The 113,600-nt window shown below is 61.2% G+C and carries 108 protein-coding genes, 1 tRNA gene, 2 pseudogenes and 1 riboswitch (2 of these 112 cut by a window edge); of the genes and pseudogenes, 39 read left to right on the forward strand and 72 right to left on the reverse strand.

What is annotated here, in order from left to right; genetic code table 11:
• The 3 genes in view from FHT78_RS02855 to FHT78_RS02865 are tightly spaced (each overlapping or abutting the next) and all read right to left on the reverse strand, a layout consistent with a single transcriptional unit that may run on beyond the window.
• A protein-coding gene (locus FHT78_RS02855) for a Fur family transcriptional regulator (protein ID WP_183740267.1) crosses the window boundary here: on the reverse strand, positions 1–237 show its 5' portion. The gene continues 162 nt to the left of window position 1, outside the view; only the first 237 of its 399 coding nucleotides appear in the window; it begins with the start codon at positions 235–237; its stop codon lies off the left edge, out of view.
• Positions 234–1,049, reverse strand: coding sequence for a zinc ABC transporter permease subunit ZnuB (gene znuB, locus FHT78_RS02860; RefSeq protein ID WP_183740270.1), 816 nt, complete (start codon positions 1,047–1,049; stop codon positions 234–236). Before znuB ends, FHT78_RS02855 begins: the two co-directional genes overlap by 4 nt.
• The gene (locus FHT78_RS02865) at positions 1,042–2,037 is read right to left on the reverse strand and encodes a metal ABC transporter ATP-binding protein (RefSeq protein WP_183740273.1); all 996 of its coding nucleotides are present in this window, start codon (positions 2,035–2,037) and stop codon (positions 1,042–1,044) included. The genes znuB and FHT78_RS02865 overlap by 8 nt, the downstream gene beginning before the upstream one ends.
• A gap of 102 nt (positions 2,038–2,139) precedes the next feature.
• Here FHT78_RS02865 and FHT78_RS02870 point away from each other — a divergent pair, with 102 nt between their 5' ends.
• The 4 genes from FHT78_RS02870 (at position 2,140) to FHT78_RS02885 (ending at position 5,251) form a co-directional block, all read left to right on the forward strand.
• Positions 2,140–3,135: a zinc ABC transporter substrate-binding protein gene (locus FHT78_RS02870; protein WP_183740276.1), complete on the forward strand. Its 996-nt coding sequence runs from the start codon at positions 2,140–2,142 to the stop codon at positions 3,133–3,135.
• Between the two features lie 187 nt (positions 3,136–3,322).
• A complete protein-coding gene (locus tag FHT78_RS02875) occupies positions 3,323–4,528 on the forward strand; it encodes a GTP-binding protein (protein WP_183740278.1) in 1,206 nt (401 codons plus the stop codon).
• Entirely contained in the window at positions 4,525–4,713 is a 189-nt protein-coding gene (locus FHT78_RS02880) for a hypothetical protein (RefSeq protein ID WP_183740280.1), read from the forward strand. Before FHT78_RS02875 ends, FHT78_RS02880 begins: the two co-directional genes overlap by 4 nt.
• Before the next feature lie 238 nt (positions 4,714–4,951).
• Positions 4,952–5,251 (forward strand): hypothetical protein, encoded by a 300-nt coding sequence (locus FHT78_RS02885; RefSeq protein ID WP_183740282.1) that lies wholly within the window; start codon positions 4,952–4,954, stop codon positions 5,249–5,251.
• 19 nt (positions 5,252–5,270) lie between these two features.
• Here the strand turns inward: FHT78_RS02885 and FHT78_RS02890 are convergent, their stop codons facing one another.
• Both FHT78_RS02890 and FHT78_RS02895 read right to left on the reverse strand, forming a co-directional pair.
• A complete protein-coding gene (locus tag FHT78_RS02890; protein WP_183740284.1) occupies positions 5,271–6,395 on the reverse strand; it encodes an HPP family protein in 1,125 nt (374 codons plus the stop codon).
• Between the two features lie 43 nt (positions 6,396–6,438).
• Positions 6,439–7,335 carry a LysR substrate-binding domain-containing protein gene (locus FHT78_RS02895; RefSeq protein WP_183740285.1) on the reverse strand — a complete coding sequence of 299 codons (897 nt, stop codon included), beginning with the start codon at positions 7,333–7,335 and terminating at the stop codon, positions 6,439–6,441.
• A 117-nt stretch (positions 7,336–7,452) separates the two neighbouring features.
• On the opposite strand from FHT78_RS02895, the gene FHT78_RS02900 reads away from it, so the two are divergent.
• Entirely contained in the window at positions 7,453–8,124 is a 672-nt protein-coding gene (locus FHT78_RS02900; RefSeq protein WP_183740287.1) for a 5-formyltetrahydrofolate cyclo-ligase, read from the forward strand.
• A 68-nt stretch (positions 8,125–8,192) separates the two neighbouring features.
• Here the strand turns inward: FHT78_RS02900 and FHT78_RS02905 are convergent, their stop codons facing one another.
• From FHT78_RS02905 to FHT78_RS02955, 11 genes and pseudogenes are all read right to left on the reverse strand, one after another.
• Positions 8,193–8,525, reverse strand: a complete 333-nt coding sequence (locus FHT78_RS02905; RefSeq protein WP_183740290.1) for an RcnB family protein — start codon at positions 8,523–8,525, stop codon at positions 8,193–8,195.
• 434 nt (positions 8,526–8,959) lie between these two features.
• Positions 8,960–9,439 (reverse strand): annotated as a pseudogene (locus FHT78_RS02910) (GNAT family N-acetyltransferase).
• A gap of 7 nt (positions 9,440–9,446) precedes the next feature.
• Entirely contained in the window at positions 9,447–11,060 is a 1,614-nt protein-coding gene (locus FHT78_RS02915) for a glycoside hydrolase family 43 protein (protein WP_183740293.1), read from the reverse strand.
• 89 nt (positions 11,061–11,149) lie between these two features.
• Positions 11,150–12,181, reverse strand: a complete 1,032-nt coding sequence (gene mgrA, locus FHT78_RS02920; RefSeq protein WP_183740296.1) for an L-glyceraldehyde 3-phosphate reductase — start codon at positions 12,179–12,181, stop codon at positions 11,150–11,152.
• 278 nt (positions 12,182–12,459) lie between these two features.
• The gene (locus FHT78_RS02925) at positions 12,460–13,593 is read right to left on the reverse strand and encodes a Gfo/Idh/MocA family oxidoreductase (RefSeq protein ID WP_183740299.1); all 1,134 of its coding nucleotides are present in this window, start codon (positions 13,591–13,593) and stop codon (positions 12,460–12,462) included.
• Positions 13,594–13,601: 8 nt separating this feature from the next.
• A complete protein-coding gene (locus FHT78_RS02930; protein ID WP_037099242.1) occupies positions 13,602–14,366 on the reverse strand; it encodes a sugar phosphate isomerase/epimerase in 765 nt (254 codons plus the stop codon).
• A gap of 39 nt (positions 14,367–14,405) precedes the next feature.
• Positions 14,406–16,862, reverse strand: coding sequence for a glycoside hydrolase family 2 protein (locus FHT78_RS02935; protein ID WP_183740302.1), 2,457 nt, complete (start codon positions 16,860–16,862; stop codon positions 14,406–14,408).
• Between the two features lie 234 nt (positions 16,863–17,096).
• Positions 17,097–18,203, reverse strand: a complete 1,107-nt coding sequence (locus tag FHT78_RS02940) for an ABC transporter ATP-binding protein (RefSeq protein WP_183740305.1) — start codon at positions 18,201–18,203, stop codon at positions 17,097–17,099.
• A gap of 4 nt (positions 18,204–18,207) precedes the next feature.
• Positions 18,208–19,152, reverse strand: coding sequence for a carbohydrate ABC transporter permease (locus FHT78_RS02945; protein ID WP_183740308.1), 945 nt, complete (start codon positions 19,150–19,152; stop codon positions 18,208–18,210).
• Complete coding sequence (locus tag FHT78_RS02950; protein ID WP_183740311.1) at positions 19,145–20,050, reverse strand: sugar ABC transporter permease; 906 nt, start codon at positions 20,048–20,050, stop codon at positions 19,145–19,147. Before FHT78_RS02950 ends, FHT78_RS02945 begins: the two co-directional genes overlap by 8 nt.
• 171 nt (positions 20,051–20,221) lie before the next feature.
• On the reverse strand, positions 20,222–21,457 hold the full coding sequence (locus tag FHT78_RS02955; protein ID WP_183740314.1) for an ABC transporter substrate-binding protein: 1,236 nt from the start codon (positions 21,455–21,457) through the stop codon (positions 20,222–20,224).
• A gap of 454 nt (positions 21,458–21,911) precedes the next feature.
• On the opposite strand from FHT78_RS02955, the gene FHT78_RS02960 reads away from it, so the two are divergent.
• Both FHT78_RS02960 and FHT78_RS02965 read left to right on the forward strand, forming a co-directional pair.
• Positions 21,912–22,952, forward strand: a complete 1,041-nt coding sequence (locus tag FHT78_RS02960; protein WP_183740317.1) for a LacI family transcriptional regulator — start codon at positions 21,912–21,914, stop codon at positions 22,950–22,952.
• Between the two features lie 40 nt (positions 22,953–22,992).
• A complete protein-coding gene (locus FHT78_RS02965; protein ID WP_183740320.1) occupies positions 22,993–23,502 on the forward strand; it encodes a GNAT family N-acetyltransferase in 510 nt (169 codons plus the stop codon).
• A gap of 229 nt (positions 23,503–23,731) precedes the next feature.
• On the opposite strand, the gene FHT78_RS02970 is transcribed toward FHT78_RS02965, so the two are convergent.
• Positions 23,732–24,139 carry a VOC family protein gene (locus tag FHT78_RS02970; RefSeq protein WP_183740323.1) on the reverse strand — a complete coding sequence of 136 codons (408 nt, stop codon included), beginning with the start codon at positions 24,137–24,139 and terminating at the stop codon, positions 23,732–23,734.
• A gap of 83 nt (positions 24,140–24,222) precedes the next feature.
• On the reverse strand, positions 24,223–25,653 hold the full coding sequence (gene gndA / locus FHT78_RS02975) for an NADP-dependent phosphogluconate dehydrogenase (protein ID WP_183740326.1): 1,431 nt from the start codon (positions 25,651–25,653) through the stop codon (positions 24,223–24,225).
• A gap of 155 nt (positions 25,654–25,808) precedes the next feature.
• Between gndA and FHT78_RS02980 the strand changes: the two genes are divergently transcribed.
• From FHT78_RS02980 to FHT78_RS02990, 3 genes are all read left to right on the forward strand, one after another.
• The gene (locus FHT78_RS02980; protein ID WP_246715076.1) at positions 25,809–26,594 is read left to right on the forward strand and encodes a DUF6597 domain-containing transcriptional factor; all 786 of its coding nucleotides are present in this window, start codon (positions 25,809–25,811) and stop codon (positions 26,592–26,594) included.
• Between the two features lie 63 nt (positions 26,595–26,657).
• A complete protein-coding gene (locus FHT78_RS02985; protein WP_183740328.1) occupies positions 26,658–27,056 on the forward strand; it encodes an SRPBCC family protein in 399 nt (132 codons plus the stop codon).
• 1 nt (position 27,057) lies between these two features.
• Positions 27,058–27,420: a VOC family protein gene (locus FHT78_RS02990; protein ID WP_183740331.1), complete on the forward strand. Its 363-nt coding sequence runs from the start codon at positions 27,058–27,060 to the stop codon at positions 27,418–27,420.
• 2 nt (positions 27,421–27,422) lie between these two features.
• On the opposite strand, the gene FHT78_RS02995 is transcribed toward FHT78_RS02990, so the two are convergent.
• The 7 genes from FHT78_RS02995 to FHT78_RS03025 form a co-directional block, all read right to left on the reverse strand.
• Positions 27,423–28,121, reverse strand: a complete 699-nt coding sequence (locus FHT78_RS02995; protein WP_183741822.1) for a PAS domain-containing protein — start codon at positions 28,119–28,121, stop codon at positions 27,423–27,425.
• Between the two features lie 199 nt (positions 28,122–28,320).
• Positions 28,321–29,256 carry a lipid A biosynthesis lauroyl acyltransferase gene (locus FHT78_RS03000; protein WP_183740334.1) on the reverse strand — a complete coding sequence of 312 codons (936 nt, stop codon included), beginning with the start codon at positions 29,254–29,256 and terminating at the stop codon, positions 28,321–28,323.
• A gap of 4 nt (positions 29,257–29,260) precedes the next feature.
• Positions 29,261–30,289 (reverse strand): zinc-binding dehydrogenase, encoded by a 1,029-nt coding sequence (locus FHT78_RS03005; RefSeq protein ID WP_183740337.1) that lies wholly within the window; start codon positions 30,287–30,289, stop codon positions 29,261–29,263.
• A gap of 147 nt (positions 30,290–30,436) precedes the next feature.
• Complete coding sequence (locus FHT78_RS03010) at positions 30,437–31,723, reverse strand: beta-ketoacyl-ACP synthase (RefSeq protein ID WP_183740340.1); 1,287 nt, start codon at positions 31,721–31,723, stop codon at positions 30,437–30,439.
• Positions 31,724–31,734: 11 nt separating this feature from the next.
• Positions 31,735–32,940 (reverse strand): beta-ketoacyl-ACP synthase, encoded by a 1,206-nt coding sequence (locus FHT78_RS03015; RefSeq protein WP_183740343.1) that lies wholly within the window; start codon positions 32,938–32,940, stop codon positions 31,735–31,737.
• The gene (locus FHT78_RS03020) at positions 32,937–33,434 is read right to left on the reverse strand and encodes a 3-hydroxyacyl-ACP dehydratase FabZ family protein (RefSeq protein ID WP_113320665.1); all 498 of its coding nucleotides are present in this window, start codon (positions 33,432–33,434) and stop codon (positions 32,937–32,939) included. The genes FHT78_RS03015 and FHT78_RS03020 overlap by 4 nt, the downstream gene beginning before the upstream one ends.
• A gap of 113 nt (positions 33,435–33,547) precedes the next feature.
• Positions 33,548–33,826 carry an acyl carrier protein gene (locus tag FHT78_RS03025; RefSeq protein WP_007814022.1) on the reverse strand — a complete coding sequence of 93 codons (279 nt, stop codon included), beginning with the start codon at positions 33,824–33,826 and terminating at the stop codon, positions 33,548–33,550.
• Positions 33,827–34,371: 545 nt separating this feature from the next.
• Between FHT78_RS03025 and FHT78_RS03030 the strand changes: the two genes are divergently transcribed.
• Positions 34,372–35,094 (forward strand): Crp/Fnr family transcriptional regulator, encoded by a 723-nt coding sequence (locus FHT78_RS03030; protein ID WP_183740345.1) that lies wholly within the window; start codon positions 34,372–34,374, stop codon positions 35,092–35,094.
• A 5-nt stretch (positions 35,095–35,099) separates the two neighbouring features.
• Here the strand turns inward: FHT78_RS03030 and FHT78_RS03035 are convergent, their stop codons facing one another.
• Both FHT78_RS03035 and FHT78_RS03040 read right to left on the reverse strand, forming a co-directional pair.
• Complete coding sequence (locus FHT78_RS03035) at positions 35,100–35,528, reverse strand: L,D-transpeptidase (RefSeq protein ID WP_183740347.1); 429 nt, start codon at positions 35,526–35,528, stop codon at positions 35,100–35,102.
• Positions 35,529–35,665: 137 nt separating this feature from the next.
• Positions 35,666–37,174, reverse strand: a complete 1,509-nt coding sequence (locus FHT78_RS03040; RefSeq protein WP_183740349.1) for a winged helix-turn-helix domain-containing tetratricopeptide repeat protein — start codon at positions 37,172–37,174, stop codon at positions 35,666–35,668.
• 177 nt (positions 37,175–37,351) lie between these two features.
• Between FHT78_RS03040 and plsY the strand changes: the two genes are divergently transcribed.
• The gene (gene plsY, locus FHT78_RS03045) at positions 37,352–38,011 is read left to right on the forward strand and encodes a glycerol-3-phosphate 1-O-acyltransferase PlsY (RefSeq protein ID WP_183740351.1); all 660 of its coding nucleotides are present in this window, start codon (positions 37,352–37,354) and stop codon (positions 38,009–38,011) included.
• Positions 38,012–38,064: 53 nt separating this feature from the next.
• On the opposite strand, the gene FHT78_RS03050 is transcribed toward plsY, so the two are convergent.
• Positions 38,065–38,976: an agmatinase gene (locus FHT78_RS03050; RefSeq protein ID WP_183740353.1), complete on the reverse strand. Its 912-nt coding sequence runs from the start codon at positions 38,974–38,976 to the stop codon at positions 38,065–38,067.
• 175 nt (positions 38,977–39,151) lie between these two features.
• Here FHT78_RS03050 and FHT78_RS03055 point away from each other — a divergent pair, with 175 nt between their 5' ends.
• Together FHT78_RS03055 and FHT78_RS03060 are read left to right on the forward strand one after the other, a co-directional pair.
• The gene (locus FHT78_RS03055) at positions 39,152–39,388 is read left to right on the forward strand and encodes a DUF1127 domain-containing protein (protein WP_246517212.1); all 237 of its coding nucleotides are present in this window, start codon (positions 39,152–39,154) and stop codon (positions 39,386–39,388) included.
• Positions 39,389–39,490: 102 nt separating this feature from the next.
• Complete coding sequence (locus tag FHT78_RS03060) at positions 39,491–40,603, forward strand: MFS transporter (RefSeq protein WP_183741824.1); 1,113 nt, start codon at positions 39,491–39,493, stop codon at positions 40,601–40,603.
• Here FHT78_RS03060 and cbiB read toward each other — a convergent pair.
• From cbiB to FHT78_RS03090, 6 genes are all read right to left on the reverse strand, one after another.
• The gene (gene cbiB, locus FHT78_RS03065) at positions 40,600–41,580 is read right to left on the reverse strand and encodes an adenosylcobinamide-phosphate synthase CbiB (protein WP_183740358.1); all 981 of its coding nucleotides are present in this window, start codon (positions 41,578–41,580) and stop codon (positions 40,600–40,602) included. The two genes, FHT78_RS03060 and cbiB, sit on opposite strands and share 4 nt — an antisense overlap.
• Positions 41,577–42,578, reverse strand: coding sequence for a threonine-phosphate decarboxylase CobD (gene cobD, locus FHT78_RS03070; protein ID WP_183740361.1), 1,002 nt, complete (start codon positions 42,576–42,578; stop codon positions 41,577–41,579). The genes cbiB and cobD overlap by 4 nt, the downstream gene beginning before the upstream one ends.
• Positions 42,575–43,882 (reverse strand): cobyrinate a,c-diamide synthase, encoded by a 1,308-nt coding sequence (locus tag FHT78_RS03075; RefSeq protein ID WP_183740364.1) that lies wholly within the window; start codon positions 43,880–43,882, stop codon positions 42,575–42,577. Before FHT78_RS03075 ends, cobD begins: the two co-directional genes overlap by 4 nt.
• Positions 43,879–44,727 (reverse strand): uroporphyrinogen-III C-methyltransferase, encoded by an 849-nt coding sequence (gene cobA, locus FHT78_RS03080; RefSeq protein ID WP_183740367.1) that lies wholly within the window; start codon positions 44,725–44,727, stop codon positions 43,879–43,881. Before cobA ends, FHT78_RS03075 begins: the two co-directional genes overlap by 4 nt.
• Before the next feature lie 195 nt (positions 44,728–44,922).
• Positions 44,923–45,873 (reverse strand): nucleoside hydrolase, encoded by a 951-nt coding sequence (locus FHT78_RS03085; protein WP_183740370.1) that lies wholly within the window; start codon positions 45,871–45,873, stop codon positions 44,923–44,925.
• A 168-nt stretch (positions 45,874–46,041) separates the two neighbouring features.
• The gene (locus FHT78_RS03090; protein WP_183740373.1) at positions 46,042–46,461 is read right to left on the reverse strand and encodes a cobalamin biosynthesis protein; all 420 of its coding nucleotides are present in this window, start codon (positions 46,459–46,461) and stop codon (positions 46,042–46,044) included.
• A gap of 110 nt (positions 46,462–46,571) precedes the next feature.
• On the opposite strand from FHT78_RS03090, the gene FHT78_RS03095 reads away from it, so the two are divergent.
• A complete protein-coding gene (locus FHT78_RS03095) occupies positions 46,572–47,357 on the forward strand; it encodes a TSUP family transporter (protein ID WP_183740376.1) in 786 nt (261 codons plus the stop codon).
• Here the strand turns inward: FHT78_RS03095 and FHT78_RS03100 are convergent.
• The 5 genes from FHT78_RS03100 to cobU all read right to left on the reverse strand — a co-directional run bounded on the left by FHT78_RS03100 (position 47,354) and on the right by cobU (position 54,526).
• Positions 47,354–48,001, reverse strand: a complete 648-nt coding sequence (locus FHT78_RS03100; protein ID WP_348644700.1) for an isochorismatase family protein — start codon at positions 47,999–48,001, stop codon at positions 47,354–47,356. The two genes, FHT78_RS03095 and FHT78_RS03100, sit on opposite strands and share 4 nt — an antisense overlap.
• A 211-nt stretch (positions 48,002–48,212) precedes the next feature.
• The gene (gene cobO / locus FHT78_RS03105) at positions 48,213–48,845 is read right to left on the reverse strand and encodes a cob(I)yrinic acid a,c-diamide adenosyltransferase (protein ID WP_183740379.1); all 633 of its coding nucleotides are present in this window, start codon (positions 48,843–48,845) and stop codon (positions 48,213–48,215) included.
• Positions 48,838–52,956, reverse strand: a complete 4,119-nt coding sequence (cobN, locus tag FHT78_RS03110) for a cobaltochelatase subunit CobN (protein WP_183740382.1) — start codon at positions 52,954–52,956, stop codon at positions 48,838–48,840. The genes cobO and cobN overlap by 8 nt, the downstream gene beginning before the upstream one ends.
• Before the next feature lie 9 nt (positions 52,957–52,965).
• Complete coding sequence (gene cobW, locus FHT78_RS03115) at positions 52,966–54,012, reverse strand: cobalamin biosynthesis protein CobW (RefSeq protein WP_183740385.1); 1,047 nt, start codon at positions 54,010–54,012, stop codon at positions 52,966–52,968.
• Between the two features lie 4 nt (positions 54,013–54,016).
• Positions 54,017–54,526, reverse strand: a complete 510-nt coding sequence (cobU, locus tag FHT78_RS03120) for a bifunctional adenosylcobinamide kinase/adenosylcobinamide-phosphate guanylyltransferase (RefSeq protein WP_183740388.1) — start codon at positions 54,524–54,526, stop codon at positions 54,017–54,019.
• A 350-nt stretch (positions 54,527–54,876) separates the two neighbouring features.
• Positions 54,877–55,273: riboswitch (cobalamin riboswitch) on the reverse strand.
• A gap of 206 nt (positions 55,274–55,479) precedes the next feature.
• Between cobU and FHT78_RS03125 the strand changes: the two genes are divergently transcribed.
• Positions 55,480–57,270, forward strand: coding sequence for a chloride channel protein (locus FHT78_RS03125; protein WP_183741828.1), 1,791 nt, complete (start codon positions 55,480–55,482; stop codon positions 57,268–57,270).
• Here the strand turns inward: FHT78_RS03125 and FHT78_RS03130 are convergent.
• Together FHT78_RS03130 and FHT78_RS03135 are read right to left on the reverse strand one after the other, a co-directional pair.
• The gene (locus tag FHT78_RS03130) at positions 57,256–58,479 is read right to left on the reverse strand and encodes an adenylate/guanylate cyclase domain-containing protein (RefSeq protein ID WP_183741830.1); all 1,224 of its coding nucleotides are present in this window, start codon (positions 58,477–58,479) and stop codon (positions 57,256–57,258) included. The genes FHT78_RS03125 and FHT78_RS03130 overlap by 15 nt on opposite strands.
• A 115-nt stretch (positions 58,480–58,594) precedes the next feature.
• Positions 58,595–58,894 (reverse strand): DUF1330 domain-containing protein, encoded by a 300-nt coding sequence (locus FHT78_RS03135; protein ID WP_183740391.1) that lies wholly within the window; start codon positions 58,892–58,894, stop codon positions 58,595–58,597.
• A gap of 103 nt (positions 58,895–58,997) precedes the next feature.
• Here FHT78_RS03135 and FHT78_RS03140 point away from each other — a divergent pair, with 103 nt between their 5' ends.
• Positions 58,998–59,492 (forward strand): MarR family transcriptional regulator, encoded by a 495-nt coding sequence (locus tag FHT78_RS03140; protein ID WP_183740394.1) that lies wholly within the window; start codon positions 58,998–59,000, stop codon positions 59,490–59,492.
• A 42-nt stretch (positions 59,493–59,534) separates the two neighbouring features.
• On the opposite strand, the pseudogene FHT78_RS03145 reads toward FHT78_RS03140, so the two are convergent.
• Together FHT78_RS03145 and FHT78_RS03150 are read right to left on the reverse strand one after the other, a co-directional pair.
• Positions 59,535–60,304: pseudogene (locus FHT78_RS03145) on the reverse strand (SDR family oxidoreductase).
• A 102-nt stretch (positions 60,305–60,406) separates the two neighbouring features.
• Positions 60,407–61,861, reverse strand: coding sequence for a cobyric acid synthase (locus tag FHT78_RS03150; protein ID WP_183740397.1), 1,455 nt, complete (start codon positions 61,859–61,861; stop codon positions 60,407–60,409).
• Positions 61,862–62,520: 659 nt separating this feature from the next.
• Here FHT78_RS03150 and FHT78_RS03155 point away from each other — a divergent pair.
• Both FHT78_RS03155 and FHT78_RS03160 read left to right on the forward strand, forming a co-directional pair.
• Entirely contained in the window at positions 62,521–63,519 is a 999-nt protein-coding gene (locus FHT78_RS03155) for a glycine betaine ABC transporter substrate-binding protein (protein ID WP_183740400.1), read from the forward strand.
• 33 nt (positions 63,520–63,552) lie between these two features.
• Positions 63,553–63,903 (forward strand): hypothetical protein, encoded by a 351-nt coding sequence (locus tag FHT78_RS03160; protein WP_183740402.1) that lies wholly within the window; start codon positions 63,553–63,555, stop codon positions 63,901–63,903.
• Positions 63,904–63,909: 6 nt separating this feature from the next.
• Here the strand turns inward: FHT78_RS03160 and FHT78_RS03165 are convergent, their stop codons facing one another.
• From FHT78_RS03165 to FHT78_RS03175, 3 genes are all read right to left on the reverse strand, one after another.
• Positions 63,910–64,065 (reverse strand): entericidin, encoded by a 156-nt coding sequence (locus FHT78_RS03165; RefSeq protein ID WP_183740405.1) that lies wholly within the window; start codon positions 64,063–64,065, stop codon positions 63,910–63,912.
• Positions 64,066–64,160: 95 nt separating this feature from the next.
• Entirely contained in the window at positions 64,161–65,060 is a 900-nt protein-coding gene (locus tag FHT78_RS03170) for a LysR family transcriptional regulator (protein ID WP_183740407.1), read from the reverse strand.
• Positions 65,061–65,166: 106 nt separating this feature from the next.
• Positions 65,167–66,573: a DUF882 domain-containing protein gene (locus FHT78_RS03175; protein ID WP_183740410.1), complete on the reverse strand. Its 1,407-nt coding sequence runs from the start codon at positions 66,571–66,573 to the stop codon at positions 65,167–65,169.
• 289 nt (positions 66,574–66,862) lie between these two features.
• Here FHT78_RS03175 and FHT78_RS03180 point away from each other — a divergent pair, with 289 nt between their 5' ends.
• The 5 genes from FHT78_RS03180 to FHT78_RS03200 all read left to right on the forward strand — a co-directional run bounded on the left by FHT78_RS03180 (position 66,863) and on the right by FHT78_RS03200 (position 72,220).
• Positions 66,863–68,167 carry a hemolysin family protein gene (locus tag FHT78_RS03180; RefSeq protein WP_183740412.1) on the forward strand — a complete coding sequence of 435 codons (1,305 nt, stop codon included), beginning with the start codon at positions 66,863–66,865 and terminating at the stop codon, positions 68,165–68,167.
• Between the two features lie 127 nt (positions 68,168–68,294).
• Positions 68,295–70,196 (forward strand): potassium transporter Kup, encoded by a 1,902-nt coding sequence (locus FHT78_RS03185; RefSeq protein ID WP_183740415.1) that lies wholly within the window; start codon positions 68,295–68,297, stop codon positions 70,194–70,196.
• Positions 70,197–70,406: 210 nt separating this feature from the next.
• The gene (locus tag FHT78_RS03190; protein ID WP_183740418.1) at positions 70,407–70,574 is read left to right on the forward strand and encodes a hypothetical protein; all 168 of its coding nucleotides are present in this window, start codon (positions 70,407–70,409) and stop codon (positions 70,572–70,574) included.
• 116 nt (positions 70,575–70,690) lie between these two features.
• Positions 70,691–70,894 (forward strand): hypothetical protein, encoded by a 204-nt coding sequence (locus FHT78_RS03195; RefSeq protein ID WP_183740421.1) that lies wholly within the window; start codon positions 70,691–70,693, stop codon positions 70,892–70,894.
• A gap of 303 nt (positions 70,895–71,197) precedes the next feature.
• The gene (locus tag FHT78_RS03200) at positions 71,198–72,220 is read left to right on the forward strand and encodes a GlxA family transcriptional regulator (protein ID WP_183740424.1); all 1,023 of its coding nucleotides are present in this window, start codon (positions 71,198–71,200) and stop codon (positions 72,218–72,220) included.
• A 108-nt stretch (positions 72,221–72,328) separates the two neighbouring features.
• Here FHT78_RS03200 and FHT78_RS03205 read toward each other — a convergent pair whose 3' ends face one another.
• The 8 genes from FHT78_RS03205 to FHT78_RS03240 all read right to left on the reverse strand — a co-directional run bounded on the left by FHT78_RS03205 (position 72,329) and on the right by FHT78_RS03240 (position 84,038).
• On the reverse strand, positions 72,329–73,660 hold the full coding sequence (locus FHT78_RS03205; protein ID WP_183740426.1) for a diguanylate cyclase: 1,332 nt from the start codon (positions 73,658–73,660) through the stop codon (positions 72,329–72,331).
• 201 nt (positions 73,661–73,861) lie between these two features.
• The gene (locus FHT78_RS03210; protein ID WP_183740429.1) at positions 73,862–74,692 is read right to left on the reverse strand and encodes a response regulator; all 831 of its coding nucleotides are present in this window, start codon (positions 74,690–74,692) and stop codon (positions 73,862–73,864) included.
• A 164-nt stretch (positions 74,693–74,856) separates the two neighbouring features.
• Positions 74,857–77,370 (reverse strand): FAD-dependent oxidoreductase, encoded by a 2,514-nt coding sequence (locus FHT78_RS03215; RefSeq protein ID WP_183740432.1) that lies wholly within the window; start codon positions 77,368–77,370, stop codon positions 74,857–74,859.
• Positions 77,371–77,604: 234 nt separating this feature from the next.
• On the reverse strand, positions 77,605–77,880 hold the full coding sequence (locus FHT78_RS03220) for a hypothetical protein (protein WP_183740433.1): 276 nt from the start codon (positions 77,878–77,880) through the stop codon (positions 77,605–77,607).
• Positions 77,881–77,980: 100 nt separating this feature from the next.
• The gene (locus FHT78_RS03225; RefSeq protein ID WP_183740435.1) at positions 77,981–80,599 is read right to left on the reverse strand and encodes a mechanosensitive ion channel family protein; all 2,619 of its coding nucleotides are present in this window, start codon (positions 80,597–80,599) and stop codon (positions 77,981–77,983) included.
• Between the two features lie 90 nt (positions 80,600–80,689).
• Entirely contained in the window at positions 80,690–81,247 is a 558-nt protein-coding gene (locus tag FHT78_RS03230) for a DUF924 family protein (RefSeq protein WP_183740437.1), read from the reverse strand.
• An 18-nt stretch (positions 81,248–81,265) separates the two neighbouring features.
• Positions 81,266–82,321 (reverse strand): histidine kinase dimerization/phosphoacceptor domain -containing protein, encoded by a 1,056-nt coding sequence (locus FHT78_RS03235; RefSeq protein WP_183740438.1) that lies wholly within the window; start codon positions 82,319–82,321, stop codon positions 81,266–81,268.
• A gap of 271 nt (positions 82,322–82,592) precedes the next feature.
• Positions 82,593–84,038 carry an MFS transporter gene (locus FHT78_RS03240; RefSeq protein ID WP_183740440.1) on the reverse strand — a complete coding sequence of 482 codons (1,446 nt, stop codon included), beginning with the start codon at positions 84,036–84,038 and terminating at the stop codon, positions 82,593–82,595.
• A gap of 356 nt (positions 84,039–84,394) precedes the next feature.
• On the opposite strand from FHT78_RS03240, the gene FHT78_RS03245 reads away from it, so the two are divergent.
• The gene (locus FHT78_RS03245) at positions 84,395–85,084 is read left to right on the forward strand and encodes an isoprenylcysteine carboxylmethyltransferase family protein (protein ID WP_183740442.1); all 690 of its coding nucleotides are present in this window, start codon (positions 84,395–84,397) and stop codon (positions 85,082–85,084) included.
• A 13-nt stretch (positions 85,085–85,097) separates the two neighbouring features.
• Here the strand turns inward: FHT78_RS03245 and FHT78_RS03250 are convergent, their stop codons facing one another.
• The 8 genes from FHT78_RS03250 to FHT78_RS03285 form a co-directional block, all read right to left on the reverse strand.
• Complete coding sequence (locus tag FHT78_RS03250) at positions 85,098–85,715, reverse strand: class I SAM-dependent methyltransferase (protein WP_210289767.1); 618 nt, start codon at positions 85,713–85,715, stop codon at positions 85,098–85,100.
• A 264-nt stretch (positions 85,716–85,979) separates the two neighbouring features.
• Positions 85,980–86,055 (reverse strand) — tRNA-Lys (locus FHT78_RS03255).
• 127 nt (positions 86,056–86,182) lie between these two features.
• The gene (locus tag FHT78_RS03260) at positions 86,183–87,094 is read right to left on the reverse strand and encodes a PhzF family phenazine biosynthesis protein (protein WP_183740446.1); all 912 of its coding nucleotides are present in this window, start codon (positions 87,092–87,094) and stop codon (positions 86,183–86,185) included.
• A 63-nt stretch (positions 87,095–87,157) separates the two neighbouring features.
• A complete protein-coding gene (locus FHT78_RS03265; protein WP_183740448.1) occupies positions 87,158–87,904 on the reverse strand; it encodes an NUDIX hydrolase in 747 nt (248 codons plus the stop codon).
• Entirely contained in the window at positions 87,901–89,010 is a 1,110-nt protein-coding gene (locus tag FHT78_RS03270) for an endonuclease/exonuclease/phosphatase family protein (protein ID WP_183740450.1), read from the reverse strand. The genes FHT78_RS03265 and FHT78_RS03270 overlap by 4 nt, the downstream gene beginning before the upstream one ends.
• Before the next feature lie 129 nt (positions 89,011–89,139).
• A complete protein-coding gene (locus tag FHT78_RS03275) occupies positions 89,140–90,159 on the reverse strand; it encodes an ABC transporter ATP-binding protein (RefSeq protein WP_183740452.1) in 1,020 nt (339 codons plus the stop codon).
• On the reverse strand, positions 90,147–91,841 hold the full coding sequence (locus FHT78_RS03280) for an iron ABC transporter permease (RefSeq protein ID WP_183740454.1): 1,695 nt from the start codon (positions 91,839–91,841) through the stop codon (positions 90,147–90,149). The genes FHT78_RS03275 and FHT78_RS03280 overlap by 13 nt, the downstream gene beginning before the upstream one ends.
• Before the next feature lie 7 nt (positions 91,842–91,848).
• Positions 91,849–92,826, reverse strand: a complete 978-nt coding sequence (locus FHT78_RS03285) for an ABC transporter substrate-binding protein (protein WP_183740456.1) — start codon at positions 92,824–92,826, stop codon at positions 91,849–91,851.
• 227 nt (positions 92,827–93,053) lie between these two features.
• Between FHT78_RS03285 and FHT78_RS03290 the strand changes: the two genes are divergently transcribed.
• Both FHT78_RS03290 and FHT78_RS03295 read left to right on the forward strand, forming a co-directional pair.
• A complete protein-coding gene (locus tag FHT78_RS03290) occupies positions 93,054–94,112 on the forward strand; it encodes an aldo/keto reductase (protein ID WP_183740458.1) in 1,059 nt (352 codons plus the stop codon).
• Between the two features lie 91 nt (positions 94,113–94,203).
• Positions 94,204–95,247 (forward strand): DUF2278 family protein, encoded by a 1,044-nt coding sequence (locus tag FHT78_RS03295; RefSeq protein ID WP_183740461.1) that lies wholly within the window; start codon positions 94,204–94,206, stop codon positions 95,245–95,247.
• A gap of 25 nt (positions 95,248–95,272) precedes the next feature.
• Here FHT78_RS03295 and FHT78_RS03300 read toward each other — a convergent pair whose 3' ends face one another.
• The gene (locus tag FHT78_RS03300; RefSeq protein WP_183740463.1) at positions 95,273–96,490 is read right to left on the reverse strand and encodes a PLP-dependent aminotransferase family protein; all 1,218 of its coding nucleotides are present in this window, start codon (positions 96,488–96,490) and stop codon (positions 95,273–95,275) included.
• Positions 96,491–96,799: 309 nt separating this feature from the next.
• Between FHT78_RS03300 and FHT78_RS03305 the strand changes: the two genes are divergently transcribed.
• The 4 genes from FHT78_RS03305 (at position 96,800) to FHT78_RS03320 (ending at position 99,235) form a co-directional block, all read left to right on the forward strand.
• Complete coding sequence (locus tag FHT78_RS03305) at positions 96,800–97,897, forward strand: branched-chain amino acid aminotransferase (RefSeq protein ID WP_183740465.1); 1,098 nt, start codon at positions 96,800–96,802, stop codon at positions 97,895–97,897.
• A gap of 179 nt (positions 97,898–98,076) precedes the next feature.
• A complete protein-coding gene (locus FHT78_RS03310) occupies positions 98,077–98,286 on the forward strand; it encodes an AbrB/MazE/SpoVT family DNA-binding domain-containing protein (protein WP_183740467.1) in 210 nt (69 codons plus the stop codon).
• On the forward strand, positions 98,286–98,663 hold the full coding sequence (locus FHT78_RS03315; RefSeq protein ID WP_183740469.1) for a type II toxin-antitoxin system VapC family toxin: 378 nt from the start codon (positions 98,286–98,288) through the stop codon (positions 98,661–98,663). The genes FHT78_RS03310 and FHT78_RS03315 overlap by 1 nt, the downstream gene beginning before the upstream one ends.
• On the forward strand, positions 98,660–99,235 hold the full coding sequence (locus tag FHT78_RS03320; RefSeq protein WP_183740472.1) for a class I SAM-dependent methyltransferase: 576 nt from the start codon (positions 98,660–98,662) through the stop codon (positions 99,233–99,235). Before FHT78_RS03315 ends, FHT78_RS03320 begins: the two co-directional genes overlap by 4 nt.
• 6 nt (positions 99,236–99,241) lie before the next feature.
• Here the strand turns inward: FHT78_RS03320 and FHT78_RS03325 are convergent, their stop codons facing one another.
• The 4 genes from FHT78_RS03325 to FHT78_RS03340 all read right to left on the reverse strand — a co-directional run bounded on the left by FHT78_RS03325 (position 99,242) and on the right by FHT78_RS03340 (position 101,734).
• Positions 99,242–99,667 carry a type II toxin-antitoxin system VapC family toxin gene (locus FHT78_RS03325; RefSeq protein ID WP_210289739.1) on the reverse strand — a complete coding sequence of 142 codons (426 nt, stop codon included), beginning with the start codon at positions 99,665–99,667 and terminating at the stop codon, positions 99,242–99,244.
• Positions 99,660–99,917, reverse strand: coding sequence for a type II toxin-antitoxin system Phd/YefM family antitoxin (locus tag FHT78_RS03330; RefSeq protein WP_183740475.1), 258 nt, complete (start codon positions 99,915–99,917; stop codon positions 99,660–99,662). The genes FHT78_RS03325 and FHT78_RS03330 overlap by 8 nt, the downstream gene beginning before the upstream one ends.
• A gap of 100 nt (positions 99,918–100,017) precedes the next feature.
• A complete protein-coding gene (gene ilvC, locus FHT78_RS03335) occupies positions 100,018–101,037 on the reverse strand; it encodes a ketol-acid reductoisomerase (protein WP_183740478.1) in 1,020 nt (339 codons plus the stop codon).
• 46 nt (positions 101,038–101,083) lie between these two features.
• Positions 101,084–101,734 carry a TetR/AcrR family transcriptional regulator C-terminal domain-containing protein gene (locus FHT78_RS03340; protein WP_007817743.1) on the reverse strand — a complete coding sequence of 217 codons (651 nt, stop codon included), beginning with the start codon at positions 101,732–101,734 and terminating at the stop codon, positions 101,084–101,086.
• 172 nt (positions 101,735–101,906) lie between these two features.
• Here FHT78_RS03340 and FHT78_RS03345 point away from each other — a divergent pair, with 172 nt between their 5' ends.
• Positions 101,907–102,263, forward strand: a complete 357-nt coding sequence (locus FHT78_RS03345) for a DUF4087 domain-containing protein (RefSeq protein WP_183740481.1) — start codon at positions 101,907–101,909, stop codon at positions 102,261–102,263.
• Positions 102,264–102,266: 3 nt separating this feature from the next.
• Here the strand turns inward: FHT78_RS03345 and FHT78_RS03350 are convergent, their stop codons facing one another.
• Positions 102,267–103,175 carry an AraC family transcriptional regulator gene (locus FHT78_RS03350; RefSeq protein WP_183740484.1) on the reverse strand — a complete coding sequence of 303 codons (909 nt, stop codon included), beginning with the start codon at positions 103,173–103,175 and terminating at the stop codon, positions 102,267–102,269.
• 196 nt (positions 103,176–103,371) lie between these two features.
• Here FHT78_RS03350 and FHT78_RS03355 point away from each other — a divergent pair, with 196 nt between their 5' ends.
• Positions 103,372–104,418 (forward strand): NAD(P)-dependent alcohol dehydrogenase, encoded by a 1,047-nt coding sequence (locus FHT78_RS03355; protein WP_183740487.1) that lies wholly within the window; start codon positions 103,372–103,374, stop codon positions 104,416–104,418.
• A gap of 229 nt (positions 104,419–104,647) precedes the next feature.
• Here the strand turns inward: FHT78_RS03355 and FHT78_RS03360 are convergent, their stop codons facing one another.
• Together FHT78_RS03360 and FHT78_RS03365 are read right to left on the reverse strand one after the other, a co-directional pair.
• A complete protein-coding gene (locus tag FHT78_RS03360) occupies positions 104,648–105,928 on the reverse strand; it encodes an NAD(P)/FAD-dependent oxidoreductase (protein WP_183740490.1) in 1,281 nt (426 codons plus the stop codon).
• Between the two features lie 87 nt (positions 105,929–106,015).
• A complete protein-coding gene (locus FHT78_RS03365) occupies positions 106,016–106,477 on the reverse strand; it encodes an Lrp/AsnC family transcriptional regulator (RefSeq protein WP_183740493.1) in 462 nt (153 codons plus the stop codon).
• A 150-nt stretch (positions 106,478–106,627) separates the two neighbouring features.
• Between FHT78_RS03365 and FHT78_RS03370 the strand changes: the two genes are divergently transcribed.
• From FHT78_RS03370 to FHT78_RS03385, 4 genes are all read left to right on the forward strand, one after another.
• A complete protein-coding gene (locus tag FHT78_RS03370; RefSeq protein ID WP_183740496.1) occupies positions 106,628–107,350 on the forward strand; it encodes an aspartate/glutamate racemase family protein in 723 nt (240 codons plus the stop codon).
• A 59-nt stretch (positions 107,351–107,409) separates the two neighbouring features.
• On the forward strand, positions 107,410–108,327 hold the full coding sequence (locus FHT78_RS03375) for a bifunctional helix-turn-helix transcriptional regulator/GNAT family N-acetyltransferase (RefSeq protein WP_183740499.1): 918 nt from the start codon (positions 107,410–107,412) through the stop codon (positions 108,325–108,327).
• Between the two features lie 60 nt (positions 108,328–108,387).
• Entirely contained in the window at positions 108,388–109,011 is a 624-nt protein-coding gene (locus FHT78_RS03380; protein WP_183740502.1) for a TetR/AcrR family transcriptional regulator, read from the forward strand.
• 93 nt (positions 109,012–109,104) lie between these two features.
• Positions 109,105–110,313 carry an MFS transporter gene (locus FHT78_RS03385; protein WP_183740505.1) on the forward strand — a complete coding sequence of 403 codons (1,209 nt, stop codon included), beginning with the start codon at positions 109,105–109,107 and terminating at the stop codon, positions 110,311–110,313.
• A 35-nt stretch (positions 110,314–110,348) separates the two neighbouring features.
• Here FHT78_RS03385 and FHT78_RS03390 read toward each other — a convergent pair whose 3' ends face one another.
• The gene (locus FHT78_RS03390; protein ID WP_183740507.1) at positions 110,349–110,780 is read right to left on the reverse strand and encodes a helix-turn-helix domain-containing protein; all 432 of its coding nucleotides are present in this window, start codon (positions 110,778–110,780) and stop codon (positions 110,349–110,351) included.
• A gap of 119 nt (positions 110,781–110,899) precedes the next feature.
• Here FHT78_RS03390 and FHT78_RS03395 point away from each other — a divergent pair, with 119 nt between their 5' ends.
• Positions 110,900–111,781 carry an SDR family oxidoreductase gene (locus tag FHT78_RS03395; RefSeq protein WP_183740510.1) on the forward strand — a complete coding sequence of 294 codons (882 nt, stop codon included), beginning with the start codon at positions 110,900–110,902 and terminating at the stop codon, positions 111,779–111,781.
• Between the two features lie 45 nt (positions 111,782–111,826).
• On the opposite strand, the gene FHT78_RS03400 is transcribed toward FHT78_RS03395, so the two are convergent.
• On the reverse strand, positions 111,827–112,579 hold the full coding sequence (locus FHT78_RS03400; protein WP_183740513.1) for a pyridoxine 5'-phosphate synthase: 753 nt from the start codon (positions 112,577–112,579) through the stop codon (positions 111,827–111,829).
• Between the two features lie 445 nt (positions 112,580–113,024).
• Here FHT78_RS03400 and FHT78_RS03405 point away from each other — a divergent pair, with 445 nt between their 5' ends.
• A protein-coding gene (locus FHT78_RS03405; protein WP_183740516.1) for a MerR family transcriptional regulator crosses the window boundary here: on the forward strand, positions 113,025–113,600 show its 5' portion. Its footprint extends 117 nt past the window's final position; only the first 576 of its 693 coding nucleotides appear in the window; its start codon is at positions 113,025–113,027; the stop codon falls past the right edge of the window.

A 113,600-nucleotide genomic window follows, 5' to 3' on the forward strand; every position in this document is an offset into this window, starting at 1 on the left:
ATGGCTGTGGCAGTCTTCGCCGGGGTGGGCGCAGGCGACGAAGGAATTGATGCTTTCAAGCCGATGTACGACGCCGTATTCGAGCAGCTTTTCCAGCGCCCGATAGACCTGCAGCGGCGCACGAAACCCCTGGTCGCGCAGCTTGTCGAGGATCGTATAGGCGCTGAGCGGCGCCTCGGCCTTTTCGAGGACGTCGAAGACGAGCGCCTGGTTGCGGGTCATTTGCGGTGTGTTCATGAGCCTTGTCCTTCCAGGTCCCTGCGCCCGCGCCAGGCGGGAAGCAGGCTCAGAATGAAGAGAATGAGAGCGGCCACCACGATCGACGGGCCTGATGGCGTGTCATAGGTCAGCGAGCCGAACAGCCCGCCGACGACGGCGACCGCGCCGATCAGCGAGGCAAGCACGGCCATGATCTCCGGTGTCGAGGAGAAGCGCCGCGCCGCCGCCGCCGGAATGATCAAGAGCGAGGTGATCAGCATGATGCCGACGATCTTCATGGCAATGGCGATGACGACGGCCATCAGGAGCATGAAGAACAGCCGCGCCCGCTCCGGCCTCAGGCCCTCGGCTTCGGCCAGTTCCGGATTGACGGTAGCTGCCAGCAGCGGCCGCCACAGCCAGGCGATCGCCGCCAGCACCAGGATGCCGCCGCCCCAGATCAGCGCGATATCGGTCGTCGACACCGCCAGAATATCGCCGAACAGGAAGGCGATGAGATCGATGCGCACCCAGGTCATGAAGGCGACCATGACGAGGCCGATTGCCAGCGTCGCATGCGAGAGGATGCCGAGCAACGCATCGGCCGAAAGCGCCTGACGCTTCTGCAAAAGGAGCAGCAGGATCGAGACGGTGGCGGCGACAACGAAGACGGCAAGCGTCAGGTTGAGCTCGAAGAGCAGCGACAGCGCCACGCCAAGCAAAGCCGAATGGGCGATCGTATCGCCGAAATAGGCCATGCGCCGCCAGATGATGAAACAGCCGAGGGGGCCGGTCGTCAGCGCAAGACCGACGCCGGCGAGAATGGCACGCACGAAGAAATCGTCAAGCATGACGGTCCTCCCCGCTTTTGGCTCCGCTCTGGAAATGCGTGTGCGTATGGGCGTGCGCTTCTGCATGCGCATGCCGGTGGGACTGATCTCCATCGGCATGAGCGTGAGCATGGGCCTCGGCATGATCATGCGAATGAGCATGTCCATGGTCATGATCGTGGTGGTGCCCATCCTCGGGATGGCAATGATCGGTTACCGAACCGTCTTCATGCAGCACCCGCCCGTCCGGCAGATGTGTATGATCGTGATGATGGCTATAGACGGCAAGCGTCTGCGCTGCGCGGCTGCCGAAGAGGCGCACATATTCCGGGCTCTGGCTGACCGTCTGCGGCGTGCCGCGGCAGCAGACATGGCCGTTGAGGCAGATGACCGTATCCGTCTCCGCCATGACGACGTGCAGGTCGTGGGAGATCAAGAGGATGCCGCAGCCGGTCGTGTTGCGGATCGATTTGATGAGGTCGTAAAGCGCGATCTCGCCGGCGAAATCGACGCCCTGCACAGGCTCGTCGAGCACGAGAAGATCGGGCTTTCGGGCAATGGCGCGTGCCATCAGCGCCCGCTGGAATTCGCCGCCGGAGAGATGCTGTACCTGCGCATCCAGCATATGCGCCATGCCTGATGCTTCGAGTGCGGCCATGATATCGGCCTCCGGCAATGGCCCGGTCAGCGTCATCAGCCGGCGCACCGAAAGCGGCAACGTCCAGTCCACTGCAAGCTTCTGTGGCACATAGCCGACCTTGAGGCCGGCCTTCTTCGTGACCCTGCCCTCGTCCGGCTTCAGCACGCCGATCGCCGCCTTGGCGCTCGTCGATTTGCCGGAGCCGTTCGGGCCGATCAGCGTGACGATCTCCCCGCGCGAAACGGAGAAATCCACACCGCGTACCAGCCAGCGGCCGCCACGCCGAATGCCGACATTCTCAAGCGAAACCAGCGGTTCGGCCCGGATACCGGCAGAGCTGCCAGCGGGATTATTTGCGGGAGAGAGCATCAAATTTTCCGACAGTGCTGTTGCGTCCTGCTATTGCACACGTTATAGCATAACGCAATTGATGTAATAACATAACAAGTACAATTCAAGCGGAGCATGCTGATGAAACTGGCGATCGGTCTTACCCTCGTAATCCCGGCCTTCCTTTTCGCCGGGTCCCTCCAGGCCGCCGATGCCCCTGTGGTCGTCACCTCGATCAAGCCGGTCCACTCGCTGGTATCGGCCATCATGCAAGGCGTCGGCAAACCGGAGCTGATCGTCGATGGCGCCGCCTCCCCGCATACCTACAATCTGAAACCCTCCAATGCTCGGGCGCTGCAGGAAGCCAAGGTGATCTTCTGGGTCGGCCCCGGCCTTGAAGCCTTCCTCGAAAAGCCGCTGGAATCGCTGGGTTCCGACGCCATTGTCGCGAGGTTGGACGATGCGCCGGGCCTGGTGAAGCTCCCCTTCCGCGAAGGCGGGGCTTTCGAGGCCCATGATGATGGCGATGACCACGACAGCGCTTCCGGTGAGGAACATGCCGAGGCCGGCCACGATCATGCCGAGGCTGATCATGACCACGACCACGGTGACCACGGCGCCTTCGACACCCATCTCTGGCTCGATCCGATGAATGCCAAGGCGATGGCCACAGAGATCACCACCACGCTGGTTGCCGCCGATCCCGAAAACGCGCTGACCTACGAGGCCAATGCCAAGGCGCTGGATGACAAGCTCAATGCGCTGGACAAGGAAATCGCCGCAACCGTGTCACCGGTGAAGGACAAGCCCTTCATCGTTTTCCACGATGCCTATCAATATTTCGAGCACCGCTACCATATCCGCGTCGCCGGCTCGATCACCGTCAGCCCCGAGACGATACCAGGTGCCGAGCGCGTCTCGGAGATCCACAAGAAGGTCGGCGATCTCGGCGCCACCTGCGTCTTCGCCGAGCCGCAATTCGAACCGCGCCTCGTCAATGTCGTCATCGAAGGCACCAAGGCGAAATCAGGCGTGCTGGACCCCGAAGCCGCCACCCTGCCCGCCGGCCCCGATCTCTATTTCACTCTCATGCGCGGCATCGCCGACAGCATGAAGAGCTGCCTGGCAAGCGCATAGTCCGAAAATCACAGGCGATTTTCGGCAAGGGCTGCTGCCGATTGACCAACGACAGGGCGACTCAGCGCGCCCTGCCGGACTTGCAGCCCTCCCCGCGAGAGCTGCGGCGAAAGAAGGCGGTGACACCCCCGTTCCGCCTTTTTTGTTAGCCAGTATTGTAATGTTATAACGTAATAAGGATAATAACATGGATAAGCGACTTCCCGTTACCGTTCTCTCCGGCTTCCTCGGCGCCGGAAAAACGACGCTTCTCAATCATGTGCTTTCCAACCGCGAGGGCATGCGCGTCGCCGTTATCGTTAACGACATGAGCGAGGTGAATATCGATGCAGCCCTTGTGCGGAATGGCGGCGCCAATCTCTCCCGCACCGAGGAGCAGCTGGTGGAAATGACCAACGGCTGCATCTGCTGCACACTGCGCGACGACCTCCTCAAGGAGGTGCGCCAGCTCGCCGAACAGGGCCGCTTCGATTACCTGCTGATCGAATCCACAGGCATTGCCGAGCCCCCGCCCGTCGCCACCACCTTCGAATTCCGCGACGAGAACGGGGCAAGCCTCTGCGACATCGCCCGCCTCGATACGATGGTGACCGTCGTCGACGCCGCCAGCCTGTTCGCCGACTACGCCTCGTCCGATTTCCTCGCCGACCGCGGCGAAACCGCCGGTGATGGCGACGACAGAACGATTATCGATCTGCTCGTCGAGCAGATCGAATTCGCCGATATCGTCGTGCTGAACAAGGTCGGCACGGCAAGCGAAGAGCAACGCGACGCTGCCCGGAAGATCATCACCGGCCTCAATCCGGATGCCCGCATCATCGAGGCGGATTTCGGCAAGGTGGCGCTGAAGGATGTGCTCGGCACTAACAGCTTCGATATCGACAAAGCCGAGACCCATCCACTCTGGTACAAGGAGCTGCACGGCTTCAGGGACCATGTGCCGGAAGCCGAGGAATACGGCATCCGCTCCTTCGTCTACCGCGAGAGGCGCCCTTTCCATCCCGCAAAACTCCAGGCGTTTCTCGACCGCACCTGGCCGGGCGTGATCCGCGCCAAGGGCTTCTTCTGGCTCGCCACCCGCCCGCATCATGTCGGCGAACTCAGCCAGGCGGGCGCCATCGTCCGCACCGGCAAGATGGGCCTCTGGTGGGCGGCAGTCCCGCGCGAGCAATGGCCGCAGGAAGCAGCCTTCCTGCGCGCCATCGGCCCCTACCTCGACCCCGTCTGGGGCGACCGACGTCAGGAAATCGTCTTCATCGGCGCCGACCCGATGGATGAGGACTGGATCAGGCGAGAGCTCGACGCTTGTCTGATGGAGGTCGACGCCTTCACACCGCAGCGCTGGCGCAACCTGCCCGATCCCTTCGTCAGCTGGAGCCGACAGGCGGCATGAAGGCGACGGCAATCAGACCCTATCGATGCCTGTGCATCGAATGCGAGCCGCTGCCGCCGATCAAAGGGCTGCATCCGCTGACATACGCGGATGAGGCGCAGACGGAAGCACGAAGAACGAAGGGAGTTCTTGGCGCCATTGCCGAACTGGTGATGCCGTCGCGGCGGAAGCAGGACGTTGAATAGGTCGCCATGCCGTAGCGCCTGCCGGAACTACGACTCCGGCGGGCGGATCAGAAGATGAATTTTTGCGCAGATCGACCTTATGATCTTTTTTTGATCATCCTCAATTCAATAAATGGGCACAAAGCGCCGAAACCCGGTCCCTTGCCGAACCGACCACGCGCAAATGCGAGGATCGGCTGAAACTCCCGCGACTGGCACACCGCTTGCAACGCTTGCACCGGAAACCATCGGATGCACCATGCCGCCTGTCTTGACCGACCTCCTGCTCTCAGCCACCCTCGCCCTCAGCCTGCGGCGCTTCATCCTCCCCTATATGGTAGAGGATGACATCGTCAGGGTGTCGGCGCCGGTCACGATGGTGGCAAGCGCGGTGTTCCTCGCCGCCCTTGCACTGACCTGTGCCGACAAGAGTTTCTGGAGCGCCGGCGCCACCCTTGCCGGCGGTGCGCTGCTTGCCTTCGTCTTCGGCGACAGATGGCCCAAGTTGGCCGTCACCGCTGCGGCGACCTGCCTTCTCGCCTATCTCGGCATGCGCTGATCGCTCTGCTGGATCTGTCCTAGGCCGCGACGGCCGCGGTCTTGCCGCCTTTCGGCAAAGCCCGGGCAACGGCGCTCAGCAGGTCCGTCTGTGAAATGAGCCCGACGATACGTCTCTCCTCATCGACGATAATGACGGCATGGGTGCGCCCGTCCGTCAGATCCGGCAGCAGCGCCATCGCCACATCGCCGGCAGACGCTGTCGTTGCCGGCGAGATCAGCCGTTCCACAGGACCCGAGGCAAGCGCAAGCTCCCGCAGGCCGACCGTGCCGATCAGCTTTCCGGCCTCGTCGCGCACCGGCAAAGTGCGGATATTGTGGTTCAGCAGCAGCCACCGCGCCTGCTCGACCGTCGCATCGGCATCGATGGCAATCACATCGCGCGACATGATGTCGGCGCAGCGGATCTCGGCATTGGAGCGCGCCACTGCCTCGAACTCCACCTGACGCAGCAGCCTGCTAAGGTCGGCGCGGTCGATATCGAAGGTCTCGTTAAGTTTGGCAAGGGCTGCATCGATATCTTCTTCCTGGAAGCCGGCGCGCTCCGCCGGCGGCCGGTCTGCCGTCAGATGCGTGTTGACGGGTGCGGCCACCACATGCGGGTAATTGTGCCGCGACAGCTTGTGAAAAACGAGGCCGAGCACCACCAGCAGGCAGGAATTCAGCGCGACAGGCACGAAGGGAAAGAGCATGCCCCAGCTGGCGACGACGGGACCGCCGAGCACCGCCGTCAACGCCGCCGCCCCGCCCGGCGGATGCAGGCAGCGGGTAAAGGACATGGCCGCGATCGCCAGTGACACGCCGACACCCGTCGCAATGATCGGATCACGGATCAGGCTAGCCGCCGCAACCCCCATGATCGCCGATATCGTATTGCCGCCGATGATCGACCAGGGCTGCGCGAGCGGACTGGCCGGCACGGCAAAGAGCAGCACGGCCGAAGCCCCCATCGGCGCCACGATCAGCGGCAGATGCGAACCTTCTCCAAAGAGCGCGCCGCAGAGCAGGCCCGTCAGTGCAATGGAAACCAGCGCGCCGAGACAGGCGAGCAGCCGGTCGCGTAGTGTCGCACCGGCGAGAATGGGATGAAACAGCCGCGAGATGGAGGGCCGGCGGGGTGTCTCGTCGGGATTTGGCACGCGCATGAAGAACTCTTTGAGGTAGGCTGGGGCTGGATGGAAGGCGCTGCTATTGCAACTTGGCAGGCGGATTGGCCGACATGAGCATGATCTGCTCGAAGGCCTGCAACGGATCGGATCGCTGCTCGCGCCTCGAAATCAGCAGCGTATCGACGGGACCGAGCCGGTGGACGGTGACCTCGGCTCTCCACGGCAGCATGTCGAGCACGGAGCGCGGCATGACGCCGACGGCATTGCCGGCGACGACCTGGGCAAGGATCGCGTGATAGGATGTCATTTCCACCGTCGGCAGACTGGCGCCGCCACGGACCCACCGCTCGGCGATCTGGCGGTAGGTACAGCCGGGCTCAAGCGCGGCGAGCGCCGGAAGGCGAATATCCTGAGGTGCTGCGACCGCGGCATGATGAGGCGGCAGCACGAGCAGAAGGTCTTCCTCATAGACGCGCGCAGAATGGAGATCATCGGCATCGACACCGGCTGACGACAGCCAGCCGGGCTCACCCTGCGGCGTAGCAATCAGCGCGCAATCCAACTCGCCGGACAAAACCGCCTTCGTCAACTCGCGCGTCGCGCCGAGCGTCAGCTTCAGGGCGATCCCGGGATTCTCGTCGTTGAAATGGGCAAGTACGGGCGGCAACCGGCTCGCTGCCGTGCTTTCCATCGTGCCGAGACGTAAGGTCGGCCGCGGGCGGGCACCCTTGAGGGCAAGCTGTGCCTCCCCGGCCAGCGCCATCAGCCGCCGCGCATAGGAAACGAAAAGCTGCCCCTCCGGTGTCAGCGTCATGCGTTTGCCGTCCCGGCTGAAGAGCGCGGCATCCATTTGCCCTTCCAGAGCCTGAATACGGGTCGTGACATTCGACGGTGCACGCGAAAGTCTTTTTGCCGCGCGGGTGACGCTACCCTCTTCGGCAACGACAAGGAAAATTTCCAGGGAAGACAGATCCACATCGATCTCGCTTGATGAACGAACTTGTCTATTATTCCAAATCAGAGAATGATCGCAATCGTCCTACCACCCAAAATCGTCGCTTCGACGAAAAACTTCTTCCGATCGGACCACCGTATGCAGAAAGACCAACCCGACGACTACGCCTCGCCCGCATGCCTGATGCACGAAGTCGACCCCGCCTATATGGGCCTCGAAGAACCATGGGATGTGGTGCGGGAATGGCGCCGCGCTGAGCGCAAGCGGCTGATCGACGCGCGCAAGCTGATAGACTCGGCGGAACGCGAACGGAAGACGGCGCTGATCTCATCGCATCTCGATCGGCTTCTTGCTCCTGTCATCGCGGGAAAATGCGTAAGCGTCTACTGGCCGTTTCAGGGAGAGCCGGATCTGCGTGGCTGGATGACTGCAATCGCCGAGCGCGCGACATGCCTCCTGCCGGTCGTGGCAGAGAAAGCAAAGCCCCTGAAATTCAGGACATGGACCCCGGGCACAAGACTGGAACGCAGCGTGCTCGGTATTCTCATCCCCACCGAAGGCGAAGAGCGGCAGCCCGATATCGTGATCGCCCCTGTCGTCGGCTATGACCGCGGCTGTTATCGCCTCGGTGTCGGCGGCGGTTATTTCGACCGGACGCTGGCGGCGCTCTCCCCCAAGCCGCTCGCTATCGGCATCGGATTTTCGCAGCAGCAGATTCGCACGATCAAGCCGCAGCCGCATGATATCCCGATGGACGCTGTGATCACGGAGGATGGCGTGATCAGGCGCTCCGCTGCTCCGTTCGTCTGACGACAAAGAACGCGACCCTACCCCTTAAGAAAAGAGGCGGCCGAAGCCGCCCCTTTCAGGAGGTGAACTCAGCGGTTGGCAGCGACGATGCTGGAGATCAAGCCGGTGGCGACGCCGACGAGAAGGTAGTCGTTATCGGCCTTCACCCAGTGATAGCCGCGCGGCGGTGGTGCCAGGCGGTAACGCCGGTAGTCGCGGACTTCGCCGTAACGGCCGCGCTCGGCAGCCGACATGCGGTAACCCCTGGACCAATGATGCCGACGGACGACCTTTTTCTCGACGACGACCTTCTTGTGGACGACGACCGGCGGACGGCGGTGATCGGCAGCACTCGCCTCCGATGCGACGATCGGCGAGAGCAGGAAAGAGGCGGAAAGAAGAGCTGCAAAAATCTTTTTCATGAGGGTTTCCTTGGGGCTTCCTCGTGTTGAACACGCCCCGAAATTACGTCTTCGAAAATGAACGAATTCTGAAAATAAAATTAAAGATCTGTAATGAAATCGCATACTTATCCGCGATTCCTAATATCCTAATTTCGAGATAACGGCAGGTGGCAAGATCATGCTGCAAGGAATCACGTCTGCGTAATCGGGCGTGATCGGATTGGCATTCTGGGCGGTATTTCGGGGCCAGGAAACCGAGCGCTCGCAATCTCCCCTTCTCCCCATCGGGGAGAAGGTGCCGGCAGGCGGATGAGGGGGCAGCGGACTCGGAGCGTGCCGAGCAAAGGCAACAAAACGAAATGAAAGCCCCACCCGGAGCCCCCTCATCCGCCCCTTCGGGCCACCTTCTCCCCAATGGGGCGAAGGGGAAACCCAGTCGCACCCAATCACACCTATCGAAAGATCAGCGCCATATTGATCATATCGGTATAGTGCCCATCTACATAGAACGCATCAAGGCTCACCCTTCTCATAAGGGCGGATCGCCCGCGCATTATCGTCATGCACGCCGAGTTCGATACGCACCATCCCGGCTTCACGCGCCTGAGCGATAGCCGCCTCGATCAGCCGCTGCCCAAGCCCTCGCCCGCGTGGGCGGGAATGAGGCCCATGCCGAGCGAGGCGCAATGGCCCCGCGAAGGAAAGAAATGCCGGCGGATGTCGCACCAGCCGATCACCTCGCCGCCGTCGAGGGCGACGAGATGCACATTGCCCCGGCCGATCGAAGACAGCGCGAATTTGCGCGTCTCTTCCAAGGGCGGGGCCTTGAGCAGGGTCAGATATTTCCGCTCGCGCGCCACCGTATCGAGAGCCCGGTGAAAGCTCTCGATATGTGCTTCGGTCATCGGCTCGATGCGGATATCGTCTGCCATCGTCGGCTCACAGCTCTTCGTAGTTGAACCAGTCGAAATCGGCCGTCTTTGCCCGGCCCGATGTATCGAAGGCGAAGACGCCGGCAAAGGCGCCGGTGAACGAGCCGTGCTCGCCGCGCCCGCCCTCGTCCGAGACGACGCCGGCATCGAGGACCGGGCCAATCGGCTGCCAGGCACCCTTGCCTTCCGTCTGCCAAAAGAATTGCAGGTCGTTGTCGCGGATTTCCATGGAGAGCTGTACGCGCCCGTCGGCCGGAAGCGCGACGCCGGCCTCGGCGGGAAAACTCAAGCGGCCGTTCGGATAATCGCCATTGCAGGAAAAGATCGTGACGCAACGGCCAAGCTTCTCATGCAGCGTCACGACGACGGCATGGAACTTGTGGCGGTTATAGTAGTGCGTGAGACCGGCCACCTGCTGATAGGTATCCGGAGCGAACTCCACCACCGTCTCCGCACGGAAACTGTGATGTTCCTGGCGACGAGCCACAAGAGCCTGCTCGAACCAGGAGCCGACGCTTTCGCGGCCGATGAGGCGCAGATGGCCAGGGCGCTCCGTCAGGTTGAAGATGCGCTCCGGCTGTGGCGTGCGCAGCCACTGGAAATCATCCGGCAGCTGGTCACCATCGAAGGAATATTCGCTACGAACAGGTTTTTCCGCCCGCACAGCACCGCCAAGGCCTGGCACCTCGACATCAGGAACCGTCGTGCCGTTTTCGAGATAGAGCCAGTCATCCTCGCGCCAGACGCATTTCTGCAACGCCGTCTCGCGCCCCAGCGTGCAGCGGCGCTTCGGCGGCAGCGGCCGGCCGCAGAGATGGGTATGATAGACCTGCCCGTCAGGCGTTTCGACATATTGCCCATGCCCTGCCCGCTGCAGCGCCGCCTCCGGATTATCCTTCGAGGTGATCAGGTGCCGGTTCGGATGCAGCTCATAGGGGCCGTCGATATTGCGCGAACGCGCCATCGTCACCGCATGGTCGTAACCCGTGCCGCCTTCGGCCGTCGTCAGGTAGTACCAGCCGTTCTTGCGGAAGAGATGCGGTCCCTCGACGAGGCCGAGCGGGCTGCCGGCGAAGATGTTCTTGATCGGGCCTTTCAGCGTCTTCGTCTGCGGATCCCACTCCTGGAGCAGGATGCCGTCGAAAGCCGGCGATTTCGGCGAGCCGCCATAGCTCTCGGTGCGGTGGTTCCACTGCATGTTGACGAACCATTTGCGGCCGTCATCGTCATGGAAGAGCGACGGATCGAAGCCCGAGGAATTGACGTGAACAGGCTCGGACCATTCGCCCTCGATGGTAGACGACGTCACGATGTAATTATGCGCGTCCTTGAAGTTGCCGTCGAAGCGCTTGACGTCGGTATAGACCAGCCAGAACTGCCCGTCGGCATAGGAAAGGCACGGTGCCCAGACGCCACAGCTGTCGGGATTGCCGCGCATGTCGAGCTGCGAAGCCCGCTCCAGCGGCCGGCGAACCAGCTTCCAGTTCACGAGATCCCGCGAATGGTGGATCTGCACGCCCGGATACCATTCGAAGGTGGATGTCGCGATGTAATAATCGGCGCCGACGCGACAGATGGACGGGTCGGGATTAAATCCGGGCAGTATGGGATTGCGGATCATGGCGGCTCCTCCGTTGAGCAAGGTTCTTGCTATACGTACGTCAAACTATACCAGAAAAACGCCCGGGGTTTTGCCCCGGGCGATCAAAACTACTCCAGCTCTGCTGACTTGGCCCAGAGGTTGATGTCGGCCTCCTTGGCATAGACATCGATCTGCTTCAGCTCCTCTGCCGAGAACTCGAGATTATCGAGTGCGGCAACGCAATCGACGATCTGCGAGGAACGGCTGGCGCCGATGAGCGCCGAGGTTACGCGTCCACCGCGCAGCACCCAGGCGATCGCCATCTGCGCCAGCGTCTGGCGGCGCTTCTCGGCGATCTCGTTGAGCTTCCTGATATTGTCGATGATCTGCGGGCGGATGAAGTCCTTCTTGAGGAAATGGTTCTGCGCCGCGCGGCTGTCGGAGGGTATGCCGCCAAGATACTTCGTCGTCAGCATGCCCTGGGCAAGCGGCGAGAACACGATCGAACCCATGCCGACCTCATCGAGCGTATCGAGCAGCTTATCGTCCTCAACCCAGCGGTTGAGCATGGAATAGCTCGGCTGGTGTATGAGGCACGGCGTGCCGAGATCCTTCAAAATCGCGGCGGCCTCGCGGGTGCGCTGCGAATTATAGGAGGAGATGCCGACATAGAGCGCGCGGCCGGAGCGCACGATATAGTCGAGCGCGCCGCAGGTCTCTTCCAGCGGCGTTTCCGGGTCGAAACGGTGCGAATAAAAGATATCGACATAGTCGAGGCCCATGCGCTCAAGGCTCTGATCGCAGGAGGCGACGAGATACTTGCGGCTGCCCCATTCGCCGTAAGGACCCGGCCACATGTCGTAACCGGCCTTGGAGGAGATGATCAGCTCGTCGCGTAGACCGGCGAAATCGGTGCGCAGGATCTCGCCGAACGCCGTCTCGGCGCTGCCGGGAGGCGGGCCGTAATTGTTGGCGAGATCGAAATGGGTGATGCCGAGATCGAAAGCCGTGCGGCACATGTCGACCTTGCGGTCATGCGGGGTGTCGCCGCCGAAATTGTGCCACAGGCCGAGGGAAACGGCCGGCAGCTTTAGGCCGGAACGGCCCGTGCGGTTATACTTCATCTTCGAATAACGGTCTTCGGCCGGTTGCCAGCTCATCTGAGGTCTCCTCAACCTGTAAAAGTGCTTGTCTTTCGTATCCGCAGGAGCGCGGGCGAAAGCTGAAAACGTCGCGGCCTTCATGTCAGGCCGAGCGATGGCACTATTGGAGTAAGCACGCCGATACGGCAAGCGCGTGGCGCGTGTTCTCTTCGCGCTTCAACTTTTCTCTGGGCAGTCCCTGCCCTCCAGACACCGTCATCCTCGGGGCAAGCCGAGGATGACTGAAGCGTCGAGGCAAGCGCGCCGCACGACAAACGCACGGCGCACCCTTCACCTTACTTCAACAGCGCCTGCGCCTCTTCGATACCGAGCGCCGCCGGCTGCGTGCAGGTCGTCGTGAGATCCACGAACCGCCCTTCCGCGCCCGACTTCAGGATCGAGGTCATGATGTCGACGCCGTGCAGCGTGCGGTCGAGCGAGCAGCGTGCATCGCGGCCCTCGATCAGCGCCATGGCCATGTCGGCAAGGCCGGCCGTGCGGTAGTTGGCGCGCGGGCCGTTCGGGCTTTCCTGGTTGAACTTGCCGAAGGGGTGGTCCCAGGCTTCCAACGCCTTGATGTCCTTGTCGCGGCCGCTGGCTTCCACGACGCCGCCGAAGAAGTTCGGGTCCGGCACGTAGAGCGAACCGTCCGTCCCGTAGAGCTCCATATTGGCATGGCGGTGCGACCAGACATCCCAGCTTGCCGTCAGCGTGATGGTGGCGCCGGAAACGAATTCCAGGAGTGCCTGGATCGTCGTCGGCGTCTTGACCGGGATGATCTCGCCATTGCGGGGCTGGCTGGTGATGGTGCGGGTTTCCGACGCCATCGAGGTTAGGCCGGCAACGCGCTTCACAGGTCCGACCAGGTTGATCAGGTTGGCGATGTAATACGGCCCCATGTCGAGGATCGGGCCGCCGCCCGGCAGGAAGAAGAAGTCCGGGTTCGGGTGCCACATTTCCATGCCCGGGCCCATGACGTAGCAGGCGCCCGACGTGATGCGGCCGATACCGCCATCATCGACGAATTTGCGCGCAAGCTGATGCGCGCCGCCGAGGAACGTGTCAGGCGCGCAGCCGACGGCGAGGCCCTTTTCCTTGGCGATGCGGCGAAGGTCTTCGCCCTGCTCCAGCGAGAGAACAAGCGGCTTTTCCGAATAGACGTGCTTGCCGGCTTCGAGAGCCGCCTTCGACACCGGATAATGCGCATCCGGGATCGTCAGGTTGACGACGACGTCGATCTCGTCATTGGCGAGAAGCTCTTCGATCGTCTGTGCCGTCACGCCATATTCCTCGGCGCGCTGCTTTGCCGCCTGCACGTTGATATCGGCGCAGGCCAGCACCTTCAGCCCCTTGAAGAGCGGTGCCAGCGAAAAGTAGGTGGTGGAGATATTGCCGCATCCGATGATGCCGACGCCAAGTTCCTTGGTCATGGTCTGCCTCAGTAGGTCTTGAAGGAAGCGATCGAGCGCGTGATGTTGCGGTCGATATCATTGGGATTGTCGTGCTCGACGACGAAATGCTTGGCCTTGGTCTTTGCCTTGACGACCGGAAGAAGCTTCGCCCAGCCGATCGTGCCGTGGCCGACATCGGCCCAGCCGCCTTCGTCTGTGGCTTCGCCAGCCGGTGCGATATCCTTGACGTGGACGGCGCTGATACGGTCACCAAGCTTTTCGACCCAGGCATAGGGATCGGCGCCGCCGCGGACGACCCAGGCGATATCCGCTTCCCAGGTGATGCCGGGCGCGCCTTCGAAGATGCGCTCGATCGGCAGCGAACCGTCGGAAAGCTTCACGAATTCGAAGTCGTGATTGTGCCAGCCGAACTCATAGCCCGCATCCTTGTAGGGCTTGCTCATTTCCTGCAGGCGCTTGCCGAAAGCGAGCCAGCCGGCTGCATCGGTCGGGCGCTGGTCGGGCATCAAGTGCGGCGCATAGATCGAATCCATGCCGAGGATCTTGGCGATCTGCAGCGACTTCTCGACATTGCCGTCGAGGAAATCGGGGCTGAAATGGCCCGTTGCCATGACAAGGCCGTTCTTGTCGAGATCGGCGCGCAGGCTCTTGAGGCCGGCCTCATCGAGTTCCGCATAGATGCCGCCGAAGCCTTCGACTTCGCCGTAACCGGCCTTGCCGAGCTTTTCGAAGATCGCCGAAAGCGGCGGGAAATTGCGGGCGCTATAAAGCTGATAGCTGAGCTTGGTCATGTCATCCTCCTCGGGCCTCGTGCCCGTTCTCACGTAAGATCAATCTGCCGACTGGCAGGAATGCAGGTCATAGAAGCGGAATTCCGGCAGCTTGCCCTTTTCGAGAGGCTTTGCCGGGGTGAAGGCGATGCGGCGGCTTTCGCCGGCAGCCAGGTCGAAGGCATTGTCGGAATATTTGCCGTCTGTCTCCGTCTCCATCATCACGAAAAGCGCCAGTCCCTTAGCGGTGATATTGATGTCGACCGAACCATTCTCCTCGACGAATTCATGCGTGACCGTCAGGCCCGCCGGCTCCAATTCCAGCGCCTTGTAGGTGCCGTTGACATAATGCCCCTCGCCGCCCATGCCGTTGGACGCGGTGAAGTGCCAGGCAAGCAGCGTGCCCTCGGGTATCTCTGATATGTCGAGCGTTGCAGCGGTACAGGCCGCATCCGGCGCGCACATGGCCTGTACGTTCTTCAGATGCTTGCGCTCGCCCTTCATCGTCAGGATGGAGACCGCAAGATCGACGCTGACATCGGCAAGCGTGTCGTTGACCAGCGAGAAGCGGATCGACTTGCCATCCTCCGAGGGGATCGCGGCCACCGCCACCGGCTGAAAGAAGCGTTTGACGAGATAGTGCATCGCCTTCCAGCGACCGCCGTAATCGAGGCTCGACCAGGACGCGACCGGCCAGGTATCGTTGAGCTGCCAGTAGATCGTGCCCATGCAATGGGGCTTCAGCGAGCGCCAGTATTCCACCGCCGTCTTGATCGCGAGACCTTGCTGGATCTGGCTGAGATAGACGAAGTTCGGGAAATCCTTCGGGAAGCGGAAATAGCGGAACATCGTGCCGGCAATGCGCTCGTTGCCACCGGCATTCTTCTGGTGCAGTTCCATGACGGGTGATGCGACGTTCATGTCCTTGGCGTCGGCATAGGTCTTGATGACCGGCAGCGACGTATAGGACTGGAAGCCGAATTCCGAGCAGAAGCGCGGCCTGACCGAGCGGTAATTGTCGAACGACTTGTTCTCGTGCCAGACCGACCAGTAATGCATGTCGCCGGAACCGTCCGCATGCCAGGCATCGCCGTAATCGAGATAGCCGGAAGCCGGGCTCGACGGCCACCAGAGCGCGCCGGGCAACGCCTTCTTCACCGCCACTTCGATCGTGCGGTTCAGCCGGTCGTAGGAGACGAGGTAGCGGTCACGATCCTTGCGGGACTCCTCGAACCAGGTGAGCGCGCCGACAAGCTCGTTATCGCCGCACCAGAGCGCGATCGAGGCATGCGAGGAAAGCCGGCGAACCTGGTAATCGACTTCGACGGCGACATTCTCGAGGAATTCCTCGGTCGAGGGATAGAGGTTGCAGGCGAACATGAAGTCCTGCCAGACCATCAGGCCGAGCCGGTCGCAGATATCGTAAAACCAGTCGTGTTCGTAGAAGCCACCGCCCCACACACGGATCATGTTCATGTTGGCGGCCTTGGCCGACTGTAAGAGATCCTCTGTCTTTTCCTCAGAAGATAGCGAGAAGAGCGCGTCCGCCGGGATCCAGTTGGCGCCGCGGCAGAAGATTTCACGGCCGTTGACCTTGAAGGCGAAGCGGCTGCCGGCAGCATCCGGCGTGGTGATGAGCTCTATGGTGCGCAAGCCGATCTGCTTCGTCACGCTGTCGGACGGCAGTTCGACGGTCAGCATATAAAGCGCCTGCTCGCCGCTGCCCGAGGGCCACCAGAGGCGCGGATTGTCGACCTGGAAGACGTGGTTGACATTTGTCTCGCCGGCACTGACGCCGACATCGAGCCGCACGCGCTCGCCGTCGAGATCGAAATAAAGCTGCGCGATGCCGGGATCCTTGGCAAAAAGCGTCGCCGTGACCTGCAGTTCCACCGAACCGTCGGCATTATGCGTCTGGCGCGTCAGCACATGCTCGATGCGCGCCGTGTCCAGCTTCTTCAGCGCAATCGTGCCGTAAAGGCCGAGGGGCGCAATGGCGATATTCCAGTCCCAGCCGAAATGGCATTGCGGCTTGCGCAGCATGTTGCCGTCGGGGATCGGCGAATTGCCTGTACTGTACGGGATGTAGAACGGTTGCTGCTTCTGCCGCGCAGCACCGACAGCGGGATTGGAGGCAAAGACAATGCGTATGGAATTGTCGCCCGATTTCAACATGCTCGACACGTCGGGTCGGTAGCGGCGGAAGCTGTTATCAGCCTCGAGCGCCAGGAAGCCATTGACGTAGACGCTTGCGACCGTGTCGAGATAGTCGATGTCGAGGTACCAGTCGCCTTCGGCATCAGGAAGCGTGAAGCTGCGCTCCACCGTCCATTCGCGCTCGGCGACCCACAGCACCTTTTCCTCATTGCGCCCGAAATAGGGATCGGGAATGAGTTCGGCCCGGTGCAGCGCTGTATGCACGTCGCCCGGGAGCGTGATCGCGCATTTCGCTTCGCCGTCCCCGGAAGAGAGTTGCCAGGAGCCAGCTAGGTCAATGGAGGTCGTGGACTGGGTCATTACTTGATCTCGATCTTGGACGAAGGACGGAGCCCTCCTGATGATTGAGCTGGGACAGGGGATGTCCCCGCCGGTGCGGGGCAGAGCCCGCACCCCGCCCCTCCCCGTGAGCCGGGACAGGCCGGTGGGGAGAGGATGGTCTTTTCATTCTGCGTTGCCGCCTGGCCGGCTCGCGTTGGCGGGCTCAGGCGAAAGTGTCACCACCCTCGCCTTCATCCGCCTGTGGTCAAGGCTTCAAATGCGGTTTTCCGTCGTCGCATCGAAGAGCGAAGCGAGCGACATGTCGAAATTGAGCTTCACCTTGGCCCCGACATTGAAGCGGCGCGCGCCATTGACGCGGACGGACATCGTGTGGCCCGCATGTTTCAGCCACAGAAGATTATCCGCGCCCATGGGTTCTTCGATGTCGACGGTGGCGTCGTGTTCTTCGCCGCCCGTATTCTCGTTGACCTTGATGTGCTCGGGGCGAACGCCGAGCACCACCTTGCGGCCGGGCTGCAGCGTTTCACCGGCGTCGTAGCCGGCAAGCGAGAAGTTGACGCCGTTGGCCGTAAAGGCCATCCCGTCGCCCGTGCTGACCAGTTCGCCACGCAGGAAATTCATCGACGGCGAGCCGATGAAGCCAGCGACGAAGAGGTTGCGCGGCCGGTTGTAGATCGTCGTCGGGTCGTCGAGCTGCTGAATAATGCCGCTTTTCATGATGGCGATGCGGTCGGCCAGCGTCAGCGCCTCGATCTGGTCGTGCGTGACGTAGATCATCGTGTTCTGCAGCGACTGGTGCAGGCGCTTGATCTCGACGCGCAATTCCGAGCGAAGCTTGGCGTCCAGGTTCGAGAGCGGCTCGTCGAACAGAAAGACATCGACGTCGCGAACCAGGGCACGGCCGATCGCCACACGCTGGCGCTGCCCGCCGGAAAGCTCGGCCGGCTTGCGCTTCAGGAGCGGCTGGATCTGCAGGATCTCCGAAGCACGCGCGACGCGCTTGTCTATCTCGGCCTGCGGCACCTTGGCGACGCGAAGGCCGAAAGAGAGGTTCTTCTCGACGGTCATCTGCGGATAGAGCGCATAGGACTGGAAGACCATGCCGATGCCGCGGTCCTTCGGCTCTTCCCAGGTGACGTTTTTGCCCTTGATGAAGATCTGCCCTTCCGAGGCGTCGAGCAGGCCGGCAATGCAGTTCAGCAGGGTGGACTTGCCGCAGCCGGAGGAGCCGAGCAGCACCAGGAATTCGCCGTCGTTGATATCGAGGTTCAGGTCCTTGAGCACGCTGACCGAGCCGAAATTCAACGACAGATCCTTGATGGAGACACTCGAATTGGAGACACTTGAATTCATGTTCATGGGATCAACCCTTCACTGCGCCGGCGGCGATGCCACGGACGAAAAGCCGCCCGGAGACGAAATAGACGATCAGCGGCACCAGCCCGGTGAGGATCGTTGCTGCCATGTTGACGTTGTATTCCTTCACGCCCTGGACGGAATTGACGATGTTGTTGAGCTGCACGGTCATCGGATAGGTGTCGGGCCGGGTGAAGACCACGCCGAACAGGAAGTCGTTCCAGATGCCGGTCACCTGCAGGATCATCGCAACGACGAAGATCGGCAGGGACATAGGCAGCATGATCTTCAGGAAGATCTGCCAGAAGCCAGCCCCATCGACGCGCGCCGCCTTGAACAACTCCTCCGGCAGCGAGACGAAATAGTTGCGGAAGAGCAGCGTCAGGATCGGCATGCCAAAGATCGAATGGACGATGACGAGGCCGGTCAGCGTGCCGTAGATGCCGATTTCGCGCAGGATGATGACGATCGGATAGATCATCACCTGATAGGGAATAAACGCACCGATGATGAGGATCGAGAAGAAAAATTCGGATCCCTTGAAGCGCCAGTTTGCGAGCGCATAGCCGTTTACCGAGGCGATGGCGATCGAGATGATCACCGACGGCACGGTAATACGCACCGAATTCCAGAATCCGCGCGACAGGCCATCGCAGTTGAGGCCGGTGCAGGCCTCGGCCCAGGCTTTCACCCAGGGTTGGAAAGTGATCTCCATCGGCGGTGAGAAAATATTGCCGAGACGGATTTCCGGCATGCCCTTCAGTGACGTTACGACCATCACATAGAGCGGAAGCAGATAGTAAAGCGCCGCAACGATCAGTGTTCCATAGAGCATGATGTTGCGTGGCGACAGCGCCGGGCGCGGCTTTGGGCCGCTCGGGCCATCGCCGAGCCTGGACGAGACCGCGTCGATACCGGCGGCAGTGGTGTTGAGAGTTCCGATATTAGCCACGCTTGCGCCCTCCTCCGAATTCCAGATAGGCCCAGGGAACGACGATGATCGCGACCGTAACGAGCATCATTGTCGATGCGGCGAAGCCCTGACCCAGGTTCTGCGCCTGGAACATATAGTCGTAGACGTATTTTGCCGGCACTTCCGACGAGATACCGGGACCGCCCGATGTCTGCGCCACCACGAGGTCGTAGACCTTGACGATACCGGAAGCGATAATGACGATCGTCGTGATGAAAACCGGCCGCATCATTGGAATGACGACGAGGAGATAGGTCTTCCACATCGGGATTCCGTCGACGCGCGCAGCCTTCCAGATATCCTCGTCGATGCCGCGCAGGCCAGCAAGCATCAGGCACATCACGAGGCCTGTTCCCTGCCACAGCGCCGCGATCAGGATGCCGTAGATGACGATTTCGGGCGTATAGAGCGGATTGAACGTAAAGCTCGTCCAGCCGAGCGAGCGCACCACCGACTGAATGCCGAAATCCGGGTTCAGAACCCACTGCCAGACGAGGCCCGTCACGATGAAGGACAGTGCGAATGGGTAAAGGAAGATAGTGCGGAAGGTATTTTCGAAACGGATCTTCTGATCCATCAGCGCAGCGAGCACGAAACCGATGACCAGACTGAAGATGAGGGAGAGAATGCCGTAAACGGCCAGGTTCTCGATCGCCGTTACCCAGCGGGGCGCCGCCCAGAGACGGTGATACTGATCGAGGCCGACGAAACTCAATCGTGGAAGCAGCTTGGAATTGGTGAAGGAATAAACGACCGTCCACAACGTGCCGCCGACAAAGATCACCAGCGCTGTCAGGATCATTGGTATGGATGCAATCTTGGCGTTCAGATTGCGCAGTAATTTAATTGGCCGGCCTGCTTGCGCTTGCCCCGTCATGAATTCTTCTCCTCAAATCGCAACCGCGACCCGTGGCAGAACGGCGAGGCGCCGTCTGCCGTCCCTGCCCCGGATTTACCGGGACGCTGGAGAGACGCCGCCATCAGGACATTTGTCTGAAAGCGATCCGGCTTTTGTCAAACCGGATCGCAAAGGCAGCGAATCTGTCGATCAGTCAGCCGAAGCGATGATCTCGGCGAAACGCTTCTGAGCGTCTTCCGGCGTCATCGACGGGTTGGCGAAAAATTCGGAGAAGAGGTCTTCCTTCTGCTTCTGGCTGTCGGCCGAAAGCAGCTGGTCGGTGCCCTGGATCACGTTGCCCTTCGCCAGGATATCGAGACCCTTCTTCATGCAATCGTTGGCGGCGGCGAGATCAACGTCGGCACGAACGGGCAGAGAGCCCTTCTTCAAGTTGAACGCGACCTGGGTCTTGGGATCGAGCAGGGTCTTGGCGAGCACGGCCTGAGCCTTGGACTTCTCCTCGTCCTTCAGGAGCGGGAAGTAGAAGGCGTCGCCGCCGGTCGAGATGATCTCGTTCACGCCGAGGCCAGGCAGGCAGGTATAGTCGGTGCCGGCCTTCTGACCTGCAAGTGCGAATTCGCCCTGCGCCCAGTCGCCCATGATCTGGCCGCCGGCCTTGCCCGTGATGACGAGATTGGTGGCCTGGTTCCAGTCCTGAACGTTGCTGCCCTTGGACATGCGGCGTGCATCGTCGGCAGCCTTGAAGACCTTGGCGATCTCAGGACCTGCAGCAGCTTCCGCGTCCTTATCCTTGAAGACCTTGTTGAAGGTATCCTTGCCCGCAATGGCGACCATCAGCACGTCGAAGGCGCCCGCGGCCTGCCAGGGCTGACCGCCGACAGCGAGAGGAATGATGCCTGCCTTTTCGAGAGCCGGAGAAGCAGCGACGAACTCGTCCCAGTTCTTCGGAACTTCGACGCCGGCCTTCTTGAAGGCAGCGTTGGAAAGCCAGAGCCACTGCCATGAGTGGATGTTCACCGGCGCGCAATAGATCTTGCCGTCGATGGTGCAGGAATCGAGCAGGCTCGACGGACGAATGATGTCCTTCCAGTGCTCGGCGGTCGCCACGTCGGTCAGGTCGCGCATCAGACCGGCCTGGACGAGTTCCTCGGCCTGCCGGCCATGGTTGAACTGGGTGGCGCCCATCGGATCGCCGCCGGTGATGCGGCTGATCATGATCGGACGGGCAGTTCCGCCGGAACCGGCAATAGCGCCGTCGACCCAATGGTTGCCGGTGGCGTCGAATGCCTTTGCCAGCTCGGCGACGGCAGCGGATTCGCCGCCCGAAGTCCACCAGTGCGTGACTTCGAGATCGGTAGCGTTGGCGGCGCCGAACGGAAGCGCGACTGAAGCGGCAAGCACGGCCGCCATCATACGGATTTTCATGAGTTCTCCTCCCTCACTGAAACGTTGCCGGAAAAACTTAGAGCAATCGATTTATCAGCGCAACCGCCCGCTGGCAAAATTTTCTGCCAAAGCGGCCTTTACATCCTATGAGAGCAGTCATCAGCTCCGCTCTTACTCCAGAAGAAAAGGATGGGCCGGCGTTTTCGCAAATGCACCACGCAAGCATCCTTTTGATTATGCTGTTTAATTTTTTATTAATCCGATAATTGCGGAGCTTTCGCGTTTCGCAGGCGCAAAAAATCGCGACCTCAACAGGCGATTCAACCAGAGAGGATCACTCTACAACATCGATCAGAAAAAGCGCTCGACATTTCTACTGTATCGTTACAGATTGTTCCGCTCAGGGAGGAGAGCTTTTTGGGCGCGGCATACTTACAGTGCGCCCAAAAGCCTCTATAAGGCGAAGCAAATCGCGCGAGGCAGGCCTAGAGGGATGGAAAACAACGGAAATTTCGGCGGAGCCGCATCCGGTTCCATTCCGCGCGAGCGCCCGACATTGAAGACGATCGCCTTCATGACCGGCCTTGGCGTGACGACCGTATCGCGGGCGCTGAAAGATGCACCGGATATCGGCGCTGAAACGAAGGAACGGGTTCGCATGGTCGCCCGCCAGCTGGGCTACCAGCCGAACAGGGCCGGTGTGCGCCTGAGAACCGGTAAGACCAACGTTATTGCGCTGGTGCTCAGCATCGACGAGGAGATCATGGGCTTTTCCAGCCAGATGGTCTTCGGCATTTCCGAAGTGCTGACCGGCACGCCCTATCATATCGTCGTCACCCCGCATTCGCACAGCAAGGACCCCATGCTGCCGGTGCGCTACATCCTGGAAACGGGCTCGGCCGACGGCGTCATCATCTCGCGCGTCGAGCCTGACGATCCGCGCGTGCGCCTGCTCGCCGAAAGCGGCATGCCTTTTACCACTCACGGCCGCACCGATGCCGGGCTGGTGCACCCCTACCACGACTTCGACAACGAGGCCTACGCCCATCAGGCCGTGCAGAAGCTGGTCGCCAGGGGCCGCAGGCGCATCGCTCTCCTGCAGCCGCCGAGCAAGCTCACCTATTACACCCATACCCGCATCGGCTTTCAGACCGGCCTGCATGACTACCGCGCCGAGGAAGTGCCGCTGCGCGTCAATATCGACGCCCCGCTCGCCGAAATCCGCGACGCCGTGGAACATCTGATGCGCTCCCCTGGCGCGCCTGACGGCATCGTCTCGTCAGCCGGCAGCGCCACCATCGCCGTCAACGCCGGCATCGAAGCCGCCGGCAAGCGCCTCGGCCACGATGTAGACCTCGTCTCCAAACAATCCGCCCCGATCCTCAACTGGATCCGCCCGGAGATCATCACCGCCTATGAAGACGTCCGCCATGCCGGCCGCGAGATGGCAAAACAGGTGATCGCACGGATCGACGGCGTGGACGCGGAGCTGCTGCAGAGCATCACCAAGCCGGAATGGCCGGACGGGCGGTAAGCATCCGGGACTGCCGTTATGCTGGCGCGCGGAGAAACGCATGCGGGACATCGAAATACCAACGGAACGCACGGTCCTCCGTTCATTCAGGCAGGAGGATGCCTGCGAGGTCTTTGCCTGCATCTCCCCCGAGATCACCCGCTTCACCGCCTGGGAAGCGCCTGCGAGCGAAGAAGCCTTTGCCGAAATTTGGCAAAACTGGCTGCCTGCAATGGAAGATGGATCGGAACTCACCCTTGTCCCTCGCAGCCGCGAGGATAGCCGCTGCCTCGGCATTCTCGGCGTACACGCTATCAAATCAGGTACACCGGAGCTCGGAATCTGGCTACGACGCGATGTGCATGGCAAACGCTTCGGCAATGAGTTGATCGGCGCCGTAGCGAGATGGGTGAGCAAGACGCAGACGGTGCGTTATTTCGAATATCCGGTCGCCGAGGAAAACATCGCCAGCAGGCGGATTGCCGAAGCCTATGGCGGCGAGGTCGGGGAACACCGCCAGAACCGCAAATATGGCTGTGTCGTCTATCACATTCCGCCGATATTGCCATGAGCGTGCGTTCTCAGGGTGGGTCGTTTGAGTGTGCGGCCCGCTCACCTAGCCCTCTCCCCGCCGGGTAGAGGGGACCTGCCAAACTCCGGGAAGGCGGAGACGGTGCGGCATATCCCCTTCTCCCTAGGGGGTCCGAAGGACGGGTCAAGACCCGCGGCTCGACCCCGTCGGGTAGTCCGAAGGATCGGATGAGGGCCTCACCCTCCAGAGCTGGTGAAGCCCACTCCCCTTAAACCGACTGATTAAACACCGCCTCAATCCGATACCCATCCGGATCGATAACAAAGGCTGCAAAATAGTGAGGCCCGTAATGCTGCCTCAGCCCCGGCGCGCCATTGTCGACGCCACCATGCGCAAGCGCCGCCGCATGAAATTCGATCACCGACTGCCTGTCCGGCGCAGCAAAGGCAAGGTGAAAACCGGCACCGGGTGCCGCCTGCCCCGCCTCGACCGCCTCGACCGCCTTGATCGCCAGCTTGTCACCGCCGCCAGGCAGGCCATAGCCGACAGCCTGTCCGGCCTCGCCCGGCCGTAGGTCCTCCCAGACCCTGATATAGCCGAGTGCGCCAAAGGCAGCATCGTAGAATCGCGCAGCCTTTTCGATATCGGCCACCCCGAAGGATGCGTGGTGGAGCATGTCGGAAACCTCCCTTTCGCCTTTGGCACTATAACAAAAAGCCCGGCGCAATGGCCGGGCTTTTCAATTCTATTCCGCAAACCTCAGAAGGTCGAGGCACCGCTGCCCCAGGGGCCGTGGTGGAAATCCTTACCGTCGAGGCGGTCGAAGCCGTGGGCGCCGAAGAAGTCGCGCTGCGCCTGGATCAGGTTGGCAGTGCCGCGGCCCTGGCGGTAGGCGTCGAAATAGGTGAGCGCCGAAGCCAGCGCCGGAACCGGCAGGCCGGCGGTCATTGCCGCGGTCACGACGCGGCGAAGCGCCGGGATCGATTCCTTGACCATGGCCGAGAAGGCAGGCGTGACGATGAGATTTGCCGCATCGGGCGCGTCAGTGAACGCCTTGGTGATCTCGTCGAGGAACTGCGAGCGGATGATGCAGCCGGCGCGCCAGATCTTCGCAATCGTCGGCATCGGCAGCGACCAGTTGAACTCCTTCGAAGCTTCCGCCATGACGGCAAAACCCTGCGCATAGGCGCCGATCTTGCCGGCAAACAGCGCCAGTTCCAGATCCTTGTTGAATTCAGGGCCATAGGCGATCGGGAAGGCAGCACCGAGATCACCGAAAATCTTTTCGGCGGCGACGCGCTGTTCCTTCATCGACGACAGGCTGCGGGCGGCGACGGCGGCTTCGATGCCGGTTGCCGGAATGCCCATGTTCTGCGCTTCGATTGCAGACCACTTGCCGGTGCCCTTCTGGCCCGCCTTGTCGAGGATCATGTCGACCATCGGCGTCTTGGAGATCGGGTCGGTCGCGGCAAGCACCTTCTCGGAAATCTCGATGAGATAGGAGTTCAGGCGGCCCTTGTTCCACTCGCCGAAGATGCCGGAAATCTCCGAAGCGCTCTTTCCGAGTCCGTCGCGCAGGATGCCGTAGATTTCGGCGATCATCTGCATGTCGGCATATTCGATGCCGTTATGGATCGTCTTGACGAAATGGCCGGCGCCGTCATTGCCGAGCCAGGCGACGCAGGGGTCGCCATCATACTTGGCGGCAATCGAGGTCAACACCTTCTCGACGCGCTTCCAGGAATCCTCCGTGCCGCCGACCATGATCGACGGGCCGTGGCGGGCACCTTCCTCACCACCGGACACGCCCATGCCGATGAAGGTCAGGCCGGTATCCTTGAGGCGGCCGAAGCGGGCAACTGTGTCGCGGAAATTGGCGTTGCCGGCATCGATCATGATGTCGTTCTTTTCGAGATGCGGGCGCAGTGCCTCCATCTGCTGGTCCACCGGCTCGCCGGCCTTGATCATGATGATGATCGGGCGTGGCGGGCGGATCGCCTCGACGAATTCCTCGATCGTCTTGCAGGGAATGATCTGCTTCTTGAGATCGCCGGCACTCTCGTAGAATTCATCCGTTTTTTCAGGCGTGCGGTTGAAAACTGCGATCTTGTTGCCCTTTTCCGCAATGTTGAGCGCCAGGTTGGACCCCATGACGGCAAGGCCGATCAGTCCGATTTCTGCCTTTTCCACGACAAACCTCCGATGAGTGAAATGGTGCGATGTTGTGGCACTCTCTCACCCAAACGGCAAGGTCGAAGACCGCGATTCGGATCGAAAAAAGGCTGTCGGAACAGGCTTTCCGAACGGCTTGGCCAGCACCATATGATGGGGTTCGGGAGGCAGGAATGACCGTCGGCACTGCGATGGATAGCAATATCAGGCCGCTGCTCGCAAAGAGAGCCGGGCGCTACCGCGAATATGCGCCCTCACCGGCCCTCGCCCCGCATTTCCGCTGCCTCTGGTCGCATGAGATTCGAACAGCGAGGCCGGTCGCCATCGTGCCTGATGGTTATTGCGACCTGCTTTTCGCAAACGGCCGCCTCTTCGTTGCCGGGCCGGACCGCACCGCCGCATTCCCGCCAATGATGCCTGGGATGAGCATCATCGGCGCACGTTTTGCACCGGGCGCCGGCGCCGCCTGGCTGAAGCTGCCTCTGTCGGAGATCACCGGCCTCTCCATTCCACTGAGCGATCTCGCGCCTGGAAAGGCTGCCCTCCTCGAACAGCGCCTGTCCGACCGTCCCGATCAGGCTACCGCCCGCTCACTCTTCGCTAGCCTGTTGAGTGAACTGGCAAGGGAAGAAGCGGGGCCGGACCCCGAGGCCCGCCTGATCTTTGCCGTTGCAGACCAAGGATCGGGCCGGATCGGCGATCTGCAGCAGAAGCTCGATATTGGCGAACGGCAATTGCGCCGCCGTGCCCACCACCATTTCGGCTATGGCATCAAGACGCTGGAACGCGTCCGCCGGCTGCAGCGTTTCATGGCCTTGTGCCGCGCAGGTGAGACCCTGCCGCTCGCCGCTCTTGCCCTTGAAGCCGGCTTTTCCGACCAGGCCCACATGACGCGCGAGATCGGCGACCTGACGACGCTGACGCCATTGGCCATGGTCGATCAATTGACCGGCCGCTGACCGTTTCGTTCAAGACGGGAAAAACGGGCCTGCTAGTCTGCTACAAAGCAAAGGGACAGACCGATGACCACAATGCCCGCCCGTATCGTCCACACCTCGATCGACAGGGACTGGCGCGATGTCTACGACTTCGCTGGCAAGCCGGAGAACATGCCACTCTGGGCATCCGGCCTTGCCACCGGTCTCAAACCCGATGGCGAGGACTGGATTGCCGACGGCCCGCTCGGCGGCATCCGCGTTAGCTTCGTGCCGCCGAACGAATTCGGTGTCATCGACCATACAGTCACCATCGAGTCCGGCCTGCGCGTCTATAACGCGCTGCGCATCGTGCCGAATGGCGATGGCTGCGAGGTGATGTTCACGCTGCTGCGTCTTCCCGGCATGACCGACGAACAGTTTGCCGCCGATGCCGCCCATATCCAGAAGGATCTGGCGACGCTCAAATCGATGATGGAGAAATAGGATGGCCGAGAACACTCCCGAAAATGATCGCCGCATCGACTATATCGAGTTCAATGTCACCGATATCGGCGCGGCAAAAGCCTTCTACGGCGCGGCCTTCGGCTGGCGCTTCACCGATTACGGAGAGAACTACTGCGAGTTCGACGACGGCAGGCTGAAGGGCGGCTTCACCAATCTCGGCCCGGTACGTGCTGCAGGCGGCCCGCTCGTCATCCTCTACGCCGACAAGCTGGAAGACGTGCTCGCAAGCGTCGAAAAGGCCGGCGGCACCATAGCAAAACCAATTACGCCCTTCCCCGGCGGTCGCCGCTTCCATTTTGTCGACAAGGATGGCTACGAACTCGCCGTCTGGAGCAAGAGCTGAGCTCAGGCCGGTGCGTCGGCGCCGAGAGTCTGAATGGTGATCAGTGCCCCGATCACCTTCTTCGCCGCATCGCAGAGCGGCACCATGCGGCAGCGGTTGTGCCGCTCGTCCCGCGCGTAGGTGTAATCTGCCGGCGTGCCGTCGAAGCACGCGTCGAGCTTTTCCTTCACCTCGCCGGCAAAGCGCTCCTCGCCGATGAACTCGACAATATGGCGGCCGATGAGTTGCATGGCATTCTTGCCGAGATGGGCGCAATTGACGGGATTGGAGTAGAGGTAGCGGTAATCCTTGGTCAGCACCGCCACGCGGTCAGGCAGCGTCTGCAGTATGGCCGCGTTGAGGAACTGGCCATTATCTGTATCGGGAATATAGGCGGGCGGCTGCCTGAGCTTCATGTCCACCGGCAGCGGCACGCGCCAGTCCGGCGCATGGGCGCCGAAATAGCGGTCGAGCAGATAGGAGAGCACGGCAGCATATTGCGTCACGAAAGCCCCGTCATCCGCATCCTGCGCGATGAGATAGCTTACAAACTGAAGTTGCATATAGATCTCGACGAGGCTCGATGCCCTGCATGCGAGGATTGCCTCGACCAGCGGCTGGATATCGCGATCAAGTGCGGCAACGCGTCCGTCGTCTCCTAGCCTTATTGCTTCCTCGATCTGCACGCAGCGTAAGGAAAACGCTCTGAATAGCTCAAGCAAGATACCCCCCATATCCTTTTCCTGAGAAATGTTCCGAAACCGGTCGAGGCCTACGCTTAATGAAAGATTACGCCTTACGGTAGGCACTTTACGCGCCATAGTAGAGAGGCGTAACATGAACCGTGCTCAGTTTCAACTCAAGCAGACCTGTCGCTTTTCACCGATTACAAATCAGGAGCAAAACCTTACAGGCAGAATCCTACAGATTGACGGAACGTTTGATATCCCAGCGGTCATGGTACCAAAGCCATTGGGCGGGGTTTTCGCGCACCCAGCTTTCAACCTTGTCGTTCATCATCTGTGCCGTGGCGGCAAGATCCAGGTTGCCCTTCTCGTCGCGCGGCATCTCCAGCTTCGGCTCGATCTCCAGCCGGTAGCGATTGCCGGGAAGACGGATGCAGCGGGCCGGATAGACCTCACAATTGAACTGCCGCACCAGCTTCGGCAGCAGCGGATTGGTCTTGGTTTCAAGTCCGAAAAACGTCGTCTTCAACCCTCGGCTGAACTTCTGGTCGACGAGGACCCCAACGCCCTGCTCTGCTTCGAGCTGGCGCGCCAGCGCAAAGGAGGAGCCGGCATGCGAAGGCACGAGCTTGCCCATGCGGCCGCTGCGGAAATCGAAGACCTTCTGCGCTACGTAAGGATTGTTCGGCGGGCGGAAGAGCACGGTCACGCTGAGACCGAAGGCGTTGCCGGCAACCGGTAATAGCTCGAAATTGCCGGTATGGCCGGTAAAAACGATAAAGGGACGCGGATTGTCGCGAAGGTCCAGGAAGATCGGAATGCCCGAGACTTCTACCCTGCCGGGCTCCGCCCGTTCCGGATCGAAATCGAAGAGCTGGTCCAGAAAGACGTACTCGGCCGCGAGCCGGCCCATATTGCCCCAGCTTTCCAGCGCGATCTCTTCGAGCTCCGCCTCACTTTTCTCGGGGAAAGCTCGACGCAGATTGTAGAGCATCAGCTTGTGGCGCTTCAGCCGCCGGCCGATCTGGCGGGTCATCCAGTCGGCAAAGCGCATGGCGCCATCGGCCGGAAAAAGCTTCAGGAAGTTCAGGAAGCCGAACATCAGCTGCGCCACCAGCCATTGCTGGAAACGCCTGAGCGCCAGAACGATCCGGGTGATGAACAGCTTCACCCGGTCAGTCCATCTTCAGGATGATCTTGCCGAAGATCTGCCGGGATTCCATGCGCTCCAGCGCGCGGTCGATATCGTCGAAGCTGACTTCGGTATCGATGACGGGATGAACGAGGCCGCGGCCCATCTTCTGCATGGCATCCGCCATGTTCTCCATGCGGCAGCCGAAGGAGCCGAAGAGCTTCAACTGCTGCTGGAAGAGCATCATCAGGTTCATCTCGGTCGAAACACCCGAGGTCGAGCCGCAGGTGACGAGACGCCCGCCCCGCTTCATGCAGAGCATGGAGCCGGCCCAGGTATCCTTGCCCACATGTTCGAAGACGACGTCGACGCCCTTCTTCTTGGTGAGCTTGCGCACCACGCCTTCGAAACGATCGGTGCGGTAGTTGACGACGTGATCGGCGCCAAGCGCCTTGGCCTTCTCGATCTTGTCGTCGGAGCCGACGGTAGTGATCACGGTGCAGCCGATCTTCTTGGCAAGCTGGATCGCCGCCGTGCCGATGCCGGAGCCGCCGGCATGCACGAGGATCGTCTCACCGGGTTCCAGCTTGGCATTGTCGAAGAGCATATGCTCGACCGTGCCGAAGGTGACGGGCGCAAGGGCTGCACCGACAGCATCGACGCCGGGAGGCGCGGGAACCAGCAGGCGCGCCGGCAGGTTCACCTTCTCCTGCGCAAAACCATCCAGATGGAAGCCGTGCACGCCGGAAACGTGTTCGCAGAGATTGTCGCGGCCTTCGCGGCATGGGCGGCAGAGGCCGCAGGTGCGCGCGCCGTAGATCGCCACGAGCTGGCCGGGCAGAACATTGGCAACGCCGGGGCCGATCGCCTCGACCACGCCGGAGGCTTCCGCGCCGATGACGAGCGGCATCTTGCGTTTGGCGAAAGCCATGCCGCGCCAGCCCCAGACATCGATGTGGTTCAGCGCCACCGCCTTGACGCGCAGCGTCACTTCACCGGCAGCCGGGGCATCCGGTTCCGGCAGGTCGGTGATCTCAAGCTTGCGGTCATCGATCAGTTGCAGCGCGCGCATGATGTATAGTTCTTTCTTCTACGTGGATCGTCGTCATGCTCGGGTTTGTCCCGAGCATCTGCCAGCGGTTATCGCGTGACGCGGGTAGATCCTCGGGCAAGCCCGAGGACGTCAAAAACCACTTCGTCCCAAAATCAAGGAGGGTCTCTAAGCCGGTTCGAGCGCCATGACAAGGCTGGCGTTCTGTCCGCCGAAGCCGAAAGAGTTGGAAAGCACGGCCGAAACCTGGGCTTCCCGCTTCTTGTTCGGGACGACATCGAGAACGATCGACGGATCCGGATTGTTGTAATTGATCGTCGGCGGCAGCGTGCCAGTCAGCATGGTCTGCAGCGAGAAGACCGCCTCGACGGCGCCGGCTGCCGTCAACGTATGACCGATCATCGACTTGTTGGACGAGACCGGAATGCCAACCAGCTTTTCGCCGAAGACGGCAGACATCGACCCATATTCCATCTTGTCGTTTTCAGGCGTCGAGGTGCCGTGCGCGTTGATATAACCGATATCGTCCTCGCTCATGCCGGCATCCGCAAGGGCTGCGCGGATCGTCGCGATTGCCGGGCCGCCATCGGGCGACGAGCGCGTGCGGTGGAAGCTGTCGGCCTTGTCGCCCGCACCCTTCATGATGCCGAGCACCTTGGCGCCGCGTGCGACAGCCGCCTCCAGCGATTCCAGCACCAGCGTCGCCGCACCCTCGGCGATGACGAAACCGTCGCGATCCTTGCTGAACGGCTTGGACGCCTTGGTCGGCGGATCGTTCTGCGTGGAAAGAGCAGACAGCAGCGAGAAGCGGATCAGCGCTTCCGCACTCAGCGAACCGTCGGTGGCAACCGTCAGCGCCCGGTCGGTGCGGCCCTGGCGGATCGCCTCGATGCCGAGCTGGATCGCCGTGACGCCCGATGCACAGGCCGTCGACAGAGTGACCGGCAGGCCGCGCGTACCGAAACGGTCTGACAGCCGCTCGGAGATCGCGCCGAAGAGGGCAGCCTCATGGAAGGCCGGATCGGGGCGCTGGCGCATGGCGGCTAAAAACCGCTCATAAGCATCGCCCGGATGATCGGCGGCCGGCGAACGGTCGGCAAGCTCGAAACGGGCGCTCCATTCCGGCTCGATCGGCGGTGCTGCGAGGAACAGAGGACCGTTGAAATCGCCGGAAAGACCCGCATCGGCAAGCGCTTCGATGGTCGTTTCGCGCGCAAAGGCATAGGAGCGCTCGACGGCGTTCGGCACTGGGATGTCGATGAAATCGACCGTGCCGGCAATACGCGTCGAAAGCCCGTCTGTCGGGAAGCGGGTGATATCGTGAATGCCCGATGTGCCTGACGAAAGGGCTGCCCAGTTGTCCTTCAAACCCTGACCGAGCGAGGTGATGATACCCATGCCGGTGACCGCAACGATCGGACGGCCGAGATGATCCTTGTAAACGGACGCTGTCATTTCAGTCCTCCTCACGCTTCTGCCGAGAGAACGGCGACGCCTTCGCCGCGCTGATGTCCAACGGTGGTGACGACGGCAGCCTTCGTGCCTGCCTTCATCGGCGCTTCATGCGCGGCATCGAAGGGCGGAACCTTGGCCTTGGCATCGATCGCGAGCGCTGCGAGTGCCAGGCCGAGTGTGAATTGCGCCTCGATCGTATGGCCGGAAACGCCGCCGAAGCCGCGGATCGCAGCACCCGGAAGCTGGTGTTCCAGCACTGCCTTTTCACGGGCGGCAAGCTCATGCATGCCGGTCGAGCCGGAGAAGATCGCCGTGGTTTCGGGGGCCAGACCGGCAGCGGGCTTCAACAGCCGCTCCATACGCAGTTCGAAATTGCCCGCAGCACGATTGCCGCGGTCGCCTTCGACGGCGGCAATGGTCGCATAGATATGCGCGCCGCGCTCTTCGGCATGTTTGCGCGATTCCAGCACCAGGAAAGCGCCGGCCGAACCGGTGATCATGCCGCCGCCTTCGAGCTCGGAGCGCGACCAGAGCGGTGCCCATTGCCCGCGCGTATTCGCACCGATTGCTTCGGTGAGCAGGATCATGTCCTGACGCTCGGCGGCAAAGGCACCGCCGACGAGTGCATGGGTGGATTCGCTCGACTTGATGCGCCAGAAAGCCGTCTCGACGGCGGAAACACCGGAGGCTTCCTCGCCCATGAAGGTGCGCGAGGAGCCTGTTACCTTGTGAACGATAGAAATATTGCCGGCGAGCAGATTGGACAGCTGCGCCAGGAACAACGTCGGTCTGAGTTCCGTCGTCAGCTTCTCATTGAGCAGCAGCTCGCGATCGTTACGCTTCAGGCCCTCGTCGACGATCAGCGTATCGACATTGATGTCGCGCTCGCCGCCGCCGGCGGCAACGATCATATCCATCGTGCCGCAGGCTTCCAGATCGTCCTTGAAGCCCGCGTCATCGAGCGCCAGACCCGCTGCAAAAACGCCGATCCGCTGCCAGTTTTCCATCTGGCGCTGGTCGCCGCGCTTGGCGATCTGCTGCGACCAGTCGATCTCAGGAAGCGGATGGACCGGATAAGGCTTGAACTTCTCGGTCTCGACGATAGCAACAGGTGCGGCATCGGCAGTCAGGATCGCCAGATGCGCATCCTTGCCGACACCCTGACAGGTCACGATGCCGATGCCTGATATCACGACGTCATTGGCGGCCTTGCTCATTCACTCACCCCCTGGGCCTTCGCCCGCTGCGCAGCGATGGCGTCCATCAGGCCCACTTCGCCGGCACGTTTCTTCACGATATCACCGAGCGGAATTTCGCTGAAAGGCATGGTGCGCAGTTTCAGCTGCGCATCGCAGACCTTCTTGCCGCCGCTGGTGATCTTTGCCTTGGTGACGGCAAAACCGGAGCCGTCATGTTCGAGGAAAGCCTCGATGTCGAGCACCGCTTCCGGCTCGACGAAGGTGCGCATCTTGGCGCCATCGACCGACATCAGGAAGGGCATGGACGTAAAATCGGTGGCGGCAAGTACCAGCATGCCGGAGGCCTGCGCCATGGTTTCGATGAGAAGCACGCCGGGAACGAGCGGCATGCCCGGGAAATGCCCCTCGAAAACGGGGCTCTTGGCCGGCACGACCGAGCGCGCAACGAGCGTGCGCTTCTCAAGGTCCACCGCCTCGACGCGGTCAATCATCTGGAAATATTCCAGCAGCATCAGTCTTCTCCGGCGCGATGCGCAAAAGCCCTGGGAAGGCCTACTTAGGAACAAAACCGCCCGGCCGCCATATCGATGGCGGCAGGGCGTGAAAAAAAGATGATGATGTTGCTTCAAGCCTTGGCGGCGCGCAGCTCGTCGATCTTGGCACAGAGGTTCTTCAGCACGAAATATTCTTCGGTGGAAACCTTGCCTTCGTTGACTTCCTGCGTCCACTTTTCGAGCGGAATCTTGATGCCGAATTCCTTGTCGATGGCGAAAACGATATCGAGAAAGTCGAGGCTGTCGATACCGAGGTCGTCGATCGTGTGGCTTTCCGGCGTGATCGTTGCGCGGTCGATCTCGCTTGTTTCAGCAATGATATCGGCAACTTTATCGAATGTAGCGGTCACTCGCTCTACCTCTTGGAAATGAAGATTCCCCTCCTCATAGGCAAATCCATTTCAAAAGCCAATGCTTTCGTCCCGGCTGCAAGCCAATTTGCCGGGGAGGTGTTGCCTAAACAGCAATGGAATGCCGCCCTTTGCGCTGTCCGAGAGACGTATTGAAGCATAAAGTGGCCACCCGGCTAAAGGCTTTTCCGGTCTCCGCGACGGCAAAACCGTCCGTCTCGACGGCACAGAGATCGTTCTGATCCACGGCCGCAGCCGGGGAATGTGCGCCTGGAGCGATGCCTCGACGTCCCTAAACTTGCGTTCAATTGCGGCACTGCCGGATAGCTCGTATAACGCGAAATAGAGCCGGATATTTCTGCAGCAGGATGGTTTTCAAGGCGGGAAATAAACCTGCCGAAAAAGGAAACTTTGATCTGGATCAAATCAGAATCCGGTCGGAATTGATAAAGATCAAGACGCAGAGACAAGAAATCGGAATAGAAGACCTTGGGGCCGAGACGTAACAGAAACGCAGGCACAGGGTCGGGTCGGGGCATCGGAACATGGACATCGCGCGCAGTGAAGATCCTGACACAACTATTCCGGCGACCTGCCGCGTCTGTGAGGCACGCCACGGCGTTGTCTGCGGGGCGCTGACGGCTGCCCAGCTGCGCGAACTCTGCAAGCATTCGACTCGCCGCAAACTCGATGCCGGCTCCGAGATCGTCGCCCAGGGCGAGGAAGTTTCGTCTTATTCCAACATCATGAATGGCGTGGTGAAGCTCTGCAAGGTGCTGCCCGATGGACGCCAGCAGATCGTCGGCCTGCAATTCGTCCCCGATTTCATCGGCCGCCCCTTCGTGCCTGAAAGCACACTGTCGGCCGAAGCAGCCACACCGACGGAAATCTGCGTCTTCCCCCGTGGGCTGCTCGACCGGATGATACTGGAGACGCCTGAACTGCAGCACAACCTGCATGCCCAGGCGCTGAAGGAGTTGGATGCTGCGCGGGAGTGGATGCTCACACTTGGCCGTCGCACGGCCCAGGAAAAGGTCGCAAGCCTTCTCTATCTCATCGCCACGCATGCCGAGCCGGAAACGGCAAGCAGCGCGGCCTTCGACCTGCCGCTCTCACGTGCCGAGATTGCCGATTTCCTAGGGCTGACGATCGAAACCGTCAGCCGCCAGATGACGAAGCTGCGCAAGCAGGGCGTCATCCGCATCGAGAACAACCGGCATATCACAGTGCCCGATATGGACGAACTGGAGCGCCTGGTTACGGCCTGATCTGATTACTGCGTGATCACGACGCGGGTATTGGCAAGACCGTTTTCCCGCGTCATCGAGAAGAATTCCGCCGCATTGGCGGGATCGAGGCGTACACAGCCATGCGAGGCCGGCGTGCCGAGCCGCTTGCGTTCGAACGTGGCATGAACGGCATAACCGCCGTTGAAGAACACGGCGAACGGCATCGGCGCATTGTCGTATTTCTTGGAGCGGTGATCGCGCGACAGCCACTTGGCGCTCCACGAACCGGTCGGCGTGGTATAACCCTTGCGCGCCGTCGAAACCTTCCAGCGATACTTCACCCAACCGTTCTCGCTGACGGTCATCGTCTGCTTGCTGAGGCTGATATTGGCAACCAGCGTGGCAGCCTGAGCCGCGCCAGGAGAAAACTGCAATAACAACACTGCGGTAGCAGCCGCAAAAAACGTCTTCATGGTCGTCCCTCTGTCGAACCTTTAAAGGCTTATTTTCGCCCAACGAGAGAAGAGACTACGGCAATACTTCCTATTTTGCTTTAACTCGAATGGTAATCACATTTCTAACAAGGATGACTATTTGACGGCGCTCCGCCTTACTCAGGAAACCCGGCCTTGCGGTATCCATCGACGAAATGCGCCAGAGTGGCCGCGTCCCGGAACGGTTCCGTCGCCGCCCAATGGCTGATCGAAAATTGCGGGTTTGCAACGAGGAACAGTTCGGCTTCGCTGCGCGCTTCGTCCAGCCGGCCAAGCTGCGCAAGGCCTGCCGCCAGAAAACGGCGTGAACTCGTGCGGTAGGTCTCTTCGCGCCGCAGCGTCTCGACGACGGCTTCATAGTTGCGACAGGCATATTGCGCCTGACCGAGCGTCAGATAATACCAGCTGGCCGGAAACGGGTTCAGCCGGAAGGCCTTGCCGATCTGTTCGAGACCTTCATCGATCCGCCCGGCGAGAACGGAAATGTCCGACAGCGCCGCCCAGGTATCGGCCTCGTTCGGGTCCAGCGCGATCGCCTTTTCGAACTCCGTATCCGCTTCGGCAAAGTTCCGCTCGTAGGCAAGAAGATAGGCGAGCACCCAGCGGCAGCCGGCATCGTTGGGATCAAGCGCCACAGCCTTGCGCGCCAGTTCCAGGGCAACGCTGCGATCTGCTTCGGTTGGACCGCCGCTATGCACCCATCCCATCCAATGGTTCAGCGCCAGCCAGCGATGCGCCTCGGCATAATCAGGATCGAGCGCAATCGCCCGCGTCAGCATCAGCTGCGTTTCCCGCGCACTTTGCGGCGCATCATCCATCAGCGTGCGCGCCCGCACGCAAAGATCATAGGCTTCGAGGCTCTTCGGCCGATTGCGTGGCGGCGGCGGATGCAGCCGGCCGAGCAACGCCTCGACGATCTTGCCGGTGACCTCGTCCTGAACGGCAAAAATATCGTCCAGGCCGCGGTCGAAACGCTCCGCCCAGAGATGATCGCCACTCTCGGCATCGACAAGCCGGGCATTGATGCGCACGCGCCCGGCCGCCCGTCTTGCGCTGCCATCGAGCAGGTAACGCACCCCAAGCTCTCCGGCGACATCACGCACATCCATCGCCTTTCCCTTATAGGCAAAGCTCGAATTGCGGGCGATGACGAAGAGGCCCGAGGTCCGGGAAAGATCGGTAATCAGGTCTTCGGTCAGGCCATCCGCAAAACCCTCCTGCTCCGGATCGCCGCTGACCGTAACGAAGGGCAGTACGGCAATCGAGGGTTTGTCCGGCAGCGCCAGAGCTTTTCGCTTCCCGCTGCCGAGCTGTTTTATGGCACCGGTGAAGCGATAGCCGATACGCGGAACCGTAGAGATCCATTCACCGCCGTCAGCGGCAGGACCCAGCAGCTTGCGCAGCTGCGCGATCTGGACGGTGAGGTTACCCTCCTCGACGGCCGTGCCCGGCCAGGCCGCATCCATCAGCTCGGTCTTGGCCAGAATTTCGCCGGGCCGCCCGACGAGCGCGGCAAGCAGCTTTACCCCGCGGTGCCCGATAGCAACGGGATCGTCGTTCCGAAGAAGCGTCCCCGCCTCCGGATCAAGCACGAACGGACCAAAGGCAAAACGCGCTCCCTGCATGGCGCGCATCCTAGAGGCTTTCATGCCGGGTTGGAACCATCCCGCCTGACGCCATTCGATCTCGGCATTCCCGCGGACAATTTCGTCCGCTCAGGCGCGTGGCATTCTAGGGACGGCTGGTTTAATCGTGTTCGATCAGATAATTACGGGCTGAAAATAGAGCGTCGAGGTACACCCATGGTTTTCTGGATAGCAAGTCTGGTTGGACTGGCGGTCGCCTATCTCTTCGGCTCCCTGCCCACGGGCTATCTGGCGGGCAAACTGCTCAAGGGCATGGATATCCGCGAGCATGGTTCCAGATCCACCGGAGCAACGAACGTACTCAGAACGCTCGGTAAATGGCCTGCCTTGGCGGTTCTCCTGATCGATGTGCTGAAAGGTGTCGCAGCAGTCGTCTTTGCCCGCTGGTTTTATCTCTGGTTCTCGACAGTCTCATCGGGCATCCCACCGACAGCACCTGACCTGCAAAGCGCGGAGCCCTGGACTGTTTGCCTGGCCGGCCTTGGCGTGCTGTTGGGGCATGGCCGTTCGATCTGGCTGAACTTTACGGGAGGCAAGTCTGCTGCGACGGGGCTCGGCGTGTTGCTGGCAATGTCCTGGCCCGTCGGTTTAGGGGCTGCGGCAGTTTTCTGCCTTGCGCTGGCCGCTTTCCGCATTGTTTCCCTGAGTTCGATGCTGGCAGCGTTGACGGCCATCGCTCTCGTCTGCGGCCTAGAGCAACCGTTGCCCTATCGGCTGCTGGTAATATCGGGCGGCCTCTACGTGATTATACGCCATCGCGCCAATATCAGGCGGCTGCTGGCTGGGACGGAGCCACGTCTGGGCAAAGTCGCCTAGAATCGAAAACGCACAGGCACCATACGCTTCTTGCTGCCAGAGCAAGCAGCGTTTCAATCCTGCCTGACGATGGCGCCGACTGCATTGACGAGCACGCGTGACGCGGTCAGCGCCGACAGGCCGTCGATATCAGCAGGTGGATAAAATTCGACCAGATCGAACCCGGCGATTCTCGCCCGCCTGCCGAGGCCGGCAATCAAGTCGATCACCTGCGTGTAGGTAAGGCCACCAGGGGTACGCGCCGCCACGCCGGGCATGATACCGGGATCGATGCTGTCGCAATCGAGAGTGACGACGACCTGCGCTCCCTCGGGAATATGCCGGAGAGCGGCTTCGATACCCACGGTGTGGATCTCGCGGGCAGTGACAAAGCGGCTGCCATAGCGTTGCGCCGCTTCCACCTCGGTGATGCGCGCGCTGCCGACGCTGCGCAGGCCGACTTGCACCATACCGGCGACATGCGGCATCTCGCTCGCCCGGCGCATCGGACTTGAATAGCCGTAGCGCTCGCCATGCACCTCGTCGCGCCAGTCGATATGGGCATCGATCTGCAGGACCCAGACCGACCCTTGATCCGCGAAGCCGGCGAGGAAGGGAAAGGTCACGGAACAATCGCCCCCGAGCAGGATCGGTACAGCCGATAGCGCCAGGATTTCGCGCGTCTTCGCCTCGATCCGGGCGCGGTTACCGGCATTGTCATGCATGGTGGTCTTGATGTCGCCGACATCGACGCAGGAGATCGGCCTGCCGGAAAACAGCGGGCCGCCGAGATCGAAATCCCAATGCTCGATGAGACCGGCATCCTCCCAGCTCGCAGTGCGGATGGCACCGGCGGCCAGCGCATAACCGCTGCTGTCCTTGCCGGGATAGGTACTGCCGTGCGCGGCTGCGAAGATCACCGCACGGGGCAAACGCCCATCGGCCAGGCGATCTGGAAGGCCGAGAAAGGAAGATGAGGCGGTCATGTCCTTGTTGTCCTGATAAGGCGGAATCCTGTTTTGCCCTGTTTAGTCCCTTTGGAAGTTTTTGCGAACTTTTTGGAAGCGCTTAATTACGCCCCGCGCGGCATCCTCCAGACTCCAGCATCCTTTGAAATCGAAGGCCCGATGCGAAATCCAAGTTTCCGGACCTTCAAACCCCATGGAGCTCATCATGAGCGATTGCTGCACCCTTGCATCCGCCCCGCATCGCAAGTCGGCGCGCCGGCACAACAGTCTGATCATCCTGCGAAGCGCGATCGCGCGCTGGTTCTGGCGCATCCGCATCCGCCGCGAACGGAAGCAACGGTCCAAAATCAGCCCCGTACTGATTGACGATATCGGCTTGACGGACCAACAGGCAGGCTCCGAGACCACCGGCTTTTTCTGGCGCGTGTGAGGCGAATCTCCGATGACAGACAACACTCAGTTTCCTCCAGCCGCAACGATCGACCCGCGCAGCCCGATATCGTCAAGCGAAGATCGCATTCCGTGGGCCGCGATGGCAGGCATCATCGCCACCGTCACGGTCTTCGCCATGGCGCAGGGCCTGACCTATCCGCTTCTGAGCTTCATTCTGGAGCGGCAGGGAACATCATCAGGCCTGATCGGCCTCTCGGCCGCCATGACGCCAACAGGCTTCATTTTCTCCGCACCCTTCATTCCTGCCCTGTCACATCGCGTGGGCGCCGGGCGGCTTGCCATCCTCTGTTCTATCCTTGCAGCACTCAGCCTGATCGCCATTGCCTGGACGCAGGATCTTTGGGCCTGGATGCCGCTGCGCTTCCTGCTCGGCGTCTTCGCCAATCCGCTCTACGTGATCAGCGAAACCTGGCTGCTCGCCATCACGCCCGCCGCGCGCCGTGGCCGCATCATGGGCCTGTACTCGTCCGTCGTATCAGGCGGCTTCGCCATCGGCCCGCTATCCCTAGGCCTTGTCGGAACGGAGGGCTGGCCACCCTTCCTGATCGGCATTTTCGCCTTCCTCGTCTGCGGCCTGATCGTGCTTGCCGTCGCAAGACGACTGCCCGACATGCCGCAGGAGGGCGAAACCATATCTGTCGGCGGCTTCTTCACGCTGGCACCGCTCCTGCTCGCCGCCGTCTTCGTCGCCGCCGGTTTCGAACAGATCCTGCTTGCCCTCTTTGCCGTCTATGGGGCCGCCCTCGGTAGCCCCGAACCGCGCATCGCCGCGCTGATCACCTGCTTCATCGCAGGCAATGCCGTGCTGCAGATCGTCCTCGGCCGCCTCGCCGAACAATTCGGCTCGCGCCATACCCTGCTCTTCTGCGTGTTCGCCTCGCTCGCCGGCTGCCTGCTCCTGCCGCTGCTCTTCGATACGTGGCTCATCTGGCCGCTGTTTTTCGCCTGGGGCGGCGTCTCATTCGGCATCTACACCCTGTCGCTGATCCAGCTCGGCGAACGCTTCACCGGTCAGTCCCTCATCGCAGGCAACGCCGCCTTCGCCCTCGTCTGGGGCCTCGGCGGCATCGCAGGCTCGCCCGCGACGGGCGTGGCGATGCAGCTGATCGGCCATCAGGGCCTGCCACTATCGCTTGGCCTGCTGGGTTGTGTCTTGGCGGCGCTTTTGATGGCGGAGAGATGGCGGAGCTAAAGCAGGCAGACGAAGGCAACGAAGGTAAGCAGCGTCAGCGCCATGCAGCTCGCCTGAAAGACCGAAATCCCGTCCTCGACGTCGCCCGCCGTCGCCACGTCGCGGCCCGTGCCGTTGATCATAGGCTCACGCACCACCACACCCGAATAGACGCGCGGGCCGGCAAGCTGGAGATCGAGCGCGCCGGCCATGGCCGCTTCCGGGCGGCCGGAATTCGGCGAGCGGTGCAGCTTGCCGTCGCGGATACCGACCTTGAACGCATCACGGAAGGCGGTCGTGCCGCGCCGGATGCCGGCACCGACGGCGATCAGCAGGATGGAGAGACGCGCGGCCGGCCAGTTGGCGATATCGTCGAGCCGGGCAGAAGCCCAGCCGAAATCGACATATTTCTCCGAGCGATGGCCGATCATCGAATCCGCCGTATTCAGCATCTTGTAGAAGAACAGGCCCGGCAGGCCGAAGATCGCAAACCAGAGGGCCGGCGCCACCACGCCATCGGAAAAATTCTCGGCGAGGCTCTCGATTGCCGCACGGCAGACACCCGGCTCATCCAGCGTTTCCGGATCACGCCCGACGATGCGCGACACCGCCTTGCGCCCACCGACGAGGCCTTCGCTCTTCAGCGCCGCTGCGACCGCCGCGACGTGATCCGACAGGCTCTTCTGCGCCAGGAAAATCGCCACGCAGAAGACTTCGAGCAGGATACCGACGGGGCCGAAGAGCATGAAGAACCAGTGCAGCACCAGGCCGGTGACGATGGCGAGCGCCGAGAGCACGAGGATCGCCACCACGCCATTCTGCCGGCGCTGCGCTTTGCTTAAGCTCTCTCGGTTGAAATGCTGGTCGAAATAGCCGATCGCCCGGCCGAAGATGGCGACCGGATGCGGCACGCGCGTCCACAGCCATTGCGGATCGCCGATGATGCGGTCGAGCAGCAGCGCCAGAACCAGCACGAGAAAATGTTCATCGATATTCATCGGTCAAAGCTCCGAAGGGCCGCAGCAAGTCTTGCATCATCAGCAGCATCCGGTGCGAGGCCGAAGCGCAGCCAGTCCGGCGCGTAATCGAACCGGCGGACGAGAATATGATGGCGGCAGAGAGTCGTGTAAATGTCACCGGCTCTGGCGTCGGCAACAAGCGTAAGAAGCGGCGTACCACCGGCAATGACGAGGCCGGCCCCGGCAAGCACCGCATGGAGGCCTGCCTGTCGCTCGGCAATCGAGCCGGCGATCCCGGAGACATCAGAATTCAGCAGCGAACCGGCAATCGCAAGCGCCGGCCCGGATACGGCCCAGGGGCCGAGCCAGTCCTCGAAACGCTCGAGAATATCGCCCCGCGCAATGGCAAAGCCCAGCCGCAGCCCCGCCAGCCCGAAGAATTTTCCGAAGGAACGGAAGATGATCAGGTTCGAAAGCCCTGCCGCATGCGGAGCAAGGCTCGTTTCCGGGCTCATATCGCCGAAGGCTTCGTCGACGACCAGAAAGCCGCCTCCCGACTTCAGCCGGTCATGCAGCGCTTCCAGCCTGTCGGCCGCATGGATCCGGCCATCCGGATTGTTCGGATTGACGGCGACCGCCAGCCCATGCTCCGCACCGATGTCATCGATATCGCTGACCGCATCGACCACAAAATCAGCGGAGCTGAAAGCGCGAGCGTATTCCCCATAGGTCGGCGACAGGATGGCCACCCGCTTACCTGGTTGAACAAGCCGCGGCAGGAGCTGAATGATCGACTGCGTGCCAGGAACCGGCAGCGGCAGGATCGTACCGCTGCGATAATGATCCCGCGCCGCGTGCCGCGCCGTCTCGACCAGATGCCGGTCCGGCAGCCGGTGCCACACCCTTGCAGGGATCTCCGGCAGCGCCACCGGATTGGGATTGATGCCGGTCGAAAGATCCAGCCAGTCCTCCAGCCGGCCGCCGAAACTCGCAGCCGCAGCGGTGATGCCGCCGCCATGCACGATCGGCGCATTCATGCGGCTGCTCCCGCAAGATCGATCAGATGCATGTAGGAGCCGGCCACCTGCCCGCGCCGCAAGCCGGCTAGGCCGAGATCGTTGCCGAGCGCATCCTGCGTGGCAAACATCCGGTCGGCCTCCCCTTCGGAGACAATCGTCGAATAGTGGAATTCATGCGCCGTCATCGGCTTGTCGAAGAAGGCGCCGACGAGCGGCGTGACACGGCGATAGCCGAGATGCCGCTTGCGCGTCTCATAACTGGTGACGACCGGCAGCAGGCCGAGCATTTCATGGCGCACGCCTCCCCCGTCGATCAGGCCCTCGCCGAGCACCATGTAGCCGCCGCATTCGCCATAGATGCGCACGCCGCGCGCCGCCGCAGCCTTCATGCCCGCTGCAAAATTCTGCGAAGCTGCGAGCCTGCCCGCATGCAGTTCGGGATAACCACCCGGAAGATAGATCGCATCGGCAGCGTCGGACGGAGCTTCGTCGGCGAGCGGTGAGAAGAAGGAAATCTCCGCGCCGCGCCGCCGCCAGCCGAGCAGCATATGCTCGTAGCAGAAGGCAAAGGCGATATCGCGGGCAACGGCAATGTGCCGGCCAAAGGGCATCAGCCTGGCAATATTGGCAGCCGACGGCCGGTTCATGCCCTGCCGCGCGATGCGCATGAGAAATTCGAAATTGCACTCTTCGGCAACGGCATTCGCCGCATAGTCGATGAACGCATCGAGCGCGCCATGTTCTCCGGCCTGTACCAGCCCCAGATGCCGCTCCGGCAAGGCCAGCATCGCATCCTTGCGGATGACGGCAATGATGGGCATGCGGATCGCTTCCAGCGCCTGGCGCAGCATCGCCTCATGCCGATCGCTGCCGACCTTGTTGAGGATGACGCCGGCAATGCGCACATCGGCGCGGAAACCGGCAAAGCCGCTGACAAGCGGCGCCACCGATTGCGACAGCCGCGAGGCATCGACGACCAGCACGACCGAAAGCCCGAGCTGGGCCGCAAGATCGGCCGCCGTGCCCCGCCCGTCTGCCGCACCATCGAACAGGCCCATCATGCCCTCGATGAGCAGCACGCGGTCGCCGGAACGATGCAGCGTCGCATTGGCCGAAATCAGCTCCGGCCGCATGCCCCAGGGATCGAAATTCAGACAGAGCGAACCGCTCGCGGCAGCATGGAAGGCCGGATCGATATAATCGGGGCCGGCCTTGCCGGGTGCGACGGCCACACCGCGATTGCGCAGCGCCCGCAACAGCCCGAGCGTCACCGTCGTCTTGCCGGAACCGGAGGATGGTGCGGCGATCAGCAACCCGCTCATGCTGTCTCCCTCCCTTGCCCGCCGGCATGTCTGAAGGGATCCGGCTGCAGGCGGCGGCCGCCGAGCGCGCCAAGCCAGTCGAGCGAGGCGCGCAGCCGCACCACTTCACCGACGACGACGATCGCCGGCGGTTCCAGCCCGGAGGCGGCGACTGCATCGGGGGCTTCACCGAGCGTCGTTTCCAGCACCTGCTGGTCGCCGGTCGCTGCATTGCAAACGAAAGCCACGGGCTCGAAAGCCGAACGGCCCGATGCGATCAGGTTGGCGCTGATCTGGGCGATATGTTTCATCGCCATATACATGACGATGACGGGCGAGCCCTTGCCGATCGCCTCCCAATTGACCGCATCGGGTACGATGCCGGAGGAATCATGGCCGGTGAGAAAGGTCACGGCATGGTTGATTTCACGATGCGTCACCGGAATGCCGGCATAGGCAAGCCCGCCGATCCCGGCGGTAATACCCGGCACGATGCGGAACGGTATATTGTGCTCGACCAGCGTCAGCGCCTCTTCCCCACCGCGCCCGAAGACGAAGGGATCGCCACCCTTCAGCCGCAGCACGCGTTTACCGGCCCGCGCCAATTCCACCAGCCGAAGCGAAATATCCCGCTGCCTGGCAGACGGCTTGCCGCCGCGTTTTCCCGCATATTCGAGCTCCGCGCCGGTTCGTGCGAGCTTCAGGCATTCCTCGTTGACCAGCGCATCATGGACGATCACATCGGCTTCCGCGAGCCCCTTGGCAGCCAGCAAAGTGAGCAGGCCCGGATCGCCCGGACCGGCACCAACAAGCCAGACACTGCCCGGCTCCAACGCCGGCAGATGGGAAAATGCACTATCGATCATTTCGTTGATCTAGGCCCGCCCGATCACGAGGTCAACGGCGTCGAGGGCCGAGCATTGGAAGTTGACGAAACTGGATTGAATCAACTCCGCAAGAGCCGGAATCAAGCTTGCAAGCTATCCAGATAAACGATTGACTGGATTCCGGAATTGAAGACGGGCCGGCCGCGGATCGCGCATCCGGCCCGTATGAGGCAATCAAACGCGCAGAAGCGTATCGCGGATCAGCTCGATCACTTTGTCCGACTCAATGCCAGTGGCAACGATCTGGCTCGGCAGGCCGTCCCACTCGCCCGGCGGAAAGCGACGGCCATCCGGCTTGATAACCGTCTGGCCATCGGCAATGCCGCCGCAGACGACGCGCACAGAGCCCGTGATGGTCTTGAACAATTCCGGGGCCACGACATAGACGCTGGCGCAACTGTCATGAACCATCATGCCGTCTTCGACTGCGTGCTTGTAGAAGTCGATATAGGACTGCGAGAGCGCGTCGAGCTGCTTGACCGCCTTGTCGCCCTTGGCTGCCATGTCGCCGAGATAGCTGCGGCTCATCGTCGTCACGGCGGTCACATCGAGACCGATGACGACGACCTTCCACGGCGCGGTCAGCACGATATCGGCCGCTTCCGGATCGCCATGAATATTGGCTTCGGCGACCGGCGAAACATTGCCCGGCACATAGAAATTGCCGCCCATGATGACGACGTCCTTCACGAGGCCGGCGATCTCGGGGTCTTCCTTCAGTGCCAGCGCCAAGTTCGTCATGCGGCCGACGGCTACCAGCGTCACCTCGCCCGGATTGGCCCGCACGGTCTCGATGATGAAACGATGCGCCGGGCGCGGATCGACCGGCAAGTCGATGAGATCGGGCACCGGCATGTCGCCGAGGCCGTTTTCGCCATGCACCATGGTCGGCCACGGACGTTCGTGGCGGTTGGGATCGATAGTGACACTGGCGCCCTTAGCAACAGGTGCCGCAATATCCCACTCCCGCTTCAGGAACAGCGCGTTGCGCGTCGTCGTCTCGACCGAAGCGTTGCCGAAGACGGTGGTGATGCCGATGAGATCGATCTCGGGATGGCGATGCAGGAAGAGAAGAGCCATTGCGTCGTCGACGCCCGGATCTGTGTCATAAATGACCTTGTGCATATGTATCCTCCAAAGCAATTCCAGCAAAAACCTGCAGCGGTTTTGCGCCCGGAACTGCATGAAAACAAAGAGATAGAGCACATTCGTGATTCAAAAAACGAAGATGCTCCGGATTCGAATCGCTGGGCAGCCGGACGGCACCGCGAGATGCCGCCACCATAACGCCCGTCAGGCTTTGTGCAACCCGATGCGGGCGACGGCGGCTGTCGCATGCCGAGATTTGATCTTACCGAGCACCAGCTCCGCAGCCTCGCCGATCGCCGCAAGGGCAGCGGCTTCGGCAACGCCATGACAGCCGACGCGGGCAAAGACGATCTCGGAAGGATTTCTCAGCCTCGGCGTCTCCTTCTCCAGCCGCACCGCATCGAAGAACAGGACAGGCACGGAAAAATGCGCTGCAACGGCGAGGATCGCCGGCTCTTGCGCGCGGCTATCGATCGAGGCAACAGCCGCAAGCTCAGCCCCGCTGATACCAGCCGCCCTCAACGCCTCGACGGCAAGCGCCATCACCTCGCTATCAGGCGCCCTGCGCTCGCAACCGAGCCCGAGCACATGCCGCCTTGTCTCATCAATGGTGATTTCGCTCATTCCCGTCAGTCGAATGCGCTCCGCTGTGTCCCCGGAGCCATTGCAGCTCAAGGCAGGAAATGCAACAAGGCCGCCGAAATCCCCCCGCATACCTCTCCCGGAATAGCATCTTGCCTGACATTGCCATCCATCTGCTTCTGCTGCTCTGCGCGGCTGCCTTCTTTGCCGGTTTCGTCGATTCCATCGCCGGCGGCGGCGGCCTCATCACCGTCCCCGCTATGCTGATAGCGGGCATCCCCCCGCTGCAGACGCTCGGCACCAACAAGGTGCAATCCCTCTTCGGCGCGGCTTCGGCAACCATCGCCTATGCCCGCAAGGGCCATGTGAAGCTCTCGGAACAATTGCCGATGGCGCTGATGGCGGTCATGGGCGGCGCGCTCGGCGCAGCCCTTGCCACACTCGTTCCCGGTCAGGTGCTGCGGGCGATCATGCCGGTCCTGCTGGTCGCAATCGCCATCTTCTTCGCCGTCAAGCCGAACCTGAATGATTCCGACACGCACCGCCGGATGACACCCTTCCTCTTCGGGCTGACGCTGGTGCCGGTCATCGGCTTCTATGATGGCGTCTTCGGCCCCGGCACCGGCTCCTTCTTCATGCTGGCCTTCGTCACGCTTGCCGGCTTCGGCATGCTGAAGGCAACCGCCCATACCAAGCTTCTCAATCTCGGCTCGAATTTCGGCGCGCTCGTCGTCTTCGCAAGCTTCGGGGCGACGCTTTGGAAAATCGGCCTGCTGATGGGTGCCTGCCAGTTCCTCGGCGCGCAGCTCGGCTCGCGGCTCGCCATGCGCATCGGCGCAAGGCTCATCAAGCCGCTGCTCGTCATCGTCTGCATCGCTTTTGCGATCAAACTTCTGGCCGATCCCGCAAACCCGCTGCGTGTCTGGTTCGGGGTTTAGAACTTGATCTGATCAATCGTGGTCAGCACTGTCTTCGCCGATACACCCGGCGCATTGGCGAAATGCCAGGCGACATATTGTTCGGCATAAGGGTCGGCCGATGACATGCCGTCGACGGGGAGGATGACGTTCATGCCCTTCAGTGCCGCATAGGCTGCCGTATTCAGCACCGCGCCTTCGGATGCTGTGCCGGTCACGATGATGGTCTTGATGTGCTTTTCGGTCAGGATTTTTTCGAGATCGGTGTTGATGAACTTGTTGGCGCCGGATTGTACGACCGCATCGCCTTTCTTCGGCGCCAGAACGGTGGCGATATCGCCCTTCGTCGCGCCGCCGGTGATGCTGTAAACGACAGGCAAGTCGCTCTTGCGCGCCTCTTCCATCAGCTTTTCCACCTTCGGCAGCGAGGCGATGCAGCGCGGCTTGGTCTTCGTGTTGCACGGCCCCTTGGAGGGGTCCTGTGCGCCGTTGAAATCGAGGAGCAGCAGAGCCGTATCTGACGTATCGACGCTGACAGGCTTCAGCGTCGGTGCCGCCGGCGCCTTCACAGTGTTCCAGTCGTCGATGATCGTCGCCTGCGCGACAGATGCACCAAACACAGAGATGGCGAATGCTACAACTGTCTCAGGGAAAAAGTTTTTCACTGGTGTCTCCTCCGGGGAAGGGATTACCGCAAATCTCCGGACTCCCCTCACGCCTGTCAAATCACCAAGCCGCGACCTGAACTTGATCCAGACCGACCCGGCTTCCATTACCTCTGGCGTCATTGATAGGCTGCGCCGCTTTCGCTGATGATCGTCCTGCCCTGGAATTGACAGGCGATCAAAAAGGAGAAGCCATCTCGTCAACTCGGGATCAGAACTCCACGCCCGGCTGCCCCTTGATGCCGGAGCGGAAAGGATGTTTGACAAGCTCCATTTCGGTCACGAGATCGGCAATCTCGATCAACTCTTCCTTGGCGTTGCGGCCGGTCAGCACGACATGCGTCATGTGTGGTTTTTCGGCTTTCAGGAACGCCACCACCTCGTTGATATCGAGATAGTCATAGCGCAGTGCGATGTTGATTTCGTCGAGCAACACCATGGAATTGCGCTCATCGCGGATCAGTTCCTTGGCCTTTTCCCAGGCCGCACCCGCCGCCGCCACATCACGTGCCCTATCCTGCGTTTCCCAGGTAAAGCCCTCGCCCATCGTGTGGAACTGGCAGATGTCGGAAAAATGCTTTTCGATGAGATCGCGTTCGCCGGTCCACATCGCGCCCTTGATGAACTGCACGACGGCAGACGGCTTGCCGTGGGCAATATGGCGGAAGATCATACCGAAAGCAGCCGAAGACTTGCCCTTGCCCTTGCCGGTGTGGACGATGATCAGGCCCTTCTCGTCCGTCTTCTTTGCCATGATCTTGTCGCGGGCGGCCTTCTTCTTCGCCATCTTCTCAGCATGGCGGGCGTCGTCCTTTTCGGCTGTCTCTACTGGCTCATCACTCATGGCTGCCTGCTCTTTTCTTGGTTTCGTTATGTTCACTGAGATCGAATTGCGCTGAGTTGCTGCGCGGCGTCCAGAGCTTGCGGTCGATCGCCTCCACGAGCCGCTCCTTCATCTCGGAAAAGGCGGCCGGGTTCTTCTCGGCCATGAAATCGCGCACCTTGGGGTCGGCGACGAAGGCCTGATAGACCGCCTCGAAATGATGGTTGCCGACAGCTCCCGTCGTCGCGGCAAAGGCAAAGAGATAATCGACGGTGGCGGCAATCTCGAAAGCCCCCTTGTAGCCATGGCGCATCACGCCCTCGATCCATTTCGGATTGATGACACGCCCACGTACCACCCGCCCGATTTCTTCCTCCAGCGAGCGGATCACAGGCTTTTCCGGCCGCGAATGGTCATTGTGATAGATCGTCGGCAGCACACCGCCAAGCGCTTCGGCCGCAGCCGCCATGCCGCCTTCGAACTGGTAGTAATCGTCGCTGTCGAGCAGGTCGTGCTCGCGATTGTCCTGGTTCTGCACGACCGCCTGAATGGAGCGCAACCGCTCCTCGAAAATTCCGCGCTCGGCCTGTCCCTCCTCGCCCGCGCCATAGGCATAGCTGCCCCAGACGAGGTAGGCTTCCGCGAGATCGGCGCGCCGCTCCCAGCCCTTCTCGTCGATCAGCGCCTGCAAGCCGGCGCCATAGGCGCCGGGCTTGGAACCGAAGATACGATAGCCGGCCCGCTTTGCCGCGGCCTTCTCATCGAGCCCGGCAGCAGTCAGCCGCGCCGCCTCCCCGCGCATACGCTCGGCGATCGGGTTGTCGACGGCATCCTCATCCAGCGCGCCAACGGCTCGGATCGCCTTGTCGAAGAGCGCGATCTGTTCGGGAAAGGCATCACGGAAGAAGCCGGAAATACGCAGCGTCACGTCGACGCGCGGCCGCCGCAGCATAGCGGGCGGGACGATCTCGTAGCCGGTGACGCGCCGCGAGGCCATGTCCCAGACCGGCTTGACGCCGATCAGCGCCAATGCCTGAGCGATATCGTCGCCGCCGGTGCGCATGTTAGAGGTACCCCAGGCCGTCAGGCCGAAGGAAACGGGCCACTCGCCGTGATCCTGCACATAGCGGCGGATCAGCAATTCCGCGGATTTCTTGCCGAGTTCGTAGGCTGCAGGTGTGGGCACCGCACGGCTATCGACGGAGTAGAAATTCCGCCCCGTTGGCAGGACATCCGGCCGCCCGCGCGTCGGTGCGCCGGATGGGCCGGGCGGGACGAATCGGCCGTCGAGGCCGCGCAGCAGACTGGTGATTTCGGCCGGGCCGCAGGCGAGGATGGAGGGCTTGAGGCGGGCTTCGATCTCGTCGAGCACGGCTTTGGTCAGGGACCAGAGGGGTGGACAAGCGAGTTCGCCGGAGACGAGCTTGGCGGCGAGCAGTTCGACGCGCTCGACGGTGTCGCCGTTGGTGCGCCAGGGGGCGTCGAGGACATCGGCCAGGATTGGCGGGCGCGAGCCTGTCCAGGGAGCGGCCATATCGCAATCGAGGGGGTCGAAAGAAGCCCCCTCCCCAACCCCTCCCCACAAGGGCGAGGGACTTGCCGCCGCGCTTGCGGCAACCTCAGCAGCCGTATGCGAAATTGAAACGGTGCACCCAGCTAGTCCCTCCCCCTTGTGGGGGTCCGAAGGACGGGTCGAGACCCGTGGCTCGACCCCGGAAACGGTTGGGGAGGTTTTTTTCAACACATCTCCTGCAATCGCCCGCTGCAGGCTCGCATCACCACCCTCACCCAGCCCACGAGGCACCCGCGCCAGCGCCACGGTGAGATCCGTCAGCAATCGCCCTTCCGGCGACACCCCAAACACATGCAACCCGTCGCGGATCTGCATTTCCTTGAGATCGCAAAGATAGGCATCGAGCTTCTTCAGCGCCTCGCCTTCCGCCTCGCCCTTGGAAATCCCCGCATCGCGATCCAGCCCGATATCGGCAACAAGCTCGAGGATCTGCCGCGACAGCAGCCGGATACGCCTGGGATCGCCACCCGACGCCTCGTAATATTCATCGACCAGCGCCTCCAGATCCTTGAGCGGTCCATAGCTCTCGGCCCGCGTCAGCGGTGGTGTCAGATGGTCGATGATAACAGCCGCCGTGCGGCGCTTGGCCTGCGTGCCCTCGCCGGGATCGTTGACGATGAAGGGATAGAGATGCGGCAGCGGCCCGAGGATCGCTTCCGGATAGCAGGCCTCCGACAGCGCCAGCGCCTTGCCCGGCAGCCATTCCAGATTGCCGTGCTTGCCCATGTGGATCACGGCATCCGCACCGAACTCTTCGCGAAGGAAAGCGTAGAAGGCGAAATAGCCGTGCGGCGGCACGAGATCGGGCGAGTGATAGCTCTCCTTCGGATCGATATTGTAGCCGCGCGCCGGCTGGATGCCGATCAGCAAGTCGCCGAACCGCGCAAAAGGCAGGGCGAAAGCGCCATCGCGGACATAGGGATCACTCTCCGGCGCCCCCCAGCGCGCGTTGACTTCATCCTGAATCTGAGCGGGAAGAGATTCCAGGAAATCATTGTATCGACTCAGGGAAAGCGTCTCGCGCACGACCTTGCCGTCAAAGCCGGTATTGGTCGGCCCCGCCATCAGATGCCCTATCAGCGCATCACCATCACAAGGAATATCGGCGACCGGATAACCGGCCCTCTCCATCGCCCGCATCACCTCGATGGTGCCGCCCGGCGTATCCAGGCCGACACCATTGCCGAGCCGTCCGTCGCGGTTCGGATAGTTCGCCATGACGAGCGCAACCCGTCGGCTCTCCGCCGGCGTCTGCCGCAGCCTCGCCCAGTTGGCCGCAAGCGCAGCCACATATTTCATGCGCCCGGCATCCGGCTCACTGGAAACGATATTGGCTTCGACAGCCGCATCGTAGCGCGCGGCTGATTTGAAGGAGACGGCGCGAGACAGCACCCTGCCATCCACCTCCGGCAGGGCGACATTCATACCGAGATCGCGCGCCGACAGTCCCTGCGACGAACCGGCCCAGGCCTCCCGCGACGAGGCGGAAAAGATCGCCTGCAGCACGATGGCATCGTTGGCTTCCAACACCGTTGGCTCGCGATCGGCGCCGGGTGCGGAGACGGCAAAGCCCGTCGTGTTGATGACAACGTCAGGTTTGAGATCGGCGAAGATAGCTTCGAGGATGCCCTGGGAAACGGGGTCCTTGAGGCTGTAGGCAAAGATCGGCAACGGGCGAAGGCCCTGTGCCTGCAGGGTTTCGATCAGGGCCTCGACGGGGCGGGTTTCACCGCTCTGGACGAGGGCGCGGTAGAAGGCGATGGCGACAACAGGTGCTGCCTGTCCCTTCTCCCCAGCGGGGGTCCGGAGGACGGGTCGAGACCCGTGGCTCGACCCCGGCTGGTGGCCCGGAGGGTCGGATGAGGGGGCCACCCCGCAAACATCAACGTCGCGCTCCCACTGCTCACTCCTTGCGTCGCTCGCCCCCCTCATCTGCCCTATCGGGCATCTTCTCCCCGCTGGGGAGAAGAACGAACCAGCAAGCTTCCGCCACTCCTCCACCCCAACAAGCCCCCGCCCCGGCCACCAGATCCCCGCCTTCATCAACGGCGCAGCCGGCGCCGGTTTCTCCGAACCCGAGAGCATCGCCGAAGCATAGGCCAGAAAGCCCCGCGCATTGGCGTCACCGCCCTCGATCAGATATGCCCACAGCGCATTCAGATCCTCGAGCGCCACATTGGAAAACGGCGTCAACCCCGCATCCGGCCGCGCATCCCCCGGCAGCACTGCAATCAGCGCCCCGTTCCGGGCGGCGACCGCATGCAATGCCTCCAGCGCGTAGTGAAAGTAGCTCGCGCCCCCGAGCGCCCGCACGATGATCAGCTTCGCATGCCGCGCCGTCCGATCGACATAGCTATCGACCGACATCGGATGCTTCAGGCTCATCAGGCTCGCAAGCCGCAAGCTATGCCCGCTCGCCCCGCCGGCATGAGCCTCGGCGATCGCCGCAAGCTCAGTATCGGCAGCCGAGAGGAACAGGATATCGCCCGGCGACTGGCCGAGGTCGATGGCCTCATCCCCGTCGCTGATCGTTCCCTGTTGAGCCAGAAGCAGATGCATCGAAACCCCTTAGACCAGCGCCACGATCGCCTTGCGCACAGCGTCCTGATCCATCTCGTGCAGGCCGATGACGACGAGGCGCGTGCTGCGCGCTTCGCCCTGCGCCCAGGCGCGGTCGAAATACTGGTCGATACGGGCACCCACGGCCTGCAGCTGCAGGCGCATCGGCTTACCGGAGACGTCTATGAAGCCCTTGAGGCGCAGCACGTCATGCTCGGCGATGATGCCCTTCAGCTTCTCGACGAAACCTGCAGTATCCGAGACAGCGCCAAGCTCAACGACGAAGCTGTCGAATTCGTCGTGATCATGCGGCTCGCCATCCTCATGTTCCAGCTCATGATGAGATTTGCGGTTGACCACATCACCTTCCGTGCCGATGCCGAGGCCGAGCAGTACGCTTGCCGGCACCTCGCCGTTTTTCGCTTCGATCATGACAGGCTTGCGGGCAATGCGCGAGGCGACTTCGCTCTTCACGCGGCCGAGCCCGTCCGCGTCGATCAGATCGGTCTTGTTGAGCACGATCAGGTCGGCGCAGGTCAGCTGATCCTCGAACAGTTCCTCGATCGGGCTTTCATGATCGAGCGATTCATCCTCGACACGGCGCGCATCGACGGCATCGTGGTCATCGGCAAAACGCCCAGCGGCAACGGCCGCACTATCGACCACGGTGATGACGCCATCGACGGTGACTTCGCTGCGGATATCCGGCCAGTTGAAGGCGGCGACGAGCGGCTGCGGCAGTGCAAGGCCCGAGGTTTCGATGACGATATGGTCCGGGCGCTGCTCGCGCTCCAGAAGCTTCGTCATGGTCGGAATGAAATCGTCGGCCACGGTGCAGCAGATGCAGCCATTGGTGAGCTCGATGATGTCATCCTCGGTGCAATTCTCCGCCCCGCAGCCCTTCAGCACGTCGCCATCGACGCCGAGATCGCCGAATTCGTTGATGATGAGCGCGATCTTTTTGCCGCCGGCATTGGTGAGCAGGTTGCGGATCATCGTTGTCTTGCCGGCGCCGAGAAAGCCGGTGATGACGGTTGCGGGGATTTTCTGCTGCATGGAACTAACCCTTCATTTTCAGCGGCAGACCCGCTGCGATAAAATAAACATCCGAGGCCGAAGCCGCGATCATCTGGTGCAGCCGGCCTGCATGGTCGCGAAACTCCCGCGCCATGCGGTTCGCGGGCACGATGCCGAGGCCGACTTCATTGGAAACGATGACGAGCCGCGCCTTTGCCTGCGGCAGAAAGGCAGCAAGGGCGGCAGATTGGACAGCGATATCGCGCCCTTCCATCATCAGGTTGGTCAGCCACAGCGTCAGGCAATCGACGAGGATAGCCGTGCCCTCCGCGTCGATGGCCGCGAGGCGTTCAGTAAGATCGAGCGGCTCCTCATGCGTGGTCCAGGCGGGGCCGCGATCGGCTCTGTGCTGGTCGATGCGCGCCTGCATCTCGTCGTCCCAGGCGCGGCCGGTGGCGATGTAGTGGCGCTCGAGACCGCTTGCGGTGATGAGATTTTCGGCGAAGCGGGATTTGCCGGAACGGGCGCCGCCGAGGATGAAGGTGGCAGTCATGACGACACCGCCCGTTGAGAATGGGCACGGCCTCCTCTACTTCCCTCATTCCTGTGCCTGTCACAGGAATCCAGCCACGGCGCCTCTGCGCCGTGAATGAATCCATGCCAATGTGAAATGAGTCTAGTGTGTCCAAGGACTTGGCCACGCTGGATTCCTGTGACAAGCACAGGAATGAGGGAGGAGAGAAAAACACGCGCCGGCTGACGTCCAATGACAGGCACCAAGGCTCCATCATTTCGAGCTCCCGGCCGACGATCTCTTATACGCACCACCGGAGGCAGCGCTGAATAACATCCTTCAGCCAAGACAACCTCCGTGCTGGCAGCGGGCAAAACGCCCAATTGGGCATTATGCCCGGCACGGATGGCAGGTCTCCTGGCTCGCAGTTCTCGGCCGCGACAGGGGCAGACCGTTTCCGGTCGCCCCTGATCGTGCCAGCGGATCTGCCTCGCCTTCCCGGCTGCATCTCGTGAAAGGACGGACGATTCGTAGAAAGAGAGGCGTCCTGCCCCGGCTGATCACGATGCATTTCCAGTGGCTTTTCCGGCACTTCTTCCACCTTGCCCGCTTGCAGAATGCAAGACCGTCGGCGCAGCAGTCGAAATACCGGACGGAAGACCCTGACTGCTCTACAGTCGCGGGGTCGGCTGTGATGAAGGCGCCCGGCTTGGGTCCGCCCCGTCACATTCCCTTTTCATCCGGAAGGCGTGAGGCCGATCCGGAACCATCCATTATGTGGATCCATGGTTAAGCGCGTGCAACCCCCATGTCAATTGCCGCGCAACGTCCCGCTCATGTTCATCTTGACTTACACGACCACATTGTCGTCTTTAATCAAAGGCTTACGTCACAAAAACTTTACGCCTCCGTCGGTATTTTGCGGCAATTGCCGCCCATGCGGATGCCGGCTCCGCCCTTGACCCCCACTCCTGCCGCCTACTTTCCCCATGATGCTCTCCCGAATGGATATTCGCCGCCTCGGCCCTCTTGGCACAGCCTTCGATCCGGGACGCCTGCGCGCGCTCATTCGCCACAGCGAGGTGGGCATGGTCTTTGCCGGCGCGCTTGTCGGCATCGTATCGGGGCTTGCAGTCACTGCCATGAGCTATGTCTCGGAAGAGATGCACAGCCTGATCTTCGGCATAGACGGCACGACGAGGCTCAGCGCCTCGCAGATCGACAGCAAGTTTCTACTGATGACCGCCCCGGTTGCCGGCGGCATGCTGCTCGGCCTCTTGCTCTTCATTCTCGCCAAATGGCGCAAGAAGCCGATGGTCGACCCGATCGAGGCCAATGCCCTGCACGGCGGCCGCCTCTCGCTGACGGACAGCATCCTCGTCGCCATCCAGAACCTCATTTCCAACGGCTTCGGCGCATCCGTCGGCCTGGAAGCCGGTTATACGCAGCTTGCGGCCGGCATCGCCTCCAAATTCGGCCTGAAACTGCAGCTGCGCCGCGCTGACATGCGCGTCCTCGTCGGCTGCGGCGCGGCCGGTGCGATTGCTGCCGCCTTCAACGCGCCGCTGACCGGGGCCTTCTACGCCTTCGAGCTGATCATCGGCACCTACACCATCATCTCGCTAACGCCTGTCGTCGTCTCGGCGCTTGTCGCAACCCTTGTTGCGCGCCTTCTTGCCGGCAGCGATTTCATTATCGATGTCGGCAGTTTCGGCGTTGTCCAGCCGGCGGACTACGTGCCGGCCATCGCGCTCGGCGCCTTCTGCGCCGGCGTCGGCATCCTCATCATGCAAGGCGTCTCCTTCGTCGAGGAACTGGCGCGCAAGAGCTCCATCGCACTGCCCTTCCGCCCGGCGCTCGGCGGCATCGTCGTCGGCCTGCTGGCGCTGGTCTCGCCGCAGGTGCTGGCCGCCGGCCACGGCGCGCTGCATCTGAACCTCTCCCACGAGATCACGATTCCTGCTTTGATCGGCCTCTTCCTTCTGAAATCGGTGGCATCCGCCGTCTCCATCGGCTCCGGCTTCAGGGGTGGCCTGTTCTTCGCCTCGCTTTTCATGGGCGCGCTGCTCGGCAAGCTCTTTGCCTATTCCGCCCCCTATTTCGCCGATGCGACGCTGACGCCCGTAATCTATGCCGTGGTCGGCATGAGTTCGCTCGCCGTCGCCGTCATCGGCGGGCCGCTGACAATGACCTTCCTGGCGCTGGAGATCACCGGCGACTTTCCGATCACCGCGCTGGTGCTCGCCGCCGTCATCACCTCCTCGCTCGTGGTGCGCACGACCTTCGGCTACTCCTTCGCCACATGGCGCTTTCACTTGCGCGGCGAAAGCATCCGCAGCGCTCATGATGTCGGCTGGATCCGCAATCTCACCGTCGACAAGCTGATGCGTTCAGACGTGAAGAGCGCAAAACTCGGGATAACGCTGGACGCATTCAAGGAGGCTTTCCCCATCGGCTCGACGCAGCGTGTCATCCTCGTCGATGAGGGCGACAAATATGCCGGCCTCGTTCTCGTGCCGGAAATCTACGCAAACCCCACCAGCGCGCAGGACGAAGCCCAGAATCTCGGCGATTTCATCCGCTATAAGAACGATTTCCTGCAGCCGCAGATGAACGCCAAACAGGCGGCCGCGATCTTCGACAAGACGGAAAGCGAAGCGCTCGCCGTCGTCAACAACCTCATCGAGCGCAAGGTAATCGGCCAGCTCAGCGAAAGCCACACGCTGCGCCGCTACAGCGAAGAACTCGACCGTCGGCGCCGCGAGGTGTCAGGCGAGATCTGAGGCTTTTGCCGCCGATTTTCGAGCCGATGCCACAATCGGATCCGCGAGCTTGAACACGTCGGCCTTCTTCGAAACGCCGCGCAACTCGAACGATCCCAGGCGTTCGCAGGCGACACCGCAGGCAGCCGCGAAGCTTTCCGACATCAGAAGCGGCTGGCCAAGTTCGCCGCAGAGTTTCTCGATCCGCGAGGCCTCGTTGACGGCCCTGCCGATCACGGTGAAGTCGAGCCTGCCGCGGGCGCCGATATTTCCGTAAAACACTTCTCCGAGGTGCAGGACGACGTCGACACCGATGTCAGGCCCACCCTTGCCTGTCCGCTCCCGGTTCAGCGCCTCGTTGGCCTTCAGCATGTTCCGGGCCGAGGCGAGCGCTGCACGGCAAGCCTTTTCGGGATCATCCCCTTCCCCGCTGCCGATCGGAAAGATCGCCAGCACGCTGTCGCCCATGAATTTGAGGATCTCTCCGGAATTCTCCTCGACATGCCGACCGATCAACTCGAAATGCGCATCCAGAAACCCGGCGATTTCGCCCGGCTGATAGACCTCGGTCAATGCTGTGAAATTCCGGAGATCGGCAAGCAGGATCGCAGCATTGATGGATCCGCCCTTGCCTCTCTGCGCCTCGCCTGCAAGGATGCGTGCGCTTGTCCTGGCGCCCGTGTAGACGGCCAGGATATCGGCGGCGGTTTTCGATGCGGCCATGCGGTAGCAGGCAAGCCCCAGAGCCGGAATAAGCTCTGCGACGGTCGTCAGCTGCTCGTCGGAAAATCCGCCCGATGCGTCGCTGGTCAGCGCCAGGCTGAAGCCGCGCAACGCGACCTCCTTCGGAAACTCGAAAATGCTGATCACGTGATCCGTGCCCCCGGCAAGCGCGAATTCCTTGAGCCGCGGGTACTCGAGCCCCTCTCCGTCCGCCAAATTCCAGCGCCCCTTTCTTTCACCGCGGCTCAGCAGATGGAATGTCGGCGTTCTCTCGAAGTTGCGCTCTTCGATCCCGCCGTGTTCGGAATTTTCGATGGTCGTTGTCCCACCTCGCACGAAATTGGCTGAGACGCCGCGGTACATCGGATGAAGGGACGGCATCGTTATACTGGCCCGCCAGATCGGAAAGCCCTCCGCGATCAGCCGCTCGCACAAGCCTGCAACGAGGTCGCCAATATGCTCGCTCGAGATTCCCTGCTCTATAAGCCAATGAATATGATCGCTAATTTTGGAATCTCCACATGGACCGTCACAATCCTATGATCGCGAAATCGGGCGAATGGGCGGCGTTTCCGAACCGCGCCGCCGCACCATCAGGAGATCGCCGCGCCGGCTGAAGTTGCTAGCCATCGAGTCCAGCGACGACGACCGCCGGGCAGGCACGCAGAGAATGATACCTGGCATCATCTTCATTCGCCTGTTTTACCTCGTCATACCACTCGCGCGCGATGGAGGCGGTGCGGAATTCGATGATGACGAGCCTGTTCATCTGACGGTCTCCCTGAACCGCCTGGACCTTGCCTCCACAGGATCGGACGTTGCCTCCATGGAACGCCACGTCAGGTGATATGCATGCGAGATAATCATCGATCGCCTGATCTTCGATATCGGGATGGATTTCGAGAATGAAATACGCGCTCATCGATCTCTGCCTCTGACAGGGCCGGACAGCGATGCGAGAGTATCGACATGACGCCGACGATTACTTAGAATATCGAAACAATTAGTTCGGAGATCTAAACGTTTTGCCGCAAAAGTCAACCGGCCGCCTCGCGCGCTACATTCCGACGGTCCAGCTGTTTTCGGCCAGGCTCGTGCTGTTCCATCAGAAGATGGCCGAAAAGGTTGGTTTGACCGGCACCGAATTCAAGTGCTTCCGTCTGCTGGAGCAACTCGGCCCGCTGTCCATGACGGCCCTGTCGCGCGAGGTCGGGTTGAAGGTCGGAACGGTCAGCGGATTGATCGACAAGCTCGAGGCGACCGGCTTCGTCGTCAGGCGACGCGATAAGACGGACAAGCGCCGCCTTGTCCTGGTTGCCTGTCCCGAGGCCTCGGCACGCGCCAGCTCGCTCTATGAGGAGCATGGCGAGGCGATGGCCGCACTGCTGGAGACCTACAGTGAGGCCGAGTTTAATCTGCTGCTGACGTTCCTGACCGATATCGGCAATGTCCTCGCCCGGACCTCATCCGCAACATCGGAAGAACCGCCTCCTGAACCAATCTCCACACGTTCAGAGTAGAAGCAGCACAAATGCCGCTAGGATCGTGGCGGACATTTCCGCTCACATCCTGACCGTCATGCCGCCGTCCACGGTCAGCACTGCCCATTGACGAAGGAGGCAGCACTGCTCGCAAGAAACAGCGCCGCGCCGGCGATCTCATCCGGGCGGCCCCAGCGCTGGACCGGAATGCGCTGGCGCACGAAGGGCATCAGTTCCTCGTTCGCAGCCATAGCGGCATTCGTCTCGGTGGCGAACCAGCCGGGTGCAATCGCGTTGCTGGTGATGCCGTGCGGGCCGAACTCGACCGCCATGCCGCGCATTAGGCCGGTCAGGCCCTGCTTGGCCGCCGGATAGACGCAGTCGCCGGGCATGACGACATGGCCACTGATCGAGGTCACCGCGATCAGGCGGCCATGATTATGCCGCTTCATCAGCGCGGCGGCATCCCGCGAGAGCGTCGTCGCAGCCGCGAGATCGGTGCGCAGCAATTCGATGATGGCATCGTCGTCGAATTCGGCCAGCGGCCGCCTGTCGCGGGCACCGACATTATTGATCAGGATATCGAGACGGCCATGGAGCTTTTCGATGTCGGCCATCAGCCCATGCTGGGCTTCTCGGTCGACGATGTCGAACGCGGCCGCCTGCGCCGTGCCGCCGGCGGCGCGGACCGTCCTTACGGCATCTTCCAGCGTCGCCGCCGTCCGTCCGGTAATGATGACATGCGCGCCGGCCTCGGCAAGTGCGCGTGCCATCTCGAAGCCCAGGCCGCGGCCGCCGCCGGTCACGAGCGCCACCTGGCCCGCCAGTGAAAATCTATCCAGTATGCTCATGGTTTTCATCGCTCTCGACCGGCTGCATCGGAACAATTAATGGACTCAGTCAACTAATTTGGCAATAGGTGAACGACGCTGATGAACGCGCGCACATCCGGCCTAGCCGAGCAGCCCTGCGAGCCAGCACGGGTCGAGATATTGCTCCAGGCCGCTTGCGACCTCGTCGAGCGCCCGGTCGACGCTCTCGCGATAATTGCTGCCTTCGCCTGAGAGGCCAAAGCTCTGAAGCAGCCGGGCGCGGTAGGCGTCGCTGCCGAAGAGGCCGTGCAGATAGGTGCCCATGATACGGCCGTCGGCCGAAACCGCGCCGTCGGCCGATCCATCCACTATCGCCGCCGGCCGCGCGCAATCAGCCCCTTGCGTGACACCGAGGTGGATCTGATAGCCTGACAGCGGCACCTCATATTCCGCCGAATGGGCAGAGCTGTTGCGCACCGTCTTCTCAGGCGCCATTTCCGTCTCGACATCAAGCAGGCCAAGCCCTTCGATCTCTGTCGTCGTACCCTCGATGCCGAGCGGGTCATACACTTTGCGGCCGAGCATCTGGTACCCGCCGCAAATGCCGATCACCCGGCCGCCGCGCTTCACATGGACGGCAAGGTCGCGGTCCCATCCCTGCGCCCTGAGATCGGCAAGATCCGATATGGTCGATTTCGAGCCCGGCAGGATTATGAGCGCGGCATCGGTTGGCAGCCGCTCGCCAGCGCGCACGAAGACGAGCTCGACGCCACGCTCGGCCCGCAGCGGATCGAGATCGTCGAAATTGGCAATGCGCGGCAGTACCGGCACGGCGATCTTCAGCGCCCCTTGCTCGCCCTTCACCAGCCGCTCCAGTACGACGGAATCCTCGGCAGGCAGCCGCCCGGCCGCCTTCAGCCAGGGCACGATGCCGAAGCAGGGCCAGCCGGTGAACTGCCCGATGGATGCAATGCCGTCGTCGAACAGGCTTACATCGCCGCGGAACTTGTTGATGATGTAACCCGAGATCATCTTGCGATCTCCCTCACTGAGGATCGCATGCGTGCCGACCAGCGAAGCGATAACCCCGCCGCGATCGATATCGCCGACGAGGACGACAGGCACATCCGCCCGCGTCGCAAAGCCCATATTGGCGATATCGCCGGCCCTGAGATTGATTTCGGCGGGAGAGCCTGCCCCCTCGACGATGACGAGGTCGGCCCCCTCGGACACCTTGGCGAAACTCTCCAGCACGAAAGAGATGAGCTGCGGCTTCAGCCGCTGGTAGTCGCGCCCCTTTGCCTGCCCGAACACCCTGCCCTGCACGATGATCTGGCTGCCGTTTTCCGACTGAGGCTTCAGGAGCACCGGGTTCATATGCACGGACGATGGCGTCCGTGCTGCGAGCGACTGCAGCCATTGCGCCCGCCCGATCTCGCCGCCGTCGTCTGAAACCGCCGCATTGTTCGACATGTTCTGCGGCTTGAAAGGCAACACCTTCAGCCCGCGATTGGCCGCCAGCCGGCAAAGCCCCGCCACCAGCACCGTCTTGCCGACATCCGAGCCGGTTCCCTGCAGCATGATGGCTCTGGTCATTGGCGTCACCCGTGAAGCATTTCCCGCAGGCCTACATGCGGGCCGAGGACGGGTCAACAGAGGCCCGGAAATGCGAAAACCGCGATCAGGCGATAAAGCCCTACGCGGTTTGCCGTAAACGCTGGCGTCTTCACCCCTACACGATGAAGCTCGCGTTTTCCGGGACGCAATACCTGATCCGGAAAAGCAGCGGTTCTCCCCGCTGCGCATCAACAGATAACGGCACATTCTTACCGGATGGTTATTGAAGGCCCAGCCGGATGTGAATTTCGACTTTTTTTGAACTTTTCGAAGCTGCCGCTGATGGAACCGCTTCCAGCCCTCTCCGCAGACACGCATTTCCGCCCAATCGCACCCAAAATGGCCACATCGAGGAATGCCGGCATAAATTATTCAGATTCAATAATTTAGTAAGATTGCAACCTGGAAAAGAGAGTTGATTTCTGGTGGTAAATCCGTAGGTTTGCTCGTGATGAGCCATAGACAGAAATGGCCAGGGACGAGCCGCCGGAAGCCAGACGAACGGCGCCGCAGACGGGAAAACCCGATCGAGCCATATTCCGTCCGGGCGATCGGCAGTTTAAGCGGCGCAGAGATATGCCGGCTAGTTACTCCCGGCGCATGCCGCGGTCGATCATATAAAAATTCGGGGAAGCATAATGAAGGCATTTTTCACGTCATTCATCCTTGCCGCCTGTCTTTATGCCGGTATTGCAGAGGCGCAAGCGGCCGGATGCGGCAAAGTCTCGATCGCCAAGATGAGATGGGGCTCTGCCGCCATTGCCGCGAGCTTCGACAAATACATCCTGGAAAAGGGCTACGGCTGCTCCGTCACCATCGTCGATGGCGACACGCTGCCGACCTTGGCTTCCATGAGCGGCAGCGGCACGCCTGATATCGCGTCGGAATTCTGGGTGAAGGCGGTCAAGCCGCAACTCGACGCCGCCATCAGCGCCGGGCGTTTGGTCAAGGGCGCCGAAATTCTGGCGGATGGCGCGGTCGAAGGCTGGTACATTCCGAAATTCATCGCCGACGCAAATCCGGATATCCTCTCCGTGCAGGACGCGCTGAAGCATCCGGAACTCTTTCCCGATACCTACGACCCTTCGCGCGCCGCTGTCTACAACTGCCCGGAAGCCTGGGCCTGCGAGATCTCGACCGCCAATCTCTTCAAGGCGCTCGATGCCGATAAGCTCGGCTTTACGCTGATCGACAGCAGGACCCCTGAGGATTTCGACGATTCCATTGCCCGCGCCTTCCAAAACAAGGTCGGCTGGCTCGGTTACTACTGGTCGCCGACATCAATCATCGGCAAATACGACATGAAACAGCTGGGCTTCGGTGTGCCGCACGATCAAGCCGAATGGGATGCTTGCACCTCGGTGCCTCATTGCGCCAATCCCAAGCTGAACGCTTACCCGGTGTCGCAGGCCTTTACGCTGATGACGGGGGCTTTCGCCGACCGCGCCGGCCCCGTCATCGCCTACCTGAAAGCCCGCAGCTGGGATAACGAAACCATCAGCCAAATCCTCGCCTGGCAGGATGAAAATGGCGAGGACAACGAGAATGCGGCCCTCTATTTCCTCGAGAATTACGAGGAGCTCTGGAGCCGCTGGATTCCGGCCGATGTAGCCGAAAAGGTCAAGGCCAGTCTATAAGGCTTTCTGACAACAAGGACTGGACGATTCGTTATGACTGGCACGGTGCCCTTCCCCGATCGCGATACCGTCGCGGAAAAACTCGCGGCGCTCTCGGAAACCGACAAATCCTACCTGTCGCTGCTCATGGAAAATCCGGCGCAGGACGATAACCTGCTCGCGGGCCTCTATCGGCATCTCGATCTCGCCTCCGCCGCGCGTCTTCTCAACTCGCTGAAGCTCGAAACGCTCGGCAAGTGGATCGGCGAAGCTGCACCGGACCGGCTGCAGATCAGGCTCATGGAAGCGGCACGCTCCAGCCAGCACCCGGCCTATGCCGCATTCCGGACCGGGCTTGCCCGATCCGGCGGCCTCGAAAAAGCCTATCCGACTTCAAAAATCTGAAACTAATTATCTCTTCGCTGCGCGGTCGACACTGCGGCCGGCATCCTGCGTGGCGTTGACGGCATTTGCGGTATCCCTGCCCATGCCTTTGATCGTGTTGGCGCAGGAAGAGAGCGCAAGAAGGATCATCAAGGCGGATGCGATTTTACCCGTGGTCGTCATTTGCGAAATCCTTTTGTGAAATCAACCCCGAACGGCTGAAGCCGTCCGGGCGGGATAACGCATTCGTGAGCGAAAAGTTCACCGGCTAACCGAATTCAGGCGGCGGCCGCTTTCGATCTCTCGGCGAAGGATGCCCGGATGCTGTCGGCAACCGTCTCGATCGGCCCCGTCATCTGCGATGCGGTCAAAAGCTGGATGTCGAAAGACCCCAGTTCCGGCAGGCCTTCCTGAATGCCAAGGATCGCCATATCCTCGCCGATATACGAGAGCGGCAGCGGCGCGATGGCCAGATCGGAGACCACGGCGGCGCGCTGAGCCATCGTGTGGGCGCTGAGATAGGCGACGCGATAGGGCCGCCTGTTGCGCTCGAGCTGGGTGATCGCCTCTTGCCGCCAGATGCAGCCGTCTTCCCAGATCGAAATCGGCAGCGGGTCGCGCCGATGCGCCGAGCCGCATTTGGCGCCAGCCCAGACGAGCCGTTCGCGATAGACGACTTCGCCGTTGGTGGGGAAAGGCCGCGTAGCGCAGTTGATGAGGGCGAGATCGAGACGCTGCTCCTCCATCCGCTTTTTGAGGCCGATGCTCATGTCGATCGTCACGTCGACCATGATGCCCGGATAGGTCTGCGCGAAGCTCTTCAGGACCTGCGGCAGCAGTCGCTCGCCGATATCCTCCGGCGCGCCGAGCCGTACCACGCCGCTGAGCTCGGGCATGATGAAGCGCGACACCGCCTCATTGGAAAGCGCCAGGATGTTGCGCGCATAAGACAGCAGCATTTCGCCGTGCTGCGTCAGCGTCACCGAGCGCGCATCGCGGCGAAACAGCATGACGCCCAGCTGCTCTTCGAGCTTCTTGATCTGCATGGAAACGGCTGATGGGGTGCGGAAGACGGCTTCGGCCGCAGTGGAAAAATTACCGGTCTCTGCAATGGCGACGAAGGTGCGCAGCACGTCATTGTCGAGCAGAGGAATGGGACGGCGAAACGGGATGGTCATCGTCACATCTTTCAATTTTTCTGTATGACAGAGGTTATCATCGCATTTGATTGAAAGTCAATCTGCCCCTATTTTTATAGGGCGACTACCACAGAGCCTATTGGGTTCAACCCTCGCTGCCGAAACGGCTGGTCATGAAGCCGGTTCCAGCCGCATCTGAGGCAACTGTTCTGCCCTTGCCGACACCCTTTGGATAAGTGTTGCCGATCATAGCAGGCGCCGTAAGTTCAACTGGCGTTTCCGGCGACCGCACCGCCCAGGCAATCAGCGCTCGTGCGGACATCTCGCCGACGCCGCCCGCGACATTTGCCGACGCGGAAACCGGCAACATCGCGATCTGCTCGGCCGTCGGTGCGGGATGGGTCAGCCGGTCGGCGATGTCTGAAGTATTGGTGGGCTTGCGACCGACGACGAAGCGCGTGAAATCGGCTGCGGCCGGCTGGACGGATGCCAGTACCGGCGCGACCGCGGGCACGGGTGCGGGCGTCTCGCTCTCCACGGCCTCGATTTCAACAGGCCGCAGCACCGGGAGTGGAACGGTGAGTGACGCAAGATCGGCAAAGGCGCGGTCGGCAACCGCCTTGTCCTCGGGCTTGGCAAGCTGCGGCGCCAATCCGATCTCGGCCCGCTTCTGCGGCGTCGGCAGCATGGCTGTGACGAGGCTTCCGGTTACCACCGGATCGGGCGTCTTCGCCGGCAGAGCCGCGCGTGCCGTCAGCGCGCTCGATGCCGCTATTGTCGGCGTTGCAGGCGTATCGTCATCCTCGTCCTCGCTTGCGACAATCTCGATCGGTGCGGTGCGGACGCCCCTCTTGCGCTCGGCAAGCGCCACCTGATAGCCCGGCAGCGGCCGCCCGTCCGCCGGCAGGTGGATCGTGTGCCCGTCCGGGAACAGACGCGCAAGCTCCTGGCGCGACATGCGCGGCCAAGCGCGCACATTGCCGACATCGAGATGCACGAAGGGTGAGCCCGATGTCGGATAATAGCCGACGCCGCCGACTTGCATCTGCATGGCAAGCGCGCGCAGCGTCGCAAGCTTGACGCCCGGAATATAGAAATCCATCGCCTTGCCGAGCATGTGCTGGCTGCGCTTGGCGACACCGGTATTGCGCGAGCGGTTGCGCAGCATGTTGTTCGTCGCCGGCGAGCGATAGGCCGAAACGACGTGGATCGCCTCCTTCGCCCCGCTCTTGCGATAGACCTCCCAGACGAGATCGAGCAACCGCGGATCCATCCTGGCCGGCTCGTTTCGCCGCCAGTCGCGCAGGAACCGGTTGATCTGGTTCAGGCCGCGCTGGTCGAATTTGCCGTTGCGCTTGAAGACGATCGTCGCCCGCTCACCCGTATGCGTGAAGTAGAGTTTCAGTGCCCGGTCTTCGGCCGCCGCCTCGCCCGATCCGGCAATGACTGCAAAAACGAGGGCCGCGGCGATCATCATGCGATGGGCGACGACAGACAAAAACCACACAGAGGCGGTCGTCGGAATGGCGGCGATGGCTTGATGAAGGGACACAGGCTTCGTCCTTGGTGCGAGACACGAAAACATCACAGGCACCGCACAGGCGGGCGGTGTTAAGCCTTCATTATGGTCAACAGATCCTTAAGAGGCGGTTTATGAGCCGCGGATTACATGAGGCGCCGTTTCAGGGGAGATGGTCACGGGCTTCGCCAGCGGCACCGGCTGGGAGGAATCCCGCCATATTTATCTTGCCAACAGCCCATGATCTTCGCTGCGAACCCTCGCAAAGCGAGGCGAGATCGCATAGTTTCGACGCAGCATTATCAGCAAAACAGGCCAAAGTTTGTTTACCGAAATAGCCATCGTCGTCCTTCTCACCATTCTCAACGGCGTCCTTGCAATGTCGGAGCTCGCAATCGTCTCCGCCCGCCCGGCACGCCTCAAGGTCATGGCCGACCAGGGAAGCGGGGGAGCGCGACTGGCTCTGCGCCTGGCTGAAGATCCAGGCCGTTTCCTGTCGACGGTCCAGATCGGCATCACCCTCGTCGGCGTCCTGTCAGGCGCCTTCTCGGGCGCAACGCTCGGCGCGCGATTCTCCGCCTGGCTTCTGGCGCAGGGCATTCCCAATGCCTGGGCAGACGGGCTCGGCGTCGGTACCGTCGTCGTGGCGATCACCTATCTCTCCCTCATCATCGGCGAGCTGGTACCTAAGCAGATGGCCCTTCGTGCACCGGAAGCCGTGGCAGCCAGGGTCGCGCCAACGATGACCTACCTGTCGAAAGCGGCCCTGCCCCTCGTCTGGCTGCTCGACGGCTCGGGCAAGCTCATTCTCGCCCTGCTCGGCCAGTCCGGAAAGAATGCCGACGGCGTCACCGACGAGGAAATCAAGACGGTTCTCGCCGAAGCCCAGAGCGCCGGCGTGATCGAAAGCGGCGAATCCGCCATGATCACCGGCGTCATGCGCCTTGCCGACAGAACGGCGCGTGCGCTGATGACGCCGCGGCGCGATGTCGAGCTGATCGATATCGAGGATTCCGCCGAGGAGATCCGCAACACCATCCAATCGACCTCGCGAACGCGACTGCCGGCTCGCAAGGGCAGTTCGGACGAGATTCTCGGCGTCCTCGCCGTCAAGGATTATTACGACGCCCATGCTGCCAGCCGGTCGGTCGACATCATGACGCTGGTGCGGGATGTTCCGATCATCTCGGACCTCGCTCCCGCCTCCTCGGTGATCGAGTCGATCCGTAAGTCGCCGCAGCATATGGTTCTGGTTTTTGACGAATACGGCCACTTCGAGGGTGTGATCACTTCGGGCGACATCCTGGAATCGATCATGGGCGTTTTCGGCGACGCGGCCTCCGGCGAGGAGCCGGCAATCAGGCGGCGCGACGACGGCTCCTACCTGGTTTCCGGATGGACGCCGATCGACGAGTTCTCGGAATTCATGAATTTCCCTGTTGATGACGACGTCGAATATCAAACCGTCGCCGGTCTCGTTCTGGAAGAGCTGAAGCACCTGCCAGAACTGGGGGAGAGCTTTGTCAAGAACGACTGGAAATTCGAGGTGATCGACCTCGACGGGCGGCGCGTCGATAAGGTTCTCGTCAGCGCGCTGTCGAAGAGCGAGGCAAGGGCAGAGAGCTGATCGGCACTGCAGGGCCGCGAGCTAACAGCCAGCAGCAATGCGTGACGCGAGTGCCATTCTCAGGCTGGCGCCCCATATCTTTCGTTCCGAACAGCAATCAAGGCCGAACAACAATCAAGGAACGCCCATGTCCGTCACTACCCACGACGCAAGCCGGTCCCATCAGAGCCAGCAGAAATTTGCTGCCCTGCTGCTCGGGGCGATCGGCGTGGTCTATGGAGATATCGGGACGAGCCCGCTCTATGCCTTCCGCGAAGCGCTTCGGCCCTTCGCCCATGACGGCGTCACGCCAAACGAGGTCATCGGTCTGATCTCGCTGATGATCTGGACACTGACGATCATCGTCACGTTCAAATACGTGCTGTTTCTTCTGAGGGCAGACAACGAGGGCGAAGGCGGAACCCTTTCCCTGCTGGCCCTTCTCATGAAAAAGACCAGCCGGCACGCAACCATCTTTTTCTTCGCGGGCATCATTGGTGCCGCGCTTTTCATCGGCGACGCCATGATCACCCCTGCCCTATCGGTGCTGTCGGCGCTCGAAGGGCTGAAGCTCGTAACACCGGTCTTCACGCCCTATGTCCTGCCGATCGCCATCGCGATCATGCTGCTGCTGTTTTTCGTCCAGTCAGTCGGCACCGCGTCGGTGTCGAAGCTCTTCGGCCCGATAACGCTGCTTTGGTTTCTCGTGATGGGCCTCGGCGGAGTTATCCATATCGCCGACGATCCTGCGATCTTCGCAGCGCTCAATCCGCTCTACGCCTTCGACTTCATCACCCATGCGGGCCTCATCGGCCTCGTGGTCCTCGGCGCCGTCTTCCTCACCGTGACGGGGGCGGAGGCGCTTTATGCCGACCTCGGCCATTTCGGCAGGAAACCGATCCAGGCGGCCTGGTTCGCCGTAGTCTTCCCGTCGCTTGCGCTGAACTATCTCGGCCAGGGCGGGCTGGTGCTTGCCAACCCGCAGGCTGCGTCCGATCCGTTCTTTCTGATGTTTCCCGAGTGGGCGATCCTTCCGGTGGTCATCCTTGCCACCGCAGCCACCATCATCGCCAGCCAGGCAGTCATTACCGGAGCGTTCTCCCTTGCCCGTCAGGCGATCCATCTTGGCTTCCTGCCGCGGCTCGAGATCTGCTTCACCTCCGCTTCCAACACCGGCCAGATTTATGTCCCTGCCGTCAACATGGGGCTTCTTTTGGGTGTGCTTGCGCTGATCTTCGCATTCGGCTCCTCCGAGGCGCTTGCCACCGCCTACGGGATTTCGGTCACGGGCGCGATGGTCGTGACGACGATCCTGTCCTTCCAGTTTCTGCGCGTCATCTGGGGATGGAACGTGCTTACGGCCCTGGCGGCACTCCTGCCGCTCCTTCTGCTTGAAAGCATCTTTCTCGGCGCAAATCTCCTGAAGATCCACGACGGCGGCTATGTCCCGGTTCTGATCGCCGGTGGGCTGATGATCATGATGTGGACCTGGAAAAAGGGAACCTTGCTGGTGCGGGAGAAATCCGCAAGGAGCGACGTACCATTGATGCAGTTCCTCGCGTCGATCGAACGGAAGTCGGATCACGCACCCGTCCAGGTTCCGGGCACCGCAATCTTCCTGACCAGCCTTCCCGACATGACGCCCGGCGTGCTCCTCCACAATCTGAAGCACAACCGCGTCCTCCACCAGCGTAACGTCATCCTCAACGTGAAGACCGCACCGCGCCCCTATGTGGCGGAGACGGACCGGGTGACGATCGAAAGGCTGTCCGAGCGCTTCATCAAGATCCAGCTCCTGTTCGGCTTCATGGAAGATCAGGACGTTTCCAAAGCCCTGCCGCTCTGCCGCAAGGCAGGCTTCGATTTCGAGATCATGTCGACCTCGTTCTACGTCGGCAGGCGCAAGCTCGTCGGCGATCCGAACACCGGCCTTCCTGCCTGGCAGGACCGGCTCTTCATTGCCATGGCCGGCTTCGCCATCGACCCCTCGGACTATTTTCAGCTTCCCAGCAACCGCGTGGTGGAGCTTGGCGAACAGATGGTGATCTGATGGGGCTGCGTGGGCCGTTCACGCTCGTCCATCCATGATACGTCGCAGAACAGGCTCGAAGCGCTGCCAAAGCAGCCCGGAGGCATGATACACGCGCCCTCACCTTTCAATTTCTCTGAACCTAAGGCCCAGTTCATTTCATTTGTTTGAACCAGCTTCGATACCTATATTGTAGTTGTAACGATGAGGCTTAAGAAAAGGAGGCCGATCATGTTGCAGACAGTAGGCTTCAATATCCTCCAGGCTTTCTTTGCTTTTCGCGCCCGCATGTTTCGGGTGGCGGCACGTGAGCATATCAGGCAGGAAATGAAGCATTATCCGCCGCATCTTGCGGCCGATATCGGCGCCCTGCCCGCTCTCGATGAGCAGCAGCGATAGTTCAAAATCGCTTATGGTACCCATGAAATCTATTCGTTTGAATGATGAGTACCGCAAGCGCATATTTCACTTCAAGGATACGGCGATTCCGTATCTAGCAATGAAAGGAAACGGCAATGACCTCGATGACTTACAGAGATGGCGGCAAGGGCCTGTCGTCCTATCACGGACATTCCTCGCTCGGTTCCTATGCCGGCAAGCTTGTGCGCGCATGGCGCAGATGGCAGACGGAACGCCAGATCGAATCCATGCCTCTCGACATCCGCAAGGATATTGGCTGGCCGAGCGCCGATGAGACCGGCAAGGATAGAGCTCATTAAAGATAGGGCTCATGGATGCAATACAATGCAATGAATGCGACATACCTCCCGAGCTAAAAGGCGGTGCCTGTCCCAAGCAGCACCGCCTTTTTTATATCCGCCGCTTGGCCTTTCCCCCGGAAATTTCATAGGACTACAGTGCTGCAGCGACGCCTTTTGCTTCGCTTGCGCCGCAAATCACCTGTGATGTCGCAGATTTGCTCTTCCTAGCCGCATTTATCCATGCCAGTGTCGCTTTTGAAACATCGGAACGACGCATTCCACGCGACCAATAGGCAGTCGCCCTCGAGCATGGATTTTCTAATGAACAAGATGCAGCTCAAGAAACGTTCCGTAGTCTTCTTCATGGTCCCGCAATTCACCATGCTGCCCTTCGCGGCGGCGGTGGATACCCTGCGAATTGCAAACCGCATGCTCGGCTATCAGGCCTATACGTGGCGCCTGAGCTCGGTCGACGGCGAAAAGGTCTACTCCTCCTGCGGCATCGGCGTGGAGGCCAATTCCTCGCTTGCCGAAGAACGCCGCCATCTCGGCGGCGAAAACCGGCCGGGCATGGTGCTCGTCTGTTCCGGCATCGATGTCGAGACCTTCAACAATAAATCCGTCAATGCCTGGCTGCGCGAATCCTATAATCGCGGCGTCGCCGTCGGTTCTCTCTGTACGGGCGCGCATCTGCTTGCCCAGGCAGGTCTCCTGAACGGCAAGCGCTGCGCGATCCACTGGGAAAACCTGCCGGGTTTCTCCGAAGCCTTCCCGCAGGCCGAGGTCTATGCCGACCTCTACGAAATCGACAACAACCTTTACACCTGCGCGGGCGGCACCGCCTCGCTCGACATGATGCTGAATCTCGTCGGCGAGGATTTCGGCGAAAGCCTCGTCAACCGCATCTGTGAGCAGCACCTGACCGACCGCGTGCGCAATCCGCACGACCGCCAGCGCCTGCCGCTGCGCGCCCGCCTCGGTGTTCAGAACGCCAAGGTGCTGTCGATCATCGAACTGATGGAAGGCAATCTCGCCGAGCCGCTGTCGCTCCTGGAGATCGCCGAAGGCGCCGGCCTGTCGCGCCGCCAGATCGAACGCCTCTTCCGCCAGGAAATGGGCCGGTCGCCAGCCCGCTACTATTTGGAAATCCGCCTCGACCGCGCCCGCCACCTGCTGGTGCAGTCCTCAATGCCGGTCGTCGAAGTCGCCGTCGCCTGCGGCTTCGTCTCCGCCTCGCACTTCTCCAAGTGTTATCGTGAACTCTACCAGCGCTCGCCGCAGCAGGAGCGCGCCGATCGCAAGATGACCATGGCGACGGCCCGCCAGCAGGCGGTTGCGGCTTGAGCCCTCACTTTCGTCATGCTCGGGCTTGTTCCGAGCATCTGCCGCCGGTCGTGTTTCGACACGTGATTAGATTCTCGCGACAAGCCCGGGATGACGACCGGAGACCTCTTACTGCGCCGCCTCTTCCGTCATCTTGGCATCGGAATAGACCAAATTCCGCCCCTTGTGCTTGGCCATATAGAGGAACTGGTCTGCCGCATTCAGATGGTTCTCGAATGTCTCGTAACCGGCGATCTCGGCAACGCCGATCGATACCGTCACCGACAGTTCCTCATCGTCGGCGGTCACTTTGAGGCGGGAAATATCCGAGCGGATTTCGTCGCAGAGCTTGGTGGCGGCCAGCGAATCCATCTGCGGGAAGAGGATTGCGAATTCTTCGCCGCCGAGGCGTGAGAGAAGATTGTCGCTGCCTTCGAAAATCGTCTGCAGCCTGTCCGCGACAGCCTTCAGCACCTTGTCGCCGATTTCATGGCCATAGGTGTCGTTGAGGCGCTTGAAATGGTCGATATCGAGAATGGCCACCGCGCTCGACATTTTCAGTCGCAGGCACTCGTTCACCAGCTTCGGGCCGTTATCGTAGAAATAGCGGCGATTATAGAGTCCGGTCAGGTAATCGCAGGCAGCCGCTGCGCGCAGCTGCTTCATCTGTGTCAGCGTCTCGACATTGTTGGCGATGCGGCACTGCAGCTCTTCGGCCACGAATGGCCGATAGACGAAATCGCTGGCGCCTGCCTTCAGGAAACTTGCCGACAGCATGCGGTCGTTCGAGGAGGAAACGCCGATGACGCGCATCTTGTCCGAACCGAAACGGTGGCGGATGCGCCGCGTCAGTTCATAGCCGCTCATGTCGGGCATGTGATGGTCTGTGACGACCAGTTCGATATCGCTATAGGCTTCCAGCGCCGCAAGCGCCTCGAGGCCGGAATTCGCTTCCACCACCAGATATTGCTGAGCTCGCAGGAGATCGACCAGCACCTGGCGGGCAGACGACACGTCGTCGACGACAAGCACCCGCGTCTTGCGGTTCATGATCGCCCGCCGCACGGTCGCGACCAGATTGTCGAGCGCGAATTCGTTATCCTTCAGCACATAATCGATGACATTGCGCTCGAGGATGCGGGCGCGCGTATTGAGATCGAAGGTCGCGGTGAAGACGATGGTCGGAATATTGTGCTCGATCGTGCAGTCGAGCGCCTCGCCATAGGGCGAATCCGGCAGGTTCAGGTCAACGACAGCCATGCTGCAGCCGTGGCCGTCCTGCGAGAGCGCTTCGCGCAATGCCTTCAGTGAGGAACAGCAGACAACGCTGAGGTTGAGTTCTGTCTGGAACCGATGGCAGAGCACAGCGGAAAACATCCGAGAATCCTCAACCAGAAGTATGCGAATTCCTCCGAACCGAGGACCTGCATTCTCTTGCTGAAAATCCCCCTGGAATGTCACAGCTGCCTACCCCTCCGCACGCGCGAGGGGGTCGACTCGCCCCCTCTTGCCGTGCCGGACGATAGCCGAGGCCTCCCCTTCCGTGAAGAGGCAAATGACGGCAGCAACACCTGCGATTGCAAAAATATGAACTTCCGTCATGTCTTTCAGGTGTGGGCCGCTCACTGAACCGTTTCCCTGCACCCGATCTTTGCGGCAGGGTCAGGCAACAGCCCGTTCCTTGCGCATGGACTGGATCTGCAAAAGCGTATCCAGGTTCTGGTTGACGCGGCAGTAGAACTCTTCGTCGATGAACGGGCGCAGCATGAAATCGTTGCCGCCGGCCTTCAGGAATCGCGCCGAAAGCAATCGGTTGGAAGAGGAAGAAACGCCGATGATGCGCAGCTCATGCGAGCCGATCGTGGCGCGGATGCGGCGCGTCAGCTCGAAACCGTCAATGTCGGGCATGTTGTAGTCGGTAATCATAAGCCCGATATCGCGGTTGGCCTTGAGGATCTCCAGCGCCTTGGCGCCGCTCTCGGCGGTGCTGACGCGGAAATTATAGCGCTTCAGGCGGCTGGACAGCAACGCGCGGGCCGTGGCGCTGTCGTCGACGATCAGCACGTGATGACGATGGTTGGTCAGGAACCGGCAGATCGATTCCGCCAGGAGATCAACGGCAAAGACATTGTCCTTGAGAATGTAATCGACAATGTCCTTGGCGAGTAGCTTATCGCGCATGCCTTCCTGGAAGGTGCCGGTAAAGACGATCGTCGGGATCGACAGATCGACCAGATATTCCAGAGCCTCGCCGTTTTCGGCGCCCGGCAGGTTGATATTGGAAATCGCCAGCGTGATCGGATCGGAAGACTTGTCGTAGGAAAGCTGCAGATCTTCGAAGGTGCGGCAAATCTCGACCTCAATATCGAAGAGCTCCTTGAGGCGCTTTCCGATCATTGAGGTGAAGACGTTTGAATCTTCAGCAAGGATAATCCGTGCACCGGCAAACATTTCTCCGGAATATTGCATCCCCGAAATACCTAGAAACGCCATGGCAAACCTTTAAATGGAATTCTGTCCCCGAACGAAACGGTTACATGAATTCATTTGAACAATTATTAATCGAGCTGCCACAGCCGGCTACGAAAAAGGCGGCCGACGATGCGGCCGCCCTTTTCTTATTCATATGCTTAAGAAACTAAAACAGATAACGACGCTCAGGCACGGAGCGAGGCATTCTCCGTGTCGAACGGGCTCTCGCCAACGACGGTTGCATTATAGGTGGTGCCGAGGATCTTGATCTTCAGCTTCGTGCCTTCCTTGGCATAATCGGGCCGCAGCATGGCAAGCGCCAGCGAACGGTTGATGCGGAAACCGAATGTGCCGTTGGTGGCGCGGCCGACGAGCTCGCCCGCCTCGTTGTAGATCGCCTCGGAGCCGCGCGCATCGACATCGTTGCCGGTCTCAACGACGAGCGTGGCGAAGTTCCACTTCAGGCCCTTTTCCTTGTAGGAAAGCAGGCCCTCGCGGCCGAGGAATTCCTTCTCCGGCTTGATGAAGCGGTCGAGGCCGGATTCGTAGGCGTTATACTCGATCGACATTTCGCGCGGAATCAGTCGGTAGGACTTTTCGACCGACATGGAGAGCATGGCGCGGATGCCGAACGGCTTGATACCGAATTCGGCGCCGGCTTCCATCAGCTTGTCGAAGATGTAGTTCTGCATCTCGATCGGATGATGCAGCTCCCAGCCGAGCTCGCCGACGAAATTGACGCGCAGCGCATGGGCGTTGGCAGCACCGACCGAGATCTCCTTGCCCGAAAGCCACGGGAAATCCTTGTTGTCGAGGCTGGTATGCGTCAGCTTCTTCAGGACATCGCGCGACCTCGGACCTGCAAGCACCAGCACGCCATAGGCCTGGGTGATCGGTGTGAACTTTACGCTGCCGTCTGACGGCAGGAGCTTGCGCATATAGTCGTGGTCATGCGCCTCGTAAGCGCCGGCCGAGACGAGGTAGAACGTGCCGGGCGCGCTTTCATAGACGGTGAATTCCGAGCGCACGCCGCCTTCCTTGGTCAGCATGTGGCAGAGAGCGATGCGCCCGCGCTTCTTCGGGATCGCATTGGCAAAGATCGATTCCAGCCATTCCCGCGCGCCGGGGCCGGTCACAAGTGCCTTGGCGAAGGCCGACATATCCAGCACGCCGACGTTCTTGTGAACGTTCATGACCTCATTGCCGACATGCTCGAAATAGTTCGAGCGGCGGAACGACCATCTCTCCAGAATGCGGCCGTCTTCGGTCGGATCCGAATGATTGTGGTTGGTCAGCACGTCCGCGCCGACGCCGATTTGGTCCTTCGGCAGATCGTAACCTTCGGGCGCAAACCAGTTGGCGCGCTCCCAGCCGTAGACGGAGCCGAAGACGGCGCCGAGCTTCTTCAGGCGGTCATAGACAGGCGTCGTCTTCAGCGGGCGGGCGGCAGCGCGCTCCTCGTCCGGATAGTGCATGGTGAAGACGTTGGCATAGGCCTCCTCGTTCTTGGCGATGAGGTAGCCTTCCTTGGCATAGGGGCCGAAGCGGCGCGGATCGACACCCATCATGTCGACGGTCGGCTCGCCGTCGACGATCCATTCGGCAAGCTGCCAGCCGGCGCCGCCGGCGGCCGTGATGCCGAAGGAATGGCCTTCGTTCAGCCAGAAATTCTTGAGGCCCGGTGCGGGGCCGACGATCGGGTTGCCGTCGGGCGTATAGGCGATGGCGCCGTTGTAAACTTTCTTGATGCCGACTTCGCCGAAGGCCGGCACGCGGGCGATCGCCGTTTCGATATGCGGCATCAACCGGTCGAGCTCTTCCTGGAACAGCTCGTACTCGCTGTCGTCGGAGGGACCGTTGACGTAACAGACCGGCGCGCCCTGCTCATAGGGGCCAAGCAGCAGCCCGCCATTTTCCTCGCGCATGTACCAGGCGCTGTCGGCTTCACGCAGCACGCCCATTTCCGGCAGGCCCTGTGCCTTGCGGGCCAGGATATCGGGATGCGGCTCAGTGACGATATACTGATGCTCGACCGGAATGACCGGGATATTGATGCCGACCATCTCGCCGGTCTTGCGGGCGAAGTTGCCGGTGCAGGAGATCACGTGCTCGGCGGTGATCTCGCCCTTGTCGGTCGTCACCTTCCAAAGCCCGTCCGCCTGCTGCTCGATGGCCGTGACCGTGGTGTTACGGTAGATCGTGGCGCCGTTATCGCGGGCACCCTTGGCAAGCGCCTGCGTGAGATCAGCCGGCTGGATATAGCCGTCATCAGGATGCTGGATGGCGCCGAGCAGCCCGTCGGTTTCACAGAGCGGCCAGATCTCCTTCACCTGCTCCGGGGTGAGGATATTGACCTTCACGCCGATCGTCTCGGCGATGCCGGCATAGTACATGAATTCGTCCCAGCGATCCCTGGTGCGGGCGAGACGGATGTTGGAGACCTGGCTGAAACCGACATTCATGCCGGTTTCCTTTTGCAGTTCCTGGTAGAAGCGGACGGAGTATTTGTGGATCTGGCCGACCGAGTAGCTCATGTTGAAGAGCGGCAGCAGGCCCGCCGCGTGCCAGGTCGAACCCGACGTCAGCTCCTTGCGCTCGATGAGCACACTGTCGCCCCATCCCTTTTTCGCAAGGTGATAGAGCGTCGAAACACCGACCACGCCGCCGCCGATAACCACTGCCCGCGCATGTGACTTCATGGAGAAATACCCTCTTTATCTGACATCCGGCAGTCCCTACCGGATGAACTCCCAATATCCGGCGGCTCAAGCCGGACGAACCATTGTCGCGAACTATGCAGCGACGCCTGCGTCATGAGAGGCCTGTTTACGACATGGGAAAAGCTTGCCGCGACGGGGCGCAAATAGACAAGCGTCAAAACCGCCAGGCTCAAAAATTCATAAAAATCTGGAGTGGCCGGGCCGAAGCCGCCGTCACTTGACGACGGCGGAACCCTTGACGATCTCGATCGTCTCGTCGCCGGAAAGCCCTATATGGTCGCCATCAGGCGTCGTCATGAAGCAGCCGGAAGGGCAGACGCGTTCGGATGCGCCGGCATCGACAACGACCTCCACGCGGTTGCCGCCTTCGGTGACAGTCAGCACCACGGCTGCGTCATCCTTATTGGTGACGGAGGCGGCCAGCGCCAGAGGTGCCGCGGAAAGGAGAAGAAGAAATGCGACTGCGGATCGTGTCACGGTATGCGACATGGACTGTACGCCCTCCCCTGGAGCGCTCGTCGCGGCACCAGCCGCGATCGATTGCAGAGGTTATAGCGCAAGACCCGTGAATGAGCGCTGAATGACCCGTTCAGCCTTTGAGCTTGCCGTCTGCCGTCTTGCCGCGCAATTGGCGCACCGGCCGCTCGTCTTCAACCGCTTCTATTTCCTTGCCCTCGTCTTCGGCCGTCGCCTCCTCGGGCTCATCAGGCTTTTGGACAAGCACCTTCTCCGCATCCGCATTCGCCTGCCGGTGAATGGTCAGATCGCTCTGCGGCAGCGGGATCTCGATGCCCTCCGCCTTGAAGCGCCTGAGGATCTCGATCCTCAGATTGTTGCGCACTGTCAGGCCGTCGCCCATGTCGGCCAGGAAGAAGCGCAGTTCGAAATCGAGCGAGTAAGGCCCGAAGCGCAGGAACTCGACATGCGGTTCCGGATTGCGCAGGATGAGCGGCACGGCCGCCGTCAGCTCCAGCAGAATATCCATCACCTTGCGCGGATCGGCCTCATAGCTGACAGAGACCGGAATTTCCGAACGTCCGAGCTTGTTGCGATGTGTCCAGTTGCCGACGAGCCCGTTGATAAGCTCCGAATTCGGCACGATGATCGACTGCTTGCGGAAGGTCTCGATCTCGGTCGCGCGCACCGAGATGCGCTTGACGATGCCTTCGGCCGTTCCCGAAACGACATGGTCGCCCACCTTGAAGGGGCGTTCGACGAGCAGGATCAGGCCGGAGACGAAATTCGACACGATGTTCTGCAGGCCGAAACCGATACCGACCGACAGCGCCGAGGCGACGAGCGCAAGGTTGGAAAGATCAATGCCCGCCGCCGAGATGCCGAAGATGGCGGCCACGCCGACGCCGAGATAACCGATGCCCGTCTTGACCGAATTGCGCACGCCGAGATCGACATGGCTGCGCGCCATGACATTGCTGTCCAGCCACTTCTGAACCCAGCGCGTCGCGAGATAGCCGCCGGCAAAGAGCAGGATGCCGGTGAAGATACCGAGCAGCGAAATGTTGATGCCGCCGAGCCGCACCTCGGTGAACAGCCGGTAGGCAAGCAACTGCAGGTCCTGCACATGGAAGCCCCAGAGCAGCAGGATCAGCGGAATACCGGTCAACAGTGCCACCGCATAGATCAGCAGGCCGACCACCAGCCCCACCTGATCGATCGCGACAGGCCCGAGTTTGAAACGGGTTTCCAGGAAACGCCCGAGGAATGTATCGGCGAAATTGTCCTGCCGCGACACCGCCTTGCCGAGCAGCAGGCCGATATAAGTGGTCACCACGATGGCACTGGTGATGATGAGCTGGGTGGCGACGAAGCGCGCCAGGCCCACGTAACCCGAGAGTGCCGCAAGGATGAGGCCCGCACCGAAGACCCGCAGCAGGATCGCCATGCCGCGCGGCCAGTGACGGCCCGGCGCATCGGGATCGCCATTCTTCGCCAGCATCGGCTTTCCGAATGACACGGCAATCAGGATGATACCGATGATCAGCGCCGCAAGCAGGCTGCGCACGACGGTCAGGACCAGCGGCGATCCCATTGCCTCGCCGATGGCGCCGAAGAGATAGTCGAGCGCGTTGACGACGGCCATGGCGATCAGGCAGTAGCCGACCGAGCGTGCGCCGAGATTGGAAAGGCGCACCAGCCGCCAGGACGGATCATTCGGGGCAAAGACCGCGTTGACGAAGCGGCCGACGAAATAAACCAGGCCGATAGAGCCGAAGAGCGCGCCGATGACAGGCGTGATATCGCTCCGCAACACGTTGAAGCCATCGAGGAAGATCAGCGACGTCACCAGCAGCGCATCGAGCGAAGCCGTGCGGATCAGCGTCGACCAGAAGGCGAAGGAAAGGCGGCTGATATAGGACGGTTCTTCGATATTGACGTTGCGCCGCAGATACTGGCCGAAAAGCCGGTAGCCGCCGGAAAGCAGGATCAGGGCCGTCGCGAGCGACAGGAAGATTGCCGCAAAGAGCGACAGGCTCTTGAACTTCCAGACGAAGGTGATCCAGCTCGAAAACGTCTGGGAAAACTCACTCGCTTCCCGAACGAAGGCGCTGCTCGCATCGTCGAAAACGGAGAGGGAGATTTCGGTGCGCCGGAACAGCGTCGCAGTGAAGAGCTGGCGGCGCGTCGCCGTGATCACGTTGGAAAGCTTGGTGATTGCGATCGACAGGTTCTCCGCGTCACCCGTCACGGCATTGATCTGCGAGCGCTCCGATGTCAGTGCATTGCGCTCTTCGGTAACGATCTGCGCTTCCGGCGGCTGCCCGTCCTTCGGCGGTTCGCCGAGTTCGGCAAGGCGGCTCTTGATCTGGTCGAAACGTGGGCGCAGGCTGACGGAGGTGGCGATAACGCCGCGGCCGAGTTCATCCGCTTGGCCGGCAAGCTCGACCAGAGCGTCATCATTATCGGCATTCTGCTTGACGCGATCCTGCAGCGAGGCAAGCTGGCTCTTGGCCTTGTCGATATCCTTCAGCGCCTGATCGAGCGCGCTGTTTGCAAGCGGCGGCTCGGCCGGCGTCGTTTGCGCCGGGACTGGCTGAGTTTGAGAAGGTTGAGAAGGCGCCGCCTGCGTCTGGGCCCCGGCCGGAGTCTGCGGGGCCTGTGCGACGGCCGCCTCTCCATCGAGATGCAGGCCGGCAACAGCCAGCGACAGCAGGAGAACGGTGCGAAGCAGCCAGTGTGTCAAGCGCAAGATGTCCCCGCGTGGATTCGTCTCATCAGGTGTTGACTGCTTCTTATAGGAAAGAAAGGCGACAGAAAGGCGGAATTTTCAGGTAACAGTTCAGAAACCGGAGCCTGGAAGCGCCAGATACGCCAGTTCGGCGTCGCTCGACTGCCGCCCGACAATGGCGTTGCGGTGCGGAAAACGCCCATAGGTCGCGATCACATCGCGGTGCCGAACCGCATAGTCACGGAACTCCTCGTCGCCGAGCGCGGTAAAAAGCACCACCGAGCGATCCTGCTCGACGAGATCTTCCGCATGCTCGAACGGCATGTAAAAGAACGCCCGCCGGATACTCTCGACGGCCTGGTCGGCGCCGGCGGCGAGCGCCATCTTCGCCTCGCGCAGGGCCAGTCCGTCGGTCGAAAAGGCAAGCGGTGTCCCCCGATAAATGTTGCGCGGAAACTGGTCGAGCACGATCACGGCGGCAAGCATATTCTCGGGGCTGGAGCGCCACTCCTCGGTGACGCTGCGGGCAAGCGACAGGTGGGTTGCGCGAAACCGCGCCCGGATTTCCTCGTCCAGTTCGGCGGTCGAATTGAACCATTGCTCGCGGCTGCAGCGGACGAACCAGAAATCATAGACTTCGCCGGGTGCGCAGATGATATCCGTGTTCATGATCCCTCCCCGGCCGCCTCAGTTGACGGCAAAAGCGAGTATGGCCCGCGTGCCGCTGTGCTGCCGGTCGTAGACGAGCTCGGCTTTCAGACTGCCGGCCATGGCGTTCAATATCTTCGTGCCGAGACCCGTTCCCTTCGCCGGACCCGAGGGATCAAAACCCTGGCCGGCATCTTCCACGGTGACCCTCAGCCGGTCGGTGTCCTGCTCGACGATAACATTGATTTCGCCGGGGCTGCCGTCCTGATAGGCATATTTGAAGGCGTTGGTGACGAGTTCGCTGACGATCAGGCCGAGCGTGATCACCTTGTCGGTCGCCAGATTGACCGGCTGGGAAGTCAGCACCACGCGATGCGGCCGTTTCTCGTCGCGCATCGAGGCTTCGAGCTCGGTCAGAAGGCTGCTCAGATACTCATCCACCTGCACCGTGCCGACCTGTCGGTTGGTGTAGAGGCGACGGTGGACGCTGGCGATCGCATTGATGCGCATCTGCGTTTCCTGCAGCGCATCGATCGCCACCTGATCGCTGGTCATGGACGATTGCATCCGGATCAGCGCACCGACAAGGCCGAGGCTGTTGGCGATGCGGTGATTGACTTCGGCAAGCAGCATTTCCGCATGATCGCGTTGCTGGCGGATCACCTCCTGTGCCTGCGCCGTATCGCGGCGGAAGCGCGCCCGCTCCAGCCCCTGTTCGAGGGCAGCGGCCAGAAGATCGAAATAATCGGGCGAAACGCCCTTTAGAACATAATCGTCTGCGCCGGCCTTCAGGGCTGCGACCGCAATGCTCGTATCGCCGGAACCGGTGGCGTAGATAACGGGCGGATGATCGGGAATCGCCACGATGCGCGGCAGGATATCGAGCCCGGTTTCGGCCTTCAGGAAATGATCCAGAACAACCGCATCGATACCGCCCTCGGCAAGCAGCGCAAGGCCGGTCGCTCCGTCACTTGCCCATTCGAGCGTAAAACCGCGACGGCCTAGGTTCTTCTGCATCAGCAGCGCAAGTTCTTCGTCGTCATCGATATAGAGGATACGGATTGCTTCACCCGTATCGCCGCTGGACTCGCTCATTCCGCCTCCGGGCATTTTCCCGCAGCAATACCGGCTGTGAGGCCGCCGAGTCTTTCTGCACGAGACTGTGGTATTGCATCGGCAGGCGTGCGTAAACAGCACCTGTCCTTTGGTATGATGTGACGCCTGATGCCTGGCGGATCGAAGGAGAATGCCATCGAGAATGTCGACCTCTGCCGGCTGCGGCCGGAAGCCCCTCTAAAAATTGCGAACACAGATACTGAAAACCAGCCGCTTAACGCAGGGGAAGGCAAATAGTTCCGACGATAATTCAGCTTTTTTGAAAGCGGCGGTGGTGGGAAACTTCAGCACCCGCATCGGCTGAAAGCCGCAGGAAGCGCAGGCAGGACAAAAATCCGATCATGCCGACCACGAAGAAAGCCCAGCGGAAGTCACCAAGAGCAGGGTCCGCAGCCCCCCGAAAGCCCGCGGAAATGTTGAGCACGGCGGCCGCAACAGCAACACCAAGCAGCATGGAAATCTGCTGCAGCATGCTCGACAGCGTCGAGGCCGAACTTCTCTGCGCCGGGCCGATATCGGCAAAGGACAGCGTGTTGAGGGCCGTAAATTCCATCGAGCGGGAAAGCCCGGCAATGAGGAGCAGCGCCGAGATGACGACCTCGGGGGTATCAGGTGTCAGGAAGCCGCAGGCGACGATCGAGCCGGCAGCGATGACGCCGTTGAAGAAGAGCACGTTGCGGAAGCCGAAGAACCGCAGCAGCGGCGTCGTCACCACCTTCATGCCGAGATTGCCGAGGAAATAAATCAGGAGATAGGTGCCGGCGGCAATCGAGCTCAGGCCGAAGCCGAGCTGAAAGAGCAGCGGCAGCAGGAAGGGCGTCGCATTGATCGCCACACGGCAGGCCGTGCCCGCCGAAAGGGTCGTCATCGAGAAGGTCTGCACCTTGAAGGCGGAAAGATCGAGCAGCGGATTGGTAACCCGCAGGAAGTGCCGCGTCGCCATGACGGAAAGCACGATGCCGGCCGCAAGCAGCACGACGAGGGGTACAAAGCCGCTCTGTGCTTTGACTGACAGTTCAAGTGCCGCAAGCAGCAGGGTCAGCCCCGCCGCACTGAGGAAAAAACCCTTGATATCGAGCGGCCCGACCCTTTCCTCGCGCTGTTCCGGCACGAAGCGCAGCACCAGCGCGATGCCGATCAGGCCGATCGGGATATTGATCAGAAAGTTCCAGTGCCAGCTGGCAAAGGTAGTGATGAAGCTGCCAAGCACCGGGCCCACTACGGGTGCGGTCAGCGCCGGCCAGGTAATCAGCGCAATCGCCCGCACCAGTTCGGACTTGCGGGCGTTCTTGAGCACGATGATGCGCCCGACCGGCGTCATCAGCGCGCTGCCCGCACCCTGTACCGCACGGGCAATGACGAATTCGGTGAGGCTTCCCGACAGGCCGCAGAACAGCGATGCCACAGTGAAGACCGCAATCGACACGAGAAAGACGCGCCGCGCCCCAAACCGGTCGCCGAGCCAGCCGGAAAGCGGAATGAAGGCCGACATCGTCAGCATATAGACGGTGATGCCGATGCTCATGGCGACCGGCTGCACACCGAAGCTCGTCGCCATCTGCGGCAGCGAGGTGGTCACGATCGTCCCATCGAGGATCTGCATGAAGAAGGAAACGGCAACGACGAGCGCTACGATCTTCGCCTGGCGGAAACTTGCCGCCGCATCTGTGTTCTCACGCGTCTGAACTGCAGTCATCGATCTGCCAATGCGAATTTCGGGTGCGCGGGAAAAGACGGAAGACCGACAGCCATGTCGCGCGGAGGAATATCCAGCCTGGATACGCTCCTTATCCCCGATCGGAAAGGTCAGATGCCGCCAAGGCCGAAATTTCTGTCACATGTTCCGCAACAATCGATGTCAGCGGCCAACAGCCGTCTCGATTCCCCGCAAGGAAGCATGACCAATCGCCTGAAGGCACACAAGGCAGAGCACCCTGCCCGAAGATCGAAACCTGTGCCGATGATGATGGTTTGATATCATGTGTCTGCTTTGCAGATTCTAAAGGCAAAGCCGCAGAGCGGATTGCGGGAGCACGCCCACGGGGAGACGTCATGGAAAATGGAGCACCCGATCTCGGCCGCAGGGCCGTTGAAGCCAACGCCAAGTTTCTGGTGGCCCTCGCCGTCATGGTTTTCCTGACGAAGGGCACACTCGCCTATTGGCAGGGCTGGCTGTTCCTTGCCAATTTCGCCGCCTGGTCGGCCGGCTCATCGGCCTATTTCTATTATCGAGACCCGGCACTTCTGGAAAAGCGCATGCGCGCCGGCCCGGCCGCAGAAACGGAACCCGTTCAAAAGCGCATCCAGCTCTTCACCGGCGCTGTGATGATCGCCCTCATCGTGGTTTCAGCACTCGATTACCGCTTCGGCTGGTCGACCGTTCCAGTATGGGCAATCATTTTCGGCAATCTGCTGATCTCGACAGGATTCCTGTTCGTCGTCTTCGTCCTCAGGGAAAATACCTTCGCCTCGGCCACCATCCAGGTGTCCGAGGACCAGAAAGTCATCTCCACAGGCCCCTACGCCCTCGTGCGGCACCCCATGTATGCCGCCGTCCTGCCGCTGGCATCAGGCATCCCACTTGCCCTCAATTCTTGGTGGGGCCTCGTCATCGTGCCGCTGATTTTCATCGGCCTAATCCTGCGCCTGCTCGACGAGGAGCACCATCTGCGCCAGGACCTACCCGGCTACGAGGATTACTGCCGCAACGTGCAATACCGGCTGTTTCCCGGCATTTGGTGAATCCCCTTGAGATTCAAACCGGCTCGTACCGGCTTACCTCCAGCCCCGATCCGATCGGCAGCAGCACGCTCGTGATCCCCGGCTTAGCGCGGATGGCCCCCGCATAGACCTTCACGTCTTCAGTCACAGGATAAATCATGTTGTCGGCAACGATGATCGCGCCCGCATTGAGCTTCGGATAGAAGGCATCGAGGCATGGCAGGTAAAGATCCTTCCAGAGATCGACGAGCACGAAATCCACTTTGCCCCGCAATTCGCGGATCATCGCGACCGCGTCGCCCACCCGGAAATCGATATGTTCAGCAAGACCGGCCCTCTCGGCCATCGTCTGTGCATGGGCGGATTTATAGCCATGCACTTCCATGGTGATCAGCCGCCCGCCGGTCGCACGTGCAGCTTCAGCGAGCCAGATGCCGGAATAGCCGAAGGAGGTGCCAAGCTCGAGAATGGTCGGCGCCGTCAGACTTCTGACAAGAATATTGAGAAATCGCCCCGTCTCCGGGCCAACCGCCCGCATCCGCTGATCCTGCCCGCCATCGCGGCCTCCCGGCGCCTCCTGGCGTGGTGCTCCGCGCTCCTCCTCGATCCGCTGGTGATAGGCACCGAGCACGGTGAGCACCTTCTGATCCAGCCGATATTCGCCGATATTGTTCTGTTTGTCATCGCTCATTGCCATTCCTCCAGGGATAGGCTTGCGACGGTAGATGCCGCAGCAAGGACTTCGCTCCAGCGAGTTAAATACCGGGGGCGTCTTCGGGCAAGTGCAGAATGTTTGGAAGGTGGAAAGCGCTGATTCCCGCAAATGGAGGCGGCGGAATCAAAAAAGCAGAAAAAGCCAGCAAGCCTTTGATATCAAAGGCCTTACTCTGGATTTCGTTCTCTTCAAAGGAGAATTTGGTGGGTGATGTAGGGCTCGAACCTACGACCCGCTGATTAAGAGTCAGCTGCTCTACCAACTGAGCTAATCACCCGTACCGTGCTTGGCTGCGCGGCGTGACGGGGCATATAAATAGGATCGTCCGGCTTGTCTAGCGCCCTGCCGAAAATTCTTTGGTTAATTACGAAGTTTTTTTGTCAGGTACTGGAAATCCAATGAAATCAAAGGTCGAGCGTGCCGGTCGCAATCCGCACCGCCTGACCGCCGATCCGGGCATTCGAGATGGCTCCGCCTTCGATATCCATATGCAGGTGGATGAAGGACGGGCGGCCCATTTCCACGCCCTGCTCGATGAGGATCGGGTAGTGCCCATCCGTCAGCCGGTCGAAATGGTTGATCGCGCCCGAGAGGGCGGCGGCTGCCGAGCCGGTGGCCGGGTCTTCTGAAATGCCCATGCCGCTTGCAAACATGCGGGCATGGAACTTGGCGACATGGTTTACGCCGCCGCGACAGTAGATATAGGCCGAAGCAAGCGCGCCATCCACGAAGGGCACCGTCTTTTCCCAGAGCTGCGGGTCGAACTCCAGACGCTCTGCCGCGCCGACGTCGTGGACCGGCACCATCAGGAAGGGAACGCCGGCGCTCCAGATCGACGGCACGTGATTCTCGAAGCCGATCTCTGTGGTCTTCAGCGATAGCGCGTCGGCAATGCCAAGCTTGTCGAGCGGCAGCGATATCTGTTGGGATTTGCGTGGCAGGTCGAATTCGGCAAAGCTCGCCTCGCCTTCGCGCAGCCGGACGGCACAACGCACCGGCCCGACATTTTCTTCGAGGACCGAAACGAGATCGAGCCTTGCAGACCCGTGCGCCTTCTCCGCCAGCGCAATCGCCGTACCGACCGTCGGATGGCCTGCAAAGGGGAGTTCACGGCCGGGTGTGAAGATGCGGATACGCGCGGTATAGGCGGGGTTGGCAGCGGGCTGCACGAAAACCGTCTCGGAGAGGTTGGTTTCGCGGGCAATCGCCTGCATCGCCTCGTCATCGAGCCCATCGCCGTCAAAGATCACGGCCAGCGGATTGCCGGCAAGCTTGGTGTCGGTGAACACGTCATAGATGCTGTAGCTCAACGCCACATCGGCCTCCCTGAATCGGTCATCGAGCCGCCAACCTGCCCGACAGAAAAGCCAAGTGCAAGCTTACCTGCTAAAATACCAGTCGATGATCGCCAGCATGGCGACGTTGTAAGGCTGCGCGGCCGGATCGGCAGAGCGAATGGCAACCGCCCCGGCAATTTCCTTGTCGTCGGCCACCAGCATGTGGGCGCCGATGAAATCGACCATTTCATCGGCCGTCATATCGAAGCGGAACAACTTGAAGAGCGACACCGAACCGCGCACGTGGCCGGCATGAAGACCCTCGCCCGCAATGGCGTCAGCAAGATCCAGCCCCGTTTCCTCCATCACCTCGCGACGCATGTTGCTGTCGATATCGCAGCGCCCGCCTACCACATCTTCCGGCTCGAGCGAACCGGCTGCGAAATAGACCTGACCGGGATTGGCCGTGTGCGCCCCCATGCGAATCGCGACCAGCGCACCATCCGAGGATTCCAGCACCGGATAGGCAAAGAGATGAATGGCGCCCTTCCGCTCCGGCTGCCTGCGCCACCACATGAAAGCCGAGAAAGGAACGATATAGGCTTCGCCTGCAATCCCCGCCTCGGAGAGCCTCAGCCGGTGTTGCAGCACCATGCGACCATCGAAAAGCGCAGGGTTGGCGGCAATTTCGCGCTCCCAGTTCTCGCGGATCACCGATCGGTTGGCGACAAGGAAGGGATGATCGCCGTCCAGCACGCGCAAGTCGGTTCCTGCAATCGAAAATACCGTCCGCTCCGGGGGAAAAGCTGAAAGATCTTCTGAAAATTCCGTTGAAAAGCTCGCGGTCATAAAAGATCCAAGGTCATGACGACTGGGCAGTGGTCGGATGCCTTCGGCCTGTCCCAGCCGGTGCGCGGGTAACGCTCCACCTCTTGCCCCGGCGGGAAGACGGTGCGATAGGGTTGTCCGTGGCGGATGATTTCGGGGATGCGCTTGGCATTGGCGGCAGCAAGTGCGGGTGACAGCCAGAGATAGTCGAGCTGGCAGAGCCACTGCTCCTCCGGCCCGCGCGCATGATAGAGCGTCCAGCGGTCGAGCGGCTCGCGGCGGCGCACGACATTTTCGGCAAATCCGTCCTGGCTGAAGACATCGAGCGCGCTCTCTGCTTCGTCCTGATGCTCGAACCGGTAGCCGGTGCCTCGACGGCCGATAACATCGACCCGCTCCTGATAGTCGTTCATGTCGCCGCAGATGACGAAGTTCTTTTTCGCCGTATGCCCGGCGCCGAATCGGTTTTCGATGATGCGGCGAACGGCGCGCGCCTCCGCCCGGCGGATCGGCAGGGTCGATTGCCGCCCGTCCAGCCCGTCGCGCGGGTTGCCCATCGACTTGAAATGCACGACGTAGAGCGTCAGCGGCACCCCGCCGATCCTCAAATCCAGTTCCAGGCAGTCGCGCTTGAAGATCTTGTCGTCGAGCCGGTTGGTCTTGCCGATCTCCTCGTCGAAGAGAGCGAAATCGCGATAGGTCACCATCGCATGGCTCTTGATGTCCTTCAGTTCGATCTTTTGGCCGTCGCGCGTTTCCTCGCGCATCAACACGGCGACATCGATGCCGCGGCTGTCATTGCCTTCGACCAGGTATTTCTGCCGGTAGCCGTTGCCGACCATGCGGTAGAGATAGCCATATTCGAAGGCCTGAAGGGCGGCCATACTGTCGATTTCCTGCAGGCAGAGAATATCGGCATCCGCATCTGCAATGGCGAGCGCCGTCATCTGTCTGGTATCATCGGTCGAGGCGATCACCCGTGCCTGCTCGAGCTGCTGGTAGACGCCCTCGTTATTGACCTCGAAGAGCTTGATGACGCGGTCCTGCCGAAGCTGGTTGCGATAGCCCGTGAAATCGAAACGGGTCAGCAGGTTCTCGACATTGAACGTGGCAAGGCGAAGCGACATCAGGCATTCCCGGTTGGATCGATGCCAATTACTAGAGCAATTTCAGCAAAAGTATGCAGCGGTTTTTGCGTCCGGAATCGCTTGAAAACAGTTAAAGTCGAATACGCGCTTCGAAAAGCCGTTTGTCCGTCAGAGCCGCCAGCCGGCGCGTATGACGACATGCACTGCCTCATTAGGGACAACAGCCACGCGGCTGTAGGCGCGCAACGCCTGGCCGTTGCCGAGCATTAACTTCACGGCATAACGCTCACCCTCGAAGAGCACGGATTCGACGGTTGCCGGCGCGCCCTCGCCGCCGATGATCACATCTTCCGGCCGCACCAGAATATCGGCGCCGTCGATATTGGCGGCATATAGCGCGCCCTCCAGCTCGTCCCATTCAAGCTGGCGCTCACTCCCCATGACAGGCAGCGTGACGATCGCGCCGCGGCCGATCAGCCCGCCGACCATGCGTCCTTCCGGCCGCGCATAGATCTCCGCCGGCGGTGCCACCTGCAGCAGCCGTCCTTCGGACATGACGGCGATGTCGGTCGCCAGTGCCATCGCCTCGCTCTGGTCATGCGTCACATAGATCATCGTGGCGCCCGAGCGCTGGTGAAATTCGCGGAACGTCTCCTCCATCTCCTGCTTGAGATGCCGGTCGAGGTTGGCGAGCGGCTCGTCGAGCAGCACGACATCGGGCGATGTCACCAGGCAGCGGGCCAGCGCCACGCGCTGCCGCTGGCCGCCCGAGAGATCGGCCGGCCGCCGCTCGGCATAATCGACGAGGCGCACGGTCGATAGCGCCTCGCGTACTTTCGCCTTGTAGGTCTCACCGGAGATGCCGCGTACCTTCAGCGGATATCCGACATTATCGGCGACACTCATATGTGGCCAGAGCGCGTATGACTGGAAGACCATCGCCATATTGCGCTTTTCCGGCGGCAGTGATTGCGAGGCGTCGGCGAGGAGCCGCTCGCCGAGGTGGATGGAACCGTCGCTCGGCGTCTCGAAGCCGGCAATCATCCGCAGCACCGTGGTCTTGCCGCAGCCGGAGGGGCCGAGCAGAGCCAGAAAACCGCCCTCGCGAACATCCAGCGAAAAGCCGCTGACGGCTGCCCTGCCGGTGCCGAAATCCTTGGCCACCTGATTGAGGATCAGCTTCGCCACGGCACCACTCCCTTGGGCAGATGTTTCGCCAGAAGCTCCAGAAGCAGCATCATGGCGACGACCATGAAGACGACGAGCACGGAGAGAGCCGAAGCAAGATCCGAACTGCCGCTGTCATCGAGATTGTAGATGGCAACGCCGAGCGTCTGCGTGCCCGCCGACCAGAGCAGCGCCGAAATCGTCAACTCGTTGCAGGCAATCAGGAAGACGAGGATGACCGAGGCACCGGCCGCCGGCGCAATCAGCGGCACGATGATATCTTTCAGCCGCCGGAGGAAGCCGGCGCCGGACAGCCTTGCTGCCTCCTCCAGCGCCGGGTCAAGCTGGTGAAAAGCACTGACCACGGGCTTTAGGCTGACGGCGAAGAAGGAGGAGAAATAAGCGATGAGAATGATCCAAACCGTGCCATAGAGCGTCACGTTCAGCACCGGAATCGGTGCGGCGAAGACGAGAATGAAGCACACCGCCATGACGATCCCCGGCAGCGAATAGGGAATTTCGACAAGGCTGGAGACAATGCGGGACAGCGTATCCTTCCGCCGCGTCAGCGCATAAGCCGCAAGCACCGTCACGAAGAGCAGGCCGACCGCCGCTCCGCTTGCGAGCGACAGCGAATTGACGAAGGCCGTGCGTGTCACCGCCTGCCGGAAGAGGATTTCCTCGAAGGCATGGAACGTCATCGTCTTGAAGGTGAGTGGCACGCCATAGGCCGGCACCAGAGCCCCCGCGACCAGCGCGAAGAAGGGCGCGGCCAGCATGAAGAACAGCACGATCCAGAGCAGCGGTGCGAACACGAGCTTCCATGTGCCAAGCTCGAAGGCGGCCGTGGCACCCGAAAGCCCGATGACGCGATAGTCGCGCCCGCGCAGCGCCCGGTCCTGGATCGCCAGACCCGCGACCGAAATCAGCGCGATGATGGCCGACAGCAGCGCCACATCGCCGAAAGTGCGGCCGGTAAAGGCGGTGAATTTCGAGAAGATCAGCGTCGGCAGCGTGAAGATCGAGGCCGGAATGCCGAGAATGGCCGGAATGCCGAAATTGCCGGTGCAGGAAACGAAGGAGATCGCCGCCCCCGCAACGACGCCCGGCAGCGACAGCGGCAGGATGATATCGCGGAAGACACGCAGGCTCGAAGCCCCCGAGAGCCGCGCCGCCTCAACCCCGTCGCGCGGAAGGGTCATCAGCCCTGCCCTCAGCGCCAGATAGACGAGCGGCGCATGCTGCACACCATAGAGCAGCGCAATGCCGCCGACTGAATAGAGCGGCTGCGGCGATCCCATCGGCGGGGCGATATGCAGCGCCTTCAGAAGCGGGCTGGACGGCCCCGACATCTGCACCCAGGCAAGGGCGGTGACTTGCGGCGGGATCATCATCGGCAGCACGAAGAAGAAACTGAGAGGCCCCTTGGCCGGAATATCCGTCAGCGTCAGCAGATAGGCGAAGGCGCAGCCGATGGCGAGCGAGATGAGCGTGCCGAGAACGGCCGTGACAATGGTGTAATAGACCGCCGACCAGACCATCGGGTCCGACAGAACCACCATGACGCCGCCGTTGGCAAAGGCGGAAATGCCGACGATCGCGAGTCGCGCCAGGGGCAGCACGCTGAGGAAGAGAACCACCGAAATAATAAAAGGAAACAGCCAGACGGGCTGGCTGCTCCCTGCACGTACATAACCCTGCATGGGTCTATTATTTCGAACCGAAGAGATCCGTAAAGGTCTTCAGGTCCTTGTCGGTATTCTTCAGCGCTTCGGCGGCCTTGATGGGCAGAACCTTAATCGTATCGCGTGCCGGGAAGCCTGCGGGCAGCTTCATGCCGTTACGAGCCGGGATATAGCCGAGCTTGAGGAAACCTTCCTGGCCCTTTTCCGAGAGAACGTAATCGACGAACTTCTTGGCGGCATCGGCATTCTTGGCACTGGCGAGAATGCCGACCGGCTCGGTCACCGCCGAAACGCCTTCGCTCGGGAAGACGAACTCGACCGGAGCACCCTTGGCCTTTTCGCGGATCGGCAGGTAATCGACGACCACCCCGTAAGCCTTTTCGCCCGAGGCGACGGACTTCAGCACGACGCCATTGCCGCCGGAGGCAACCGCCCCATTATCGGCGAGCGACTTGTAGAAATCCCAACCGAGGCCGGGAACGGCAGCCAGCGTCTGTGCGTGGATCAGCGCAGCACCTGAAGCGAGCGGGCTCGGCATGGTGACGAGGCCCTTGGCTTCCGCCTTCGTCAGATCCTTCCAGCTCGTCGGCTTCATGGCAGCCGACGTGTTGTACATGATGCCGGTGGTGATCAGCTTGGTGGAATAGTAGTAGCCATCGGCGTCGTAGAGCGCGGCGTCGTATTGGGCTGCTTCCGGTGACTTGTAGGCGAGCAGCTTGCCGTCTTCCTTCAGGCGCTCGAGCGTCACGACATCGGCGATCAGGAGAACGTCGGCAACCGGGTTGCCGGCCTGGATCTCAGCCTGCAGCTTCGCCATGATCTTCGGCGTGCCGTCCCGCACCCAGTCGACCTTGATATCGGGGTTCGCAGCCATGAAGCCGTCGACGGTCGCCTGCGCATCTTCGTTCGGCTGGCTGGTGTAGAGAACGAGATTGGCAGCGGAAGCCGGGATAGCGAAAAGGCCCGCGGCCAGAAGTGCGGCGACAGAAACAAGAGCTTTCATGGAAGGTATCCTCGATGGTGATGCCCCTCCTTATTGGGGGTCTTTTACAGCGATGTGACAGGGCGTCGCAATGCCGGCATGGCTCCTTTGCCGAAATTGGTCGGCTGATTATCCTCGCGCGGTAGCGAACGAAGGCGTAAATTCACGCAGGCGTGAACGTTCTGCCGTTTGACGGCGAGATTTGCTGCGGTACGTCAATCAGGCCATTTTCAGGAGGAGGAATTTCAATGGAATATCGTTTGCTCGGCCGTTCCGGCCTTAAAGTTTCCACCGTGACCATGGGCACGATGACCTTCGGCGGCGTCGGCTGGGCAAAGATGGTCGGCGATCTCGGCGTCCAGGAGGCCCGCCGCATGGTCGATATCTGCCTCGATGCCGGCGTCAACCTGATCGATACGGCCAACGTCTATTCTTCCGGCGAATCCGAGCACATCATCGGCGAAGTGCTCGGCGGCAAGCGCCCTGATGGAGTGCTGCTCGCCACCAAGGCCCGCTTCGGCATGGGCAACGGCCCGAACGACAGCGGCCTGTCGCGCTACCACCTGATCCGCGAATGCGAGGCGAGCCTCAAGCGCATGAAGACCGACGTTATCGACCTCTATCAGGTCCATGAATGGGATGGCCAGACGCCGCTCGAAGAGACGATGGAAGCGCTGGACACTCTGATCAGGCAGGGCAAGGTGCGTTATATCGGCTGCTCGAACTATTCCGGCTGGCACATCATGAAGGCGCTCGGCATCGCCAACGAGCACAAGTACCAGCGCTTCGTCAGCCAGCAGATCCACTACACGCTGGAAGCCCGCGACGCCGAATACGAACTGCTGCCGATCTCGATCGATCAGGGCCTCGGCGTGCTCGTCTGGAGCCCGCTCGCCGGCGGCCTTCTCTCCGGCAAGCATCGCCGCAATGCCGCCGCGCCGGAGGGCACCCGGCAGTTCGCCGGCTGGACCGAACCGCCGATCCGCGACGAAAACCGCCTCTGGAACATCGTCGAGACGCTCGTGGCGATCGGTCAGGAACGCGGTGTTTCGGCTGCTCAGGTGGCACTCGCCTGGCTAATCGGCCGCAAGGCGGTCACCTCTGTCATCATCGGTGGCCGTACCGAGGCCCAATTCAAGGACAACCTCGCCGCCGCAGACCTGAAGCTCTCAAATGAGGAGCGCAAGCGCCTCGACGACGTCAGCGTGCCGCCGGTCATCTACCCCTACTGGCATCAGCTGAATACGGCAAACGACAGGCTCAGCGAAGCCGACATGGAACTCTTCGCCCCGCATGTGAAGAAGTAAGATTCCAAAGCGTTGCATGGCGGAAAATCAGCGTCACAAAAGATGCATTTCCGCCATGCTATCGTGAACCCTGCCCACCACGAGGTTCGCCATGCTCCGGAATTACAAGGTGCTGAAGGGTACGGCTTCGGCGCTCGCCCTTGACGACGACAACGATCCGCATATCGAAATCCGCATCGAGGCCGGTGGCGTCAGCTACCGCATCGCCATGAACGTGCGCTCGAAGGAATCGCCGCACGACTTGCTTTACGCCAATGTCATGAATTTCCAACATGCGGAGCTGACGGCTGAACTTGCCGCCCTGCCGATGGGCCTGACGGATATCCGCGGCGAGCGAAAGGACCTGGCGATCGACTACGTCCGCGGCGGCATGATCGAGCGTGAGGACATGGATGTCGCCCCCTTCCAGATCGACGGACCGAAGAACGACCTGCGCGATTTCATTGAACCCATCGTGCAGGAAGGCATTGCCGACAAGAGCATCCATTTCTACGCCTTCGGCGAAGCCTGGGGGCCGGAGAACAACAAGCCGGACGAATATTTCGGGTTCGAGCCCGGCAACGGCATCCACGATATCCATATGAACCAGGGCGACAGCGGCAGCTTCCGCGCCACCAACGCGCCCAATCAGGATGGCGCACTGCTCATTCATTTCTCGGATGAAGACCACTGGGCGGCGATCTTCCTCGGCTTTCAGTCGCAAAACTGGAATACCGACGCCAACACCGGCCATCCGGTCGGCGACAACAGAGGCGGCCAGGGCCGCGGCGAAGGCACCCGCCGCCCGCAGCCGATCGTCGCCTCGTCACTGCGCATCGTCGCCGCCATGATCAATCCGATGAACCGCCCTGACGGCACCGAGGACGAGACGGTGACACTCATCAATCGCTCGGATGTTGCAATGTCGATCGAAGGCTGGTCGCTGGAAGACGGCGAAGGCCGGCGGCAGAAATTGACGGGCTCGCTCGCCTCGGGCGAATTCCGCACCATCACGCTCGATCCTGAGAATGGCGGCCCGCAGCTTGCCAACAAGGGCGGCGATATCATCCTCATCGATGCCGATGGGGCAATTGCTGATCGGGTCGGTTACGGCAAGAGCGAAACCGCCAACGAAGGCTGGACGACGATCTTCTGATCGCCGCTCAGACCAATAGTCAGTATCAGCCAATCTCGCTGGCGATGAGCTTGCCGAGACGGCTGATGCCCTCTTCGATCATCTGCTCGTTGGCGCAGGAGAAGCTGACACGGAACGTGTTGGCGCCCGAACCATCGGCAAAGAAGGCCTTGCCCGGAACGAAGGCGACCTTGGCGCTTTCGAGAGACTTGGCGAGCAGCTCGGCACCATCCATGCCCTTGGGCAGTGTGACCCAGATGAACATGCCGCCTTCCGGCTTCGTCCAGCTCGTGCCCGCAGGCATATACTTTTCAAGGGCGGCCAGCATGCAGTTGCGGCGATGGCTGTAGGCCGCCCTGATCTTGGCGACCTGCGCATCGAAACCGCGCTCGGCAACTTCCGAAATCGCCATCTGGTTGATGCTCGAAGAATGCAGGTCGGCCGCCTGCTTCATCAGCACCAGCTTGCGGATAACGGGCGCATTGGCGACGATGAAGCCGACACGAAGGCCCGGTGCAAGCGTCTTGGAGAAGCTGCCGCAATAGATGGTGCGCGTATCGTTGATATGGCCCTTCCGCGCAATTTCCAGCGCCAGGATCGGCGGGATTGGATCCCCATCATACCGCAGCGACTGATAGGCGGCATCTTCGATGACGGCGATGTCGAGCTCTTCGGCAAGATCGAGAACTTTCTCGCGGCCATCGCGGTCGACGGTCTCGCCGGTCGGGTTGGAAAAATCGGCCGAGAGATAGGCGAATTTCACCTTGCCGCCCTTCTGCGTCGCAGCTTCGCGATAGGAATCCGGCGTGCGGTTGCCGCCCGGCGTCAGTTGATCGTAGGAGGGCTCATAGGCATTGAAGGCCTGCAGCGCGCCGAGATAGGTCGGCCAGGTGACGAGCGCCGTATCGTTTGGCGAAAGAAACAGCTTGCCGAGATAATCGAGGCCCTGCTGCGAACCGGAAACGATGAAGACATTGTCGAGCCCGCAGGGAATGCCGAGACCCGCCATCTGTTTGACCAGCCATTCGCGCAGCGGCTTGTAGCCTTCGGAAACGGAATATTGCAGCGCTGAATTAACGGCCGCGCTGTCAAAAATATCCGCGTAGGCCTGCTTGAATTCCTTGTCTGGAAACAGCGCCGGGTCGGGAATGCCACCGGCAAAGGAGATAATATCCGGCCGGTCGAGAAGTTTCAGAAGCTCGCGGATTTCCGAAGCGCGCATCCTCGTGGAGCGCGTCGCAAACATATTGTCCCAGTTCAGCATGGGGTTTCCTCATATTTTTATAATATCAGCAGCTCACCATGCAGTGGAATTTATGTCAATAATGCTGACCTATTTTCTTGTCACTGTGACAAGTTTGGAGATGTTCCATTCCAAGCCTTCGTACCGATTGGGCTGCCATTCGAGATTCCACGCAATCGAATCGAATGGCCCGCCTCGTGCGTGAACCTTCGCCCCATGACGATTATTCCTTTGATCAAAAGCAGAAACCGGCCGATTCAGACCTTTCCAAAACCGGCCCGGCGGCATTAGTGTGCCGGCCATTATTCAATGGACTATCAAGGTGCCAGCATGACCGCGACGTCGACCTCTCCTGAAATCACAATCGAATTCCACAAATCTCCCGTCTCCGACGCCGATCGCATCAAGGCACTGGAAATACCCGGCTTCGGCAAGATCTTCACGGATCACATGGTCCTGGCACGATGGACCGCCGACAAGGGCTGGCACGATGCGAAGGTGACGCCGCGCCGCCCGCTGGAACTCGATCCTGCTAGTGCCGTGTTGCACTACGCCCAGGAAATCTTCGAAGGCATGAAAGCCTACAAGGCGGACGATGGCCGCATCCTGCTCTTCCGGCCCGAAGAAAACGCCCGCCGTTTCGCGCAGTCGGCGGCCCGCATGGCAATGCCGGCCGTGCCGGAAGAACTTTTCCTGAAGGCGGTCGAAGAACTCGTCCGCGTCGACAAGAACTGGATCCCCTCCGGCGACGCCAGCCTCTACCTTCGCCCCTTCATGTTCGCCAACGAGGCCTTCCTCGGCGTTCGCCCCGCGCAGGAGTATATCTTCTGCATCATCGCCTCCCCTGTTGGAGCCTATTTCAAGGGCGGCGCGAAGGCCGTCTCGCTCTGGGTCGAAACCACCTATACCCGCGCAGCAGCCGGCGGCACGGGTGCTGCAAAATGCGGCGGCAATTATGCGGCCAGCCTCGTGGCGCAAGCAGAAGCTGCGAAGAAGGAATGCGATCAGGTCGTCTTCCTTGACGCCGCAGAGCATCGCTGGGTCGAAGAACTCGGCGGCATGAACGTCTTCTTCGTGATGAATGACGGATCGGTCGTCACCCCGCCGCTCGGCGGCACGATCCTGCCCGGCATCACCCGCGCCTCGGTCATCGTGCTCGCCAAGGAAAAGGGCCTGCGCGTCGAAGAACGCCCCTACTCCTTCGAGGAATGGCAGGCGGATGCGGCGAGCGGCAAGCTTGTCGAAGCCTTCGCCTGCGGCACCGCCGCGGTGCTCGCCGGCATCGGCCTCGTTCGCCACGCCGGCGGCGAGTTCAAGGTCGGCGACGGCCAGACCGGCAAGCTCACCACAGACCTGCGCCAGCAGCTCGTCAGCCTGCAGAAGGGCGTCACCAACGACGAGCGCGGCTGGACGCGCCGCGTTCTGTGATCTGAACTCCGAGTGTCGGGACCGCCTTGGCAGTCCTGACAGGCACGTTTTACACAGGGCAAAGCGACAAATTCGAAACCGGGCATCACGCCCGGTTTTTTTGTATCTGAATACGGTTCGTCATTGACTGCCGCCAGTTGAATTCTTACCTTTTGCAGATCGATAGAGGAAAGGTAAGAATGGCAACCGCGACCCTCTCCGCAAAGTTCCAGATCTCCATTCCCAAGGAAGTGCGCGAACAGCAGCACTGGTCCGCAGGTCAGGAGTTCATCTTCATCCCGAAGGGCAAAGGCGTCCTTCTGATCCCTGTCCCTGAACTCGCCGATCTCAGGGGCATGGCCAAAGGTGCGGACCCCAGCAATTACCGCGACAGGAAAGACCGCCTCTGATGCGCGTCGTCGACAGTTCGGCTTGGATCGAATGGCTGACCCAAGGTCCTGCCGCAGATCGCCTGCAAGGCGAAATGCCTGCGCGGTCAGAATGCATCGTCCCCACCATCGTCCAGCTCGAGCTCGCCAAATGGCTCGAGCGCGAACGTGGTGAGGATGCCGCCGATTCCTTCTTCGCCTATACCGGTACCTGCATCATAGCACCCCTCGACACGGCACTAGCCCGCCGCGCCGCGGAAGTCTCGGCGAAGCGGAAGCTCGCCCTTGCCGATGCCATAATCTACGCCACCGCCGAACTGCACGATGCCGACGTTCTAACCCTCGACGCCCATTTCAAGGACTTGGACCGCGTCGTTTATATCGAGAAGAAGTCATGACAACCTCTTTCTACGACAACAACGCCGAGACCTACGCCACCCGCGATCGCAAACCACCGACGACAAGGCTCGATGCATTCCTAGCCGCCCTCCCCAAACAGGCACGCATCCTCGAACTCGGCTGCGGTGGCGGGCAGGACTGCGCCTACATGCTCGCAAGAGGCTTCGACGTGTTGCCCACAGATGGCTCAGCAGAGCTTGCCCGACAGGCCGAGAAACTGATCGGCAGCCCGGTGAAGGTCATGCGCTTCGAGGAGCTTGCTGCCCGCGAGGAATTCGACGGCGTCTGGGCCGAGGCGAGCCTTCTGCATGTGCCCCGTGCCGATCTCCCCAGCATCCTTACCCTTATCCGCAACGCCTTGAAGGAAAACGGTGTCTTCCATGCGAGCTTCAAGGCCGGCAGCGCCGAAGGCCATGATGGCTTCGGGCGCTACTACAATTACCCATCGAAGGAATGGCTTCGGGAATTGCTTGTTGCCGGCGGCTGGAAAGGGGTCGTGATCAACGAAGCGGATGGCGGCGGTTATGATAACAAACCGACGAGCTGGCTGTACCTCAGCACTCTCAAGTGAAGAGACCTAGCTGCCGAACTTGTATTCGAACGGATTGAAGACCGGAACACCGAACTGCTGAAAATCACCAATATTGCGGGTCACGACAGTCATATTTTTCTGAAGCGCGGTTGCTGCGATCAGAGCGTCGACAAGCAGGTTCGTGCCGATGCGATGGGCCAATGTTCCCCATCGCTTAAAAATTTCCGCGTCAATGCTGTCGCATTGCGCCGTATCGATAATCTGCTGCAGCCAAACGGAAAGTTCCCTGGCCTTCGCGGGATCGGTTCCCGCCGTCCGCTCGATGCCGAGCTGGATTTCTCCGATGACAACGGCCGGAACATACATGCTGTCGCTCGAGACGGACTCGATCCACGCAACCACGCCCCATGCGGACGCGGTCGCCTTAATTCCGAAAGAACATTGGTGTCCAGGAGATACATCGCTATTCAAAGTCCGGTATATCTCTGGTCTTCCATCGGCCACGTTCGGGAATATCGAGCTCGGCGCGCGCTTCGGGTGCCAAAAGTATATCCTTCAGGCTTGGCTTCGTCCGTTTTTGCAACCTTTCCCATTCGTCAACCGAGATCAGCACAGCCTTCGGCTCGCCGCGCCTGGAAACGAGCTGCGGTCCCTCTTCGAGCGAGGCATCCAGCATTTCGCTGAAACGCGCCTTCGCATCCTGCACTTGCCATTGACGCATCGGCTTTCTCCTGACTAGTCAGAAACCTAGTCTTTTAGCGACCCAATAACAAGGCCGGAGCTTTTGCCCCGGCCTCTCATAATCACAGTCTCAGAACAGCTTAGTTGACGGACTTGTCGACCAGCTTGTTCTTGCCGATCCAGGGCATCATGCCGCGGAGCTTGGCGCCGACTTCTTCGATCTGGTGGCTGTCGTTGTTGCGGCGAATGCCCTTGAAGCGGGCAGCACCCGACCGGTATTCCTGCATCCACTCGGAGGTGAACTTACCGGTCTGGATGTCCTTGAGGACGCGCTTCATCTCGGCCTTGGTTTCTTCGGTTATGATGCGCGGACCGGTGACGTATTCGCCCCACTCGGCCGTGTTGGAGATCGAGTAGTTCATGTTGGCGATACCGCCTTCATAGATCAGGTCGACGATCAGCTTCACTTCGTGCAGGCACTCGAAATAGGCCATTTCGGGCGCGTAGCCTGCCTCGGTGAGCGTTTCGAAACCGGCGCGAATGAGCTCGACGAGACCGCCGCAGAGAACGACCTGTTCGCCGAAGAGGTCGGTTTCGCACTCTTCGCGGAAGTTGGTTTCGATGATGCCCGAACGGCCGCCGCCGACGCCGCAGGCGTAGGAGAGAGCGAGTTCAAGGGCGTTGCCGGATGCGTTCTGGTGAACGGCAACGAGGCAGGGAACGCCGCCGCCCTTCTGGTATTCGCCGCGAACCGTGTGGCCCGGGCCCTTCGGCGCGATCATGACGACGTCGACCGAAGCCTTCGGCTCGATCAGACCGAAGTGAACGTTGAGGCCGTGGGCAAACGCGATGGCTGCGCCATCGCGGATGTTCGGAGCGATGTCGGCCTTGTAGATGTCGGCCTGCAGTTCGTCCGGAGTCGCCATCATCATCAGGTCGGCCCAGGCAGCAGCCTCGGCCACGGTCATGACCTTGAAGCCGTCGGCTTCGGCCTTCTTGACAGTCGGCGAACCGGCCTTCAGAGCGATGACGAGGTTCTGGGCGCCGCTGTCCTTGAGGTTCAGCGCATGGGCGCGGCCCTGCGAGCCGTAGCCGATGACGGCGACCTTCTTGGCCTTGATGAGGTTGAGATCGGCATCACGATCGTAATAGACGCGCATTTGAAGTTCCTTCCCTTTGCTTGTCTTGTGGAGTCTATAAAACGGGTCAGCCGAGGATCGGCATCTCCGCCAGAACCTTCTCCGTGCCGTAAAGGCGCAGGAAAGCGGTCACCGCCTTCTCCGCCTGACGCGCGGTATCCTTCAGCCCCGGCTCGCCGAGCAGCATGCGCACATGCAGGTCGGAAACGATGAGGCCGTAGAGCGTATGATAGGCTTCGTCGGCATCATGGAAGCGCAGGAGCCCTGCCCTTTTTCCCGCATCGATCAACGCCATGGCGCGGCGGTCGATCTGCCGCCGGCCGCGTTCGAGCAGCAGCTTGCCGAGCTTGGAACCATCACGATGCGACTGGCCGATCGCCAGCCGATTGAGCGCCAGCGACACGTCGCCGGCCAGAACTTCGAGAAGATCGCGAGCGAAGATGACGAGATGGTCGTGCAGGCTCGTATAGGTCAGCCGCTCGCCGCTGCGCTCGAAGGTGCGCACCTTGCTCGCCTGATAGGCGATCATGGCAGACAGCAGACCGTCACGGTCGCCGAACCACTTGTAGAGGCTTTCCTTGGAGCAATTGGCGGCGCGGGCGACGCCCGATGTTGTCAGCGCCTTTTCGCCTCCGTCGACGAGAAGCTGCAGCGCCTGCTCCAGAACAGCGTTCTGGCGTGGCGAAAACTCGCTCGGCTCTGCAACATCGACTGACACGGTTTCTGCTCCCCATTTACGTACCGTACGGTACGGTTCGCGGTGTTTATGCGCCGGATCGCATGCTCCCGTCAAGAAGCATCAGGAGATTTTTTCGTATCATATGAAACAACGGAATTCGGCTGTTCGAAGGCAGGCAAATAGGTGAGCATCCGCGCCAGGGAGAATCGCCATGAAGACAATAGCTTTCGCCGCCTCTCTATCTTTAGTCCTCGCCGTTCCGGCTCTTGCTGCGGAGACGCGCTGCGGCTGGGTCCAGAACCCGACGCCCGCCAACTGGTGGCTGGACGATGCGGAAAACACTTGGACGATCATGACACAGGGAAGCGGCGACGAGCCCGAAGGCATGGACCTGATCCCCGACATTTCCGAGCATGACTATGTGAAGACGAACGGCAATTATGGCTATGCCTGCGCCTGCATGAGCGTCGAGACCGACGGCAAGGAGCACATCACGCGCATCCTCTCCTTCCGCCAGCTGAAGCTGGCCAAGTGCCAGAACGACAAGGCGCTGAAACTTCCGGGCTGAGCCTTATTCCGCTGCGACAGCATCCCTGGCGCCGTCGACATCGCGGGCCGGTGACGCGCCATAGAGGCGGCTGTATTCGCGGCTGAACTGCGACGGGCTCTGATAGCCGACCCGATGACCGGCCGTGCCGGCATCGAGCCGCTCCACCAGCATCAGCCGGCGTGCCTCGTGCAGGCGAAGCTGCTTCTGATACTGCATCGGCGTCATCGCCGTTACCGATTTGAAGTGATGGTGGAACGAAGACGCGCTCATGTTGACGTGGTCGGCGAGGTCCTCGATGCGCAGCGGCCGGGCGAAATTCTCCTTCAGCCAGGCGACGGCCCGCGCGATCCTGTTGCTGTGGCTGTCGGCAGTGGCGATGTTGATCAACCGCTCGCCATTTGGCCCGGTCAGTATCCGGTAAAGGATTTCCTGCTCGATCAGTGGCGCCATCGCCGGAATGTCGTCTGGACGATCGAGCAAGCGCAGCAGGCGCACGGCAGCGTCAAGAAGCTCCGGCGGGGCGACATTGACTGTCATGCCGCGCTGGCCGTCGGTGTGAGCGGCAGGGCGCGGAATATCGATGCGGCTTAAGAGCTCGAGCAGCTTTTCCGAATCGATCGCAAGACCCAGACAAAGATGCGGCACCTCGGGACTGGCCTCGGTGACGCGCCAGGCGACCGGCAGGTCGAGCGAGGTCAGCAGATAATCCCCGGTCCCATAGCTGATAAATTCATTGCCGAGACGAAGGCTCTTGGCGCCCTGCAGCACGAAGGCAAAACACGGCTTGTAGCTGCTATGCAGCGGATCGCTGGGTTTAGAGCGGCGACTGATATGAAGATTGCCAATCGAGGTCCGGAACTCGCCATCGCCGGGCGCAAAGCGCATCGCGATATCGGCGATTTCCCGATAGGGATTGAAAGGCAATGTCATGCGGCAACTCTTTCTGTCTCACGCCTGCGATATGACCTTAATCTAAGGTGGCCTTTCCGTTTCTCAAACAGGTGCCCGGCTCACTTTTGCAGGATCGTGCAAAAAGCTGAGAGTATCGCTCTAACGCTGCTGCGTGCTTCCTGGCAATAGTTCGTCATCCTCTCTCCCACCCCTCTGAATCGAAAGGAAGGTTCCCATGCCTATTGCAAGAGGCTACGCCGCGACCGACGCTTCCAAGCCGCTGACCCCCTTCACCTTCGAACGCCGCAATCCGAACCCGGATGATGTCGTCATCGCGATCAAGTTCGCCGGCATCTGCCATTCGGACATCCATACCGTCCGCAACGAATGGAAGAATGCCGTCTACCCGATCGTGCCTGGCCACGAGATCGCCGGTATCGTGACGGCTGTCGGTTCTGAAGTGACCAAATTCAAGGTCGGCGACCGCGTCGGCGTCGGCTGCTTCGTCGATTCCTGCGTCGGCTGCGCCACCCGCGACGTCGACCGCGAACAGTATATGCCGGGCCTCGTCGGCACCTACAACGAGTTCGAAGCCGACGGCAAGACCCGCACTCAGGGCGGCTATTCCGACTCGATCGTCGTCAAGGAAGGCTATGTCATGTCCATTCCGGACAACCTTCCGCTCGATGCATCCGCACCGCTGCTCTGCGCCGGCATCACGCTCTATTCGCCGCTGCGCCACTGGAAGGCCGGCCCCGGCAAGAAGGTCGCGATCGTTGGCATGGGCGGCCTCGGCCATATGGGCGTCAAGCTCGGTGCGGCCATGGGCGCTGATATCACCGTGCTCTCCCAGACGCTCTCCAAGAAGGAAGACGGCCTGAAGCTCGGCGCCAAGCAATATTATGCCACCAACGACCCGGAGACCTTTACGAAGCTCCGCGGCGCGTTCGACCTCGTCATCTGCACCGTCAGTGCCGAGATTGACTGGAACGCCTATCTCGGTCTGGTCAAGGTCGACGGCGCCTTCGTCGTGGTCGGCGCGCCCGAGAATCCGATCCCGGTTCATGCCTTCTCGATCATCCCAGGCCGCAAGAGCATTTCCGGCTCGATGATCGGCTCGATCAAGGAGACCCAGGAAATGCTCGACTTCTGCGGCGAGCACAACATCGTTTCCGAAATCGAGAAGATCAACATCCAGCAGGTCAACGAAGCCTATGAGCGCGTGCTGAAGAGCGACGTCCGCTACCGCTTCGTCATCGACATCGCCTCGCTGGCAGCCTGATTAAACGGAAAGGGCGGCTCCCGAGCCGCCCTGAGATTGCGGGGCCTGCACCGAACTTTCGTCATCCTCGGGCTTGTCCCGGGCATCTGCAACGTAGCAGATCCTCGGGACAAGCCCGAGGATGACGCCAGGTAAGCAGCGCACGCTCGTCAATGAAGCCAAGGGCAGCGTCAAAAGCTGCCCTTTTTCTCGCCGTCATCCTCAGTGACGTGAAGGCAAAGACGCCTCTCTACCCGTCGTCGCGCATCGTCTCGCGCTGGGTAATCAGTCGGGCGCTGTGCTGGCCGCTCATATAGATCCAGAACCAGTTCCAGGCGACGGTGAAGCGTGAGCGCGTGCCGATCAGGAAATAGATGTGGGCAAGGCCCCAGATCCACCAGGCAAGCCAGCCCTTGAGCTTGAAGCGGCCAAAATCGATGATTGCCGCACTCTTGCCGATCGTCGCCAAGCTTCCCTGATGAAAATATTTGAATGGCCCCGGCGCAGGTTTGCCGGAGAGACGGGCGCGGATCACTTTCGCCACGTAGCCGCCTTGCTGCTTGGCCGCCGGCGCGATGCCCGGCACCGGCTTTCCATCCTCACGCATTACAGATGCCGTATCGCCGATCACGAAGACATCTGGCAGGCCCGGCGCCGTTAGGTCCTTCTCGACGATGGTGCGCCCCGCCCGGTCGGCCGGCACGCCAAGCCAGCGCGCCGCATGCGAGGCTTGAACGCCCGCCGCCCAGACGATGGTGCGGCTCGGAATGAAGTTTTCGCCGACGGTCACCCCGTCGGCCGTGCATTGCGTCACCGGCGTTCCCGTCAGCACCTCCACGCCGAGCTTCTCCAGTGCCTTTTGCGCATAGGCCGAAAGCTCCTCGGCGAAGGCCGGGAGCACACGCGGCCCGGCCTCGATCAGCACGACGCGGGTTCTGCGTGTATCAATGTTGCGGAATTCCTTGGGCAGCGTGAAATGCGCCAGTTCGGCGATAATGCCGGCAAGTTCGCAGCCCGTCGGGCCGGCCCCGACGATGGAGAAGGTCAAAAACGCGTCGCGCGCCGCCGGATCGCTTTCCACTTCCGCCCGCTCGAAGGCGAGCAGCACACGGCGACGGATCGTCGTCGCGTCCTCCAGCGTCTTCAGGCCCGGCGCTACCGGCTCCCATTCGTCATGACCGAAATAAGCGTGCGTAGCACCAGTCGCCAGCACCAGAGTATCGTAGTTCAGCATCATGCCGCTGCGTAAGGAAACGGTCTTTGCCTTGACATCGACGCCATTGACCTCGCCGAGCAGCGTGGTCACCTCCGGCCGGTCGGCATAGAGATGGCGGATCGGCCAGGCGATCTCGGAGGTGGACAGGATGGTCGTTGCCACCTGATAAAGGAGCGGCTGGAAGAGATGGTGGTTGCGCCGGTCTATGAGCGTGATCTTCACGCCCCCTCCCATTGATCCCAGGCCTTTCAATCCATTGACAAGCTGTAGCCCGCCGAAACCGCCGCCGACAACGACGACGTGATGTTCGCTCATGATCCCTACCTTTCGTCACCCTGCTTCAGCAATGTCGCCCATCGCACGAAGGATTCAACTGCCGTTTCGGCATATCTCCCCGCAATTTCAGGCATAGGAGACAGGTATGGACGTACCATGTTTCAGGAGTTCCATGGAAATCGATGCCGAAACGTCGAAAAGTTCGATCCGCCGTACGATCCGCTTGTAGATGACGTCGTAATGCTCGACGCGCGGCAGCACGATCTTGAGGATGTAATCGTAGTTGCCGGTCAGCCGGTGCGCCTCGACGATCTCAGGGATATCGCTGATCGCGCGGCGAAAACTCTCGGTCCACTCGTCGGAATGATGTGCGGTCTTCACGAGCGCGAAGACGGTCGTCGGCACGCCCATCTTCTCCCGATCGAGCACGACGATGCGCCGTGCGATATGGCCGGTCTCCTCCAGCCGCTGGATGCGCCGCGAACAGGCGGACACCGAAAGCGCCACCTGTTCGGCAAGCTCGGTCACCGAGATGCCCGCATTCTCTTGCAGGATATCGAGAATCCGCCTGTCGCGATCGTCGATCATGAAAAGTCCACGCTGAAATTTTGCATAGAAATCGAATATGGTGCAAAAGCATAGCACAGAACGATGCAAAAGAACAAACAACGCAAACACATCGCGCCCGATCTGCAGCATCATCAGGACATCAGAAAACACTCAAGGGAGCGAGCATTCATGAAAACAATCGGCCTCATCGGCGGCATGAGCTTTGAAAGTTCGGCAGTTTACTATCGTCTTATCAACGAAATGGTGCGGGAGCGCCTGGGCGGTCTCGCCTCTGCCGAACTGACAATGCATTCGGTGAATTTCGAGGAAATCGTTGCCCTGCAGAAGGCCGGCGCCTGGGATAAGGCTGCCTCGCGCCTTGGCGATGTTGCGCTGCGCCTGCAGACCGCCGGTGCCGATTGCGTGCTGATTTGCACCAATACCATGCACCTGATTGCGCCCGAGGTTGCTACACATATTTCCGTGCCGCTGATCCACATCATCGACGAGACCGCGAAGACGATCCACGCAGCAGGCTCCAGGCGTCCGCTGCTGCTCGCCACGCGTTACACGATGGAACACGGCTTCTATACCGACCGCATGAAGAGCCTCGGCCTCGACATCGTCGTGCCTGATGCCGCCGACCGCACCACCGTCCATGACATCATTTTCAACGAACTCTGCGCGGGCAAGGTGCTCGACAGCTCGCGTGAAAAACTGATGGCCGTGATCGAACGTGCCCATGCCAAGGGCGCCGACAGCATCATCCTCGGCTGCACCGAGATCTGCCTGATCCTCGATCCCGATCATCTGCCCCTGCCCGGTTTCGACACGACAGCAATCCATGCCCGCGCCGCTGTCGATTTCGCGTTCGAGGGAGAACTCGCAAACGAAGAAGAAGACGCGGCCTAAATCAATTTAATTGACTCAGTCAAATAAAAGCAGCAGGGTTTCTGTCAGGAGACCCTGCTATGACCGATATCGCCCTCATTGAATCCGCCCGCGAATTCAATCGCTTCTACACGAACTTCCTCGGACTGCTGAACAAGGCCTATCTCGATACCCCCTTCACGCTGACGGATGCGCGCGTGCTCTTCGAGATCGGCACGCACAATGGGGTCAATGCCGGCGCCCTCGCCCGCGACCTGCAGCTCGATCCCGCCTATCTCAGCCGCATCCTCAAGCGCTTCCGTGAAGAGAACCTCATCGAGGCAACGCCCGATCCTACCGATCAGCGCAGCCAGATCCTCACTGTCACCGGCAAGGGACGTACCCAGTTCGAAGAGCTTGGCCGCCGCTCCAACGCCCAGATCGCCGCCCGCTTCGACACGCTCGCCGATGGCGAGCCGCAGGCAGCCGTTGCCGCTATGCATACGATCCGCGCGATCCTCGAACCGCAGGCAAGACCGGCTGCCGCCGTCATCCGCCCGCATCGTGCCGGCGATATCGGCTGGATCGTCCAGAGCCAGGGGCGTTTCTATGCCGAGGAATATGGCTGGGACCTGCGCTTCGAGGGACTGGTGGCCGACGTCGCCGGCAAGTTCCTCGCCAATTTCGACCCCGAGATGGAATATTGCTGGATCGCCGAGCGCGGCGGCATCAATCTCGGCTCGGTGCTGATCACCAACGGCGGCGACGGCATTGCCAAGCTCCGCCTGCTCTATGTCGACAAGGCCGCCCGCGGTCTCGGCCTTGGCAGGCAACTGGTCGACGAGTGCATCGCCTTCTCCCGCCGCAAGGGGTACCGGCAGATTTCGCTCTGGACCAACGACTTCCTCCACGCCGCCCGTGCCATCTATCAGAAGGCCGGCTTCCAGCTTGTCTCCGAAGAGAGACACCGCATGTTCGGCCCGGAGGCCAACGGTCAGACCTGGGTGCTCGACCTCTGATTTTGCTGCCTTGCAGAAATTTTACTTGATTTGGAAACGGTCATTCCCTAATTAGGCGCCATGACCGTTGACACCCTCACACCTGACCCGAAAACCCGCAGCCGCGGCCGCCCGCGCGAATTCGACATGGACTCGGCACTCGATGCGGCTTTGCGCGTGTTCTCCGAACGCGGCTACCATGCCGCCTCCATCAGCGAATTGACCGAAGCCATGGGCCTTGCCTCCGGCAGCGTCTACAAGGCCTTCAAGGATAAACGCGGCATCTTTCTTGCCGCCTTCAGGCGCTATCGCCAGCTCGGCCGCGGCCGGCTGGAGGCGAAGATCGCATCCGTAAAGACGGGCCGCGAAAAGGTCTTCCAGATGGTCCTGTATTATGCCGAGCTTTCCCACGGCGAAGCGGGCCTCAAGGGCTGCCTCGTCGTCGGTGGCGCAAACGACATTTCGCTTCTCGACGAGGAGACTGCGGAACATGTGGCCGCCGCCTTTTCCGCTGACGAAAAGCTGATGGCCGATCTCATCCGCATCGGCCAGACCGATGGCACGATTCCATCGAACGTGGATGCCGATGCCACGGCCCTCACATTTCTCTGCCTGACGAAGGGCTTTCGCGTCATCGGGAGGACGGGACGCGGCGAGAAAGAGATGATGGCTGCGGCCGAGGCCGCAATGCGTCTCGTAACTTGATGACAGAAATACCGTCATCCGGTCAGGGATCGGGTGGCGACAGACGAAAAAATTGCATTCAATCCTCCCAATCATTGCCTATTGGAGTTTCTGATGAGCGTTTCAGCCACCACGCAGGATGCGGCCATGCCCCGCGCCCTATCCCCCTGGCTAACCTTCCTTTTTGCAGCCTCCTGCGGCTTCGTCGCCGCCAACCTCTATTACGGTCAGCCACTGGCAGGCCTGATCAGCGCCGATCTCGGTTTCTCGCCTGCCGCAACTGGCCTCATCGTCACGCTCACGCAGATAGGCTATGGTCTCGGCCTTCTGCTCCTGGTGCCGCTTGCCGACCTTTTTGAAAACCGCCGCCTCATCCTGACGCTGACTGTCGGTTCCGCACTTGCCCTCATCGGCGCGGCCTTCTCCTCCACGCCGGGCATGTTCCTGACGGCTTCGCTCTGTATCGGCCTCGCCTCGGTCGCAGCGCAGGTCCTCGTTCCCTTCGCCGCCAGTATGGCGCCGGACGCGACGCGCGGCCAGGTGGTCGGCAATGTCATGAGCGGGCTGCTCTGCGGCATCATGCTTGCCCGCCCCTTCGCGAGCCTCGTCGCCGAAGCATCCTCCTGGCATATGGTCTATTATGTCACCGCCGCCGTCATGATCGCACTCGGCATCGTACTGCGCGCCAACCTGCCGGTCCGCGTTCCCCACACGAAGCTGCGTTATGGTGAACTGCTGACCTCCATGGGCCATCTGGCACTGAATTCGCGGGTGCTGCAGCGCCGCGCCCTTTATCAAGCCGGCATGTTCGGCGCTTTCAGCCTGTTCTGGACGACCGCACCGCTGCTGCTCGCAAGCCCCGCTTTCGGCATATCGCAGAGCGGCATCGCCCTCTTCGCGCTCGCTGGTGCTGCCGGCGCCATCGCCTCGCCCATCGCCGGTCGCCTGGCCGACCGAGGCATGACGAAGATCGCCTCCACGCTCGCCATGCTGCTCGGCATGGGTTCCTTCCTCATCAGTCAGTTCGCCGCCGACGGCTCGCTGACGGCGCTCATCCTGCTGACGGCTGCCGCGATCCTCTTGGATTTCGGCGTGACGACCAATCTCGTCTGCGGCCAGCGCGCCATCTACGGCCTGAGCCCGGAACATCGCGGCCGCCTGAACGGCCTGTTCATGGCGACCTTCTTTACCGGCGGCGCGATCGGTTCGGCACTCGGCGGCTGGGCCTATGCAACCGGTGGATGGACGCTGGCGGCCTGGATCGGCTTCTGCTTCCCGGCACTCGCCTTCCTGTTCTTCCTGACGGAAGGCCGCGGGAAGTAATCATGTCCGGGTCAGGCGGCTCGACCGCCTGCCCCCTACCCCTGCTCGGTATCGAATTGGAGGCGTGCCGCGCGAACCTGGTCATGGTTCGCCTCAGCCCAGTTCAACAACTGTGACAGCGCCGTATAGAGCGATCGCCCAAGTTCCGTCATCCGGTATTCCACACTCGGCGGCTTTGTTGGAAAAACCTCCCGCTCGATATAGCCGTCCCGCTGCAGGTCACGCAGCGACTGGGTCAGCATGCGCTGGGAAATATCGGGGATCATCCGGCGCAACTCGCCGAAACGATAGGGCTGCTTGGCAAGCGCTTCGAGAATCAGCGTCGACCATTTGCCACCGATCTGCTGTAACACATCACGAACCGGGCAATTGGTGAAATCCAGGCTCGCGAGGTCGATCTCGCGCCGTCCACCCAGCCCTTCGGCTTGGTCTGTTCTCGCTTTCAGATTGACGACTGTTCCGGCCATGAGCTGGTTCCCTTTTGGTAACGAACTCCCGAAAAACTGCCTTCTTTACAGTCTCGGGTCAATTCCTATTCTAGTGTTACTCTCTTTTTGAGACTACCTGTCAACCACTAGAGGATACCATGAGCGAAACCATTCTCGTCACCGGCGCTGCAGGCCAGCTCGGCCAGCGTGTCATTCATCACCTGATCGAAAGCTACAAGGTCGCCCCGGCAAACATCGTCGCCGCAACCCGCAGTCCGGAGAAGCTCGCCACCCTCGCCGCCCAGGGTGTGATCACCCGCAAGGCAGATTTCGATGATGCTGCCAGCCTCGAAGCTGCCTTCGCCGGTATCGACCGCCTGCTGATCATCAGCACTGACGCGCTTGACAAACCCGGCAAGCGCCTGACCCAGCACAAGGCAGCCGTCGCTGCTGCCGTCAAGGCCGGCGTGAAGCACATCACCTACACTTCCATGCCGTCTCCGGACGATTCGCTCGTCACCTTCGCGCCCGACCATCTCGGCACGGAAAATGCCATCAAGGAAAGCGGCATCCCTTACGCGATCGTCCGCGACGCCTGGTATCACGACAACTACCTGCACGGCATGCCGCACAATCTGCAGACCGGAAAGTGGTTCACCTCGGCAGGTGACGGCAAAATCTCGACAATCTCGCGTGACGACTGCGCGCTCGCCATCGCTTCCGTCCTCGCCGCCGGTACCACCGGCACTTATACGCTAACCGGAAAGCAGTCACTGACCTCAAAGGAAATCGCCACAATTGTCACCGAGGCCACCGGCAAGCCGTTGGAAGTCGTACCGGTCAGCGACGAGCAACTCGGCCAGGGCATCCGTGGCGCCGGCCTGCCGGGCTTTGTCGCCGACATGCTGGTTTCCGCCGATGCCAATATACGCGCTGGCAAATTCGATATCGTCACCGACGATTTCAGCAAGCTGACGGGAAAGCAGCCGCAGTCGCTGAAGGACTACTTCGTCGCCAATAAGGCCGCGCTCACTGCCTGAGTCTGCCTCGGGCCTGCCCTCGTGTCGTCAGAGGGCGGGCCGTTTTCAGATCTTCTGGCCGCAGGCCCGGCAGAAGCGGCGCACCGTCTCCGCCATGCCATATTCCAACGCATCCGCCGTCAGCCCGTGGCCGATCGAGACTTCGGCGAGATCGGGAATACGCTTGATCAGCGCAGGCAGATTTGCCACCGTCAGGTCATGGCCGCCATTGACAGCAAGGCCCAGCGCAAGTGCGGCATCCGCCGTCTTGCCGAGCCCTTCGAGGATCGGTCCCACACGTTCAGGCGCATCGTAGCAGCCGCCATAGGGGCCGGTGTAAAGCTCTATACGGTCGGCACCCGTCGCCTTCGCGGCCTTCACCGCCTCCGCGTCGCCATCGCCGTCGGCAAATAGCGAAACACGGCATCCCATTTTCTTCAGCCGCGCCACGACATCCGTCAGCAACGCCTGATGCTTGCGGAAATCCCAGCCGTGATCGGAGGTCGCCTGCGAGGGATCGTCAGGCACCAGTGTCACCTGCTCCGGCTGTGCCCCAGCGCAAAGCTCCAGGAATTCCTCCGTCGGATAGCCCTCGATATTGAATTCGGCTTCCGGAAACTCGTCATCGATCAGATTGCGGATCACGGGCAGATCGGAAAAGCGGATATGCCGCTGGTCCGGCCGCGGATGCACGGTCAGCCCCGAAGCGCCGGCGGCAAGCGCGACACGCCCAAGCCCTTCCACGCTTGGCCAGGGCAGATCGCGCCGGTTGCGCAGCATGGCGATTGCATTGAGGTTCACGGAGAGTTTGGCGGGCATGGCGATATCCGTCGGGGTGGAGACTGGCTCTGCTTTTAAGGCAAGCCGCCCGCCAACGCCAATGAGATTCGCGCATGCATTCATGCCTGCCCTTGATGGTCGCGCGCGCCACCGCGGTCGACATCATGGGCGTACCGAGAATAGTAACTCCCGTTCCGTCAAAAGATCACTCATCAGCGACGGCGGACCGTGTGGTTCTATTTTACCACACACCAAGCAAGAGGCGGATTGAGATGCCGCAACATTGCTATCCCATTTGAAAACGGTTATTTTTAGCACTTACAAAAGAAACCGTCCGCGCATATTGTGGGCACTGCGTAACGAGTAAGTACGCCGAGTACTGCTTCTTCCAACGATAAGAACGCTAGAGGAAACCCCGCTCGCCGCGCTCCGGAAGCAACTGGCAAAGCCGCATGAGGTGCAACTATCTGCCCCAGGAGGGTTCATGCCAGACGGTTCCAAACGTATGTTTGCTGCCGCCGGTATAGCTTCGGAGGCCCGGTCGAAATACCGGTTCCTGCCTTCGGCTGCTTTGCCGCCGGATATTCCGCAAGGTCCCATTCCCATCGCCGACATGGCAAATGCTTTCGGCGTCACGCACAGGACGCTGCATTTCTACGAAGAGAAGGGCCTGATTTCCGCCAACCGCATCGGCCTGATGCGCGTTTACGATCAGGATGATGTGATGCGCATGGCGGTCATCACCGTCTGCCGCGAAACCGGCATGCCGATTGCCGTCATCCAGGAATTGATGGACGTCTTGCGCAGCGCAGCCTCACAGGAAGAGGCCGAGTCGATCTTCCACGAGGCCCTCTCCCAGCGCAAGCGCGAACTGACGGCCGAAATGTCGACTTTGCACCGGCAGTTGCAGCAGGTGAGCGATCTTCTCGATTATGACAGCAGCCTCGATCTACCGCCGATTAATGACAACAGGGATCCTGCGAGCCTGACCGATCAGGAGCGCCAATGCCTGGAGCTGATGGCCGAGGGATATTCGACGCAGCGCATCGCCCGCGCCCTC

Source organism: Rhizobium sp. BK196 (genome assembly GCF_014193255.1).
Lineage (GTDB): Bacteria > Pseudomonadota > Alphaproteobacteria > Rhizobiales > Rhizobiaceae > Rhizobium.

Coding starts and splice junctions, on each gene's coding strand:
- FHT78_RS03365 (WP_183740493.1), bottom strand. CDS start 106,477: ATGATCGACGATCGCGACAGGCGGATTCTCGATATCCTGCAAGAGAAT.
- FHT78_RS03155 (WP_183740400.1), top strand. CDS start 62,521: ATGAAGGCATTTTTCACGTCATTCATCCTTGCCGCCTGTCTTTATGCC.
- FHT78_RS03010 (WP_183740340.1), bottom strand. CDS start 31,723: ATGACAGCGTCCGTTTACAAGGATCATCTCGGCCGTCCGATCGTTGCG.
- FHT78_RS03050 (WP_183740353.1), bottom strand. CDS start 38,976: ATGACCGCCTCATCTTCCTTTCTCGGCCTTCCAGATCGCCTGGCCGAT.
- FHT78_RS03035 (WP_183740347.1), bottom strand. CDS start 35,528: ATGAAGACGTTTTTTGCGGCTGCTACCGCAGTGTTGTTATTGCAGTTT.
- FHT78_RS03015 (WP_183740343.1), bottom strand. CDS start 32,940: ATGAGCAAGGCCGCCAATGACGTCGTGATATCAGGCATCGGCATCGTG.
- FHT78_RS03200 (WP_183740424.1), top strand. CDS start 71,198: ATGAACAAGATGCAGCTCAAGAAACGTTCCGTAGTCTTCTTCATGGTC.
- FHT78_RS02915 (WP_183740293.1), bottom strand. CDS start 11,060: ATGATCCGCAATCCCATACTGCCCGGATTTAATCCCGACCCGTCCATC.
- FHT78_RS03345 (WP_183740481.1), top strand. CDS start 101,907: ATGAAGACAATAGCTTTCGCCGCCTCTCTATCTTTAGTCCTCGCCGTT.
- FHT78_RS02940 (WP_183740305.1), bottom strand. CDS start 18,203: ATGAACATGAATTCAAGTGTCTCCAATTCGAGTGTCTCCATCAAGGAT.
- FHT78_RS03400 (WP_183740513.1), bottom strand. CDS start 112,579: ATGCCCGCCAAACTCTCCGTGAACCTCAATGCAATCGCCATGCTGCGC.
- FHT78_RS03390 (WP_183740507.1), bottom strand. CDS start 110,780: ATGGCCGGAACAGTCGTCAATCTGAAAGCGAGAACAGACCAAGCCGAA.
- FHT78_RS03170 (WP_183740407.1), bottom strand. CDS start 65,060: ATGACCATCCCGTTTCGCCGTCCCATTCCTCTGCTCGACAATGACGTG.
- FHT78_RS03315 (WP_183740469.1), top strand. CDS start 98,286: ATGCGCGTCGTCGACAGTTCGGCTTGGATCGAATGGCTGACCCAAGGT.
- FHT78_RS03240 (WP_183740440.1), bottom strand. CDS start 84,038: ATGACTGCAGTTCAGACGCGTGAGAACACAGATGCGGCGGCAAGTTTC.
- FHT78_RS02865 (WP_183740273.1), bottom strand. CDS start 2,037: ATGCTCTCTCCCGCAAATAATCCCGCTGGCAGCTCTGCCGGTATCCGG.
- FHT78_RS02870 (WP_183740276.1), top strand. CDS start 2,140: ATGAAACTGGCGATCGGTCTTACCCTCGTAATCCCGGCCTTCCTTTTC.
- FHT78_RS03190 (WP_183740418.1), top strand. CDS start 70,407: ATGTTGCAGACAGTAGGCTTCAATATCCTCCAGGCTTTCTTTGCTTTT.
- FHT78_RS02970 (WP_183740323.1), bottom strand. CDS start 24,139: ATGCTCCACCACGCATCCTTCGGGGTGGCCGATATCGAAAAGGCTGCG.
- FHT78_RS03030 (WP_183740345.1), top strand. CDS start 34,372: ATGGACATCGCGCGCAGTGAAGATCCTGACACAACTATTCCGGCGACC.
- FHT78_RS03350 (WP_183740484.1), bottom strand. CDS start 103,175: ATGACATTGCCTTTCAATCCCTATCGGGAAATCGCCGATATCGCGATG.
- FHT78_RS03230 (WP_183740437.1), bottom strand. CDS start 81,247: ATGAACACGGATATCATCTGCGCACCCGGCGAAGTCTATGATTTCTGG.
- cobU (WP_183740388.1), bottom strand. CDS start 54,526: ATGACTGCCACCTTCATCCTCGGCGGCGCCCGTTCCGGCAAATCCCGC.
- FHT78_RS03125 (WP_183741828.1), top strand. CDS start 55,480: ATGCTCTCCCGAATGGATATTCGCCGCCTCGGCCCTCTTGGCACAGCC.
- FHT78_RS03295 (WP_183740461.1), top strand. CDS start 94,204: ATGCTCCGGAATTACAAGGTGCTGAAGGGTACGGCTTCGGCGCTCGCC.
- FHT78_RS03195 (WP_183740421.1), top strand. CDS start 70,691: ATGACCTCGATGACTTACAGAGATGGCGGCAAGGGCCTGTCGTCCTAT.
- FHT78_RS03310 (WP_183740467.1), top strand. CDS start 98,077: ATGGCAACCGCGACCCTCTCCGCAAAGTTCCAGATCTCCATTCCCAAG.
- cobW (WP_183740385.1), bottom strand. CDS start 54,012: ATGCAGCAGAAAATCCCCGCAACCGTCATCACCGGCTTTCTCGGCGCC.
- FHT78_RS02890 (WP_183740284.1), bottom strand. CDS start 6,395: ATGCGCGTGCCAAATCCCGACGAGACACCCCGCCGGCCCTCCATCTCG.
- FHT78_RS03060 (WP_183741824.1), top strand. CDS start 39,491: ATGGCAGGCATCATCGCCACCGTCACGGTCTTCGCCATGGCGCAGGGC.
- FHT78_RS03305 (WP_183740465.1), top strand. CDS start 96,800: ATGACCGCGACGTCGACCTCTCCTGAAATCACAATCGAATTCCACAAA.
- plsY (WP_183740351.1), top strand. CDS start 37,352: ATGGTTTTCTGGATAGCAAGTCTGGTTGGACTGGCGGTCGCCTATCTC.
- cbiB (WP_183740358.1), bottom strand. CDS start 41,580: ATGAATATCGATGAACATTTTCTCGTGCTGGTTCTGGCGCTGCTGCTC.
- FHT78_RS03265 (WP_183740448.1), bottom strand. CDS start 87,904: ATGACCGCGAGCTTTTCAACGGAATTTTCAGAAGATCTTTCAGCTTTT.
- FHT78_RS02960 (WP_183740317.1), top strand. CDS start 21,912: ATGGAAAACAACGGAAATTTCGGCGGAGCCGCATCCGGTTCCATTCCG.
- FHT78_RS02935 (WP_183740302.1), bottom strand. CDS start 16,862: ATGACCCAGTCCACGACCTCCATTGACCTAGCTGGCTCCTGGCAACTC.
- FHT78_RS03075 (WP_183740364.1), bottom strand. CDS start 43,882: ATGAGCGGGTTGCTGATCGCCGCACCATCCTCCGGTTCCGGCAAGACG.
- FHT78_RS02885 (WP_183740282.1), top strand. CDS start 4,952: ATGCCGCCTGTCTTGACCGACCTCCTGCTCTCAGCCACCCTCGCCCTC.
- FHT78_RS02875 (WP_183740278.1), top strand. CDS start 3,323: ATGGATAAGCGACTTCCCGTTACCGTTCTCTCCGGCTTCCTCGGCGCC.
- FHT78_RS03245 (WP_183740442.1), top strand. CDS start 84,395: ATGGAAAATGGAGCACCCGATCTCGGCCGCAGGGCCGTTGAAGCCAAC.
- FHT78_RS03215 (WP_183740432.1), bottom strand. CDS start 77,370: ATGAAGTCACATGCGCGGGCAGTGGTTATCGGCGGCGGCGTGGTCGGT.
- FHT78_RS03165 (WP_183740405.1), bottom strand. CDS start 64,065: ATGACGACCACGGGTAAAATCGCATCCGCCTTGATGATCCTTCTTGCG.
- FHT78_RS02900 (WP_183740287.1), top strand. CDS start 7,453: ATGCAGAAAGACCAACCCGACGACTACGCCTCGCCCGCATGCCTGATG.
- FHT78_RS03150 (WP_183740397.1), bottom strand. CDS start 61,861: ATGACCAGAGCCATCATGCTGCAGGGAACCGGCTCGGATGTCGGCAAG.
- cobA (WP_183740367.1), bottom strand. CDS start 44,727: ATGATCGATAGTGCATTTTCCCATCTGCCGGCGTTGGAGCCGGGCAGT.
- FHT78_RS02990 (WP_183740331.1), top strand. CDS start 27,058: ATGGCCGAGAACACTCCCGAAAATGATCGCCGCATCGACTATATCGAG.
- FHT78_RS03280 (WP_183740454.1), bottom strand. CDS start 91,841: ATGCAGGGTTATGTACGTGCAGGGAGCAGCCAGCCCGTCTGGCTGTTT.
- FHT78_RS03040 (WP_183740349.1), bottom strand. CDS start 37,174: ATGCAGGGAGCGCGTTTTGCCTTTGGTCCGTTCGTGCTTGATCCGGAG.
- FHT78_RS02980 (WP_246715076.1), top strand. CDS start 25,809: ATGACCGTCGGCACTGCGATGGATAGCAATATCAGGCCGCTGCTCGCA.
- FHT78_RS03020 (WP_113320665.1), bottom strand. CDS start 33,434: ATGCTGCTGGAATATTTCCAGATGATTGACCGCGTCGAGGCGGTGGAC.
- FHT78_RS03360 (WP_183740490.1), bottom strand. CDS start 105,928: ATGAGCGAACATCACGTCGTCGTTGTCGGCGGCGGTTTCGGCGGGCTA.
- FHT78_RS03085 (WP_183740370.1), bottom strand. CDS start 45,873: ATGCACAAGGTCATTTATGACACAGATCCGGGCGTCGACGACGCAATG.
- FHT78_RS03270 (WP_183740450.1), bottom strand. CDS start 89,010: ATGTCGCTTCGCCTTGCCACGTTCAATGTCGAGAACCTGCTGACCCGT.
- FHT78_RS02925 (WP_183740299.1), bottom strand. CDS start 13,593: ATGACCAAGGAACTTGGCGTCGGCATCATCGGATGCGGCAATATCTCC.
- FHT78_RS03235 (WP_183740438.1), bottom strand. CDS start 82,321: ATGAGCGAGTCCAGCGGCGATACGGGTGAAGCAATCCGTATCCTCTAT.
- FHT78_RS02955 (WP_183740314.1), bottom strand. CDS start 21,457: ATGAAAATCCGTATGATGGCGGCCGTGCTTGCCGCTTCAGTCGCGCTT.
- FHT78_RS02905 (WP_183740290.1), bottom strand. CDS start 8,525: ATGAAAAAGATTTTTGCAGCTCTTCTTTCCGCCTCTTTCCTGCTCTCG.
- FHT78_RS03185 (WP_183740415.1), top strand. CDS start 68,295: ATGTCCGTCACTACCCACGACGCAAGCCGGTCCCATCAGAGCCAGCAG.
- FHT78_RS02950 (WP_183740311.1), bottom strand. CDS start 20,050: ATGACGGGGCAAGCGCAAGCAGGCCGGCCAATTAAATTACTGCGCAAT.
- FHT78_RS02965 (WP_183740320.1), top strand. CDS start 22,993: ATGCGGGACATCGAAATACCAACGGAACGCACGGTCCTCCGTTCATTC.
- FHT78_RS02985 (WP_183740328.1), top strand. CDS start 26,658: ATGACCACAATGCCCGCCCGTATCGTCCACACCTCGATCGACAGGGAC.
- FHT78_RS03385 (WP_183740505.1), top strand. CDS start 109,105: ATGAGCGTTTCAGCCACCACGCAGGATGCGGCCATGCCCCGCGCCCTA.
- FHT78_RS03090 (WP_183740373.1), bottom strand. CDS start 46,461: ATGAGCGAAATCACCATTGATGAGACAAGGCGGCATGTGCTCGGGCTC.
- FHT78_RS03395 (WP_183740510.1), top strand. CDS start 110,900: ATGAGCGAAACCATTCTCGTCACCGGCGCTGCAGGCCAGCTCGGCCAG.
- FHT78_RS03210 (WP_183740429.1), bottom strand. CDS start 74,692: ATGGCGTTTCTAGGTATTTCGGGGATGCAATATTCCGGAGAAATGTTT.
- FHT78_RS03220 (WP_183740433.1), bottom strand. CDS start 77,880: ATGTCGCATACCGTGACACGATCCGCAGTCGCATTTCTTCTTCTCCTT.
- FHT78_RS03370 (WP_183740496.1), top strand. CDS start 106,628: ATGAAAACAATCGGCCTCATCGGCGGCATGAGCTTTGAAAGTTCGGCA.
- FHT78_RS03300 (WP_183740463.1), bottom strand. CDS start 96,490: ATGCTGAACTGGGACAATATGTTTGCGACGCGCTCCACGAGGATGCGC.
- FHT78_RS03355 (WP_183740487.1), top strand. CDS start 103,372: ATGCCTATTGCAAGAGGCTACGCCGCGACCGACGCTTCCAAGCCGCTG.
- FHT78_RS03160 (WP_183740402.1), top strand. CDS start 63,553: ATGACTGGCACGGTGCCCTTCCCCGATCGCGATACCGTCGCGGAAAAA.
- FHT78_RS03375 (WP_183740499.1), top strand. CDS start 107,410: ATGACCGATATCGCCCTCATTGAATCCGCCCGCGAATTCAATCGCTTC.
- FHT78_RS03320 (WP_183740472.1), top strand. CDS start 98,660: ATGACAACCTCTTTCTACGACAACAACGCCGAGACCTACGCCACCCGC.
- FHT78_RS03135 (WP_183740391.1), bottom strand. CDS start 58,894: ATGAGCGCGTATTTCATTCTCGAAATCCATCCCGATATCGAAGATCAG.
- FHT78_RS02930 (WP_037099242.1), bottom strand. CDS start 14,366: ATGACCAAGCTCAGCTATCAGCTTTATAGCGCCCGCAATTTCCCGCCG.
- FHT78_RS03285 (WP_183740456.1), bottom strand. CDS start 92,826: ATGAAAGCTCTTGTTTCTGTCGCCGCACTTCTGGCCGCGGGCCTTTTC.
- FHT78_RS03055 (WP_246517212.1), top strand. CDS start 39,152: ATGGAGCTCATCATGAGCGATTGCTGCACCCTTGCATCCGCCCCGCAT.
- FHT78_RS02880 (WP_183740280.1), top strand. CDS start 4,525: ATGAAGGCGACGGCAATCAGACCCTATCGATGCCTGTGCATCGAATGC.
- cobN (WP_183740382.1), bottom strand. CDS start 52,956: ATGCATCTGCTTCTGGCTCAACAGGGAACGATCAGCGACGGGGATGAG.
- cobD (WP_183740361.1), bottom strand. CDS start 42,578: ATGAATGCGCCGATCGTGCATGGCGGCGGCATCACCGCTGCGGCTGCG.
- FHT78_RS03330 (WP_183740475.1), bottom strand. CDS start 99,917: ATGCGTCAATGGCAAGTGCAGGATGCGAAGGCGCGTTTCAGCGAAATG.
- ilvC (WP_183740478.1), bottom strand. CDS start 101,037: ATGCGCGTCTATTACGATCGTGATGCCGATCTCAACCTCATCAAGGCC.
- FHT78_RS03290 (WP_183740458.1), top strand. CDS start 93,054: ATGGAATATCGTTTGCTCGGCCGTTCCGGCCTTAAAGTTTCCACCGTG.
- FHT78_RS03380 (WP_183740502.1), top strand. CDS start 108,388: ATGACCGTTGACACCCTCACACCTGACCCGAAAACCCGCAGCCGCGGC.
- mgrA (WP_183740296.1), bottom strand. CDS start 12,181: ATGAGCTGGCAACCGGCCGAAGACCGTTATTCGAAGATGAAGTATAAC.
- znuB (WP_183740270.1), bottom strand. CDS start 1,049: ATGCTTGACGATTTCTTCGTGCGTGCCATTCTCGCCGGCGTCGGTCTT.
- FHT78_RS03005 (WP_183740337.1), bottom strand. CDS start 30,289: ATGCGCGCGCTGCAACTGATCGATGACCGCAAGCTTGAGATCACCGAC.
- cobO (WP_183740379.1), bottom strand. CDS start 48,845: ATGAGTGATGAGCCAGTAGAGACAGCCGAAAAGGACGACGCCCGCCAT.